Genomic DNA, 115,343 nt, shown 5'->3' with positions numbered 1-115,343 from the left:
GTTCACAGGTATAATGAGTAGCCGAATTTACAACATTTAATTTATATCTATCAGGATAAACCAATTGTAACCGTCGTTCTACATTGGTTAAACCCACACCACCCTGAGCATCTTTATTTTGCTGGTTCTTTTTATTTATCACGCTAAAATGCAAAATTTTCTGATTGGCAATGATATTGATTCTAACAGGCTCTGCCGGATCGGTTACCACACCATGTTTAAATGCATTTTCTACAAAAGAAATCAACATTAAAGGCACAATTTTCTGATTATCAATTTCACCATTTAAAGTAAGCTCAATATAAGCCCCATCTTTAAACCGTATTTTTTGCAGTTCGATATAACTGGTTAAATAATCTACTTCTTTGCTTAACGCCACGGTTGGGGTATTGCTTTCGTAAATCATGTAACGCATAATTTCCGAGAGTTTCATAATGGCATCGGCAGTTTTATCCGATTTTTGATAAGCCAGCGAATAGATATTGTTAAGCGAGTTAAAAAGGAAATGCGGGTTTAACTGCGATTTCAAAAACTGGAGTTCCATTTCGCGACGCTCACTTTCTAAGTTCCGCTGGATCCTTTCACTTGCAAACCAATCAATGGTAAATTTGATAATACAGCTGCAGATTAAGAAAAAACCTGATAAGAAAGTAACCATAATCACAAAACTATGTACTGGAATCTCCATCCGTTTTCCCTTAGCACTAACATTGGTCAATACATCATCCGGGTACAAAACAGCGATTGCTGTTTTAGCCACAACCGCAACTGCAATCAATATTAAAAATGCCAATACGTAGATGAAATATTTCTTCCTTTTCTTGATTAGCTCAGGGATCAAGAAAATATAATTAATATAGAAAATAGAAATATTTATTATTCCATATGCGATATAGCTAATAAAATAATCTTTTGCTGTATGTATTGATGTATCAAAAATATTTAGCCCAACAATTAGCATCACGATAATTGTCCAGAAAATAGCATGCAAGATTAAAGGCCCCTTACTTTGTTTCATTAGAAATATATTAAATGGAATATGAAATTGATATACGTACAATAGACGCATATCCTATCATGCACACAAAATAAATAAAGTTTTATCGATTTACTTACACAATCTACCAACGGGCATTTTTTTTCTACCAACGGCCCAATAGGCAAATTTTATCGACAAACGCCAAAAATGGCCGTTGATCTAGAATCTTGAACACTTGGTATAATAGATTTTAGCAGCTTGTTTTTCTTGAGTTTCTTTGAATCATCAAAACGAAAACAAAATGAAAACATCATCAGCAATCAACTTCAATAATCAAGCAGTAATGGCTGATGATCGATTCACAGCCGCTCAATTAAAACAAAACATCATGAAAAAGTTAGGAAACACATCGCCATTTTTACTTTTATTATTACCAGTATTTATGATGATCATTTTAACACTTACTGTAAGCACCAATCAAAACGATGCCGAAATTGTGATAAAACCTGCAAAAACATCAAATACGATCGTAACAAAAGCCACTGCTATTTTTAAATAATAGCCATGAATAATTACGCTATCGAAACGGTAGGCTTAAACTTTAACTTTGGCAACCAGGTTATTGTAAAAGATCTCTCTCTACAAGTACCAAAAGGCAGTATTTACGGTTTTCTTGGTCCGAATGGAGCAGGTAAAACCACAACCATAAAAATTTTGCTAAACCTGCTGAAGTCGCCTTCAGATCAGGTTTTCATATTCGGCAAAGAAATAAACAGCAACCGGATAGCTACACTTAAGCGTATTGGCGCCCTGGTAGAACAGCCTGCTATTTACGGTCACCTTTCGGGAAAAGAAAACCTGATTAACCGGTGCATTTTACTGGGCATAAAAAAAACAAAGGCAGATGAAATGTTGGCCCTTGTTGGCTTAACAGAGGCTGCCAATAAAAAAGCAAGTAAATATTCCTTGGGCATGAAACAGCGCTTAGGCATTGCCCAGGCATTAATTTCAGATCCGGAATTACTTCTTTTAGATGAGCCAACCAATGGCCTCGATCCAAACGGCATTATAGAAATCCGTAATCTGATGATCGATCTGACCACTAAACATCAAAAAACAATCTTGGTATCGAGCCATTTACTGGCAGAAATAGAAAGAACAGCCACACATGTTGGCATTATAAATAAAGGTGAACTTTTGTTTCAGGGCACTATTGATGAACTTCATTTACTCAGCAAACCCATGCTTGAAATTGAAGTAGATCAAATTGAAAACGCAACCGCACTTATCTCAAAATCGGGTTATGAAGTGATAACAAAAACCGATAAAAAAATTACGGTTCCATTTATTTCAGCGCAAAATAGTGGCGAATTAAACACTTTGCTCATTAAAAATGGCTTTACAGTAAGCAGTTTATACAAGCAAAGAAAAGATCTCGAAAATTTATTCCTCGATATAACCAAAACAAACTAATATGCACACGCTCTTCATATCTCTACAATCAGAATTTTATAAATCGCGTAAAACTTTAGCATTTTGGGCAGCCATTTTATTACCCGTAATTATATGTGGCCTTATTACCTTTGGTTTTTATTCCGGATCAGAGAAGATTCTCGATCGGCATTACCCACCAATGATGCTCTGGGGCAATTATATCGGTGCAGCACTTAATGTTATGGGCTTATTGGTCATGCCTTTCTATGTTATATTTATGGCTTTCTCAGTTAATAATATCGAGCATAAAAACGATACATGGAAAATGTTATTTGCGCAGCCACTAAATAAATTTTCTATTTATGCGGCAAAATATTTATACGCCGTATTACTAATTTTCATTTGCTTATTCCTTTTTGCAACTTTAACCTACTTATTTGGTTATTTATTACAGGTTTTAGTGCCCAAATATAACTTTAACCAATTTAATCCCTCCACTGTCCTGATCAATTCTTACACTAAATTGTTCCTCTCCTCATTAGGGATTTTATCATTACAGTTTATTTTAAGCTTAGTATGGGGCGATTTCCTTAAGCCAATGGGAATTGGTTTTATTGGAACCATTATGGGCATTATAACTGCAAACGTAGGCTGGAAATATGCTTACCTTATCCCCTACGCGCTACCAACGCTGGCATTAAGAATAACGAAAGTAAAAAAAGGTGGTGATCCATTGGATTTTCCAATTTTTACCCAAGAAATATGGACAAGCTTAATCTATGCGGCCATTCTTTTCACTATTGGCTATTTTATTGTGACTAAAAAGAGCATAAAATAAGTTTAGGGCTAAAATTTCATCGAACAATCGTGTAAAAATATCATTGGAAAATAATTTGGAACGGTTTAAAGTGTATTTTAGACCAAAACCAACAAATTATTCAGAAATGATCAAAAAATTTACACTAACAGCATTGGCTTTCAGTCTTTGCTTTTCGGCTTTTGCACAAGAAACACCAGATGCAGCTGTTATACAAAAAATTAGAAAAGAAGGTTTAGACAATTCCAAGGCAATGGAAATTGCTTTTAATTTAACGGATGTGAGTGGGCCGCGTTTATCAAACTCGCCAGGACTAAAAAAAGCACAGGATTGGGCCGTAAAACAACTTACCGATTGGGGATTAAAAAATGCCCACCTCGAAGCCTGGGGAACTTTCGGTAAAGGCTGGCAAATTGATAAATACTATGCCGCAACTACCATCCCATATTACCATGCCATTATTGCATCGCCAAAAGCCTGGACACCTGGTACCAACGGCCCGATTAAATCTCAGGTGGTTTTAATTAAAGCCGATAGCGTAGCCGATTTAGCAAAATATAAAGGCAAATTAGCCGGAAAAATCATCATGATGGATCAGGGTGCACCCTTAACAAGTGGCACAAAAGCAGATTTTTCGCGCTATGCAGATACCACATTGGCACAAATGGCCGCTGCTAAACCACAAGCAGCAGGTGCAAGACAACGCCCAACCAGCGGACCAATGGCCGATAGAATGGCACAAATGATGAAAATGCGCGAAATCCGTGCTGCAATCAGCGCCATGCTTGTTGAAGAAAAAGTTGGTTTAATTTTAACTTATGCCCGTGGCGGACAAGGAACATTTTTTACCAGTAATGGTGCTTCTTATGCACTAGATGCCAAACCGGTATCGCCAGAACTGGAAGTTGCAGCAGAAGATTTTTTACATATACTACGCCTTTTGCGTGCCGGCAAAACAGTAGAGGTAGAAGCTGATATCAAAACATCATTTTATGATAAGGATCCGCAAGGCTATAATGTAATTGCAGAAATACCGGGAACTGATAAAAAGTTAAAAGAAGAAGTGGTGATGATTGGCGGGCATTTCGACTCATGGCATGCAGCAACTGGCGCAACCGATAATGCTGCAGGCTCTACCGTAATGATGGAAGCCATGCGTATTTTAAAAGCAATAGATTTTAAACCAAAACGTACAATCCGCATTGCACTTTGGAGCTCTGAAGAACAGGGTTTGTTTGGATCGAGAGGTTATGTAACCAAACACTTTGGCGATCCGAAAACGATGGTACTTACACCCGATCAGAAAAAAATCTCAGCTTATTATAACCTCGATAACGGAACAGGAAAAATCCGTGGCATTTATTTACAGGGTAATGAGGCCGCTGGCCCGATTTTTCAAAACTGGTTTACACCTTTTAATGATTTAGGAGCAACAACGGTAACCATTAATAACACAGGCGGTACGGATCATCAGGCTTTCGACGCGGTTGGTATTCCAGGCTTCCAATTCATTCAGGATCCTGCTGATTACAATACCCGAACCCACCATAGCAATATGGATACTTATGACAGACTTGTTGAAGACGACTTAAAACAGGCCGCAACAATTATTGCTTCTTTTGTTTATAATACATCGCAACGCGAAGCACAAATCCCTAGAAAAGAACTACCTGCACCACAACCTGCAAGACCGTAAATTGAACACCGCTTAAAATAAAAGCCTGCTGATTTGACTTTAGGATCAAATAGCAGGCTTTATTATTTAGATTGAGAGGTTATATGTATTTTGAAACCCTTACAGGGATAATATTCTTTCTTTAAACGCCCAAACAATTAATTGATAAGAGTTTTTTAAATCGAGTTTTCTTACCATATTTCTGCGGTGCGTATTAACTGTATGCTCACTGATAAAAAGCATTTCGCCGATTTCTTTACTGTTATAACCCATTGATAACAGGTGTACAATCTCAATTTCCCTCTCGCTGATCGAACTGTGATTTTCCTTTAGGAGGATATTGTTTGCCATTTTTGAAAAAATTAATGGTTAAATGTTTTTCGTAGTCGCCGCCCATTGTAGACCTATTTCTAAATAAGTTCAAAATAGTTGTTTTTCATAGGTAGACGCTCTATTATTTGATAACCGCATTTTTTTAAGTTGTTATCATATACCAAAAGTAGTAGTACCCCGCAATTCGTTGCTAGTGTAAAACGCCCTAAATTAAAGGGTATTTTTACGGTATCGTTCAGTGAAGCTTGGAGGGCTTATAGAATTTATTTTTCAACTTTCATTAGCTCCCCACTTATTATCTATATTTGGGTTAAAACCAAATAACTTTATGACACAAGTTCCTTTAATGAAGGGTGGTAAAAACAACACCATCCCGGTAAATATTGCACAACAGATGACGGAGGCTTTTCGCAAAAGCCAGAATACAGAAAAAGGTACATATACAAAAGCGGCCTGGTTTCCTGCGGCACAAATATCATCCTTAACAAAAAAAATGATTGATTTTGGTGGCGACGGGATTAGAATCTATTTCGGAAGGTACACCAGCGAGATTATTGATCAGATCAACAAATTGGAATACGGAGACCAAATCCCTTATACCTATGCCGATATGAATACCGTACTTCTGGTGGTCACCAAATTAATTGATGGTAAACCCTGCACGGATTATTTTATTGATAAAGATGTTGCCTGCAATGTTGAGGATGCACAACCAACCGATCCTGAAAACAGAGCTTTATTATGCCCGCAACAATGCGATGATACTAGCAAATTGATGTTATAACATCAAATAGATGATAGGAAGAATTGACATTCCACTGGATATATTCAAGATTCTGAAATATATCCTGCCAACAAGCGCCTCGTATGCCGAGCTGCTTTGCCTTGTTTTTGCTATATATTTTTTATCAAAAGACAAGAACCCATTTTGGCGAATAACCATATGGTACCTGGTAATCGTAATGGTAACCGAAACTGCTGGAAAGTATTGCGCCTTAACTTACCGTACAAATCTATTTGTGCTTAACATTTATACCTTATTTGAGGTATCATACGTTACCTATGGATTTTATACTTTTATAAAACAGTATGCCGATATCAAAAAATGGATAATTGCAATCTATGGAGTAATCATATTAATTTACATCACATTTACCGCTATATACGGTATCCATGTATATAATGCTTTTACCATAAGTATAATGTCGGTGGTTTTTGTTATTTATGGCTTATTCTATTTTTATTTATTGCTTAAAGACGAAGATTATATCGATTTAAAATTTCATGCTGCATTTTGGTGGGTTGGCGGGGCCTTAATATTTTATTTTGGCAGCACACTCGCTAATTTCTTTGATGATATTATACAGCAAAAATTTTTAGGCAAATACAATACAAGGGCTATTATTTACACAACACTTAACTTTTTTTTATATGGCCTCTGGGCCTATTCATTTATATGCAGAGCTCGTCAACGGAAGTAATGTCACTCATATTATTGGCATCATTTGTTTTTCTTTTGATGCCAATATTCCTTTTACTTTATATCAGGTCGTATAACCAGCACAAAAAGAACCACGTTCTGGAAAAGCAGAATATGCAGCAAATATTCGAATCCGAAATGCTTCAAACACGTATTGAGGTACAAGATCAAACCATGCAGAGCATCGCTACTGAATTACATGATAATGTGGGTCAGTTATTGAGTCTTACCACACTCACCTTAAATTCTGTAAATTTAAACGATGCAGAAAAAGCAAAAAAGAAAATAGACAATTCACTTTCCCTTGTCAACAAATCAATTAAAGAACTTCGCGAACTGGCTAAACTTTTGCATGGTGAGCAATTGGTAGAAAACGGCATTGGCAATGCCATTGATCAGGAAATAAACTGGCTTAATAAAACCGGCGCATATGAGCTAAAAACCAACAATTTACTGGTTGAAAGACAAATTACTTCGCCAAATAAAGATCTCATTATCCTTCGTTTACTGCAAGAAATTATCAATAATATCATTAAACATGCACAGGCCACACAGATTCAAATCGATGCTTACCTACAGAACGATACTTTACATTTAAAAGTAACCGAAAATGGAATAGGTTTTAATCCGGACGAAATTAAAGCTCAAAAATCGGGTATGGGCCTTAATTCTATTTACAAAAGAATTGAGATGATTGATGGAAAATTAGCCTTAAATTCGGCCCCGGGAGAAGGTACTTCCATTGCAATCGAAATCCCATACCCTTAAACTGTATGCAGAACCAAAGTATCGCTATCGCTATTGTTGATGACCACACGCTCTTCCGCTCCGGATTAGCCAGCCTGTTGGAAGAATTTGATGAAATTAAAGTGACGTTTGAAGCCACTAATGGGGTGGATCTTCAAAACAAAATTAATAACCATACTGAAGTTCAGCTTGTATTGATGGACATCAACATGCCTGTAATGGATGGTTATGCCGCTACCAAATGGGTTAAAACCCATCACCCGAATGTTCATGTGCTTGCATTAAGCATGCTCGAAGATGAAAAGGCAATTATCGGAATGCTCAAAGCTGGTGCTGGCGGTTATATGCTCAAAGAATCAACTCCATCAGATTTATTTGCAGCCATAAAAGTAATTGTAGACAAAGGATTTTTTGTAAATGAATTGGTATCCGGAAGGTTATTGGTAGCTTTAAAAGACAGCGATATTAAACCAACATTCTCTGCCCGCGAATTAACATTTTTTCAGCATTGCAGCACTGAGCTTACTTACAAAGAGATTGCCGACTTAATGAATGTAAGTCCACGCACAGTTGACAACTATAGGGAATCTCTTTTTGCAAAACTCAACATTAAATCACGCACCGGATTGGTAGTTTATGGCATTAAAAATAACATCATCACGATTTAAACTTTTGTAAAAGATAAATCATCAAAAAACTGATTATAAATACTTTAAATACAAAACCTTCTGCATTTCCATTTCAAAATAATGGAAATTCATTCTAAAAAATACAGCATTTTCGATTTCTAAAATATTTTTCAAATAAAATTTGGATAACTAACGAATTAGTTTTAACTTTAGTCAAGACAATTTAATTTGTCATCATCCTTATTATTATTAATTATTATGGAAATTAAAGATTTAACCAAAGCTGAAGAACAAATTATGCAGGTTTTATGGCAATTGGAAAAAGCATTCGTCAAAGAAGTTATTGATGAGCTTCCCCTTCCCAAACCTGCCTATAATACTGTTTCAACAATCATTAGAATCTTAGAAACGAAAGGCTTTATTGGCCACGAAGCTTTCGGGAAAGCACATCAGTACTATCCTTTAATCAGCAGAGAAGAATATAAGCGCCACGCAACGGAAAAATTGCTGGGTAATTATTTCGAAAATTCGGTTGAGAGTATGTTCTCTTTCTTTGTTAAAGAAGAAAAACTGGATTTAAGCGACGTTGATGAAATTTTAAAAATGATTAACAAAATTAAACATCAGCCAAAATGAGTTTTGCCCACTACCTATTACAGGTGAACTTATATTTAATTGTTTTTTTCGGTTTTTACAAATTACTGTTAGATAAGGAAACCTACTTTACCTTAAACCGCATTTACCTGGTATCTGCGGGAATTTTGTCGTTATGCATACCGTTTATACGTTTAGAATGGCTTACAGAACAAAAGGCAGCACAGCAGGTTTATACATCAGTAAATTGGGAAGCCGTATTACAACAGGCAACAATAGTAACAGAACGGAGCGCAGGCTTTAATTGGGCCAATGCTTTCGTTTATATTTATTGTGCAGGTATATTGTTTTTCTTGGGTAGGTTGGTATTTAACTTATTGGCAGTTAAAAAACTCATCACATCAAGCAAAGCCGGATCGGCATTTTCTTTTTTCGGAAAAAAAATAATCGACCGCGAATTGCCGCAAATGGATGTGATTGATATTCACGAAGAAGCACACATTAAACAATGGCATACGGTAGATATTTTATTTTTCGAAATTATAGGCATAATTACCTGGTTAAACCCGGTAATTTACCTATACAAAAAAGCGATTAAAAATATCCATGAGTTTTTGGCTGATGAACTTGCCGCCGAATTTCAGGGCGATAAGGCTGAGTATGCCATGCTTTTGCTCAGCAAATCATTCGGCATATCGCCAAACGCATTAACAAATGGCTTTTTAGAGAAATCGTTAATTAAAAAAAGAATTTTCATGCTTCATAAAGAACGATCTAAAAAAATCGCGATTATGAAGTATGGAATTTCTATCCCACTGTTTGCACTCTTGATCGTATTTTCATCAGCAACTGTGCGTAAAAGTGAAAAACTAATCTCCATTACTGATCAGATTCCTTTAGATAAGCCGATTGAGATGGTACAGGATATGGTAACCGAAACACCTAAAGAAATAATTCCCGAACCAAAGGTTTCTATTGATGGAAAAACAGATCCCAATTGGAAAGGATTTTATCAGTTTCTTGGCAGAAACATTAAATATCCGGCGGCAGCCAATAGTGACGAAGTGCAAGGAAACGCTCAGATAAAGTTTAATTTAAAAGGTGGAAGAGTAACAAATATCATTTCAAATGTAGAATTAGGTGCCGGTTGTGATGAAGAAGTAATGAAAGCCATTTTATCATATAGAGGCTTTAAACAGATAAAGGATGGTAAATATGCATTAACAGTGAGCTTTAGTATTCCGGAATCGTCGGAAGAATTTAAAAATAAATTGTTGCCAAAATCAGCAGGCTATCTGAATTTGAACAAAATTACCATTATATCTTATCTCCAAAAAAATACTGAAACCGGAACGGTTAAATCAGAAAATACTGATAAAATTTACGACTTTGTTTCAATCGAAAAACAGCCTGAATTTCCGGGTGGTATAGCTAAGTTTTATAAATACCTTGGTAGCAATATCAAATATCCTAAAATGGCTTTAGAGAATAATGTTCAAGGTAAAGTTTTCCTTAGTTATGTAGTTGAAAAAGATGGTTCGCTATCGGATATTCAAATTACCAGAGGATTAGGAAGCGGTACAGATGAAGAGGCCGTGAGGGTTATAAAAGATTCGCCAAAATGGAACCCCGGCATTTCAAACGGTAAGCCTGTTAGGGTAAAATATAACATCAATGTGAACTTCACAATCAATGATGATACACCAAAAGAAATTAAAGCAGGTAGTATTCCTGCCGATAGGATAAAATTGAAAGATGGTTCTAATCTTGATGCATTAATCATTTTAGATGGTGTTAGATTATCTGAGAACAGCCAATTGGGTACAATCAATCCAAATAGTATCGAATCAATAGAGGTACTAAAAGATCAAACCGCCATGAATTTGTATGGACCAAAGGCTAAAGGTGGCGTAATTTTAATAACAAGCAAGGGTGCAAAAAGCAATACTTTCCGATCGTTAGATGCCAAAGAACTTTCGATAGATAAGACAGGTAACTTTTTTGAACTCAGAAAAAGATTCTAATCAAAATTTACTATGAAAAATGTAATCGTATTTACCATGCTGATGGGGTTTACTTTAGCTGGTTTTGCCCAAAAGGCCGACAGTACCAAAACACCTAAAATTAAGTTAAATAGTACATATCTTACCGCTACTGAACCATTAATGGTGGTGAATGGGACTAAGCAAGTTTTAAGGGGTATATCATCGGTAAAGGATCTTGATCCTACCAATATTAAAGCCGTTACCATATTAAAAGATAGTTCTGCGATTGCAAAGTACGGAGCAGACGGCTTTGCGGGAGTTATAGAAATAGAAACCAAAAACACCGATTCAACAGGTAACAGCATTATAAAGGCTAAACCTATAAAACCTGTAGATCTGCATTTGAATGGAAAAGTAACGGGATTTAAGGTAAATCCAATGCCCAATGGCCAATTACCTGTTAAAAAGCGATACCTGTTAAATAGAGATTTCGATCCAAAAGCAAAAATGCTGTATATTATTGATGGTAAAGAAGTTGCTGATCCTAAAATAAATGAACAATCTATTAAGTCAGTAGAAGTTCTTAAAGATTCGTCGGCCACAACTTTATACGGCGATAAAGGCAAAAATGGTGTAATTATTATCACAACCAATAAAGCAACCTCCAAGAAAAATTAATCCCTAACCTTTTAATATAAAACAATGAGAAAGCTAATCTTTTTAGCCCTAATGGGCATCGCCATGTGTTTTAACCAGGCAAAAGCACAAAACAATCCTGATAAAGTTTACGATTTTACCTCTTTAGAGAAAACGCCAGATTACCCTGGAGGAATCAAGAAATTTTATGAATACCTGGGCCGTGAAATAAAGTATCCTGAGGTAGCCAAAAGAAACAGCACACAGGGAAAAGTATTCGTTTCATTCGTAGTGGAAAAGGATGGCCAGTTAACTGATGTTAAAGTTACCAGAAGCCTAACCCCTGAAACAGATGCGGAAGCATTAAGAGTTTTAGAAAAATCGCCAAGGTGGAACCCCGGCTTAATAAATGGAAGACCGGTTCGTGTAAAATACAACATCAATGTTAATTTCAGCATGAAATAAAAATCAAACGGTAATCTGAATAAACACAAAACCCCAGCAAAAATTGCCGGGGTTTTATGTTTTCTCTCCTGTCTCGGAAGACTAAATTTACGAAAATTTAATGTATATACAAATATTACAGAATATAATTTTTAATTAAGCAAAATTTTAATATGCTAACATAGGAATATTGTAACTTTCGCAAACTTTTATTTTGAGCTTGCTTTGTTGTACAAGGTTTCGGTTTTAAAAGATCAAGTTTCGTATGTTTTCAAAACATGATGTAAATGTTAAATTCCACATTATTTTCAGCTCATATTAACCAAGAGATCACTATAGTTTAGTCCATTATAATTTTCAGTCATTTAGAAGTTTAAAATACTTTTAGTTCATATTTCACCTCTTTATTAATTCTTCTTAGCTTTCAAAAAAGAGCCAAAACTAGAAAGCCCCCACAACGTGGAGGCTCAAGAATCCGGTGTTTAAACCGGATGCACAGTATATCTTTAAATTGTTTCCTCAGAAATGAATTTTGCAGATGCAAAATCACGGTTCATGCGGGCAATGTTTTCCAAAGAGATTCCTTTAGGGCATTCGGCCTCGCAGGCACCAGTATTGGTACAGTTACCAAAACCTTCTGCATCCATTTGTGCAACCATGCTCTGTACCCTGCGGTAACGCTCTGGCTGACCTTGTGGTAACAATGCCAATTGAGAGATTTTAGCCGACACGAAAAGCATTGCTGAAGCATTTTTACAAGTAGCCACACAAGCACCACAACCAATACAAGCCGCCGCTTCAAAAGCAGCATCTGCCTGCATTTTAGGAATAGGCAAATTGTTTGCATCCTGAGCATTACCCGTGTTTACCGAAATAAAACCACCGGCAGCAATAACCCTATCAAATGCAGAACGATCTACTGTTAAATCTTTTACTACCGGAAAAGCTGCTGCTCTCCAAGGCTCAACAACGATGGTATCGCCATCTTTGAAAGAACGCATATGCAACTGGCATGTAGTTACCAAGTCTTTAGGTCCGTGCGGACGGCCGTTAATGTACATTGAACACATTCCGCAGATACCTTCGCGGCAATCGTGGTCAAATACAACAGGCTCTTCGCCTTTAGTGATTAATTGCTCGTTCAATACATCGAACATCTCTAAGAAAGACATATCCGGTGAAATATCGGCCAATTTATAATCTACCAAAGCACCTTTGGTTTTGTTATTTTTTTGACGCCAAACTTTTAGCGTTAAGTTCATATTTCCTGTACTCATTGTATCTCAGATTTGAGATTTGAGATATTAGATATGGGAACCAAGATTTTCATCTCATGCCTCACATCTTACATCTCTTATCTATTTATAACTTCTTTGTGCTACTTTAATATTTTCAAACTTCAATTCTTCTTTATGAAGTTCGAAGTTTACACCTTCTTTAAATTCCCAAGCGGCTACGTATGCAAAATTTTCATCATCACGCAGGGCTTCACCTTCTTCGGTTTGATACTCTTCACGGAAGTGACCACCACAACTTTCGTTACGGTTTAAAGCATCAATACACATTAACTCGCCAAGCTCGATAAAATCGGCAACACGACCAGCTTTTTCCAATTCAGTGTTTAACTCATCAGCAGTACCCGGCACACGAACATCACTCCAGAATTCATGACGCAAGGCCCTGATTTCCTGAATGGCTTCATTTAAACCTTTTTCGTTACGTGCCATACCACATTTTTCCCACATGATGTGGCCTAAACGTTTGTGGAAATGATCTACTGTTTTGGTTCCTTTGATATTGATTAGATTGTTTAAAATACCAACTGCTCTTTTCCTCGGCCTCTACAAACGCAGGGTGATCGGTTGAAATTGCCTTTACCGAAATTTCTTTTGATAAATAAGCACCAATTGTGTAAGGTAGAACAAAATAACCATCAGCTAAACCCTGCATTAAAGCAGATGCACCTAAACGGTTGGCACCGTGATCGGAGAAGTTAGCCTCACCTGTACAGTATAAACCTGGCACCGATGTCATTAAGTTATAATCAACCCAAAGTCCGCCCATGGTATAGTGAACTGCAGGATAGATACGCATTGGTGTTTCGTAAGGATTTTCACCTGTAATTTGCGCATACATATCGAACAGGTTACCATATTTCGCTTTAATTACCTCAGTACCTAAGCGCATGCAGGTTTCTTTATCAGGATTATGGTTACCAGCTTTTGAAGCTTCGATTTTACCGTAACGTTCTGTGTTGGCTTTAAAATCAAGATATACTGCTAATTTGGAAGCACCTACACCATAACCTGCATCACAACGTTCTTTAGCAGCACGTGAAGCCACATCACGTGGAACAAGGTTACCGAATGCAGGATAACGGCGCTCTAAATAATAATCTCTTTCATCTTCAGGAATTTCTGAAGCTTTACGGTTATCATCTTTCTTTTTTGGTACCCAGATACGTCCATCGTTACGCAACGACTCTGACATCAGGGTTAATTTTGATTGGTGATCTCCTGAAACAGGGATACAGGTTGGGTGGATTTGCGTATAGCAAGGGTTTGCAAAATAAGCACCTTGTTTGTGCGCTTTCCAGGCTGCTGTAACGTTACTTCCCATTGCATTGGTAGAAAGATAGAATACGTTTCCGTAACCACCTGTTCCTAATACCACTGCATGGCCAAAATGACGTTCGATTTCTCCTGTAATGAGGTTACGGGCAATGATACCACGCGCCTTACCATCGATTTTAACAACCTCAAGCATTTCATGGCGGGTATACATTTCTACTTTACCCATACCAATCTGGCGTTCTAAAGCAGAATAAGCTCCTAATAACAATTGTTGGCCGGTTTGACCTGCTGCATAAAATGTACGCTGAACTTGTGTACCACCAAATGAACGGTTATCCAACAAACCACCATACTCACGCGCTAAAGGAACTCCTTGTGCTACACATTGATCTATAATGTTTGCACTTACTTCAGCTAAACGGTGTACGTTTGCTTCGCGTGCTCTGTAATCACCACCTTTAATGGTATCGTAAAAAAGGCGGTAAACACTATCACCATCATTTTGATAGTTTTTTGCTGCATTGATACCACCCTGAGCAGCGATTGAGTGTGCTCTACGTGGAGAATCCTGAAAACAAAAACATTTTACTTTGTAACCCATCTCAGCCAGGGTAGCGGCAGCCGAAGCACCTGCTAAACCCGAACCTACAATAATTACCTCAATAGTTCTTTTGTTCGATGGGTTAACCAAAGGCACAGAAGACTTATATTTTGTCCATTTGCTGGTTAATTCGCCTTCTGGAATATTTGAATTAATATCTGACATATCTCTTTTGTGCTAAAACTTAATCAATTAAATGGGTATAAACTGCAATTGGCATGAGTGCGAATACGATCGAAATGATTAGCGCATACCATACACTGGCTCTTTTAATCATTCCATTGTATTTTGAATGATTCCATCCCATGGTTTGAAATGCCGAAGCGAAACCGTGCAATAAGTGGTAACAAAGAGAAATCATTAAAAGAACATAGGCCACAACCCTTACCGGATCCTGAAATTTCTCTTTCATAACGGCATATAAATCTTCATTGCCGTTTGCATCAACAGTTGGAATTCCTGTGAAACGAGAAACTACCCAAAAATCTTTCAGGTGGATAACAAGAAAAATAAGCAATAAAGTACCTAACAAGCCCATAGAGCGGCTGTACCATTTACTGTTCGCACTACCATTGTAAACTGCGTAGCTTTCTGGCCTTGCTTTTCTATTTTGAATTGTAAGGTTAACTGCCTGATAAATATGCACAAGCAAGCCTAAAAACAATATGTACTCGCCTGCCCTGATGATCCAATTGGTAGCCATAAAATGTGCTCCAATATTAAACTTCAAACCATTATCGTCAAGAAATATTAACGAATTAATACCTGCGTGTACAATTAAAAAGAGTATCAGGAATATTCCTGTAATACCCATAACGTATTTTCTTCCTATTGATGAAGAAAGTGCATTTCCGAAACCACTCATTTGATTAGGATTTATATCTAAATTTCTTGCAAAAGTATCTAATTATGAGTTTAATTTATAAACGATTATGACAAAACAACGATAAAACATTTATTTAGAAACATTCTAAAGCAGAATAGGAAATAATTGAAATTATACCCATACCGTCATGCTGAATTTATTTCAGCAACTATCCTATATAAGTCCCTGGAATAAATTCAGGATGACGATAGTTTTGAAATTTATGGATAAAGATATTGACCAGATCGTCATGCTGAACTTATTATAGCAACTATCCTTTATAAAGGCCCTGAAATAAATTCAGGGTAACGATAGTTTTGAAATTTATAGATAAAGATATCACCCAGATCGTCATGCTGAATTTATTTCAGCAACTATCCTTTATAAATCCCTGAAATAAACTCAGGGTGACGGCAGTTGCAATATTGGGTTATGAATTCCTTAATGGTTAAAATTTAAGAAACCCTAAACACCCAACATAACTAATCTTTTCGTTATATTGCCTTACCAAATAATTAACATGAAAAAGCTGCTCTATTTTATTGTGCTCCTGGCCATTTTATGCTCAGGTTGCGATCCTGCTCCGGCTACTTTTAATCTGGAAACCAAAAACTTTGGTCCAAATGCCGTAATTACCATTCAAAGTGCAGAAAACAGTGAAACACTAAAAGTTGAAAACATAACAAACGGGAAACAGACTTTTAAAATTAACATTCCGAAAACAGGCTATGCCATTTTAAAAACAGAGGATGGGCCCCATAAAGAGGAATATTTCTTTTATCTGGATAAGGGTGATTATAAGGGAGTTCTTGATGGAAAAAATACAAATAGTTATCCATTTAAAACCGTACCTGATCAAGAAGGCGAAGCGTTTATCGAGTTTTACAAACTTTCAGATAACATGAGTAAAGATATACTTGATAGTTTAAGTAAAGCCGAGGTAGATCTTGATCAGGCCAACCCGAACAATATAATGGAACGTGCTCAAAAAGCTGATCAATGGAGAGAAAAACAACTCAAGCTTAAACTTGGAATTATAAGAGCCTTCGCTAAAGCGCATCCAAAATCGACTCATCCGATCTTTTTATTGGAACGTTTAGGTACTGTGGATTCGGAAGCGAAAAATTACTTATCCATTTTTAACCTACTAAGTGAGGAAGTAAAAGAAACGAAAAGAGGTAAAAATCTCCTTGCTGAAATAAAACAGGCTAACCAAATGATGGCGGGAAGTAAAATGCCGCTTATTGAGGGCGAGAACCCTAAAGGCAGAAAATTTGATTTGAAAGTATTGAAAAAGGTAAATCTAGTGAGTTTTTGGGCATCTTATAGCGGTAAGAGCCGCAGAGACAATCAAACCTTAGCTTCACTTTATGAAGAATATAAAAACAAAGACGTTGAATTTATCAGTGTATCTTTTGATAAAAAACGTGATTCGTGGTTAAAAACCATCAAAGAAGATAAGTTAATTTGGCCTCAATATGCCGATTTTAAAGGGTCAGAATCTCCCAATGCCAAAAACTTAAGCAATTATAACGTTACCTATTTCTTTTTAGTTGATAAAAACGGCAACGTATTAAGCAATAATGACCTTACATTAGATTTTGTGAAGAGTGAAATAGAGAAAAATTTAGCTGGCAGATAATTTTTATATGCTTACTGCGGAGTTAATTCCACAAAAAAGTCCCGATTTGCATCGGGACTTTTTACGATTTATGTGTTCGAGTTTTCTTAAGCTACTTTAACATTTACCGCGTTTAGGCCTTTTCTACCTTTCTTCTACATCGTAGTTTACGGTATCATTCTCGCGAATGTTATCGATTAAGCCTGAAGCATGAACAAAAATTTCGGCATCGCCATTAGATGGAGTGATAAATCCGAAACCTTTAGTTTCATTAAAAAATTTTACTGTTCCTTGTTGCATTATATTGTATTTTAATTTGTTTCAAAGATAAAGTTAAATACCTATAAATCAATTTTTTATTTTTAATTATATTAATTATTGCTAAATATATTGACTATTTGCCTTTTAAGCCCTGTTTGGCAGCTCGATTTACTCAATAAATACCTGATGTATTACCTGATTTTATAATTAAATAGCAGTCAAAATTAGTATTCGCTTCTGCTTTTCTGCCTAAAAACAGCAATAACCGACCATAAACGACTCCTATTTCATTCCAATAAATACTTACTCAATTATTCTTGATTTTACCTTTGAGAAGATAACATAGTTTATTAGCTATAAGCCATACTTTCCTGTTGTTCATAATTAACCAAAAGGCTTTCGGTAATTTTAACCATCAGTGTTTGATCGCTCCCGTTGTAGCTTAAAATCAATAAATCGCCTACAATTTCGTGTAAAATAAGTTTCGGGCTGGTATATGTAATAGAAACCACATGAGCGCCTTTATTTAAAAGATCTGAAGCATAAATATGCAACTCGGCCCAATCAAAAAGTACAGGCTGATCTTCCAGGTCATTTAAAACAGGCATTTTATGATCCAGGGCGGCAATGCTGTTCATTACCGAATATTGAAGTTTTTGATGTAATGTATTTGCCTTTTCATTGGTCAACTGCATTTGCGAAAAGGTATGGAGTTGTAGATTTAGGCTGTATATTTTAGATTTTTTTTGAAATTCTTTGTAGGTATCATGAAATATCCGTCGTTCAAAGTCGGTTTTACACATGAAATTGAAATATTGTTTTACACTTAGGTTAATATGAGCTAAAGCCATAATATTCGTTTTTGGATGCTTATTCAAATATGTAACAATAAAATAATTTAGTAGTTATCGATAAAGGCTGATAATCAATCGCGATAACAAAACTAATTCTTGATTATGAAAAACGGATGAATATTGGTTTGAGTACGGAGCATTAGGTGATTTGCCGGTTATTTAAGATATTTTAACATATTAAATAGCCGTTTGATTGTGTAGGTAATACTCAATTATATTTTCTGGTTTGCGTTGGTTTCCTAACGGGTGCATTAATTCGCTCAAAATGGACGAAGCGGATGTGGAATGGTTCTTCTGATGCAACAAGCTATCCAATACACAAATTCGTAGCGATCGTTGTAAGATTGCTTCGCTGGCTGAAAAAGCCATCTCGCAATAACGAAACGTGAAAAATTTTTACTCCTTTTACCTCTATTCCTGGCTTAATTGCAATTAAAACAAAAAAGCTTCCCGGGTTAACCCCGGAAAGCTTTCTTAAACTATTATTTACTTAATTATTGTGCTGGAAAACTGTAGTTGTATGAACCCTGTTCGCCAACACCAGAAATACTTACCATATTGTTTCTACCCAATGGCAATGCTTTTTGAACATCAGCAACAGAGTTTACAGGTTGTCCGTTTACTTTTGTAATGATCAATCCTTTCTCTACACCAATGTTATCAAAAGCTTTTCCGGTGGTTACTGATGTTACTACAACACCACTGTTGATGCCATATTTAGATTTTTGTGCCTGAGATGCTGGAGCAAAAGTTGCACCTAATTTTGAAACTTCGGCACCTTTGCTTGTTGCGTTTTTGGCAGTTAAACCTACACTGGCTTCACCTTTCAAAGTAACAGTGTAATCTTTAAGGGAACCATCGCGAAGCACTGTTAATTTAACTTTATCACCAGGATTTAAACGGCCAACTCTTTCCTGAAGATCTGGTGAATCGTTAATTACAACACCATCTACTTTTTTAATTACGTCGCCAGATTTAATTCCTGCTGCAGCAGCACCGCCACCAGCAACAACATCATTCACATATAAACCGCTAATTTCGTTGGTTTTAATACCCTCTGGTTTTTCCTCACCACTTAAAGGCACAAAATTTACACCAATATATCCACGTTTAACTGAGCCATATTTCATAAAATCATCCACAATTTTACGTGCCAGATTAACTGGAATTGCGAATCCGTAACCTTGGTTATATCCACTTTGCGAAGCAATTGCAGAGTTGATACCAACCAATTCACCATTGGCATTTACCAATGCACCACCGCTGTTGCCTGGGTTAATGGCTGCATCAGTTTGAATAAATGATTCGATACTGGTATTTGCCGGACGGTCTGGTCTTTTACCCGTACGTTGATACTCGCGGTATTCTTCTTCTGTAATTTCATTGCCTTGTTGCTCACGACCAATAATACCGATACTACGGTTTTTGGCACTTACAATACCAGCAGTTACAGTTGTATTTAAATCCAATGGGAAACCAACGGCTAAAACCCACTCTCCCACCTGCACATTATCTGAATTACCCATTTTTACCACTGGTAAACCTGTTGCGTTAACTTTAATCAGGGCTAAATCTGTATTTGGATCGCGACCGATTACTTTGGCCTCAACTTTACGCCTGTCGGTTAAAACAACTTCAACTTTTTCAGCATTTTCTACTACGTGGTTGTTGGTAACGATATAACCATCCTGACTGATAATTACACCCGATCCTGATGCTGCCCTTGGCTGACGCTGCATTTGGCGGCCACCGCCTCCACCGAAAAAGTCTTCCATCATATCAAATGGAGAAGACGAACCCTGGCCTTTAGATGCCGCATAAGTTGTTTTAATGTGTACCACACCCGGTGCAACTGCTGCCGCAGCCTGTGTAAAATCGGTAGCTCCTGCTGATGTTACTTTAAGTGGATTATTTGCAAAATATAAATTCTGTTTTTCAGAAATTGTACTGCCTGTTTGGTTACGCTCAAATAGTTTGTAACCTCCAATTGCAGCTGCCCCACCTATAAAAGCAGCCAACATGGTAATTCCTAATATTTTTTTCATGTGTTTGTATATTGTTTTTAAATGTTATGAAGCTATTAAAAGTATAAATTGGTTAGCTTTTAATGGTTCATTTGTTTATTTATTGTTTAAAGCCATGATTTATTATAAGCTGGTTTGCTAGCTAATTGTTTGTTTAGCTTACAATATTTCATATTGTTAAATGTTATTATTGCGGGAGCGCTTTCAATTTGATTTAAGCAGAATGCTCCGGCAGTTTTTATCTGCTCAAATTTTCTTTTATAAGTTTATTCAAATTTAATACCATATAAACGATATTTGCATCCTCAAAGCACTTAGTTTTGTGTTAAAAAATGTTAAATTAAAAAACACAATCCGCTTATTACCTTTTGCAACTCAAATATTGCATTAATAAATGAAGATTAAATGAAAATTAATTTCTTTAAATACCAGGGCGCAGGCAACGATTTTATTTTAATAGACCATACCGCGAGTCCATTAAAAAATATTGATAATCAATTAGTTGAGCAGCTTTGCCATAGGCGTTTTGGTGTTGGTGCTGATGGATTAATGTTCATTACCAAACATGAGGATTACGATTTTGAGATGCATTATTTTAATGCCGATGGTAAACTGGGAAGTATGTGTGGAAACGGTGGCAGATGTATCGTAGCCTTTGCCAAACAACTCGGTATTATCGACCGTGAAACAAACTTTTTGGCAGTAGATGGTCCACATTATGCCAGAATTTCAGAAAATGGCGAGTGGGTTGATTTACAAATGATTGATGTAGATACCATTACCAAAGATGATGATGCCTATGTATTGAATACAGGTTCGCCGCATTATGTTGCGTTACAAAGTGATTTAAAAGACTTTGATGTTTTTCATGAGGGGAAAAGTATCCGTTACAATGCAACATATTCACAGAAAGGAATTAACGTAAACTTTGTAGAAGATAAGGGCGATTATTTATTTGTGCGCACCTATGAACGTGGCGTTGAAGATGAAACCTATGCTTGTGGCACAGGCGTAACCGCTGTGGCTATGGCCATGGCAAAACACAAAAATCAAACCGGTCATATTACAACAGCCATTAAGGTTTTAGGCGGCGATATTAAAATCGAATTTGATTACGATGGTAAAACATTTACGAATGTATTTTTATGCGGCCCGGCCAAATTGGTTTTTGAGGGCGAAGTGGAATAGGATTCCTTTTTAAAATTATTTGTTATTACAAGTGCCGAGGTTTTTTAAATTGATAGATCAGAACAATCTTACTTTCTATTTAGATAAAAATTGCTCACATGAAAAAAGCTTATTGCGTTCCTTTCCAAAACCAGCGGATTTTAAAATTAAATGCTACCAGTATCTAAAAATCTAGTGTAAAACAGACAACCGCTACACCCTCTGTTGGCTAAAATACACAACATTTACTGTAATAAAAACTGTATATTTCAATTGATTTTAACAGCTTTTAACATCTGTCGCAAGATATTTACACACGCTTTTTCCCAGTAAACAGTGCTTTAATAGCCTACTGAACAGCTTTTTAAAGCTTCATAGCACTGTTTTTAATCAAAAAATAAATCAATCGATTGATTAAATGACAGAATTCGGACAGATTTATTTTTTTTTAGGCTCTATTTTTGGGCAATTATTAGCGAAAATCAAAGTCCCATTTTTTTTGATATCGCCCTTAATCCCGGAAATTTAAATTTAAACACACAGAAATACCCCATGAGAAAAGTAACAACTCTCTTTTTTAGCGTGAGCATTGGTATGCTTTTAGCGTCCTGCGGAAATGATGATGCAGCTAAAAAAGCAGCCGCTGCAGCCGCAGCCGGTCCACAGGCCTACCCCGTTTTTACAGTAAGCACACAAAATACAACTTTGGATTCTGATTATCCGGCTACGATAGAAGGTATCCAGAATATCGATATCCGCCCAAAGGTTGATGGCTTTATCGAAAAGATTTTTGTAGATGAAGGTGCGGTTGTTAAAAAAGGCCAGTTACTTTTCACTATTAACGCACCACAATATGAGCAACAGGTTAGAACAGCAAGAGCGGCCATTAGTAGCGCAGAGGCTGATGTAAATGCGGCTCAGTTAACGGTAAATAAAACCAGGCCACTTGTAGAAAAAGATATCATCAGTAAATATGATCTTGATGCTGCTCAGTTAACGCTTCAAAGCAGAAAAGCAGCATTGGCACAGGCAAAAGCCGAATTGGTAAATGCACAGGTTAACTTAGGTTATACCTCAATTACAAGCCCGGTTGATGGTGTAGTGGGCAGTATTCCTTTCAGAAACGGAAGTTTGGTAAGCAGCACCAGTACACAGCCCTTAACTACGGTTTCTAATACATCTAAAGTATATGCATATTTCTCATTAAACGAGAAACAGCTATTGGATTTTGCCAATATCTACAAAGGAAACACCCTGGCCCAGCAAATGAAAAACATTCCTGCGGTTAGCCTGGTGCTGGCTGATGGAACTGTTTATGCACAGAATGGTAAAATAGAATCCATTAATGGTCAAATTAATACCAGTACAGGTTCTGCAAGTTTAAGGGCAACATTCCCCAACCCGACTTCATTATTAAAAAATGGAGCTAGCGCATCTGTTAGAATCCCTCAACATGTTGAAAATGCCATTTTAGTTCCTCAAAAATCAACTATCGATTTGCAGGGTAAAAAATTCGTGTATGTATTAGGCGATTCTGCTAAAACGGTAAGTACCGAAATTCAGATTATGGATTTGGCCAAAGGCAAATTTTATGTGGTAACAAAGGGCTTAAAGGCTGGCGACAAAGTTGTACTTGAGGGTTTCCAATCATTAAAGGATGGAACAAAAATCAAACCTGAAGAAAAAAGTGCTGATTCAGTTTATGCTGATATCAAAAAGTAACAATATAATGAGTGACAATCACACGATATCAGTGTAATCAATATTAATTATGTTTAAGAAATTTATAGAAAGACCGGTTTTATCAACGGTTATATCCATTATCATCGTAATACTCGGTGTTTTAGGTTTAGCTACGTTGCCGGTTTCACAATACCCAGAAATTGCCCCGCCTACGGTTCAGGTTTCTACCTCCTACCAGGGTGCTAACGCCGATGTGGTAATGAATAGCGTTGTTGTTCCGCTGGAAGAGCAAATAAACGGTGTAGAAGACATGACTTACATGACTTCGAGTGCAAGTAATGATGGTACTGCAACCATTACCGTTAACTTTAAACTGGGTACCAATCCTGATTTAGCGGCGGTAAACGTACAAAACAGGGTAGCGCGTGCAACCAGTTTACTCCCTGCAGAGGTTACAAAATCGGGTGTAATTACAGCTAAAAGACAAGCGAGTAACGTACTTATTTTTGGTATTTACAGCGATGATCCTTCTTACGATCAGAAATTTTTACAGAATTATGCCAACATCAACATCATTCCACAAATTAAACGTATTAATGGTGTAGGAGATGCAAGTGCTTTCGGGCAAATGGATTATACCATGCGTGTTTGGCTTAAGCCTGATGTGATGGCGGTTTACGGTTTAATACCTAGTGATGTTAATGCTGCTTTGGCAGAACAAAACGTTGAGGCTGCTCCTGGCCAGTTTGGAGAGCAGGGCGATCAGGCATTTCAATACACTTTAAAATATACAGGCCGTTTAAAAGATGAGGCAGAGTTTAGCAACATCATTATCAAGGCGGATGCAAACGGACAGATACTGCGTTTAAAAGATGTAGCCAGAATCGAATTGGGTGCTCAAAGTTATGCCAGTACGGTTAAATTTAACGGTAAACAGGCTTTAGGTATCGCGATTAACCAAACGGCAGGATCGAATGCGAAAGAGGTTATCGAAAATTCAATCAAAACTTTGGATGAAGCGCAAAAATCTTTCCCTAAAGGCGTTCATTATACCACATTGGTAAACGTTAACGATTTCCTTGATGCTTCAATCGAAAAAGTAATTCACACCTTAATTGAGGCATTTATCCTCGTGTTTTTGGTGGTATTTATCTTCTTACAGGATTTCCGTTCTACGTTAATTCCGGCAATCAGTGTTCCGGTAGCTATTATCGGTACATTCTTCTTCCTTAGTTTATTTGGGTTTACCATCAACTTGTTAACGCTATTTGCACTGGTGCTCGCCATTGGTATTGTGGTGGATGATGCGATTGTGGTGGTTGAGGCAGTGCACGCCAAACTGGATGAGGGTTATACCGACGCCAGAAAGGCTACCATAGATGCAATGGACGATATTAGTGGTGCAATTATTTCGATTACCCTGGTTATGGCCGCGGTGTTTATTCCCGTGAGTTTCATCTCTGGTTCATCGGGTGTATTTTACAAACAGTTTGGTTTAACGCTGGCCATTTCGATCATTTTGTCAGCAATTAACGCATTAACTTTAAGTCCGGCGTTGTGTGCAATCTTTTTAAAACCACACAAAGAAGATCATGAAAAATCGAAAAACTTTTTAAACCGTTTTTACGATGCCTTTAATACATCTTTTGATGCCGTAACCGGGAAGTACAAAAAATCGGTTGGCTTTCTTTCCAGAACAAAATGGATTGTTGGTGCAGGCATTGCGTTTTTTACAGTGCTCCTGATCTGGACAATGAATACCACACCTAAAGGTTTTGTACCCAATGAAGATTTAGGAACTGTGTTTTCTGACATTTCATTACCGGCAGGAACATCACTGGAAGAAACAGATCTGGTAATTAAACGAATCGACAGTATTGCGCATACGGTGCCTGAGATTAAAAACTCTTTAAGGGTAGTTGGCCGGAGTTTAATCAGCGGTTCAGGAAGTTCTTACGGTATGGTTATAGGTAGGTTAATTCCATGGGATGAGCGTAAACGTGATGTAAAAGCAATTATTGGAGAGCTTTTTGCGAAAGCCGCAAGTATAAAAGGTGCTAAAATTATTTTCTTTGCGCCGCCAACCATTCAAGGTTTTGGTACCAGTGGTGGTTTTGAATTTCAGTTACAGGATAAAACAGGTGGCGATATTAAAAAATTTAATGATGTTGGCAATTCATTCCTGGCAGCGTTAAGTAAACGTCCGGAAATTCAGTACGCATCAACTTCATTTAACCCTAATTTTCCTCAATATCAGATTGATGTTAATGTGGCAAAAGTTAAACAGGCTGGCTTAACGGTTAGCGATGTACTGGCTACACTTCAAGGTTATTATGGTGGTGTTTATGCATCTAACTTTAATAAATTTGGAAAGCAGTTTAGGGTAATTTACCAGGCAGATGCTCAATACCGTGCCAACCAACAAAGTTTAACCAGTATTTACGTTCGTAACTCGAGCGGTGGCATGGCACCAATTTCTGAATTTATTAATTTAGAAAAAGTGTATGGTCCGCAAGCCATTTCGCGTTTCAACTTGTTCACCTCAATCGCAGTAACAGGTAACCCGAATGCAGGATATAGTTCTGGTGATGCTTTAAAAGCAGTACAGGAAGAAGCCGCAATCCATTTACCAACAGGTTATGGTTACGAATTCTCAGGTTTATCCCGTGAGGAGATGGCCGGAGGAAGTCAAACCGTTTTCATCTTTTTACTCTGCGTAATTTTCGTTTACTTTTTACTTGCAGCACAGTATGAAAGTTATATTTTACCGCTAGCTGTTCTATTCTCTTTACCAATCGGTTTGGCGGGTGTATTCGTTTTCGATAAAATATTTGGTGTAGATAATAACATTTACACGCAGATTACTTTGATCATGCTTGTGGGTTTACTTGCAAAAAATGCCATTTTAATTGTAGAATATGCGGTAGATAGAAGAAGAAAAGGCATGAGCATTGTAAATTCGGCAATTGATGGTGCTACTGCACGTTTACGCCCAATTTTAATGACATCCTTTGCCTTTATTTTAGGTTTATTACCCTTAATGTTATCATCAGGAGTAGGTGCATCAGGAAATAAATCAATCGGAACGGGTGCCGTTGGCGGGATGTTGATCGGTACTTTGTTTGGGGTATTCGTAATCCCTGCTTTGTTTATCATATTCCAATCTTTACAAGAACGTGTAAGCAATAAATCGCCTTTTAATGAAGGAATTGATCATGAGCAAACACCAGAAGAATACGAATTGGCAACTGCTAACAGCAAACATTAATATTAAGAAAATGAATTTTAGATATAAACATTCCATTTTAATCGGTTTAGCAATTCTTAGTCTGAGTGCCTGCGTAACTAAAAAATACGAACGCCCACAGGTTACCAGCGAAGGCTTATACCGGGATAACAATACCACAGATACAACAACCATGGCCGATTTGCAATGGAAAACGCTGTTTTCTGATACCACATTGCAATCGCTCATTCAACAGGGAATAAATGAAAATTTAGACTTAAAGCAGGCAATTGAGCGCATTAAGATTGCAGAAGCAACTTTAATTCAAAGTCGTGGGGCATTATTGCCAAGTTTACAGGCCGATGTAAACGTAACCGATAATAAAGCGTCGGCTGCGGCACAGAATTTTCCGGCAGGGATAAACATTAATTTAGAAACACAAACCTATAAAGCACAGCTAAGTACCAGTTGGGAAGCTGATATATGGGGTAAACTGAGCAGCGCAAAACGTGGTGCATATGCTACTTTATTACAAAGTGATGCTGCCAAAAGAGCCGTTCAAACTCAATTAATTGCAACTATTGCCAACAACTATTATGCATTACTGGCACTAGATAAGCAACTGTCCATTACTGAGCAAACCATTAAGGTTAGAACTCAGGATGTAGAAACCATGAGGGCATTAAAGCAAGGTGCTGTGGTTAATGGAGCCGCTGTTGTACAAAGTGAAGCCAATTTATATGCTGCCCAGGTAACATTGCCTGATTTAAAAAGAAGTATTAAAGAAGCAGAAAATGCCTTGAGTGTACTGGTTGCAAAAGCACCAAACGCAATTAACCGCACTACTTTGGATCAGCAAACGCCTTATGCCAATTTACAAACCGGAGTTTCTGCGCAATTGTTAAAAAACCGCCCGGATGTAATTGCAGCTGAATTTGGATTTAGATCGGCTTTTGAAAATACCAATGTGGCCAAAGCTTATTTTTATCCTGCATTAACCATTACCGCAGCAGGTGGTTTATCGAGTTTGCAATTGCAGGATTTCTTCAGCAAATCGATCTTCTACAATTTGGTTGGTGGTTTAACGCAGCCTATTTTTGCTAAAGGGGCAAATAAAGCCCGTTTAAAAACAGCGGAAGCAAACCAACAGATTGCGTTTTACAATTTCCAACAAACGCTTTTAACTGGCGGACAGGAAGTTTCGAATGCTTTGTACGCTTACCAAACCGCAGCAGAAAAAGAAGAAACACGCGCAAAACAAATTGCTTCGCTTACCAAAGCTGTTGATTTTACCAAAGAATTATTGCGTTATAGCTCAGCAACAAACTATACTGATGTTTTAACTTCAGAACAGAGTTTGTTAACCGCTCAATTGAGTGGCATTAACGATAGATTACAAAAACTACAGTCGGTTGTAAACCTTTACCGTGCATTAGGCGGTGGCTGGAAATAAACAATAATTAACAAGCATTTTTAGGGCATTCTGATATTTCAGAATGCCTTTTTTGTTGAGTAAATTGTTGGCCTAAGCCTGATGCCACGGAAGACATGTGGTTTGTCATCCACAGCCACGCAAAGGACGGAATTGGCGCAAGGCAAATTCAAAGATCTCTCCACTTCGCGTTGCTTCGGTCGAGATGACGATTCTATACGTCCACTCTAATTTTCAAAAATAAACATGCGGGGTGATTTAATTTAAAAAAACATAGCGATCGCTTTAAGATTCCCGCATGCGCGAGAATGACGACCGTGTTTAAAATACCTACTAAAAGATTGTTTCGGCTCGCTCTGCCTCCAGCCATGCAAAGGGCGGAATTGGCGCAAGGCAAATTCAAAAATCTCTCCACTTCGCGTTGCTTCGGTCGAGATGACGATTCTATGCGTCCACTCTAATTTTCAAAGACAAACATGCAGGGTGATTTAATTTATAAAAACATAGCGATCGCTTTAAGATTCCCGCATGCGCGGGAATGACGACAGTGTTCAAAATACCTGCTAAAAGATTGCTTCGGCTCTCTCGCCCCCAGCCTTGCAAACGACGGATTTAACGCATTCCCTGCATCATGCTATTTGCACCTCGCTATTTCCTCCATGCTAGACGGCATAGGAAATGATGGAAGGATAAAACGTTAAAGCTTTATCAATACCTTTCCTTCCATCGTTGCATTGAGGCAGCACACACTTTCCGCCCCCTTCGGCGGAACTTGTGCTGACGACCAAAAAGCTTTAACGAATTTATCCGACATCAGTTCCAAGCCTTGATTTTTGGTTACCTTTTTATCAAGAAAAAGGTAAGAGCCCCCTCGGTGGCGGTGAACCGAGGCAAGCCCGAGCAGAGCGAAAACATAGCAAACGCATTACGATTCCCACATGCGCGGGAATGACGACCGTGTTTAAAATACCTACTAAAAGATTGTTTCGGCTCGCTCTGCCTCCAGCCATGCAAAGGGCGGAATTGGCGCAAGGCAAATTCAAAGATCTCTCCACTTCGCGTTGCTTCGGTCGAGATGACGACTCTATGCGTCTACTCTAATTTTCAAAGACAAACATGCGGGGTGATTTAATTTATAAAAAAATAGCGATCGGTTTAAGATTCCCGCATGCGCGGGAATGACGACCGTGTTTAAAATACCTACTAAAAGATTGCTTCGGCTCGCTCGTACCCAGCCTTGCAAATGACGGATTTAACGCATTCCCTACATCATGCTATTTGCACCTCGCTATCTGAACCTTGCTTCCGGGCATAGGAAATGATGGAAGGAGAAAACGTTAAAGCTTTATCGTTACCTTTTCCCTTCATCATTGTATTGAGGCAGCACACACTTTCCGCCCCCTTCGGCGGAACTTGTGCTGAGGACCAAAAAGCTTTAACGAATTTATCCGACATCAGTTCCAAGCCTTGATTTTTGGTTACCTTTTTATCAAGAAAAAGGTAAGAGCCCCATCGGTGGCGGCGAACCGAGGCAAGCACGAGCGGAGCGAAAACATTACGATTCCCGCATGCGCGAGAATGACGACCGTAGTAGGAATTTACAACAAAAAGATTGTTTCGGCTCGCTCTGCCCCCAGCCTTGCAAAGGACGGAATTGGCGCAAGGCAAATTCAAAGATCTCTCCACTTCGCGTTGCTTCGGTCGAGATGACGATTCTATGCGTCCACTCTAATTTTCAAAGACAAACATGCGAGGTGATTTAATTTATAAAAGCATAGCGATCGCTTTAAGATTCCCGCATGCGCGGGAATGACGACCGTGTTTAAAATACCTACTAAGGTGCTGAAGTAAATCCGATAGCTATCGGATCAGCATGACGATCGCGTTAAACATAGGGGCAAAAATAACCATCATAAGTGCATTTTACTTTGAAACTCTCCTGCCATGGGCAGCGACCAATCAAAGTTACTTTGAAACCTTCCTGCCGCGGGCAGGGACAAATCAAAGTAAAATCGCCAAAATCAGCATTGATTCTATAATTACAACCAAGATTCTAAGCCCGTTACGCTTGTACTTTCTCATTGTGCACACCCCTTTAAAAGCTGGCTCAATTATTTTCGAAAAAATAATGTACGTTTGTTTTCTAAAACGTTAGCCACTAAACAGTTTATTTGTATTTTGGCTGAACCAAACAAATTTATGCGTCTCTCAAAACTTCTAGCCCTACTAGTTGGCTTATTTTTATTTAGCAATAGCTACGCTCAAACTTATGTGGTAACCAGTAATGCGGATAGCGGCCCTGGAACCTTAAGAGATGCCTTAACGCAAGCAGCGGTAGCAAACCGGGCTTCTACCTATACCATTAACTTTAATTTACCTGGTAGCCCAAGTGATAATGCAAACCGAACCATTAGGCTCCGTACTGCATTGCCCATCGTATCATCCAATGTAGTAATTGATGGTACCTCTCAAACCGCCTGGCCCGCACTCGGCGTTTCGGGAGCTAAGGTAATTTTAGAACCGGAATATGCAAACACAACATTTTCTGGTTTAGTAATTGGGCAGGCATCCGATACTCAGGTTCAAACCACCGGTGTTGAAATTTATGGTTTATACATCCGAAATTTTGCAACCATTACCAATTTACAGAATGTAAATACCGCCCAAGGATCAGGAATAGTAATTGATTACCGGGCAAATAATATTATCATCGGTGCTCCGGGAAAGGGAAATGTAACCGGTGGCAATATTAATGGTATCGTTATCCGGAACAACTTTCCCTATTCCAATATAGCAGCAACCAGAATTAAGATCCAGTCGAATTTAATTGGAGTAATATATGATGGGATAACCCCTAACACCAACGTTTTCGGTATCTCGGCCAATTTGTACGATAGCGCGCTTGATGTTGGTGGCGACAGTGCCGGAGAAGGAAATGTAATTGCCGCAAACCGGATTAATCTCGACATTACCCGGTCATCATATTCTACCAATGCAAGGTTTGATGTTAACGTAATCAACAATAAAATCGGGGTTGATTATACTGGTAAAAAGGATTTCCATGAATTACCTATTTTTCTTTCTTCATCTTCATTAGAAATTGCCGGGTTAAAGGTTAATTCAATTAATACAGCACTTTACGTACGGAACAATATTATTGGTGGCAACAGAACAACAGGTGTTTCCATTACCAATTCAGATTTTGTTTTAACAGGCAATGCAATAGGTACTGATGCTGCCGGAACTGTGGTAATGGGCAACGGTATTGGGGTTAAAATAGAATCTGGTGCAGGTGGAACCATTGGCGGTGCTACCCCAGCTGAAGTAAACCTAATAGCCAACAACAATTTCGGTGTCGAAACGGTATCATCAAAGCCGGTAAAAATTACCCGAAACAGTTTCTTTTGTAACAAAACATTCGGGATTGGAAAAACATTGTCCATTCTTCAACCCTATATCCAGGTACTGAAAAAAAGAAGTGATTATGTTTCGGGCAGGGCCACCCCAAATTCAGAAGTAGAGTTATTTTATACCGTAAACTGTCAGGGCATTTGCGAGGGTAAAACTTATATTGCAACGGTACAGGCAGGCAGCGATGGCCGATGGGAATACAATGGCAGCCTAAGTGGGATGGTTACCGCTACGGCAAGTTTATTAAATGCCACCACCTCTCCGTTTTCTACAGCAGAATTATTACCTAATGAAGCTATAGTGGAGCCGGTTACCTGTAATGCCAACGGATCAATCACCATCCCTGAAGTGCGCGAAGGATTTACATTTACCTGGGTAAAGATAGAAACCGACGGTAGCCGTGTACCTAAAGGCAATACACAAAGCATTTCCAATTTGGAGGTAGGTACTTATGAAGTAACTGTTGATGATGGATGTAAAGCATTTCCAACAGTGTTCATAATTAAAGACCAAAAATTAACAAAACCTACTATTATACCTGTCAATCCAATCTGCGGACAAACATCTTTTACATTTACAGCCGAGGTTTTGAGGGGTAAAGGTGTTATAAAATACGAGTGGATAAATACCGCAACAAGTGCTGTTGTAAGCAGAACAAACCCGGTAAATTTACCCGAAGGCACTTATTACGTAAAAGTATCAGATGAAGCTGCCTGTACACTAAATTCAGATCCGATTACAGTTGCCAGAAAACCACAACCAAAAATTGGCAGTCCATCCAGAACAGTTTCTGCCGCTTGCGGAAAGGAAAACGGTTCTATTACAGGTATTACCATTACCGATGCAACAGGTACATTAGGTTATAAATGGTTTAAGCGCGATCCAATTACCGGAGTTTTAGGTACAGATGTTGTATCAACAACCTTAGACCTTGAAAATGTTGGAGGTGGCAGCTATACACTATCTGTTTCCGATCAGGGCCAGTGTTCGCCTGTTACTGCAACTTTTTTTATCGGCACCTATAGCGATGTGGCCATAAATGGTGGAGCAGTTACACCAGCAAGGTGCGGGGCCAACAATGGAATTATCGACGGGGTATCAATCACAAACGCCGATACGTACGAATGGTTAAGCCCAACTTTACAAAGCATAAAAAAAGGTTCCTATTCTCCAGGCATGTCTATTAAACTGATCGATCTTGCTCCGGGCACCTATACACTTAGAGCAAGCAATTCATTATATACCTGTACTTTAGACAGAACTTACCGGGTAGATGCGCTAACCCCAACAATTTACACCTTTACACCAACGGTAAACAATACCACCTGCGAGTTGATTAATGGCAGCATCAACCTTAATTTTAGCTCTACACTTCCAACATCGTTTAAATGGGTAGATGAGTCTGGCTCTACAGTGGCAGGCGCAACAAGAACAGGAAATATTATCGAGCTTAAAAATTTACCCGGAGGAAATTATAGGATGTTCGCTTATGATGTTAATAATTGCGAAACTATTTTAGGCCCATATCCGATCAATGTTACGCCAAAATTAAACATCGTATCCAATACGGCAACTGTAATAAAAGATGGTTGTACCTTACAAAGAGGTTCTGTAAAAGGCATTCAGGTAATCGGCGGGATTCCTGCTTATGATTTTAAATGGATAAATGAAGCAGGAGAAGCAGTTCAGTATACGCAGGATCTGATTAATGTTGGTGCAGGCACATATCATTTAGAAGTTCGCGATAAAACAACATGCGGCTATGCAGTTAGTGAATCTTACACTGTGGTTGACGAACCTTTCAAAATTCTCACACCAATCATCAACGATCTCCGCGTTTGTTATGTATCTGATATCGTGCTGCCAGTAGTTGCTCCTGAAGAAGGCACCTACCAGTTATTCGAAAAAATCGACGATAGTAAGCCGTTTTTAGAAAGCAGTACCGGAATATTTAAGTTTAGGGTAGCCAAAACAGCCGATTATTTTGTAAGGAGAAAATTAGGATCCTGTACGAGCGAATTTGCAAAATTACATGTAGAAGTAACGCACGACAACCTTGAAATAACCAATACCATGACACCAAATGGCGACGGTATGAATGATGTTTGGCAAGTAAGGGGTTTACCAGATTTTAAAGGTACAAACATTAAAATTTATACCCGTGGCGGTCAGTTGGTATTCGAATCAATCGGTAATTATACCAAACCATTTGATGGCCGTTTTAGAGGTAAAGATTTACCTGCCGGGGTTTACTACTATGTGATTGATTTAAGGGCCGAATGTAAACCACTGGGTGGCAGCATAACACTATTGCGCTAAAACTGCCTGCTCGGACAAGCCACCTGGTAACGGTTATTTAATAAAATACCGAGTACAATTTCGTGCGTGCCGTTATTTACCGAGCGTAAGCCTGATGTATTTACATCATAAGAGTAACTCAGGTTTACCAATGATGCAACATTAAATCCCGCCAGCAGCGAAAAAGAATCGTTGTTACGGAAACTCGTGCCAACCCAAAACTTATCTTTATAGGCAAACTTTAAATTGGCATCAAATGTAGCAGGCGAGTTTGCCCAATAGGTAATCAATGCCGATGGGATCATCGCTATATCTTCATCCAGAAATATCTTATAACCTGCTGTTCCATAAAAGGTAGCAGCCTGGTAGGCATCTGTTTTAACCTTATCGTTTACGATGGCACTTTTGCTACCAATTAATTGCTTTGCAGATACACCAGCAAAAAACCTTGGGCTGTATAACCAAACACCGGCACCAATATCCGGTCTTATTTTATTGTTATAATCAGCAGAAAACAATGGATCTCCAGATTCGTCGGCAATAATACCACGAACATCAACACTGATTGATTTAAAGCCACCCGATAAGCCCAATGATAAATTTACTTCGTTGGTAAGGCCAAGATGATAGGCATACGTTACATTTACGTTCGTTTGTCGCACCAAACCGGCCTTATCCGTCATGGCTACCAATCCAATTCCATGATGGGGCTCTGCTGCTGTATAATTATTTACATAACTTCTGCTCATCGGGTTTTCGCCATTTCCGGCAAATGAATTTACATTGCTTCGAACAAAATCTTCACCAATGGCCGTACTTAAAGAAAGGTATTGAGTGCTTGGAGCACCTTCTAAACCGCTCCACTGCTTACGTAAACCCAATTTAAGGTCAGTATAATTATCTATCCCAGCCAAGGCAGGATTTAGGAGGATATTATTAAAAATATATTGTGTACTCCGTGGGATTTCCTGTCCGTAGCCAGAAAAATACAGACAAGCGAACAGAGAGAGCGTGTAAAAAAATTTCATTTAAACTATTGTGATGCGTTAATTGATTGATGCTAAAAACTGATCAATACAAGGGCTAAGATAATAAGTTGTAGCCAATTATAAAGTATTTAATATTTATGTGTGCAATTCCTTTTCACAGGTAACCAAAACAAGCTGGCAACATCAAATTGATGTGTAAATTGAGCAACGCAAATCATTAAGGTTGTTTAAAGCATTTTCTGATTGGGTATTTTTAAAATTAGACAAAAAAAATGCTGCTTTTTTATCTCAAAAACAGCTGTTTCTTTTGATGTGACTTCAAAATATTGTAAGTTTAAAGTTTTTTAAGCGCTTAGCTTGCAAAAATTTTAAACCAATCAATGTTACGTGTCGATAGTTCTAAAGCCTGTAAAGTGGTGTACTCTTTGTGCAAGCATGAGTATTTGGGCTACTTAATTGAACCACACGTAGTTCAGCTTAACCCACAAGGAGATTTTTCTTTTACTTACCAGAGAATTTTTACCCATACAGCAGAAGAATTTAATGCCTGTTTAAGTGAAATTGATTATAAGCTGATTAAAATTTTAGACGATATTGAGCAGGATTCGCTGATTAAAAAATATTATAAAAAGCTGATCAGACCGACAGAGTTCTTTACCAAAATTTTCGACGATAAGTTTTATGAGAGCGTCCGCCCAAAAATTGAAAAAAAACTTGCCGAGGCTTTAGAAATATTAAAGGTTAAAAATGAGCTTTATGTAATGGATAAAGATGGCTGGCCGGTAGAACGCAAAATTGAACTTGCGGCCGAACCTGCTTCGATTCTTTTTCATTTCAGGAGAAACGAAACCGAAACAAGGTACTTTCCCACCATTAAATATCAAAACCTGCGCATCGAATTTATGTTTAAAGAAGCGCAGATCATCAGCAACAAACCCGCATGGTTGCTACTAAATGATGTTTTGTACTTTTTTGATCAGGATATTGAAGGCAAAAAACTGCAGCCGTTTTTAAATAAACGTTTCATTGCCATACCAAAAGCCACCGAAGCCACTTATTTCGAAAAATTTGTTGCCCCGTTAATTGAGAAACACCATGTTTACGCAGAGGGATTCGAAATTAGAACAGAACAATTTGAGGCCGTTCCTGTAATTAATGTTTTATATGTTGATGGTGGTCTTTCTCAAATCCAACTGTACTTTAAATATGGCGAATATACTTTCCCTGTAGAAAATGCACACAAAGTAACCGTACGTTTAGAAAAAACAGCCGATAACTATATTTTCCACCGGGTAAAACGCTCAGCAGAATGGGAGAAAAAACAATTTAACTTACTGCTGTCACTTGGTTTAAAAAAAACAAGTGCACTTTTCAGTAACCTTGAGGTGGCTGCCCCGGATGAAAATCCCAGTTATGGAGCCATTAACTGGGTAAACGAGCATATCGAAATTTTACAGGCATCAGGCTTTGAAATTGAACAGGCAACCGGACAGAAAAAATTTGTACTCGGGGCAAGTAAAATCGACCTTGAAGTTAAAGAAGGTAACGATTGGTTTGACATTAATGCCGTAGTTTGGTTTGGGAAATACCAAATTCCTTTTCTATCGTTAAAACAACACATCCTTCATAAAAAACGCGAATTTTTATTGCCTGATGGCGAAGTAGCCATTATTCCTGATAAATGGTTTACCCAATATGGCAGCTTGTTCAGTTTGGCAGAAGCAGGAAAAACATTAAAATTAAAGAAACACCATATTGGCCTGATCAACGATCTGGCCGAAGACAGTTTGGCAAATGTTACGCTCGAACGCAAGCTTCAACGCTTATCTGATTTTGAAGATATTGCCGATACACAGATGCCTGTTCACTTCAAAGGCAGTTTACGCGATTACCAAAAGGCCGGCTATAACTGGTTCAGCTTTTTACGCGAATATAATTTTGGCGGCTGTTTAGCTGATGATATGGGTTTGGGTAAAACCATCCAAACACTGGCCATGCTTCAAAAAGTTAAAGAAGACGACCAGTTATTGGGTATTCAAACCACATCATTAATCGTAATGCCAACTTCTTTAATATATAACTGGCTAACAGAAGCGAAAAAATTTACCCCAAAACTTAAAATACTGGCGCATACAGGCACAAATCGAAATAAGGATGTGGCCAATTTTGCCAATTATGATATCATTATTACCACCTACGGTGTAACCAGGGTTGATGTAGATGAACTAAAAAACTTTTATTTCAACTACATTATTCTCGATGAAAGTCAGAACATTAAAAACCCTGCATCGAAATCATTTAAAGCGGTTAGAAGTTTAAAATCGAGGCATAAACTAATTTTAAGTGGTACACCTGTAGAAAATTCGGTAAGCGATTTATGGTCGCAGTTAACATTTTTAAATCCTGGTTTGTTGGGTACGCAAGCATTCTTTTACGAAGAATATGTACAGGCGATAGAGAAGAAAAAAGACGAAGAAAAAGCGCGTAAACTACAATCGATCATTAAACCTTTTGTGCTCCGCAGAACGAAAGAACAAGTGGCCGCAGAGTTGCCTCCTAAAACCGAGCAGGTTATTTATTGCGACATGAGTGAAGATCAGGCAGCATATTACGAAAAAACCAAATCAGCCTACCGGAATGATCTGCTGCAAAGCATGGATGATGGAACTTTTGCACAAAAACAAGTTCAGCTTTTACAGGGATTAACCGCCTTACGCCAATTGGCCAATCACCCGGTAATGATCGATGGAGAATATATATCAGATTCAGGAAAGTTTGAAAACGTGATTCATACGTTAGATAATGTGCTTAAAGGCGGACATAAGGTGCTGGTATTTTCGCAGTTTGTAAAACATCTTGATATTTTTAAAAAGCATTTTGAAGCAGAAAATATTCCTTTTGCCTATTTAGATGGCTCAACCCGTAACCGTGGAGAAATTGTTTCCGAATTTCAGCAAAATACCGAATTAAAGGTTTTCCTGATCTCCATAAAAGCAGGTGGTGTAGGTTTAAACTTAACGCAGGCTGATTATGTTTTCATTCTCGATCCATGGTGGAACCCTGCGGTAGAACAGCAGGCCATTGACAGAACGCACCGTATCGGTCAGGATAAAAAGGTTTTTATCTATAAATTTATTGCTAAAGATACTGTTGAAGAGAAAATTCTTGCGCTGCAAAACCGCAAAAAATCGTTGGCAAGTTCTTTAATCACCACAGAAGAGAGTTTCTTTAAATCGCTGAGTAAGGATGATATTAGGGATATATTAAATTAATTTTTTTGCCACGGTCCATTTGGAGTTGAGTTGAAAAGCTATTTTAAACCACACATAGCAAACTTCAAACTGTAATATTAGAAATCAAATCCAAAAGTGGTATCAAAGCATATCCCCCCCCTTCCGTGGCAACATTATTTTAAATTTCTTTTCAAAACTCATTCCTTATTTACTTGTTATACAGTAGAACATAAATACTACCATTATGACAAATCAAGATTTTAATACAGCAGTAAATAACGTTAAAGAAGCCTGGAAGTATCCAGAGTTGTTTCAAAACGTATCAAAATCCGAGCGTTGGCTATCTGGCGCAGCTGGTACATACCTTCTTTTTAAAGGAATCACTGGCATATTTTCACACCCGGTTATTGGTTTAACAGGTGCCGCAATTGGAGCAGGCTTACTATATCGAGGCATAACGGGTTATTGCCCTATGCGCGATTTGGCAGAGCAAAGACAAGAAGAAATAGCCCCTGATGAGGTAATTGTAAGTGAAACCTACGTTGTTGACGATTTGGGGTAAAATTTTAAATACGAAATTTCCATTTCTTAATAAACTGGTTAACTTTAAAAAGTTAAACCACAATTATGAACAAGTACACACTATTATTTATTCCTGTTTTATTTGCAGGGCAAGTTATGGCACAAGATAAAAAACCAGATCCTGCCAAAGACCCAAAAACAACCGAGGTTTGGGAACCTGTACCTAAGATAGTTACCCCAGGTAAGTTGCCTCAGGATGCACCGTCTGATGCTACAATACTTTTTAATGGCAGAAACCTTGACGCATGGCATTCGGTTAAAGATCCATCGAAACCAGCAGCCTGGACAATTGATGACGGATTTTTTACCGTAAAAAAAGGTACAGGAAATATCGAAACCAATAAAAAGTTTACCGATTATCAATTGCACATGGAATGGAAAATTCCTGAAAATATATCTGGAGAAGGTCAGGCACGTGGAAACAGCGGTGTTTTCTTAGCTTCAACCGGCGGTGGTGATGATGGTTATGAAATCCAGATTATGGATGCTTATAACAACAAAACCTATGTTAACGGCCAAACCGGAAGCGTTTACAAACAAGCTATCCCACTGGCAAATGCAAACAAAAAACCAGGCGAATGGCAATATTATGATATCATCTGGAATGCTCCACGTTTTAATGAAGACGGAACAGTACAAAAACCAGCAAGCGTCACCCTATTTTTAAACGGTGTACTTTTACAAAACGGTTATGTATTAAAAGGCGAAACCAGGTATATCGGCGCTCCTGAATACAAAAAACATGGCCCGGCTTCGATTAAATTACAAGATCATGGAGACCCTAGTCCGGCAATTAGTTTTAGGAACATTTGGGTAAGAGAATTATAATTTCAACAAAACAACAATAAGGAACCTGCAAGCCAAAAACTTGCAGGTTTTGTTTTATAAAATAATTTGACTGATAATTGTACCATCAAATTAGCGGCAAATTATGAACAAAGGCAGGTTAGAAGCATTTCGTGATGGGGTAATTGCAATTATCATCACCATTATGGTTTTAGAAATTAAGGTTCCTGAACATGGCGATACCTTGGCAAGTTTAAAGCCGCTTATTCCGAAGTTTATCAGTTATATTCTCAGTTTTATTTATGTAGGTATTTATTGGAACAACCACCACCATTTAATGCATACAGTAAAAAAAACCAACGGATCAATGCTTTGGGCCAATCTTAATTTCTTGTTTTGGTTATCACTATTTCCAGTTGCTGCTGGCTGGATGGGCGAACATCATTTTGCGCTTTGGCCTGTTATTGTTTATGGTGCAGTGCTTTTTCTTGCAGCTGTTTCTTACACCCTACTGGTTATTGTTATCAAAAAAACAGAAGGGCAGCATTCACTTGTTGTACATGCCATCGGTAACGACGCTAAAGGTAAATATTCATTGATTTTTTATATTGCCGGCATAGCCTTCAGCTTTATCAATCCATGGATTGGCGTAGCACTTTATTTTACAGTGGCCTGCATCTGGTTTATTCCCGATAAAAGAATAGAAAACGCAATGCGTGAGCAAGGCTTAATTGATGTAGGGAACAAAGATTAGCATTAAGGTATCAGATTAAAAACAGGCGGTTTGATAAACACTTATCCGCAATACAAAATCATTTTAAACGCTTATGCATCAAGACGTTTGAAGCACCTCCATATACAATTCCCTGCTGATCATCTCTGCGCCTAAACTCATTAAATGATCGTTTGGCATTTGGCAGTCGATTAAATCGATATTCATTTTACTCAAAAAAACCAGTGCAGCTTTAGAAGCATTGCTTACATGGCTAAACATGCTTTCGCCACAAAAAACGCGTTTTACTTTAATTCCGTATAAGCCGCCTACCAATTGGTCATCAAGCCAAACCTCTACACTGTGTGCATAACCTTGTTGATGGAGATTAATATAGGCATCCTGCATTTCATTGGTTATCCAGGTGCCATCCTGCCCTTTCCTTTCAGTATTTGCGCAGTTTAGAATCACATCTGCAAAAGCCTTATTAAAGGTGATATTAAAAATTTTATCTTTTAAAACTTTCCTCATACTCTTGCTGATTTTTATCCTATCAGGATATATTACGCAACGCTCGTGCGGCGAATACCACAGAATCGGTTCTCCCTCACTAAACCATGGAAATATACCGTTTGAATACGCAACTAAAAGCCTTTCTGTACTTAAATCACCACCAATAGCCAATAAACCATCCTCCTCTGCCAAAGCCGGATCAGGGAAGCCTGGGTTATCGTCTAACAATTGAAAAAACATGGACAAAAATAAAGAAAGAAAACAAAGATTAAACCCTTGCGTTTTAAATAAGTCATACTGTAAAACAAGCCATTATGAGCGCAAAAGATAATTTCTTCAAAGTAAAACATCTTTACAACCGGGCGGGCTTTGGTATTTCTTACACCGATTTGGAAAAGCTAAGCAGAAAGAATCTTGAGAAAGTGGTAGATAACCTCCTCAAAGATTCAGAAAAAAAAGATCCCATCAACTTGGTTAATGATTTTGAATCTAAGCGGCAACTCTTGGTGCAGGCAGGTTTATATGCCAAAAAAGACCTCAACGATGAGGAGAAAAAAATGCGACAGCAGATTATTCGCGAGCAAAACGAAGTAAGCCGCGATTTAAACATCGCTTTTGTAAATAAAATGATTAATACCGATGCGCCATTGAGGGAGAAGATGACTCTTTTTTGGCACGGACATTTTGCCTGCCGCAGCAATAATCCCTTTTTTGCACAACAGTTAAACAATATACAACGCGAAAATGCACTTGGCAGTTTTAAAACCTTGCTTGTTGAGGTTTCGAAGTCGCCGGCAATGCTGCAATACCTTAATAACCAGCAAAACAAAAAAGGGAAGCCAAATGAAAATTTCGCCCGGGAGCTTATGGAGCTTTTCACCCTAGGCAGGGGAAATTATACCGAGCAGGATATTAAAGAATCTGCCCGTTCTTTTACCGGCTGGATGTATGATAAAGACGGATCGTTTGTTTTCAGGCAAAATCAACATGATACAGGAACAAAAACTTTTTTTGATAAAATCGGGAATTTTGAAGGGGAAAATATTATTGATATTATCCTCGAAAAGCCTGAAACTTCACAATTTATCGCCCGGAAAGTATATAAATTCTTTGTAAACGATAATCCAAACGAAGCGCACGTAAAAGAACTTGCCACACATTTTTACAACTCAAAATACGACATTGCCTCATTAATGAGGAAAATGTTTACATCAGATTGGTTTTATAGTGATGAGAACGTGGGCACCAAAATTAAATCGCCGGCAGAATTTCTGGTAGGTTTAAGCAGAGAATTCTATGTTACCTATAACAAACCTCAGGTTTTAATACAATTGCAAAGCAGTTTGGGCCAATACCTGTTTAACCCGCCAAATGTAGCGGGCTGGCCAGGCGGACAAAACTGGATTGACAGCTCTTCGTTAATGTTGAGAATGCGCATTCCTTCACTGGTTTTAAATGATGGGGAAATCGACTTTAGTGGTAAAGCCGACCCTGAAGATGAAGCTGTAATTGCCTTAAGCCGAACAGCAACAACCAATGCAAACGCCAATACGAAACCAAAATCATATGTAAATGCCAATGCAAACTGGACCAAATTTTTAGATACTTTACCTAAGGGATTAACGCCATTAGAATTGACCCAATTTTTATTGCAACCGAAATTAAACACTAAAATAACAACCATGGTAAGTGATAATAAAGGGTTGAGAAGTACAGCAGTAGAAATTACAAGTATGCCCGAATATCAATTGTGCTAGGTGCTTATTTAGGTTAATGGTTTGATGACTCATAGTTGATAGCCAAGTGACAAAATACCGAAGATTAAACCGGGGTTGATAGTTTAATGGCTTATGGCTAATAACAGGTTAGCCAACTAAAACGTTGAAAATGAGCCACTAAATACAGGCAATTAGTAAAACACTAACAAGATGAACAGAAGAAATTTTTTAAGAAATACAGGGTTTGTTGCAGCAGGCTCATTATTCGTTCCCGCTTTTATGAAACCGCTTGAGGCCATGGCGTTGGATGAGTTGAGTTTATACAAAAACCTGGTTGTGGTACAGCTTTCGGGCGGAAATGATGGTTTAAACACCGTAATCCCATTCGGAAATGATATTTATTACCAAAAACGAAAAAGCATAGCCATTAAGCCTGAAGAGGTAATTAAACTTAACGATATGCAAGGCTTAAACCCAAATATGGCTGCCCTGCAAGAGATACATGACCAAGGTTGGATGACGATTATTAATGATGTAGGTTACCCAAATCCTGACCGTTCGCACTTCCGCTCAATGGATATCTGGCAAACCGGTAGTGATAGCAACCAGTTTTTATCTACCGGATGGATTGGCCGCTATTTAGACAGCAACTGCCAAACCTGTAAATTCCCTTATACTGCAATTGAAGTAGATGATTCACTTTCTTTAGCGATGAAAGGGCAAACCAAAAAAGGCATCGCTTTAAAAGATCCCGCAGCCTTATTCCGCAATACCAACGACCCCTTTTTTAAATCGATGCTGCAAAACGATAAAGAGCATTTAGATGAAGATAACCTGGGTTATTTGTATAAAACCATGATCGAAACTTCATCTTCTGCAAATTATATACAGAATACATCGAAAATTTATCAATCGAAATCAACCTACCCAACTTCGGGTTTTGCGAACCAGTTAAAAACGGTTTCCAAGTTTATATCTTCGGGATTAAAAACCAGGGTATATTATGTTTCGTTAAGCGGTTTCGATACGCATGTAAATCAGATCGGGCAACAAGGCAATTTGCTTAAACAGTATAGCGAAGGCATGGCTGCTTTTTTGAAAGACTTAAAATCGAACAACAAACTCGACGATACATTGGTAATCACTTTCTCTGAATTTGGCCGGAGAGTTGAACAAAACGCCAGCAACGGCACCGACCATGGAACTGCAAATAATATGTTTGTTTTCGGCGGAAAATTAAAAAAACAAGGCATTTTTAACGCTGCGCCTAATCTGGGCGATTTAGATACGGGCGATTTAAAATATCAGTTGGATTTTAGACAGGTATATGGTACCATTCTAGATAAATGGCTGGATGTAAATAATGCGGATATTTTAAACAAGAAATTTAATACACTTGATTTTATATAACCTTAGCAAAAGAAGTCAAGTTTGAATGGCCAAAGTGCTATAAAACTTGACTTCTTTGTTATTTACTTCTTTTTTAGTACATAAACCGGCCGGTTAGAATCTGAAGAAACTTGCTCTGTATAAACACTAAACAACTCATAGCCATAGGCCTTCATCTTATTCACTGCATCAATTGCTGAATTAAATCCTAGTTTTTTATCATTATCATCCCTAATGTACTGCTCGCTATAATCGCCAACCTTTTGCCCATACTCCAGCGCAATCCATTGTTTATCTGCCAGAAAACTTTTTGTTGCACGGATCTGAACAAAATCCACGAGGATATCCGTCAATTTTACGCCATTTACATTTTGGGCAATGCCACGCGACAGCCCAAAGCAAGCGACGAACGCCGCTGCAAGAATTAATTTTTTCATGTTGTGTTTCTTTTGTGTGTAATTCTAAATTACAAAGAATACATGATGTTGTTGAAATGAATTGTAACAAATACTTCAGAATTAAATCTTAACCTAAAAAACACAATGAACTTTTTAGGCAATATCATCTGGATTATTTTTGGTGGCATCTTTATTTTCTTCGAATACATTATTGGAGGCTTAATCCTTTGCTTAACGATTGTAGGTATTCCATTTGGCATACAATGTTTTAAATTTGCCTTTGTGGGGCTTGCTCCTTTTGGGGTTAAAATAACCGATACATCATCAAATACAGGTTGCCTTTCTACCATCATGAACCTGATTTGGATTTTATGTGGTGGTTTCTGGATTGCGTTAACCCATTTGTTTTTTGGCATCCTACTTTGCATTACCATTGTAGGTATTCCATTCGGTCGTCAGCATTTTAAGCTAATGAATCTGGCTTTTACACCTTTCGGGAAATCGATTTCATAATTTGAGGTAACTATTGGATCAATCCTATTGATTTAGAATGTTCAATCGCCTCTTCACTATTATTAAACAAACAAGCCCTAACATTTTTACCTTCTATCTTTCTAAGCAGTTCTAACGCTTCTGCTTCTTTTTCAGGGCGAATATTACGGATGTAAACTGCTTCGATATTTTTTGGATATTTCTCTACTATGGAAGCATAAATTTGAGGGTCATGCTGCGAATTATCACCAAAAAATACAAACTTCTGGTTCGGAAAAGCATCCAGGATCCGCATTACCCTCAATAATTTACCTTCATGCCCTGTTTTGCCTGTTTTAATTAAATCTTTCCACCGCTTTAAAGTATTTAAAAGAAAAGCACCATCAGGTAGTTTATTAAATTTAAATGTTTCTACCAAATAATCGTAAAGATTCCACTCGCTGCTACTTACATAAAAGAACGGGTTGGGCTGATTGGAATCGGTATGCGAAAGTGCAAGTTGCTGGTAATGGCTTGCAGCAGCAGGAAAAGTTTTCCGGGTGTGTGGATTTTTGATAAAAAGCTCTCTCAACCGTCGTCCAATAGTGGCAGAATGCGAAATCATTACCGTATCATCCACATCAGAAATGAAAGCATATTGCGTAATGTGTGGCACATAAATTTTTCCTTCTCCATTACCTAACACACTTCCATCCTGATCAATTGCTTCTACCATCACATCATGCCAGCCCGCGGGGATGTCGTTTTCAGCTTCCCATTCGAATTTAAAAAAGCCATCTGCTTCGGCTGTATTGGAAATGATCTGGTTAAAAAACCGTAAACGGACATCAGCAAAAGCATAAGGTTTTAAAATAAAAAGCTTTAAGAGATAAATGATGTTAACCAGTATATTATTGCTATAAATCTGCTTTGTTTTCGCTTTATGCTTAAAAACGTGCCCATAAACAACAAGATTGTGGGTATGGCCATAACCATGATATACTTTTACACTAACAGATTTATTCATTGTTATTAAAACAGAGTTAATTAAAAGTTGTTTGTGATGTAAACATAAGTTAACTACATGAAATTACTATTTATAATCAATCCGGGCTCTGGCAGTCACGATATAAACTTAAAAGAAGTAATTTCTGCACATTTCGAGGCAAAAAATACCGAAGTAGATTTATTTGAATTGCCTAAAGATTGTTCCATTGATAAGATTAAGGAAAAAATTAACAGTTCTAAAGCAGATCGGGTTGTGGCCGTGGGTGGCGATGGCACATTAAAACTGGTTGCAGAGTGTTTATTAAATACCGAAACACCTATTGGGATTATACCAGCAGGTTCGGCTAATGGCATGGCAAAAGAACTGGGCATACCAACAGATATTGAACAGGCTTTGGCCTTTTTGGATGGCGGCCGACTCCAAAAAATTCATGTAGTTAAACTTAATGAGGAAATTTGTATCCATTTATCCGATCTTGGTTTCAATGCCTACCTGGTTAAAAAATTTGATGCACTACCCGAACGCGGAATGTGGGGCTATGCAAAAGCTACCTGGCACGCATTGTGGAATCACCGCCGGATGGAGGTACAACTAAAACTTAAAGATGAAACCATAACCTCTAAAGCTGCGATGGTGGCCATTGCCAATGCGACCATGTATGGTACTGGCTTAAAAATAAACCCGGATGGAAAACTGGATGATGAGCTTTTTGAGGTGGTTTTGGTAAAAGATTACTCTTACATGGAGATATTAAAAATATGGATAACCAAACTGCCATTTAACCCTAAAAAGATTGAAGTATTTCAAACTGCAGCGGTAAAAATTTCTTCAAAACACAAAGCGCACTTCCAGGTTGATGGTGAATATATTGGCCAGGTAAATACGGTGGAAGCTAAAATTATTCCAGCTGCCATTACTGTTGTGTTGTCAAACGAATCAGCCCCTGAAGCTATCGGGTAATGCACGATGAATTCTAATTGTAAAGTACAATCTGAAAAACTCAGCAATAAAACAAACCCGGAATAGGATATCGAACCAGCGATCGCCCAGATGTAATACTTCTGGCAGATAAGTAATGAAACCGATAGAAAAAACCCATACCACTAAACGGAATGGAAATTGAATGTAGTAGGTTATAAAACCAAATTTTTTAAGTAAAATTAATCCTATTGCCGAAATAAACAACGATACGAACAAGGGCAACAGTAAAACTACTTTAGCTTGTGAGAGTACCTGATCTGGAATTTCGTTCAGGTGAGATAAAATCTGCCAAAACTGCTTTGCCAGCAATATGATGCTGATAATATCCAATAAAGCAAAAAATCTGGTGGCGTTTTTCATTTACTTACAATATTTTGCCAGATAATCGTCGGCCAGTTTACTCCCCATATACTTAACGAAAGTAAAATCTTCGCAGGCTCCCTGTTTATCGCCTTGTTTTATCTTTTTCAAACCCATCTTTATCCGGTCGCCTAAATATTCATCATCTATACCGAGTTGATTTTTTATGGCAATAATCTGAGCTTCCTGCCCAGGCTTTGCCTGATCGATGTTTTTATAAAAGTTGATTACTGAATTTGTTAAAGCCTCTTCGGCCTGATAACTGCGGATGGATTCTTGCATGGCTTCGCTTGATTTCCCTTCGCAATTGTAGCCAGACAGCACAAAGTTAACAGGAACAACGATCGATACCGTGGTATCGTAACCCACCGGAACCTGCCATTTTCCGCTGCTCATCCGAACCAGACGTAATGCTTCTTCATCCAGATCGGACAAGATTCCTTTACTTACTTTCGAGAAATAAACCTTTCCCTCACCGTCGAGTTTAAAGCTCACATTTACCGTTCCCTGGATGCAGTTATCTTTAGAAAACTGAGGATAGATGGTATTTTCTCTTAAGAAATTCGTAAAGCCACTTTTCCCTGATTTAAACTGGACTTGTGCCATGGCAAATGAGCAGCATAAAAGTAGACAGATGGTGAATAGCTTTTTCATTATACTAATTTACGGTTTTAACCGCAGAGCACGCAAAGTTTTTCGCAAAGGGAAGGGAAGTTTTTTGCCACGGAAATCACATAAATTATTCCGTTTTAATCTATGTTTCTCTGGCTAAATAAAACCTCTTCATGTTCTCAGTGGTAATGCTTGGAAAACGTAGCCTTCAGAATAAAATTCGGATCAGGGCAATTGGCCAAGTACCTTTCCCTTTCGCTAAACTTGCAAACTCCAGGGTAATCGCCTTTTAACCCTTCCATATTTTCGATTAATTGGAAATGAAGGTGTGGCGGCCAATAACCGTTTTCTTCTTTTGCACCCAATGATGCAAATCTCGCTCCTGCGGCAATAAATTTACCTTCTTCTATACCCTTTAATGAATCCAAACTTAAATGCCCGTATAAAGCATTAAACTTAAATCCATCTATTTCATACGCAAGAATTATTGTTGCACCATAATCGCCGAAGTTGTTGTTATTGGCAAAGCTTTGAACAGTAGCATCATAAAAATTATAGATTGGGGTGGCAACCGGTCCCCAGATATCTACGCCCAAATGTAATCTTCTGGGTTCTTCGCCAGTGTCAAAATGAGCACTTCGCGAATAAATGGTGCGGTGTTCATTGTAACCGCCAATTCCATAACGTGCATTATTGCCGGCAAGTTTTTCGTTTACCCAGGCAGAAAACAGATCGGTATTGTCTAAAATTTCATCCGTTAGCTCAGTATTTGCTGCTGTAAAATCTAAACTTAAAAGCTGATCCTGATTTACATCAAAATCTACAACTTTTTGGATCAAAGAAGCATTTGATTGGATAAGTTGCTCGAAAGTTTGCATGCTGATTATTTAAAAATGTAAACGAAATTATAAATATAGTGAGATAAGGCCCCACCAATTACAAACAGGTGCCAAAGTTCGTGACTGTGGATCCACCTGGACAACGGTTTATCTTTTGCATAGTAATAAGTTCCGGCGATGTAAAAAATACCACCGAATAATAACCAGAAAATTGCCCCAACAGGTAAAGCAACTAACAATTTTTGTAGCAAAGGCACAATTAAACAGCCCATTAAAATGTATATCGACAAGGAAATGGCGTTACTTTTTAACCGGTTAAAGATTTTAAGCAGGCAACCAACACTGGCAATAATCCATACTATGGCGAACAGACTCCAACTTAGCCAACCATCAAATACAAGCAATGCGGTTGGGGTATACGACCCTGCAATCATAAGATAAATGCAGCAATGATCGAATTTCTGCCAGAAACGCACACCATAATCGGTAACCGGATAGCCATGGTACATTGCACTTACACCAAAAAGGATAAAGGTACCAATACTATAAATCCATGCAGCAGTATATGCAATTGGGGTATGGCACTTTTGCAGCAATAGGTAACCTGCCGGAATTGCAATTAACGCCGGTATAAAATGTGTGAAGAAATTAATGGGTTCCCTTAGCTTCCTCACAAAGATTTATTCGCTGTCTTCGTCTTTTTGCCTTGGCTCTTTTGCAATTTTATCAAAAAGATGATCCATACGCTCTACATATTCATTTGTATCATCTACAAAGAAAGTAAGCTCTGGCACAACCCTAACCTGGTGGCGGATTCTGCTTCCTAGCTTATACCTGATTTCGCCTGCATGTGCGTTAACCGTATTGATAGATAGCGTAGTATTATTGGTATTAAAAAAGCTTAGGTAAACTTTGGCTACTGCCAAATCTGGCGAAACCCGAACCCGGGTAATGGTTACCAGTGTATTTGGCAAAAACGCAGCACCTTCGCGTTGAAAAACCTGTGCCAACTCCTCTTGTAATACTCCTGCAAATTTCTGCTGACGTTTACTTTCCATAGTGTATTTATCTGTCGGCACTGTGATGAGACCACGCAGTTTTTAATACTGCGGGTTTTATTTCTACATCCAATGACGGAATTTAATCTAATATAACAAATTACTATCATACGGGTATCTTGCCACGTGTGCGGCTTTAACCTTATCATACAATAGTGTTTTAAACTCTTCTAAGTTTTCTTTTTCTGTAGCCGATATAAACAACACAGGCACTTTATCGTGGCTCATCCAACTTTTCTTAAAGTCTTCAAGCGTTAATTTACCATCATCTGCTTCATCATCAAGTTCTGGCGAAACATAAGCATCAATTTTATTAAAAACTAAAATCATGTCTTTATCAATCGCGCCAATATCTTTCAATGTTTCGTTAACCGTATTAATTTGATCTTCGAAGTTTGGGTGCGAAACATCAACCACATGGATCAGTAAATCTGCTTCACGTACTTCATCTAAAGTAGATTTAAAACACTCTACCAAATGGTGAGGCAGTTTGCGGATAAATCCAACGGTATCTGAAAGCAAAAAAGGCAAATTCTCGATCACCACTTTCCGCACTGTTGTATCTAAAGTTGCAAATAGTTTATTCTCTGCAAATACTTCCGATTTCGACAGCATATTCATGATGGTAGATTTACCCACGTTGGTATAACCAACCAAAGCTACGCGAATTAACTGACCACGGTTTTTACGTTGTGTTTCGTTTTGACGATCGATATTTCTTAAACGCTCTTTTAACAAAGAGATTTTGTTTAAAATAATCCGCCTGTCACTTTCAATCTGCGTTTCACCCGGTCCACGCATCCCGATACCTCCTTTTTGGCGTTCTAAGTGAGTCCACATACCTGTTAAGCGTGGCAGTACATATTGTAATTGCGCCAGCTCAACCTGTGTTTTTGCCTGTGCCGTTTGCGCCCTGTTGGCAAAAATATCCAGTATTAGATTGCTCCTGTCTAACACCTTAACACCAAGTTCGCGGTCGATGTTGCGCAGTTGCGAAGGTGACAGTTCATCATCAAATACAACTACATCAATTTCTTCCGATTTTACATAAGCCTTTATTTCTTCCAGTTTTCCTGTACCCACAAATGTGGCACGCTCTGGCTTAAGCATTTTTTGTGTAAAAACCTTTTCTACCTTCCCACCAGCTGTATCAACCAAAAAGGCCAGCTCATCTAAATATTCTTTTGTTTGGGCATCTTTTTCGCCGGGTGTAACCACACCAACCAAAATTGCCCGTTCCTGCACAATGGCAGTATCATAAAATTTTTGTTTTCCCATGTAATTGCAACAAAGATACGAAATTTGCAAACTTGTAAATCCATTAAGAAACCATACGCGTGCAATAAAAGTTTTTAATTCCCTTTAGAGAAAAATGATTGTCAACGCTTCTATGGCAATACGACCAAATCAAACCAGTTAAATGTTTTTCAGGCGACTTAGGTGGTTAAATATTTTTTTTGAAAAACAGGGTTCAGCGTGCTTCGGCTACGAAAGTCCTGTTATCGCTTCAAATCCTCACTCGTACCTCGCTGTGGGTTTTCCGCTTTATCAGGTTTATTTAACAGAAGATTGAGGTCCTTAGTTTAAAGGTAAAGTGAAATATAAACCTCGCAGGTTTTAAAAACCTGCGAGGTTTATACAGTCTATATCTGCCCTACAAATTCCTTAATTGCAGCACCCGGATTATCGGTTTTCATAAAATTCTCACCGATCAGGAATCCGTTAAAGCCTGCTGTTTTTAATTCTTTAATTGTTTGTGGATTACTAATCGCACTTTCCGAAATCTTTAAAAAACCGTTCGGAATTTTATTGACTAAATCAAACGAGGTTTGAATATTTACAGTAAAATTTCCCAGGTTTCGGTTGTTTACGCCTATGGCATCTAGATTAGGGCAGATGCTTCGCTCCAATTCTTCCAGATTATGCACTTCTAAAAGCACATTTAAACCTAAATCTTTTGCAAATTTCCCAAAATCGTTCACTTGTTGAGGTGTTAAGATTGAAGCAATCAACAGAATAATATCTGCACCCCAGGCTTTTGCCTCGAGGATCTGGTATTCGTCGATCATAAAATCTTTCCTTAAAATCGGAATATCGTTTGCAGCTCTTGCAGCTAATATATCATCTGTTTTACCGCCAAAGAAATCTACATCGGTTAATACAGAAAGTGCTGATGCCCCTGCGGCATTATACGCCTGGGTTACTTCAGCAACATCGGCAATGCCATTAATTAAACCCTTTGATGGCGAACGGCGCTTAAACTCAGCAATAATGCCAGTGCGCTCTTCTGCCAATAAAAACGATTTAAAGGAATAGGGTGTTCTGTTAAAATGCACCGATTTTTCTAAATCCTGAACAGAGATTAAAGCCTTTGCGGCTGCAACTTCTTCCTTTTTACGTAATACGATTTTATCTAATATGTTCACCCCTAAATCCCCTGAAGGGGACTTTGACTTTCCATCATTCATATTTCTGTTATAATCAATTTTAAACTTTAAGTTACTTGGGTTTTCATTCCCCTTCAGGGGGCTAGGGGGTCATTAACCAATTTTGCATCATCTGTTTACCATACTCGGTAAGTACGCTTTCGGGGTGAAACTGTACACCACGCACATCCAATGTTTCGTGCCTTAAAGCCATAATCTCACTTTTATGATCTCTTGCCGTAATTTTTAAACACGAAGGAAAGTTGTCCTTACTTACCACCCAACTGTGGTAACGGCCAACATTTATTGTTTGCGGGCATTCCCAAAACAATGGCTCATCTCCATCCACAACGGTTACCGGAGTGGCAATTCCATGCATTGGTCTGCCTAAATTTAATAAAGTTCCGCCAAAAACCTCGGCAATGGCCTGCTGACCTAAACATACGCCAAAAATACTTTTTGTAGGTGCATAAGTCTTGATCACATCCAGCAATAAACCGGCCTCTTCAGGTATTCCCGGGCCTGGTGAAAGCAAAATTTTATCATATTTATCTACATCTGCCAAGTCGAATTTATCGTTTCTCCAAACTTCAGCTTCATAACCTACCTCATTAATTAAATGTACGAGGTTGTAGGTAAAACTATCATAGTTATCGATTACTAAGACGGTTTTTTTATCTATATTTTCCATTTTATTTCCTGTTAACGGATTTTACTCCAAACTAAAAACTCCCAACTATATACCCTCTGCCATTTGCAGTGCTTTACGCAGGGCTGCAATTTTATTATTTACTTCCTGCATTTCGGTTTCCGGAACAGAATCGGCCACAATGCCTGCACCGGCCCGATAATGCAATTCATTGTTCTTGCTCATAAATGTTCTAATCATAATGGCATGGTTAAAATCTTCATTAAAACCCATAAAACCAATTGCTCCTGCATAAAAATTTCTGCCGAGTTTTTCGTTTTCATCAATCAGCTGCATGGCTTTGTATTTTGGCGCACCACTTAAAGTACCCGCTGGGTAAGTATCTGCAACTACTTTAAAAGCACTTACATCTTCCTGCAAATGCCCGCTTACTTTGCTAACCAGGTGAATCAGGTGGGAGTAGTATTGTACTTCTTTAAATGATTTTACTTCAACACGGTTACAGTGTCGGCTCAGGTCGTTCCTTGCCAAATCAACAAGCATTACATGTTCTGCACTTTCTTTAGGATCCTGCTCTAGTTTACGGGCTTGTTCGGCATCTTCAATGTCGTTTCCGCTGCGTTTAAAAGTACCTGCGATGGGGAAAATATTTGCGGTATTGTTTTTAATGGTGATTTGTGCTTCTGGTGAAGAACCAAATAATTTGAAGTTCCCGTAATCAAAATAAAACAGATATGGTGATGGATTTATAGAACGCAGGCAACGGTAAACATTAAATTCATCGCCAGAGAAAGCTTGTTTAAATGCCCTCGAAGGTACAATCTGAAAAACATCCCCGCGGTAAATGTGCTTTTGAAGTTTCTCTACCAAATCCATAAAACCCTGATCGGTAAGATTAGAGCTTTCTGCACCGCGCAATTGAAACTTATATTCAGGATAATTTTTATTCTGAATCAGGTATTCCATTTTCTCCAATCCGCCTTCCTCCTCTCCTTCAAAAGTATTTTTGAAAAGCGTAATTTCATTTTTGAAATGATCGATGGCAATAATGTAGCGGTACAAATGGTATTGCATTTCCGGAATATCTTCACCCTCGGGTGTTTCAGAAGTAAACTTAATATCCTCAAAATGCTGCACAGCATTCCAGGTAAAGTAACCAAATAAACCGCTAGAAATAAACTTGATTTCAGGCAATTCAGTTTCTCTGAATTTATCTTTAAAATCGGCTATTTCATCAATAAGGTTTTTGCTTTCTGTAATTTCTACCGTGCCATCAGGGAAATAAGATTCCAATCTTGAGCCCTTTAAAATGATGCCCGCAACAGGATCTGCACAAACAAAGCTCATTGAGTTTTCTCTGCTGTGGTAATCGGAACTTTCTAACAGGATGCTGTTGGGGTACACATCACGTAAGCGTAAATAAATGCTCACTGGCGTTGTGGTATCGGCAAGCATTTTTTTGTAAGTCGTATTTATTTTATACATGATAAAGGTAAATGGTGTAAGCTATAGGGCTTAAGGTTTGCATTTCGTATTTTTTAACAATAAAAAGCCCGGCGTGTGGTTCTACGCCGGGCTTTAATGGTTCTTTAATAAGGTTTAGGTTGATAAACTATATTTTGTTCATACGCAGCCAGCGCAATCCGTTCGAATTACTTTGCCAAAGCCAGGTATGTATATTGTTGATCATGAGCCACAAAAATATAAAGAATTTTGAAAAATGGAAATATTTATGAAAATAAGTTTAGTAAGCGATTAAAAGATGGAAGTGTTGCATCCGAATTAAAAGTTTCTTTTGCCCAATATCATCTTTTTGATCGGAGTGCAGCGCAGTTGGGAAATCTACTTAACAGATCTCTCCATTCAAGATGAAGATTCCTTACCCATTTCGTTATTGCGAGATGGCCTTTTCAGCCAGGGAAGCAATCTTTGATCGCTACAAGCCAGATATAACAAATCGCATAAAGCAATAAAAAAATCCTGCTCTTTTGAAGCAGGACTTTATATATTACATGTAGAAATACCGGTTAAGAAACCCCAAAGAATGATCTTCCCGGAACATCTTTAACCATTAATAAAATAGCTACAATAATTAAAATCAAGGCCAGGCCGAAGAAAACAGCAATAGTACGGTGTTTTGCAACTGCTTCTGTTACCTTTTTCGATTTTGCATTTCCAATCGTGATTAAAATAATTGCAATAATCATCATTGAGGTATGTTCTGCCTTAAAGTACCGGCCAATAGCATTGCTCATAGGTAATTTGGTTAACGGACTTAAAAAAAACAGTACCAGGCCAATCAAAAACTGAATATGTACACTAATCAATGTAAAAACATTCAGCTTGCGGTTACCTTCTGTGTATGTTTTATTGCCTAACCAGCCCGATAAAGCATTGATTACAGCGATAACCAATAAAATTAATACGATGTAGCGCCATCCGGAGTGCGCAGATTTTACGATGTTGTACATTTTTATCAAATATGTTTAGCCAAAAATAGTCATTAATTGTAAAATATAGGATATTCAGTAGAATGAACACTAATTTATATTAGTTTTAAACAAATTAAACACTAAACTTATTATGAAGAAAATTTTACTTGCCATTGGGCTGGTATTTTCTACTACATTTTTGTTTGCACAGCAAACAACCTTCCCTGTTAACGGCTCTTTTGATACCAGACCTGGAATGTTTGCCTTTACCAACGCAACTATTGTAGTAAATGCCAACCAAACCTTATCAAATGCCACACTTTTAATTAAAGGACAAACCATACAGGGCGTTGGCGCTGGTTTGGCCGTACCAAAAGGTTATGTGGTAATCGATTTAAAAGGGAAATTTGTTTACCCATCGTTAATTGATGCTTTTACAAGCTATGGCCTGGCCGAAGCACCTGCACAACAACGGGGCTTTGGTGGTCAGCGACAATCTATTTTTGTTTCGACCAAAAAAGGTGCGTATGGCTGGAACGAATCCATCAGACCTGAAACGTATGTTAAAAATATTTTTTCTACCGATACTAAAAAGGCCGACGAATTGCGTAAAGCAGGTTTCGGAAGTGTTAATGTAATCAGTAGAGATGGCATTGCCCGTGGAGTGTCTGCAGCAGTAACTTTAAACGAAGGTGCAGATAACAGCGTTATTTTGAAAGACCAAACCGCAGCGAACTATTCGTTTAACAAAGGCACTTCATCTAATGATTACCCTACCTCACTCATGGGTTCGATTGCCTTATTGCGCCAAACTTATTACGATGCGCAATGGTATGGCAAACAAAAAGATGAGTATAACATCTCTTTGGATGAATTTGGCAAACAACAAACTATGCCGCAGATTTTTGAAGTTGATGGCTGGCAGAACATTCTCCGTGCAGATAAAATTGGCAAAGAGTTTGGCAAGAAATACATCATTAAATCAACCGGTGATGAATACCAGCGCATAAACGAGGTAAAAGCGACCGGAGCAAGCTTAATTATTCCATTAACTTTCCCTAAAGCTTATGATGTTGAAGATCCTGCGGAAGCCAGAAACCTGACTTTATCGCAAATGAAGGGCTGGGAACTTGCACCTACCAACCCGGCAAGCTTAGAAAAAGCAGGAATTAAATTTGCTTTAACTGCTTTTGGATTAGAGAACAGCCGCGATTTTTGGACGAACATCCGCACGGCGATAGAAAATGGCTTAACCGAAAAGCAAGCCTTACAATCGGTTACCGAAATACCTGCTTCATTGTTGGGTATCAGTGATAAAGTAGGTTCCCTTGAAAAAGGAAAAGTGGCTAACTTTTTAATCTCATCTGATAATTTATTTAAAAACGGAAACATTATTTTCGAAAACTGGGTTCAGGGCAAACGCTTCATCGTAAACAAAATGGATGTAAGTGATGTACGCGGCACTTACAACTTAAATGTTGATGGTGTTGGTGCTTTAACGCTAAAGATAACAGGAACAGGTGGCGGTTCTACCGCTGCAATTGAAAGATTGGGTACAGATAGCGTAAAAACCACTGCCACTTTTACCAGAAACGGAGATTGGGTAAGCATCAATTTCAATTTAAAGAAAAGTCCGAAAGGCGATATCCGCTTAAGCGGTTACATCACCTCTGCAAACCCGGTAACTATAAAAGGCGAATCGGCATTGGCTGATGGCACCAGCGGTAAATTTACTGCTACTTACAAAGAGGCCGCAAAAGATACTCCTAAAAAAGATGAGCCTAAAGCAACCTTGGCATTAGGCCCTGTTATTTATCCTTTTTCTGCCTTTGGGAGTACTGAATTACCTAAACAGGAAACCGTATTAATTAAAAATGGTACTGTATGGACGAATGAGAAAGATGGTGTTCTTTTAAATGCTGATGTACTTTTGGAAAACGGAAAGATTAAAGCCGTTGGTAAAAACCTTTCGGCAAGTGGTGCAAAAGTAATTGATGCTACGGGCAAACACGTCACTGCCGGTATTATTGATGAACACTCGCACATTGCCGGTGCTGGTGGCATTAATGAAGGTGCGCAATCGGTATCTGCCGAGGTTCGTGTTGCCGATATTATCAACTCTGAAGATGTGAACATTTACCGCCAGCTGGCCGGTGGTGTTACCACTTCGCATATCCTGCATGGCTCGGCTAACCCAATTGGCGGTCAGTCGCAGTTGATTAAACTCCGTTGGGGTAAATCGCCCGAAGATTTAAAATTTGCTGGTGCTGATGGTTTCATCAAGTTTGCCCTGGGCGAAAATGTTAAACAGAGCAACTTTGGTACTGGTGCACGTTTCCCGGTTACGCGGATGGGGGTAGAGCAAACTTTTGTAGATGAGTTTACCCGCGCAAAAGAGTATGCAAAAGCAATTTCGGTTAAAGGCAATAGTGTACGTAAAGATTTAGAGCTAGATGCTATTGTAGAAATCCTGAACAATAAACGTTTCATTACCTGCCACTCTTATGTACAGAGCGAAATTAACATGTTAATACATGTTGCAGATAGCTTAGGATTTAAAATAAACACTTTTACGCACATTTTAGAAGGTTATAAAGTGGCCGACAAAATGAAAGCACATGGCATTGCAGGCTCTACCTTTTCTGATTGGTGGGCATATAAAAACGAAGTTGCCGAGGCCATTCCCTACAATGGAAAAATTATGCACAACGTGGGTATTACTACAGCCTTTAACTCAGACGATGCCGAAATGGCACGCCACTTAAACCAGGAAGCAGGAAAATCGGTATTGTATGGTAACGTGCCTGAAGAAGATGCGCTTAAATTTGTAACGCTTAATCCGGCCAGAATGCTTCATATTGATGATAAAGTGGGCAGTTTAAAAGCTGGTAAGGATGCCGATGTGGTAATATGGACAGCCAACCCACTTTCTATTTATGCCCGCGCTGAAAAAACATTTGTTGATGGTATTCCGTATTGGGACATTGATAAAGATGCCTTGGTGATTAAAACACAACAGGCAGAAAAAGCCCGCCTGATTCAAAAAATGTTGGATAGCAAAAGTAAAGGCGGCCGCACACAACGCCCAATGGGTGATGCACCACGATTATACAATTGCGAAACTTTAGAAAACTATTCTGCAGAATTAACCGAGAAAGAACATGCACACTAACATGAAAACATATTTATTCAGTCTGGCTTTTTCGGCTTCGAGCCTGATGTGTTTTGCGCAGGCAAACATTTCGCCAGCCAAAAAACAAAGTAAAACGATAGCCATTACCGGTGCCACAGTACATGTAGGTAATGGAACAATAATTGAAAATGGCACCATCCTTTTTGGTAACGGTAAAATTATTTCGGTTACGGCCAATGGCCAGGTACCACAAGATGATGTGTTACGTATTGTAGCTACTGGCAAACACATTTACCCGGGCTTTATTGCCGCTACTACAAATTTAGGCCTAACAGAAATTGAAGCGGTAAAAGCAACATTGGATTTTCAGGAAATCGGCGATTTTAATTCGCACATCCGTTCGATTGTAGCGTATAATACCGATTCGAAAGTTCCGGCCACGTTGCGCAGCAATGGGGTGTTAATGGCACAGCCAACTCCACAGGGCGGTACGGTTTCGGGCAGTTCATCAGTTGTGCAGCTCGATGCCTGGAACTGGGAAGATGCAGCACTTAAAACGGATGACGCCATGCACATGACCTGGCCTGTTACGCCTCGTTTTAGAGGTGGTTTTGGAGGCTTCGGCCGGCCGCAGCAATCGCCAGAATCGTTAGCGGAAAGAACACAGGCAGCCATTGCGCAGTTAACCTCCTTTTTTGCTGAGGCCAAAGCTTATTCGGAAATGGGCAAACCAGAAGTGATTAACACGCGTTTCGAAGCGATGAAGAAAGTATTTGCAGGCAACGAAAAACTGTTTATCGCGGCCGATAGTCAGAAAGATATTGTTGCAGCTGTTAATTTTGCCAAAAAGTTCGGCATTACGCCTGTAATTACGGGTGCTGATGAAGCTTACCTGATTATCGATTTCTTAAAAGAGAACAACATTACCCTGGTGGTTAAACAGCCTCATGCTTTGCCCAACAACAATGATGATGATGTAAATATGCCTTATAAAAACGCTGCTGTTTTGGCCAATGCCGGCTTAAACGTGGTATTGAGTATTGATGGTTACTGGCAACAACGCAACCTCCCTTTTATGGCAGGTACGGTTACTGCATGGGGTTTGGATAAAGAAAAAGCATTATCTACCATTACTTTAAATGCTGCCAAAGCAATGGGAGTTGATAAAACTACGGGCAGTATTGAAACCGGTAAAGATGCCACTTTCTTTATCTCGGCAGGCGATGCTTTAGATATGCGTACCAATAAAGTGGAACGAGCATTTATACAGGGCAGAGATATAAATCTTGATAACCTGCACAAACAATTGGATAAAAAATTCAGCGATAAATATACCGCTGAAAAGAAATAGCATTTTAATGGTTAACTGGTTAATTGTTTAAACCGGTTAATTGACTGTTAAAGCTTAAAATTAGAACGGCCGATATTAATTTACCGGCCGTTTTTTGTTTAATAACGATTTGGCTGGCTTTACGGCTGATCATCAAACGTCCATATCTGGACTAAATCACCAATTATAAAATTGGCTACCTAGGATTCGTCCCGATGGGACGATCTGTGAATATTACAGTCTTATATCGTCCCATAGGGACGAATCCCAGGTGGAAAAAACATGGTTGTTTTTTCCTTTCCGTAGGAACGTTTCATACTTATAATCAAATCTCAGTAAGTTCAAGCGCCTCTTTACTAAATTTTAAATAGACAACGGTTAGTTTTGTACCTACCGAATAACGGGAATAATCTTTGGGTTTTACCCTGATTCTTATTTTATCTTTTTTAGCTGGTCCGGCAAAAGTCAGGTATTCTGCATGTTCTGTTTTATCACGGTTGATCACTACACTAATTAATTTGTTTTTACCCCTGGCTTTATCCTTTTTCCAATTGGCACTATCGTAGCTCGTTACCAGCCAGGCAAAGCAATAGCAAAAACCATACATAGCAAAGCCCGCACCTACAAATAAAATATAATCGTAGTACTTAAAATCTGCAAAGTGTTCTTTCAACAGTAGCGCAGTAAAAGCCATCAATAAAAATATACTTCCCCCTAAAACCATTGGGAGAACCTTTTTAACTCCTTCTTCCTGACTTGCTATATGCTTTAGATCTTCATCATTTAAAGGAATATTTTCTTCTAACTGTATTTCCATATCCATCGGTTATCATCGGTGCCCCCCCAACACCAAATAGATTTGCTTTACAAGTAAAATTAAGTGATTAATATTAATTTAATCATTATTGGTAAAACCAAGATAATTTATTCAATTGCTGGCGCACGCGATGCGTGTGCCAGCAATTTTAATTAAGGCACATGTACAACGCGTGTACCAACGTTAAGTAGTATATTTTTTCCTATATTTAAATCATAATCATCTCTATAAAAACCATACCCCCACCAACCCTCCCACGGTTAAAAATGGTTTATTCGTATTAATTTATAAAAGTTATACATGCTTTTGCTCATGCACTGGCAATAAAAAATATAGAAATGAGCCGTAAATATAAATTCCATAATAAAGAGGGATTATACTTTGTAAGTTTTGCCACAGTATATTGGTTGGATATTTTTGTTAGACGCATATACTGCGACATTTTTGTTGATTGCTTAACTTATTGTACAAAAAACCTTGGTTTGGAACTCCACTGCTGGTGTATTATGACAAGTCATGTGCATTTAATATTTAGTGCAAAAAACAATAATCCAGATAAGCTGCTCGGTAGGATAAAAGAATATACTTCCAAACAAATTGTGAAGGCCATTAAAGAGAATGGTAAAGAAAGCAGAAAAGAATGGCTGCTGTGGATGTTTAAGCGGGCAGGCTCAAAAAGCAGTAACGTTACAGAATATCAATTTTGGCAACATAACAATCAACCTATAGAATTATGGAGTGCCGAAGTTATTGAGCAAAAGGCCAATTACCTGCACGAAAATCCGGTTGTTGCTGGCTATGTTAACGAGGCCTGGCATTGGAAATACAGTAGCGCGATAGACTATAGCGGAGGTAAAGGATTGATAGAATTGAATGAACTTTAATTTTTTTTATAGCACACGCGGCAGCGTATGCTAAATTATTAAAGTAGCACACGCGGGACGCGTGCGCTAGCGAAAGTTAAATACAACCGAAGCGCTGGCGCACGCGTCCCGCGTGTGCTTAAGCGTAAGGTTAACATTAATTTAACACTCAGGGGCAGTATTAATTTATGAGTAACATTTTATTTTAACATCAGCCTATAAAAAGGGCAATCACTAAACCATTTCATAATATTAAATCTAATTCGGCTTAACACCACATTAACATCTTTGTCATCATAAAAAATCAGAAAAATAATCATGATGAAAAATTTACTTATTGCAGTGTCGCTACTGTTTTGCATTGTCTACAACCGGGCAAGTGCGCAAACCACGCAGGCATCAATCTCTGGTATTATAACCGATCAACAGAAAAAGCCTATTCCCGGGGTTTCTGTACAGATCAAAAACAACTCTACAGGGTTTACCACCAAAACATCTACCAATGCCCAGGGCGAGTACACTTTTAAAGAGCTTCCTTTGGGTGGGCCATATTCAGTAAAAGCAGTTTATGTGGGTTTTGGCGAGCAAACCAGAAATGGCTATATGTTAAACCTTGGCGATGTGGTTAAGGTGGGTATCACCATGCAGGAAGCTTCACAAGATTTAGAAGCTGTGCAGGTAATCGCTTCAGGTTTAAGAAACAAAGTTCAAAACTTTGGTGCTTCTACAGAAATTTCTGCTAAAACAATGAACCAGTTACCTGTAAACGGGCGTAACTTTTCCAATTTAATGGATTTATCTCCGTTAAGTCGCGGCGGCAATATATCGGGCCAGTTGGGTTCATCTACAAATTATACCATTGATGGTATGAATGCTAAAAACCCAACATCGGCTGGTAGTACAACCAGTAGAAGTGGTGCGCCATACTCAATTTCTATTGAGGCTGTTCGTGAGTTTAAAGTAGTAACCAACCAATACGATGTAACTTTGGGTAGAGCCGGCGGAGGTACCGTAACTGCAGTTACAAAATCGGGTACAAATACAGTAAGTGGAAGCGCATTTGGTTACGGAAGGGCTGATTGGTTATCATCACGTTATGATATCAGAGGTGTAAAGCGCGATAACGATTTCTCTACTTATCAATACGGTTTTACGTTGGGTGGACCGATTATTAAAGATAAATTACATTATTTCGTGGGTTTAGATCATCAGAAAGATGCCCGCCCATTAATTATTGCCGATGTAAATGGCCCTGCTGATGAAGCCCGTTTCAGAATTACGAACAGTACTTTAGCACAGTTTTTGGATGTTGCACGTACTAAATATGGCGTAGCAAACACCCCTCAGTATGGTTCTTTCGATAAAAAACGTGGATCTGATGCTGCTTTTGCCCGTTTAGACTGGCAAATTAATGATAGAAATTTGTTAACCATTCGTGATAATTATACGAACGACAGAAACCCACTGGGTTTGGCTGACAATACTGCGATTAACTTCTACGAAAGTTATGGTAACGATAAAAACGTTGACAATAATTTATTGGCAACTTTACGTTCAACCATCAGCAGCAAAATTACCAACGAATTAAAAATACAGCATTTATATACTTACCAGGCAAGCACGCAGAATGATGAATTAACGGGTGCCATTCCAAGAGCCATTGTAGGAAACATAAAATCAGACCTTGCTGATGGTACCAAGGGAATTTCTACTGCGATACAAATTGGTGGCCACCGTTTCGGGCAGGAAGGTTTTACCAATAATGTTTTTCAATTGGTAGATAACTTTTACTATAATACCGATAAGGTTAAATATACATTTGGTGTTGATGTAATGTATACCAATGCAAAATCGCTTTATGGTAGTGAGGTAAACGGCCGTTTCGAATACTCAACTTCTCAAATTCAGGATCCTGCTTTTCCAAACGACCCTACAAAAAAGATCGAAGTACCGGCAATTACAAACTTTAACAACCTTGCGCCAAATAGATTTTACCGCGAAGTACCATTGGTTGCAGATCCAACTGTTAAAGCCGGCATTTGGAATGCTGCTGTTTACGGGCAAATGCAAACCAAACTGGCTAAAGGTTTAGATTTTATAGGTGGCTTACGTATCGATTACAGCACGTATCCTAAATCGCCGCTTAACCAACAACTGTTTGATGCCATTGGCGTAAGAACGGATAATGAGTTAAAACAATTTTTAATTCAGCCAAGAATCCAATTTAACTGGGATATTAACGAAAACAGAACAGATTTTGTACGTTTCGGAGCAGGTATCTTCGGTTCGGATGTGAACAATTATGTAACCATTAACAACTTAACCTTTGATGGTAAACACTTGGCAACAGTTGATGTTTTTGGCAAAGATGTACCCACACCAAACTTTATAGGTTATAGAAATGGTTCTGTTGCTACCCCTTCATTAACAGCTTTACAGGTACCAACGATTAATACTTATGCCGAGGATGCAAAAATTCCGGTGGTTTATAAAGCCAACTTATCATACAGTAAATTAATTACTGATAAACTTAAGGTTGGCATTACGGGTTACGCAACATTAGGACGCAACAACTACATGTATGTTGATAAAAACATGGCAGCAAATCCTTACTTTACCCTGGCTAATGAAGGTAACCGTGGTGTATTTGTACCAACTTCGAGTATCACAGCAAGCAATGGTGTTGCCGATTGGAAAGGCGGACGTTTAACCAACCAGTTTGGCCGTGTGTTAGAATTAAACAGTAAAGGAAAAGTAAATCAGTTCGCTGTAGTTTTAGATGCGACCTGGAACTATTTTAAGGATGGAGAAATCTCTGCGAGTTATACTTATAACGATACAAAAGATAATACATCATATAATGGCAACGTGGCAAACTCTGCTACCTTATCTCTGCCTGTTAAAGATGATCCGAGAGATTTAAGCAAAATGTCTTATTCAGATAATCAATTCCGTAATAAGGTTGTTATTTATGGCACCTCGCCAAGTTTTTATGGCTTTAGGTTAGGCGTTCGTTACTCTGGTATCGGCGGAACGCGGTATAGTTTGTTGGCAGGCGGCAATATCAACGGTGATTTTGTGGCTACAAACGATTTGGCTTATGTATTTGATAGAAACAATCAAACTGTACCTGCAAATGTTCGTACAGGCTTACAAACGTTGTTGGATAATCCAAATGCAAGCCAAAGTTTAAAAGATTATATTAATAAATACTCTGGTGAGATAGCAGAGCGAAATGGCGGTGTGAATGACTTTTTTGGCATTGTTGATTTAAAGTTAAGCTATCAACTTCACCTTAATAAAAAGCACAGTATCGAATTCTCTGGCGATGTATTTAATTTTGCAAACCTGCTTAACAAAAAATGGGGTGTAAATGAAACTTTGGGCAACCAGGCTTTATATGCGGTTAGCGCATTTGATACCGCAAACAAAGCTTATACTTATCGTGTAAACAACACTGGTATTGTTACCCCATCGGGCAACCCTTGGCAAATACAAATCGGTTTACGTTACGGTTTTTAGTTAAATATTAGCTAAGTATCTTAGCTTAAAGTCATAAAAAAGGGGAATGGATTTTTATCCGTTCCCTTTTTTTATGTTTGCATTTATAAACAACAAAACTTAATGGGATTATTACTTAACTACCTGAAACACCACAAGTGGATTGTGGCTTTGGCGCTCTTGCTGGCAGGTATAAATATTGGCTTTTCACTCTTAGATCCATACATCACAGGTCGTATTTTAGACCGTTTTATCAATAAAAAAGATTCGCTTACTTACAGCCAATACCTTTGGGGCTCGTTGGGCTTAATCGGTTTGGCAATTGGTGCGGCAATGGTTTCGCGTATTGCTAAAAACTTTCAGGATTATTTTACCAGTGTAATTGTACAAAAGGTGGGTGCAAAAATGTATGCCGATGGTTTACAGCACTCCTTAAAATTACCTTATCAGGTTTTTGAAGATCAACGCAGCGGCGAAACCCTGGGTATTTTGCAAAAGGTACGCTTAGATTCGGAGAAGTTTATCACTGCCTTTATCAGCATCCTTTTTGTAAGTTTAATCGGAATGATTTTCGTAATCGTGTATTCGGTTTCGGTAAGTTATAAAGTTACTTTGGTTTATTTCTCTGCCATTCCGATCATCAGTTTTGTGAGCTGGTTTTTAAGTCGCAAAATTAAAACCATACAACGTTCTATCGTTGGCGAAACCACTGCTTTAGCGGGTTCAACCACCGAATCATTAAGAAATATCGAACTGGTTAAAAGTTTGGGATTGGCCGATCAGGAAATAGAAAGGCTAAACAAAACCACTTACAAAATTTTGGGCCTGGAGCTTAAAAAAGTAAAATATGTACGCAGTATGAGCTTTGTTCAGGGTACTACGGTAAACCTGGTGCGCAGTACAATGGTGCTGGTTCTGCTGTTGCTTATTTTCGATAATTCTATTACCGCCGGACAGTATTTTTCATTTCTTTTTTACTCCTTCTTCCTTTTTGGCCCATTGCAGGAGCTTGGTAATGTAATTTTAACCTGGCGTGAGGCTGAAGTATCATTAGGGAACTTTAAAAAGATTTTGAGTACACCAATTGATAAGAAACCGGAGAACCCTACTTCGATTACCAAAATTAAAGACCTTACTTTTAGCGATGTAGGCTTTAAACACCAAACGGCGAACAGAAATGCTTTAGAAAACATTTCCTTTAAAACACATAACGGCCAAACCATTGCTTTTGTTGGTCCGTCGGGTTCAGGCAAAACTACACTGGTTAAATTGCTCGTTGGCTTGTATCAACCAAAAGAAGGGGAAATTTTATACAATGGCATTCCGAGTAATGATATAGATCTTGATGCCTTAAGGGAGAAAATTGGTTTTGTAACACAGGATACGCAGTTATTTTCGGGTACGATTAGAGAAAACCTATTGTTTGTAAACCCTAATGCAACCGATGAGGAATGTTTTAAAGTATTGAATCAGGCAGCCTGCCAAACTTTACTGGCACGTGCAGATAAAGGTTTAGATTCGTTAATTGGTGAAGGTGGTGTTAAGGTTTCAGGAGGCGAAAAACAACGTTTATCAATTGCGAGGGCTTTACTGCGCCAACCTGATATTTTGGTTTTTGATGAAGCCACTTCCTCTTTGGATTCGATTACAGAAGAAGAAATTACCAAAACCATCCGTTCGGTTTCGGATTTAACCGACCACATTACGATATTGATTGCCCACCGCTTATCGACCATTAAACATGCCGATAAAATTTACGTTTTAGAGAAAGGACATATCATTGAGCAGGGTCGCCATGAAGAGTTAATTGCACAAAATGGTTTATATCAGGCCATGTGGCGCCAACAAATTGGCGAGCGAGTTGTTGAAGCTTAGGAACAAAAAATTATTGTTATGTTACTAGCACAGGTTGAAAGCAATCAGATTGCGATGGTTATTATTATTGCGGCCATACTTTGGCTGGCATTAATATTAGTGGCATTGTACCATATATCGAGAAACAGCAACATTGGTTTTTCGGTTAAAGTACTTTGGTTTATCATTATCCTCTTGGCTCCTTTTTTGGGTTCGATCATTTACCTGATGTGGGGCAAGAATAAGAAGTTTTAATTGATGGTATAGTTTGTATCATTATCTCAATGGTCTGTGTGCTCACAGACCATTTGTTTTTTACCATTAAAAATTTAGAGTTGTCAACTTTCTAGCAATCGCGCCATTAATTTGACAACTCTTTTAATTAAATCCCCATGGTCTGTGTCTCCACAGAACATTTATTATTTACCATTAAGAATTTTAGCGTTGTCAACTTTCTGGCAACCGCGCTATTAATTTGACAACTCTTTTAATTAAATCTCCGTGGTCTTTGTTCCCACAGACCATTTCTTATTTTACTATTAAGAATTTTAGAGTTGTCAACTTTCTAGCAACCGCGCTATTAAAGTTGACAACTCTTTTAATTAAATCTCAATGGTCTGTGTGCTCACAGACCATTTCTTATTTTACTATTAAGAATCTCAGAGTTGTCAACTTTCTAGCAACCGCGCTATTAAAGTTGACAACTCTTTTAATTAAATCCCCATGGTCTGTGTCCCCACAGAACATTAATAAATTACCTCCCAAAACAAAGGCACAATTGTTTTCTTTTTTTTTGCATAAGGGATAGCAGTGGAAATCCTTTTTTTGATCCTTCATCAAAAAAAGATTGGAACGTATAGCCCGACCCTTGCGCAGCTTGGGGCATGCCCAAAATCATCTACAAAAATATTCTTATCGTATCTTCTTTCTTCGACTAATCCGCTTTAGTAGTATGCTCATTAATATCCTGCAGACTCAGCTTGGTTAACGACTTTGTTTTTAACCAGGTAATTCCGGCAATGGCGAGCGTCATTGTTCCACCAAAAACCACTGAAGGGATGGTACGCATCAGCTTCGCGGTGAGGCCTGATTCGAATGCGCCAATTTCGTTAGATGAACCAATAAACATACTGTTTACCGCCGAAACCCGTCCTCGCATTTCATCGGGGGTTAACAGTTGCATAATTGTAGATCTGATGATTACGCTGATGCTATCGAAAGACCCCTCCAGGAATAAAAAGAAGAGTGTGAGGTAGAAATTTTTAGATAAGCTCCAGCAGATGATGCTTAAGCCGAAACCTGTTACGGCGATTAGTAAATTGCGCCATGGTTTGTTCATTGGCGAAAAGCGCGTCATGGCGAGCATGGTAAATACTGAGCCTGCAGAAACCGCAGCCCGCATAAAACCTAAACCTTCGGGCCCAACTTTTAAAATATCGTTGGCAAATACAGGCAATATTGCCACAGCTCCTCCGAAAAATACCGAAAAGAGATCTAAACTCATTGCCCATACCATCATTTTGGTTTTAAATACAAAGTTTATCCCTTTCAGCAAACTTTCTTTAATGTTTTCTTTGGGTATGAACTGTGGAGGATGCACTTTTAAGAAGAAAATACAAATCAGCGCAATAAATACGAAAGTTATAATAACCGTGTAAGTAACGGTGATGCCGAAGAAACCGTAGGTAATGCCACCAATTGCCGGCCCTAAAATGGAAGCCATTTGCCAGCTTGAGCTGCTCCAGGTACTTGCATTGGGATATAGCTCTTTAGGTAATATCTGCGCCATTAAAGAAAATGTAGCCGGACCAAAAAATCCTCTGGCAATGCCCATCCCAAATACGAGTACATACATGATGAGCGCTACAAGGTTTACCTTAAAATTAAATAAGGTGAAGATGATATTGAATTGCTGAAGGTTAAATTGCGAAAGGGTTACCAGCAACATAATGATGGTACAAATAAATACCCCTATAAATATTTTAAGCAGTAAGCCTCTTTTTTCACTTTTATCGGCTACATAACCTCCATATAGTGCAATTCCTATGGCGGGTATGGCCTCACAAAGACCAATAAAACCGAGTGCCAATGGATCTTTTGTAACGTGATAAATATAAATTCCAAGTACTACCGCCTGCATCTGGTAGGCAAAAGTGAAGAAAAAACGCATGCCTAAATAAGAGCGGAACTCTCTAAAACGCAATGCTGCGTAAGGATCGTGTTTTGCGATAACGGAGTTGGGATCTGAATCTGCCACAGGAAAAAAAAGTTATATGCAAAACTACGTTATGAAAATTAAAAACAGGAATGGATATACAATAAGATTATTCGTTTAGCTATTTAAAGGTAAAGTTGCCCCTTGCTAAGCTGAATTTTAAGCATAAAAATACCCGATGAATAAAATTATTCATCGGGCATTTAAAATAGAGGCTTAGTAGCCAGGGTTTTGATCGAGCATATTATTCTTATTTACTTCATCGCGACTAAATGGCCTGAAATAAAGTTTATCGTTCCAACTCCTGCTCTCTTGCGCATTCTCCTCTACCGGACTATATGTATAATCGTAAATGGTATTATCGTAATGATATGGTGCAGACATGGTTTTACCAGGTTTAAATTTACCGGTAACTTTAATGTAGGTGGTTTTCCTGCCCAATGTTTCACCTGCAATTAACCAGCGGCGGGTATCATGGTAACGTTGTTCTTCGTAAGCCATTTCAATACGGCGTTCGTGGCGATAAATTGCTCGTAATCCCTCCTGATCTGTGGCGGTTACTGCCGGCATACCTGCCCGGAAACGAATTTTGTTTAGCCAATTGCTCGCCTTACTTAATTCGCCAAGCTCAATACTGGCCTCGATATAATTAAATACGGCTTCGGTATACCTAAAGAAAGGCCAGGGCACATTTTGCGACATAGAGGCATCTACAATAGTTGGGTCTGGATCGATAAATTTGTGGTAGTAGTAACCCGTCCAGCTGCCGTTCCAGTTTTCGATAGAACTTGCGCGTGTATCCAATCCTTTAAAGTCTATACGGGCACCATTATCAATTAAATCATATACTCCTGTTTGGATCTGACTTGCCGGATCAACATTGCCTGATGCTTTATCACGGGATTTCCATCCGGCACCATCGTACAAAATGGTAGCATAAAAACGAGGATCTCTATCCTGATAAGGGTTGGCTTTTTGGGCAGGATTTGCCCAGCTAAATTTGCTGCCATCTTTCATCTCATAATCATCAACCAATAAACCGATAGGCGTATTACCTGCCCAGTTGTGGTAACCGTTCGGACCATTTTGCTGCGCATGTTTAATATTGCTTTGGATAATAAAATAACGTGCAAAAATTAATTCTGAAGCAGCGGTAGCATCTATCCCTGGTGCTTTACTGGCCCCGCCCATGGCAATACTTTTATAATTTACCTGTCCATCGGCTACAGAGGCCGGAGCATTAAGATCTAATTTATATCCTGTACCCAATTTGATAACAGCATCTGCAGCTGTTTGTGCAAGGCGATAACGTTCTGCCTGATCGCCACTTGCATAACTTAAAAAATCTAACGTTTTAACATCAATATTTTTAACCTTATCAGTAAGTTTGGCTCTGTTGTGTAAATCGCTTGCAGCATATATCAGCACTCTCGATTTAAGGGCCAAAGCGGCAAGAGCAGTGGTTCGCCCTTTTTCCATGGCCTTACCGGTTAATAATTTATTGGCTTCATCGCAATCTTTTACAATAAAGTTTACACATTCCTCATAAGTGTTGCGCTTAACGTTATAGTTATCATCGAGCACATAAATTTTAGTTACTAAAGGCACTGCACCGTAGAAACGCAACAACTGGTGGTAAAAATAGGCCCTTAAAAAATAAGCTTCGCCAAGTAACTGATCTTTTAACGCCTGGTTGGTAAGTGCATTATCACCACTGGTAATTTTTTCAATAGTAATATTACATGCCCTGATGCGGTTATACATTTGTTTGTATGCCCAGGTATCATCTACCCAACCTAGTGTAGAGGGATTGATGGTGGCGTTATTAATAAGATCGATACCGCGCGTAGGGTGTGTAAATAATGCTTCATCGGATACGGATGCCAACATTTGCTCAGAAAAACCTCCGTTGCCCAAGCCGTTATAAATATCGTTAACAAAGGCCTGTGCAGTTGCAGGATCTTTCCATACCGATTCGGAAGGTACTTGGCCAGGTGATTCTACATTTAAGAAGTCTTTCTTACATGCAAATGCAAAAAAGGTAACAAAAATCAATAGATATAGATTTCTATTCTGAATTATTGCTTTCATATTTTTCATTGTAATTGATAAATAGCTATACATTTAAAAAGTGGCTTTAATACCAAAATTAATTACCCTGGCTTGAGGATAATATTGCCCGCTGGTGTTGGTAGATTCTGGATCCCATATCTTGATTTTATCCAGCGTAGCCAGGTTGAGGCCATTTGAATAAACCCTTACACTGTTTAACCCAACTTTTTCTACTAGCGTGGTTGGCAAAGTATACCCTAGCTCTACATTTTTAAGCCTGATGTAGTTATTGCTACGCAACCAATAGGTATTGTTTAATGCATTATTGCTATCGGTATAATAGGTAGCACCCCGATTGGATAAGCGCGGATTTACCGAACTTGGATTATCAATGCTCCAACGGTTCAGGTACGACCATTCTAAGAAGTTACCGATATCGCCCGATTCTGTTAAACCAACAATCTGCATTCCACCGGTTGCACCTTGAATAAGTACCGATAAATCGAAACCTTTATATTGCAAATTAAAATTTACACCGCCGGTAAAAGTTGGCGTTCCATTTTTATCCAATCGTATTTTATCATCAGCATTAATTTTACCGTCACCGTTAATATCTTTAAACTTCATATCGCCAGGGCGAAGTGTTCCGGTAAGAGCGCTATAATTAAGGGTATTTGCATTAATATCAGCCTGATCTTTAAATACGCCATCATAATCATATACCAGCCATGAACTGGTTACCCTGCCCGTAGAACGTTGCCATTCTGGTGCACCAGGTGTTTCATCCCAAAATATGATTTTGTTTTTGGCGTATCCACCGTTTACACTTACACCAAAGTTTAAATCACCAACCTGGTCGTTATAACTTAATTTAAATTCGAAACCTTTGTTATTTACCTTACCCAGGTTTACAGGGGGTAAACGATCGGTAATGCCTGAGCTTTCTGGCACAGAACTGCCTCTGCTGATCAGGATATTGGTACGTTTGTTATAGAAATAATCGAACTCCAATGATAGTTTATTATTTAAGAACGATGCATCTAAACCAATGTTGGTATTATTGGCCACTTCCCATCCAAAATTAAAATTGGGCACTTTGCCTTCGGTTAAGGTTTTGGTTACTAAATCATTGAAGATATAGTTTCCGAAATTCATTAAGCTGAGGTATTGATATTCCTGTAAAGCATCTCCAAAATAGGCTTCAGCACCCATCTGTCCGTAAGATGCCCGTATTTTAAGGTTGTTGATGAACTTCACATTATCTTTAAAGAACGGTTCTTCAGATAAACGCCATCCAACTGATACCCCAGGGAAGAAACCGAAACGCCTATCGGTTGGGAAGATATAAGATCCGTCAACCCGCCATAAAAATTCTGCAAGGTATTTCTCTTTATAATTATAACCTGCCCTACCAAAATAGCTTAAGCGCGCCCTTTTAAACAAGTTATTCGGGTCGCCGGGATTATTTCCTAAAGATTGCTCCCTTTCATCGCCCGCAAGTAACTCTTGAACTGAAGAAGATATATAATACCTTCTAAAAGCGGTAAAACCATCATTATTTACGGTTTCGCGTGTTACACCAGCCATTAAGCCAATATTATGATCGCCAATTTTTTTATCATAATTAACCATTCCGGTCAGGTTTACAGCGAGCTGTCCGCCTGCAGTTTCCCTAAGCCTCGGGTCGGTATACTGAGAGCGTACAGTACCCGTTAATACTGGCGTTACTCCATCTGCTGCAAAAGTTTTTTTATCCCAGTCGTAGAGTGTCCATGGCAGTTGCCAGTTTTTTTGCCGGCCTGAATATTTATCTATAGCCGCGGTTCCAGTTACCTTTAATCCATCTACACCAGGAATTTTAATTTCTACTTTTCCTGTAGTTTGAAAGTAATCGCGAACATCTTTGTTATAACCTGTTAAATCGGTAGTAGATACCACCGGATTATAACCATATTCGATATCCCTGCCTGGTTGTCCGGTAGGCCAAATGGCAATTTCGTTCGGGCGGCCCCTCATTAAAAACCTGAATATATCGCCAGCCCCTACGGTAGGGAAATTACGATCTTCCTCTCGTGCGGTTACCCCTAAGGTGGTGGTAATGTATTTACTCAGCTTTGCTTCAAGATTAAAACGCATATCGTACTGTTTATAACCTGTTGCCGAATTTTTATAGTAGGCATCCTGATCAAGGTAGCCCAATGAAACCAAGTATTTTACATTTTCACTTCCGCCATTAATCTGTGCGTTATGCTTTTGCTGAGGTGTCCACGTTTGGAAAGTAGTTTTAAACCAATCGGTGTTTGGATACCTTAACGGATCTGACCCATCACCAAATTTTCTGATTTCATCAGGCTTGAAGGCCGCATTAATCGTTTTTCCTCCGGTAGAAAGGTAAGAACCTGTACTTTTGAAGCTATTCCATGCGGCTGTCCATTCGTTTGGATTTAGATCGGAACCGAAAATGTTCAACTCGTTTAAAATTTCGGCATACTGAACAGAATTAGCCATTTTTGGTATTCTTGTAGGCTGCTGTAAACCGTAGCTAAAATCATAAGAGAACTGCGGCTTGCCTGATTTACCCAATTTAGTGGTGATCAGAATTACGCCATTTGCAGCCTGCGAACCATAAATAGCGGCAGATGCATCTTTTAATACGGATACACCTTCGATATCATTTGGATTTAAACGTTCAATACCCCCGGCCCGATTAGGAATCCCATCAATTACAATTAAAGCATTATTATTTCCAAGCGAGTTTATTCCGCGGATACGGATGGTTGAGCCATCATAACCAGGTTCTCCACTACCCTGCAGGGCAGTAACACCAGGTAAGCGGCCCGCTAACGAATTGGTTAAGTTTACAGATGATGATTTTGCAAGTTCGGTACCTTTTACAGAAGCAACGGCACCAGAAACTACCGCTTTTTTTTGGGTTCCATAACCCACTACCACTACTTCTGATAAATTTTGATTGTTTTCTAATAATCGGACATTGATATTCGTTTGGTTTTTCACCTGCACTTCCTGATCCACATAACCCACATAGGTAAATACTAATGTAGCATCCTCGGGCACTTTAATGCTAAATTTACCAGATCCATCTGTTACCGTGCTTGCGGCACCACCCTTTAGTTTAACACTCACACCAGGAATTGGACCTTTAGCATCAGTAACCTGCCCTTTTACAGTAATATCCTGAAGCGGAGGTTTGTAAAAATCAAGAGGGGATTTTTCGTGCAATACAGCATCAGCGGATCTGCTGCTAAACGGAGAAAAAATTAGACCACCACCGCAAACAAGAAACATGCTACTTCTGGCAAAAGTCTTTAATAGATTTTTTTTCATAGTTTTCAATTTATTTTGGTTAGATATTGATTGTAATGCACTTTAATACCCACGCGTAACATAGAGCTGTCATAATACGCATGATTAAAATCTGATTTACCGAAACAAATAGCTACAGCATATTCTCGCAAAGAATTTATTCAATTGCTCTGAACGAATCAATAAATCAGTGTTAACCATTATTAACCACCCTTATCTGATAAATAAGCACATCTGGGGTTAAAATCTACTGTGTACGACGTACCCATATTTAGAATTGCCGACTATACAGTTCATATTTGGTTGTACGCAATATAGGAATATTCAGGATTTAAAAAAGGGGGTAAAATAATATTTATGAGGGGCACACTCGTAAAAAAACAATTACATCACTACACAATGTATAACTTATTATACAGCAGTAAATATTATTGTAAATAAGAAGTAAGTGGGGATTTAAAAAATTTAAATAAGTTATAGCACTAACTTATTTTATCAAAAGAGATGCCTCTTTCCAATTTTTGCAGGTAGGCTTTTAATACAGCGTGATCAGGCTTTTCCAATTGCGGATCATTTTCGAAAAGCTCAATTACTGTATTACGGGCTTCTGCTAAGATAATTTGATCTTTGGCCAGATCAGCAAGTTTCAAATCAAGCACACCACTCTGTTGAGTTCCTGTAATATCGCCAGGGCCGCGTAATTGCAGGTCGATCTCCGAAATCTCGAATCCATTGTTGGTTCTTACCATGGTTTCTAAACGGATTTTACCTTCTTTACTCAGTTTATTACTACTCATTAAAATACAGAATGACTGTTCTACCCCCCGGCCTACCCTGCCGCGCAATTGGTGGAGCTGCGAAAGCCCAAATCTTTCGGCATTTTCAATTACCATCACAGAGGCATTAGGCACGTTTACACCCACTTCTATAACTGTGGTGGCCACCATAATTTGACTTTTACCTTCAATAAACTGTTGCATTTCGAACTGCTTATCTGCATTGGGCATTTGGCCGTGTACAATACTCATTTGGTAATCAGGCCGTGGAAACTGATAACTCAATTGCTCTATACCTGCTTCAAGATGAAGAAGATCTAACTTTTCGCTTTCCTTTATTAACGGGTAAACAATGTAAACCTGTCGGCCTTTGGCAATTTCCTGTTTCATAAAACCGAACATCCTAAGGCGTTGGCCTTCGAAAAGATGTTTAGTTTCTATAGGTTTCCTGCCAGCGGGCAATTCATCGATTACTGAAACATCCAGATCACCGTATAAGGTCATTGCCAGGGTACGCGGTATTGGCGTGGCCGTCATTACCAGAATGTGAGGAGGAATAATATTTTTACGCCAAAGCTTAGCGCGCTGTTCTACGCCAAAACGATGCTGTTCATCAATTACCACGAGACCAAGATTCTTAAATTGCACTTTATCTTCAATCAGCGCATGCGTTCCGATCAAAATGTCTATTTCACCATTTTCCAGTTGCTCATGTAAAATGGTCCGCTCTTTCTTTTTCGTACTTCCGGTAAGAATGGCCACCCGAACAAGATCATCCGTTACCAACTCTGTAATGGATGCATAATGTTGCCGCGCTAAAATTTCAGTTGGAGCCATCATACAAGCCTGATAGCCGTTGTCATTGGCCAATAACATACTCATTAGTGCAACAGCCGTTTTGCCACTTCCTACATCGCCCTGAACAAGCCGGTTCATTTGAACGCCGCGTTGTGTATCAATCCTGATTTCCTTAACCACACGCTTTTGGGCATTGGTTAATTCGAAAGGTAAAAACTCCTTATAAAAGCGGTTCACCTTTTCGCCTACTTTATCAAAAGTAACCCCTTTAAATTTTAATTGCCTTAAATGCTTATTGTGTAAAAGCTGTAATTGTATAAAGAACAATTCTTCAAATTTCAAGCGTCTCTCCGCAGCACTTAAATCTTTTTGATTCTTAGGAAAATGGATATTTAAAAATGCCATCTTTTTATCTGGCAATTGGTATTTATCAATAATATATTGAGGTAAAGTTTCAGGAACCTGGGGAATAACCTGATCTAACAATCCCGCAATTAAACGTTGCAGACCTTTTGAATCAAGATTAAATTTTTTCAGCTTTTCTGTAGAGTTATAAACCGGCTGTAAGGTTAGGTTTCCTCTGCCCACCTGTTTTCGCTGATAAAGTTCCATTTCAGGATGTGAGATACTGAATGTTCCATTAAAGATGGTAGGCTTTCCGAAGGCAACATATGCCGTACCAACAGTAATGTTTTCATCAACCCACTTTAAGCTCTGGAACCAAACCAGTTCCATAATTCCGGTTTCATCTTTAAAAACAGCAACAATGCGTTTTGCTCTTTTATCGCCGATAACTTTTTTATTAATTACCCGCCCGATGATCTGGATATACTGAGCATCCGGATTGATCTGATTAATCTTAAAATATTTAGTACGGTCTATATATCTAAAAGGATAATGCGAAAGCATATCCCCATAGGTAAAGAGGCCTAAATCTTTTTTTAAAACATCAGCCCTGCTTGGCCCAACGCCTTTTAAAAACTCAACAGGTGTATCTAATACCGAATTAAACAAAATATATTATCGTTTCTTGTAAACAACACTCTTCAGCAACTGCGCATTAAAAATAGCAATCGATACTAGCAAAAGCAAATAAGCGAAAAGCTGGTTTATACCTATTTCCTCTTTAAAGTAGAAAAATGCCACGGTAAAAGCAACAATTGGATTGAGATAGATTAAAATACCTAAGGCGGATGAAGGCATACCCAATAGGGCATAAGAATTTAAAAAGAGTGGGATAATGGTAAAAACAACCGCAATTAAGAAAATATGCCCCCAGAAGAAAGTTTCAGTAGGTACGGGCGCAGCGTTAACAAAATACCATGGAAGCATCATTAAGCCCGATAGTATAAGCTGAATACCTAAGAAGTTAAATTTATCTACATCCTTAATTACCTTTAAAACAATAATGTAGAGGGCATAAAATGATGCGATGATGATGGCCCACATTACTTCATGTAATGAACCCGTTGCCAATATTAAGATGCTTAAAAAAGCGATCACTAATGCAATTACTTTAATTTTGGATAACTGTTCTTTTAAGATGATAAATCCGCAAAGCGCAGTTAACAAAGGACAAACCATATAAGCAAAGGCTGCTGCTTTTAAGCTTACATTGTTTACAGCATAAATATAAGTGAACCAGTTTCCGGTAATCAAAACGGATGACAATAGCGTTAGCAATGATAATTTGATCTTCTTTGCGGTGGTTAATGCCTTCAAGATAATCCAATCATGCTTCAGCGCTTCCTGCCTGAATAAAAGTATGGTCGCCCAAACTACAATAATGGAAACAAATATTCGATAGTATAGAATTTCATGCGGAGGGAATCCTTTTATATCGCGTAAAGGAACGGACATTGTTCCCCAGATGATGTAAGGAATAATGCCCGCTATAAAATACGTGCTTTTGCCTGCTGCCAAAATTATCCTACAATGGCAATAACAGAAATTTCTACGTTAACGTTTTTAGGAAGTACCGAAACCTGTACTGTTTCTCTGGCAGGAAAATCGGCTGTAAAGTACTGCCCATAAATTTCATTAACCTGTGCAAAGGTGCCCATATCACTCAAGAATATAGTAGATTTTACAACATTATCGAAACTTAAACCTGCTTCGAGTAAAACTGCTTTAAGGTTGCGCATTACCTGATGAGTTTCCTCTTCGATATTGCCAATGTTTAATTCTCCATTTTCAGGATTGATGGCAACCTGGCCTGATACGAATAAAAAATTACCAGCTTGTACAGCCTGGCTATATGGTCCAATTGGGGCTGGAGCATTTGTTGTTTTAATAATTTGTTTCATACAATTAATTTATTTGGCAAGCCATTGAATAAGCTTGTAGATGATGCCTGCAAGAAAAACTAAGATGGCCAGTGCATTAATAAAATGCATAATTTTTAAGTTGATATTATTTGGCCTGTTGGGATCTTTTTTTCTAAAGAAATACATAGTACAAACTTAGCTAAAAAGCTTAATACAGAAAATTTATGGGCATAAAAAAAGTCCCGATTTTCATCGGGACTTTTTTAAATCTTATATTGAAATACTAGTTTCTAGCAGTTTCAACACGACGGTTTTGGATACGACCTTCTTCAGTATCGTTAGAAGCGATTGGATTAGCTTCACCATTACCTTTAGTAGCAACTTGACTAGCGTTAACACCAGAGTTTACTAAGTAAGTTTTAACAGAGTTAGCTCTGTCTTTAGATAACTTCACGTTATATGCAGCAGTACCTTCGCTTGAAGCGTAACCGTTTACAGTTACTTTACCACCGTTTTCACGTAACACTGAAGATAATTTATCTAAAGTAGGGTAAGACTCAGTTTTTAAAACTGAAGAGTTGAAATCGAAACCGATTTTTTCGAAACCAGTTACATTTGAAGTTGAAGTTGAATCAGCAACCATTTTAGGAAGTGGACAACCTGAACCATCAACAGCAGTACCAGCAGGAGTTCCTGGGCATTTGTCAAATTGATCAGCAACACCGTCACCGTCAGTATCTTTTTTCAAATCTTCAACAGATTTCTCAACAGCAGAAACACGGTTTTTCAATGCTTCAACTTCTTGACGTAAAGTTGGATCTTTTAACTCATCGTACATAGTAGCTAATGGGTTAGTCCACTCTAAACTTGGTTTAGCAGAAGAACCTAAAGAGAATTCTAAACCAGCATAACCGTAAGAGAATTTATCTTTAGTTTGACCTTTTGCATAAACTCCGTCTAAGTTATCAGCATCAACAAAGTTCATAGTGTAACCTAAGTTAAAGTTAACACGCTCAGAAACTTTGAATTTAACACCAGCACCTACTGGAATGTAGAAACCTTTTACGTAATCTTTTGCATCATGTTTGTCATCAGCAGGACCAGTAGCTTTACCTTTCCAGTCGATAACAGAACCATTGTTTAAAGTGATTTTTGGAGCATAAGCCATATAACCAGCACCAGCAGTTAAGAAGAAACCTACTGAGTTCTCACGACGTAAGAAATCGATAGAACCTAAGTTAACAACACCACGTAAATCTACAGCATATTGTAATTCAGTTTCGAAATCTTTAACAGCTGGGTTAGAAATACCTTCGTTAGTACCAGAAAGTTTACCACGAGTTCCGTTTAATTCTAAACCGAAAGAGTGACCTAATTGTTTACGGATGTTTAAACCGTAACCTAAGTTAGCATCCCATTTGTTGAAGTCGTTAGAACCACCGATAGCTACAACTGGCATTAAAACACCACCATGTACACCGATAGACCAAGTTCTGTACTGACCTCTACCGCCAAATACCTTGACAGCAGAAGTTGTTGCAGGAGCATCCTGAGCGACAGCAAGAGAAGCTACTCCTGTTAATGCCACTAAAGAAAGCGCAACACTTTTCTTTAAAGTAGAATAATTCATAATCTTTTTTCTTTTTTAAGGGTTAAACAATTTAATTGATTAATTTTTTAGTAAAAGCAAAATTAAACAAAATTTTAAATTTTCAAACTTTTATACAAACTCCGTTCCAAACTTCACGGTAATTAATCATTTTATTACTTTTGGCCATTGCGCATATTAAAATACTATATTCATGAAATATCCAACCATTGATCAGTCATTATTTATTTTAAATAGGAAAAATTTTTCTAAACATCTAAAAAACAATTCATTAGCTATATTTAATTCAAGTGATGAGTTTCCTAGAAGTGGCGATCAAAGCTTTGTTTTTAAACAAAATCCTGATTTATTTTATTTATCAGGAATTGATCAGGAACAAACAATTTTATTATTATATCCCGATTGTCCTAATCCTTTGTACAGAGAAGTCCTGTTTTTAAGACAGACCAACGATTTCATTAAAGTTTGGGAAGGATATAAATATACAAAAGAGCAGGCAAAAGCCGCATCCGGCATTCAGGCTATATATTGGCTGGAAGATTTTGACAACATCTTACATAGTATAGTTAATTATGCCGAACATATTTATTTAAATACCAATGAAAACGACAGGTATGCGCACGAAGTTCCATATCGAGATGTTCGTTTCATTGAAAAAATGAAATCAAAATATCCTTTACATCATTATGAACGCTCGGCCCCGGTTATGCGCAGTTTACGTGCAGTTAAATCTGATGTAGAAATCGAACTCACAAAAAAAGCTTCTGCAATTACTCGCGATGCCTTTATAAGGGTATTGAAATTTACCAGGCCAGGTGTAAAAGAATATGAAATTGAGGCAGAAATTATTCATGAATTTATCCGTCAAGGTGGAACCGGACATGCCTACACACCCATTATTGCTTCAGGCCATAACGCCAACATTCTACATTATACGGATAATAACCAGGAATGTAAAGATGGTGACGTGATCCTATTTGATTTCGGCGCAGAATATGCCAATTATAATGCAGATATGAGCAGGTGTATCCCTGTTAACGGCAGGTTTACCCCAAGACAAAAAGAAGTTTACAATGCCGTTTTGAAAGTAATGAGAGCGTCGGTTAAATTAATAAAGGAAGGTACCATCTGGAATACTTACCATGAGGAAGTAGGAGAAATTATGTCTGAACAGCTAATTAACCTTGGGTTGATCACTTCCGAAGATGTAAAAAACCAAAACCCTGCTTACCCTGCCTATAAAAAATATTTTATGCATGGCAATTCTCACCATTTGGGTATCGATGTGCATGATTTCGCCGGAAGATATACCCCATTTGCCGCAGGTAATATTTTAACTGTTGAGCCAGGCATTTATATTCCGGCAGAAAGTTTGGGCATCCGTTTGGAAAACAATATTCTCATTACTTCAGATGGTAATGTAGATTTAATGGCTGATATTCCATTGGAAGCGGAGGAAATTGAAGATATTATGAACAGTTAATTTATTTACAGTATCCAGTTTACAATTTCCCGTTTGCAGTGCTTAGTTAACCGCTTTAAACAATTAAGCACTTAACCATTACGCATAAACTCATCCGCAAAGCGGTAAATATTAAAATTATCTTTTTTTAAGGCTGCTTGGATTTTTTCACGCAGCCTTTTTTTATCTATAATCCGCATCTTATCATGTTGAATGATTTTCCATGCTTTTTCTGCAAATAAAAATACACTTCTGCTATTATCCCTTAAATGAGGTTTGATTAACCAATTGCATAATTCAGCTATGCCTATATTTTTGTCAGCAACTGTTTTTAAGATAGGAATTGTTTTTGTACCTTGATGAACAATTTTTTTGAGGTTATTGGCAAAGGTATCTGCTCCTGCCCGATCTGCCTTATTAATTACAAAGCAATCTGCAATTTCCATTAAGCCTGATTTAATATTCTGAACCTCATCTCCGGATTCGGGCACCAATACAACAACAGTTTTATCTGCCAAACCAGCAATTTCCACTTCTGATTGGCCAACACCCACCGTTTCAATTAAAATAAGGTCAAAATTCGAAGCTTTTAAAACATCAACCATTTCAATTGTTTTTGCAGAAATACCACCTAAAGCACCACGGGTTGCCAATGATCTGATAAAAACATTTGGATTGTTAAACTGATTGGCCATCCGGATTCTATCGCCCAACAAGGAACCAAAATTAAAAGGCGAAGTAGGGTCGATAGCCAATATAGCAATGCGCTTGTTCGCTGCCGAAAAATGATTGGTTATGGCATTTACCAATGTGCTTTTGCCTGCTCCGGGTGGGCCGGTTATACCCAAAACTGGAATGTCAATTTTGCTATCCAGATCTCTTAAAATCGAATCCGACGGTTTAATATCATTTTCAATAAGCGTTAATACTCTTGCTAAAACCTTATAATTGCCAGCTTTTATCTCGTTTAAAATGGATAGATGCGTATTCATCAATAAAACTATCTTTGTACAAATTAACAAAATTATTAGCCACATCAGGCCATCAACAACAAATCTGGATGAAAGTTACTGGTTTTACCTTTTTAAGAAATGCAATTGTTAATGATTACCCTGCCAAAGAAGCAATACTTTCGGTACTGCCATTGTGCGATGATTTTATAGTTGCGCTAGGAAACTCAACTGATGAAACTTCAGAAATGGTAAAAAGCATTGATCAAAAAATAAGAACGATTAATACCATTTGGGATGAAAGTATACGGGAAGGCGGTCGCGTTTTTGCTGATGAAACAAATAAGGCACTGGCAGAAATTAGTGATGATACGGATTGGATGATCTATATTCAAGGCGACGAAGCCATACATGAAGATCATCTCCCCTTGATTAAAAAAGAGATGGAGGCAGAACTCAACAATAATAACGTTGAAGCCTTGCTTTTAAAATATAAACACTTTTATGCCTCTTATGATTACCTGGCAGAATCGAGGCGCTGGTATAGAAGAGAAGTTAGAATTATCAAAAACTTACCTGGCGTCCATTCTTATCGGGATGCACAAGGGTTTAGAATCAATGATCGAAAACTTAAGGTTAAATTAATAGATGCCTATATATATCACTATGGCTGGGTAAAACCACCAAAAGGATTACAGGGAAAAGTGCGCAACTTTAATCAATTTTACCAAACAGAAGAATGGATTGAAGAAAATTACCCGGTTCAAGATACCTATGATATGCACAACGCCGATCGTTTGGTTCATTTTAAAGGTAGCCATCCAAAAGTAATGCAGGCCAGAATTGAAGCAGCGAACTGGAAATTTGAAAAAGATTTGACCCAGGAAACCCCTAAAATGAATTTCCGAAGAAAAGTTTTACAAAAAATTGAAGATTTAACCGGATTGCGGTTGTTCGAATACCGGAATTATAAAATTGTGAAATAGGCCTCAACTTAAATCTACTTATATTTGCATAATTTTCAATTTGTAAAATAACACCTGATGAAAAAACCTGATGTTTTAGTAACTTTTGATTCGATGAAAGATGCCAATTGCGGTTATTTTTCGTTTGGAAAAGGATTGGGTGATGCATTAATCCAGGAAAACAAAGGAAGATTTAAATTAAAATTTTACGTTTTTAAACATACTCAATACCTTTTTAATGGCCTGGTTGATCTCATTTATCTATCCAGATTGGACAGATTATTTTTTAAGGAAAAAAATGATTTCGATGTTGTTCATCTTTCAGATCAGACCTGCAGATTAAGACCTGGCAAAGTAAATGCAAAAAAAATAATGACCGTTCATGATATGAACAAGGTACATTTAAAATTTAGCAAGCCACATAGAATTCAGGTATATTTAAAAAAACTGGGTAAGTTAATTGCACAATGTGACAGAATAGTATGTATTTCTCAATTTGTTGCCAACGATGTTTTACACTATTTTCCAGAAGCTGATGGTAAAGTAAGCGTAATTTACAACGGAGCCGATAAACTGATCTCAGCGGAAAAATATATTCCTAGCTTTGTGCCACCAAAACCTTTCTTATTTACTATCGGCTTGTTATCGGTTCAGAAAGGATTTCATCTGCTACCCGCTTTGTTAAAAGAGAATGATTTTCACCTTGTTATTTCAGGCAGGGAAACCCCACATAAACAGAGGATTTTAGAGGAGGCCGAAAAATATAATTGTTTAGACCGGGTTCATATTACCGGGCCAATCTCTGATGAAGACAAAGCGTGGTACTACAAAAACTGCGATGCATTCTTATTCCCTTCTGTTGCCGAAGGTTTCGGGCTTCCTGTTATCGAAGCCATGCATTTTGGGAAACCGGTGTTTCTTTCAAAATTCACTTCTTTGCCCGAAGTTGGTGGCGAGGTTGCTTATTACTTCGATAATTTCGAACCAGAACACATGCAGGATGTGTTTAAAAAAGGAATGAACGACTTTTTACAAAATAATCGCTACAATGAGGCGGTTATGCAAGCAGAAAAATTTTCATGGGAAAGAGCGGCCAGCCAATATTTAAATCTGTATCAGGAATGCCTGATTAACCAACCTTCAATCTCTTAAATTTACGAAAAGCTCAAAATTCAACTTATAGAAGTAAGATTTATATCATCTTATTGATATATATGAAAAACCGTACATTTGCCACAATCTTATTATATTTTTTTGTCGGCTAGGCACTTGCCTAAGTTCCGTTATATATACAATACATAATGAAAACTTATTTTCGTTTACTATCATTTGCCAAGCCTATAGAGAAGTTTGCAATACCTTATGTTATTACAACATTGCTTTCTATTTTATTTGGAACCTTCAATCTGGCTTTATTATCTCCATTATTTGAAACACTTTTAAATGCTAACAAGCAAACTTGTCAAACCCCTAGTTTAACCGATAAAGCTGCTTCCTCATTCAGTTTACTTGGCAAATTAAGGGATTTTGTTAACCATTCTATCAAAGTTAACACCATCGAGACTACGCTACTATATATTTGCATCATTATTGTTATCTCGGTATTGCTTTCGAACCTTTTTAGGTATTTCTCCCAACGTTATATGGAAGATTTAAGAGTGCATACATTGCTAAACTTTAGGAAACAGGTTTTTAATAATGTAATGAATCTTCATGTAGGTTATTTTAATAATGAGAGAAAAGGTGATATTATTTCTAAAGTTGCATCGGATGTGCAAGTAGTTCAATTTACCGTTACCAACACACTTCAGGTTGTTTTTAAAGAACCCGTGACACTAATTGTGTATGTTGTTCTCTTATTTAACATATCTACCAAGCTTACCTTATTTTCTTTATTAGTGATTCCAATTTCTGCATTTATTATCAGTAAAATTGTAAAAAGATTAAAGCAACAAGCAAAAGAATCGCACGAATCTTTTGCTAAAATGATCGGCTTTTTAGATGAGGCATTAAGTGGGATTAAAATCATAAAAGCTTTTAATTCCACAGAGCGAATTAAGAATAAATTTAACCAGGAAAATATATTTTATTCCAACTTAACGCGCAAAATGGTCAGACGGCAACAACTTGGCTCACCAGTTTCTGAATTTCTTGGCGTTCTAATGATTTCGATTATTGTTTGGTATGGTGGATCATTAATATTGCATAATGATAAAAATGCTTTAACAGCTTCAGATTTTATTGCTTACATCGCTATTTTTTCTCAGGTAATGCGGCCTGCGAAAGCATTAACAGACTCGTTTAGCGGAATCCACTCTGGAATTGCAGCAGGTGAACGCGTTTTAGACCTAATAGACACTAAACCATTGTTAGTAAATCAACCAAATGCTGAAATACTTAATGGCTTTAACAGCACAATCAGCTTTCAGGATGTATCATTTAATTATGGAGAAAAACAGATTTTGAACTCAATAACTTTCGACATTGAAAAAGGTCAAACAGTGGCGCTTGTTGGCCCATCGGGAGGTGGAAAAAGTACTTTAATGGATCTGATTCCGCGTTTCCATGATCCAAAATCAGGTGCAATAAAAATTGATGGCCACGATTACAGAACACTTACCGTAGAAAGCATCAGGGCACAAATGGGAACCGTTAATCAAGAATCCTTTTTATTTAACGATACAATTTTCAATAACATTGCATTTGCCAAGCCTGATGCGACCATAGAAGAGGTTGTTGCAGCCGCAAAAATTGCAAATGCGCACGATTTTATTGAAAATACAGAAAACGGTTATCAATCTTTTGTTGGGGATAGAGGAAATAAACTTTCGGGTGGGCAGAAACAGCGCGTATGTATTGCCAGGGCTGTATTGGCTAATCCGCCAATTATGTTACTGGATGAGGCAACTTCTGCTTTAGATACCGAATCGGAAAAATTAGTACAGGATGCGTTAAATAATCTGATGAAAAATCGCACTTCTATCGTAATTGCTCACCGTTTAAGTACCATACAACACGCTGATAAAATTGTTGTGATAGATAAAGGTAGTGTGGTAGAAACCGGTAGTCACAATGAATTAATGAATAAAAATGGTTTATACAGGCGTTTAATTGATATGCAGGCTTTTAACGACTAAATATTTAAATGAGGAGAGTACTATTTTTCATGCCTGATAATCCGCTTAAAAAAAATGCGGGCAACAGAACACGGGCATTGAGCATGTTAAGCTATTTTAAATCAAGAAATTTCGAAATAGATTTTGTTAGCGAGTATTTTACCGGACGTTGGAATGAGACAGATATTAAAGCATTCGAAGATTCAGGTTTTGCCAACAATACCTACGTGATTAAAAAGAAGCCTTCGAAAAAAAATATACTCTTTTATCTTCTATTCTATAAATTGCCAAACTTTTTCTATCAAAATAAGGCATGGTTTTTTCCACTTCAATTTCCTGAATTGGTGACCATGCGATTTAAAAGGGCATTCAAAAAAATTTTAAAAAGCAACAATTACGATTATATCTTTATTAATTATGCAAGTTGGGCAACACTGGTAGAAAACAACCAATTCACAAAAAATACTGTTAAGGTAATTGATACTCACGATTTTATAACTGCCCAACATCAAAGAAAAAATGATATAGGGCAATCTTTTAAAGAAGAAATTAGAAGAATTTCTTTATTCGATATTGTTTTAGCCATTTCTGTAGAAGAACAGTATATTTTTAGTCAATTTAGCAAAAATAAGGTTGTATTAGCCCCAATGATGCTTGATAAGCCCGAAAACGATAACCTTGTAAAAGAAAAACAATATGATTTGATCTATGTGGCAAGTGATAATATCCACAATCAAAAATCTGCTCATTGGTTTTTTAACGAGGTGTATCCACTTTTACCCGGCAATATCCAGATCTGCATAATCGGGCAAATTAATGAGCATTTATCTATAAAGGCACCCAATATTATTTCAATAAATTTCGCCGAAGATTTATCAATCTATTACCAAAATGCGAGAGTAGCACTATGTCCTATGTTAACAGGCACAGGAACTAAAATAAAAGTAGTAGAAGCATTATCTTTCGGCATACCGATAGTTTGCAATACCAGAGGTGTTGATGGGCTGATTAACAAAACCAATAACGGTTGCTTGGTGAGTGATGACCCGGTGGAATTTGGAAACAATATCATGAAACTCTTAACAAACGAAGCAGAATATAAAAAACAAGCAGAAAATGCATTGATGGCTTTTAGCATGAATTATGAAAAGGAAGAATGCTATAAAAAATTGGATACTATTTTTGATATGTTTTAGTGACTTAAAATAAATTGAAATCATTTAGCACATTTTTTCAAAATCTCAATTATGGGCAAAAAATTATCAATTATAACGATCAATTACAACAATAAGGCAGGATTACTAAAAACGATTCAAAGTGTTGTAAGCCAAACTTGGCAAGATTTTGAGTTTATTATAATTGATGGAAACAGTTTGGATGGAAGTAAAGATGTTATTAATACATATTCTTCATTTTTTAGCTATTCTGTATCTGAACCTGATAGTGGTATCTACAATGCGATGAATAAAGGCATTAAGATTTCAACAGGTGATTATCTGATGTTTTTAAACAGTGGGGATTCTTTAATTGATAATACAATTTTAGAGAAATTGAATGCTGAATTAAATGGGAAATATGATATTTACTACGGAGATATCCTACACATTGATGGAATCAAAAAAGAAATCCGCACGTTTCCTAAAAAGTTAAATTTTGCTTTTTTTTATGAACAAAACATTTCTCATCAGGCAAGTTTTATTAAATCAAAGCTTTTTAAGGATATTTTTTTATACAATGAGAACTTCAAAATTGCATCCGATTGGGAATTTTTCACTTATGCAATTTGTAAACGTGAGGCTTCGTATAAACATTTAGACTGTGTAATTGTAACTTATGATGGAACTGGAATATCTGCAAATTCAGAGAATCATCCAGAAATCAATAAAGAAAGAGAAGTTTCTTTGAATAAATATTTCCCTGAATTTGTAAAGGATTATGATTATTTGAAAGAGATAAAGTTTAAAAAGGCAGAACAACTTATGCATATTAAAAAGTATCCTATAGCCTACAAGATTTTAAAAAGTTTTATGAATCTTATTCTTTTATTTTTGCCAAAATTTCATCGAAACTAAAATGAATAGTTCTTGTGTAATTGTAATACCGGTTTATAAGTCTGAGCTTTCAATTTATGAAAAGATAGCTTTCACTCAATGTGGAAAGTTATTGTCTGACTATGATATTGTACTACTTAAACCAGATGATTTAGAAATATCGGATATCAAGATAGAATTTTCTTATCGGGAGATATCTCTGCCGAGTATTTATTTTAAGAGCGTGTTTAGTTACAATGACTTGATGCTTTCGGCACTTTTTTATGAGAAGTTTTTGGATTATAGCTACCTACTCATCTATCAGTTGGATGCTTTTGTGTTTAAAAATGAATTACAATATTGGTGCAGCTTAGGTTATGATTATATAGGTGCACCATGGTTGAGAGAAAAAGAATTTCCAACTTTATTTAAAAAGACTAAAGAGAGGCTTAGATCCTATTTGCACAGAAGATATAATTTACTTGATAAGCAAGGGCGACCAGATATTGAAAGACAATTATACAATCATGTCGGTAACGGTGGCCTTTCGTTGAGAAAAGTTAAATCTTTTTATGATATCTGCATTCAAGAAAAAGAACTTGTAGAGAATTACCTTGGCCGAAAAAGCAGCGATTATAATGAAGATATGTTTTGGACCATAGAAGTAAATCGAAAAAAGAAGAGAATAAAAATCCCTCATTACAAAAAAGCATTGAACTTTTCCATTGAAACAGCTCCGCAAATGGCAATGACTTTAATTAAAGGAAATATGCCTTTTGGTTGCCATGCATGGGATAAAAATATCAGTTTTTGGAAACCTTACTTCAAAGAAGCAGGTTATCTGATTTAACTCCGCCAGATTTCTTTATTTAACATTAAAAACAGACTTAAATTATTTTTTTTTAGTTTACTTCTCCAAAAAACTCTAAATATTGCTTCCTTTTTATATCCAGATATTTTCATCTGCTTTAGGAAGAACTTGAATGAATGTTTTTCGGCAAATAAAATTTCTTTTTTTGATAATCCTTCTACATCTATTGGTAAATCAGCAGCCCATTTTTCATGCAATTTTAATGTTTCCTCTATCCAGGTTTTAGAATAATTTCCTTCTGAGAAATGTTCTAATAACACTTGAAAAGTTACAACAGCACGATGTGTTTGTTGTACTTGAAGTGAAAAATCCAGATCATAGCAATGGAATTGTTTAAATGTTTCTTCATCAAAATTATGAGCTTCAACGATTTCTTTTTTGGTACAGAACCAAACTCCATCTACAACTACTACGTTTGAATATTTTTCATTTTTCAAGTTTTTTGAAATGTGCTCTGTTTTCTCTTCACTAAATTTATAACGTTGAAGAATATTAATATAATTGATTTTTTTTTCACCAGCACTACAAAACCATCCAGACGGAACTTTGGTTTTATAACTACTTCCTGCTATACCAATCAATCCTATTTTTTGATCTTCATTAAAAGTATCTGCAACTATATTGCCCCAATCTTTTGTTTTAATACTAATATCCTCGTGCATATAACAAAGTAGCTTATGTTTTGCCAGCTTTGCACCTTCATTATAAATTTCGCATAATCCACGCTTTCCATCAGCGTTATCAAAACTTATAATTTCGTGTTCTACTCCGATGGTTGCGGCAATGTTCTCCCTAAGGTCAGAAAGCTGATCTTTATTTACGGAAGCTATAATTATTGATATCATCTTGCTCAAAAATAAAATAAAAATCTTTAAGGACTTTGAAAATTATATAACCAGTACAATATAAAACATTCCCAATTCAACATCTTGTGTTCATTTAGCTTTTTCTCTACGTTAAATGAGTAATATTTATAGGACAGGGTTATCATATAGATGATAAAACAGCATTTGTATACTACGATCAAAGAATTATCTTTTGAAACTTACATAATTGATTATTTTTGATATTGATTAACACATAAACCTTTCATGCAGATTAATTCAGATTCTATATTTTATATCTTCTGCCCAGCAAATTTTGCAACTGGGGGGCCGGAAGCCCTTCATCAACTCGGACATAGGCTCCATAACCTAGGTCATAACGTTTTTATGCACTACATAGTTAGTGAAGAAGTAAATCCTGTACACGAGAATTATGTAAAATATAATGTACCCTATACTGATAAGGTAATAAACAATAAAAACAACTTTCTGATTCTTCCAGAAACATATTTGGATCCAATATTCCAATCTGAATTTTCAGCAGTGAAGAAAATTATCTGGTGGTTAAGCGTAACTAATTACCATATAATTTTTGATGAGAAAAAACAGGCTGTAAAACATAAAAAATTTTATACTATTAAGTCTTTTTTAGACCCTAAAAAATATAATCCTCTTCCAACGCTTTCAGCTATAAAAAGAAAGAAGGTTTTAAACCTTGCTCATTCACATTTTTCTCTGGATTTTCTTAAAACTAATAGAATGGAGATCATTGGTAAAATTTCAGATTATATGAGCGATTCATTTTACAGTAAAATAGCTAAGCATACACCTAAAGAGGACATTTTATTATATAATCCTAAAAAGAATGGAGAATACCTGAATCGGATTAAAGAATTAAGCTCAGATCTTCATTGGAAAGCACTGATTGAGATGACACCCGATGAAGTTGCAAATTGGATGAATAAAAGCAAACTCTATATTGACTTTGGGTACCATCCAGGTCAAGAAAGAATGCCGAGGGAAGCAATATTGATGTCTTGTTGTGTTATTACAGGGAGCCAAGGATCAGCAGCATTTCAAGATGATGTACCTTTACCAGAAGGGTTTAAGTTTGATGAAACTAAAGATTCACCTGAGGCTGTTGTCAATCAAATTGTGCTGACTTTATATAATTTTGAAGCAAAGATTAAGCTATTCAGTAGTTATAGAAAAAAAATCATGGATGAAAAAGAAAACTTCGATGATGCAGTTAAAAATGTATTTAACAAAAATTAAAATTGAGCAATTCTAACATCAATACTCCGAAAATAAATTACGCCTTCATAGATTCTTTACGCTTTATCTCGATGATAGGAATTGTAATGGAACACAGTTCTTTCTTTTTTGTAGCTAAATTTAACACCTTAAATGAAAAAATAGTTCAAATTCTAAGCCTGCAAGTCTTCAAGTTTGGTACCATTATATTTTTCCTGTTAGCAGGTTTTTTGATTGGCGATAAATTTACAAAATATAGTACTAAGGAATATCTCCAACGGAGAGCACAAAATACATTGAAGCCCTGGTTATTTTGGGTAATAATATTGCTCTTAACAACTTACCTGGATGTTATTGTTAAGAACATTAAGTACGGGGATAATATTTTATTGAATATTAGTATTGAAACAATTTTATCAGACCTCGGAAATATTGTTTTTAATACCAGTTATTGGTTTATTCCTAATTTTTTGCTGTGTATAGCAATTCTCCTTTTCTTTAGAAAGTATTTATATTCCATAAAACTAGGCGTCGCACTTTTATTGTTATCACTTTTTTATTCTGTTAATCTTTACATAGATCTTATTCCTACTTCGCATACAACAGCCTTGTTTGGATTCATATTTTATTTATGGTTAGGTGTACAGATTAATAAATACTATGACCAGTTTAAAGCTATGGTTGACAAAACCTCAATGACTTTGATTTTTATATTATTAATTATAACTTTCTCTTTGGCAAGTTTAGAGAGCTATAACCTACTCAAGCTGTTACCTGCTGATCCTTTTAATACTTTAAGAATAACCAATATCATTTATTCGCTCCTGAGCTTTGTTTTTTTATATAAACTTGGCTCTAAAATCCAGATCAAAAAATTTAACCCGAGTATTTTCACCTTTGGGATATATCTTATACATCAAATCTTAATCTTTAGATTGATGCCTTTGATTTTCAAGCCACTTCAAATAATACTTGAAAATAAATCAGCCTATTACGTCCTAAGCGTTCAATTGATAACATTCATTATTGTATATACTGGTTCAATCCTAATTGTATCAATTATTAACAAAATTCCAAAAGCCAGATGGATAATAGGAAGGTAAAAATGATTGATAATGGTATAGATAAATGATCCGTATTAATCATTGCAACAAAAAATAAAACTTACTAAGTTAGGAGGCTCTAAATTAAACAGGCTTCTTTCAAATGCAATAATTTGAAAAGACAATGTTACATTTGCAAAAAAGTAGCATCAATATTATCGATATTCTAATCTTACTTATGACCATTAAACCTCAGGTAAAAGCAAGTCACAAATAACTTGTCTTAAATATGTTTGTATTATTTTAAAAATAGATTCGAAATCGAGACCGCAGGAAAACTTCACAGAATCTTTTATAGTTATTTTAAGTTTTTCTAAAATAAAATGTACTTAACTTCCGTCAATTTCAACTATCAGATAACAACAACAAAAAAAGTGGCCTTTATGGGGCCACTTTAATTTTATAATATGTTGTATTATTTACAGTTTTCTAGCTACTTCTACTTGTTCGTAAGCTTCAACGATATCCCCAACTTCGATGTTATTAAAGTTCTGGATGTTTAAACCACACTCATAACCTTTATTAACCTCTTTTACATCATCTTTAAAGCGTTTTAACGATGCCAGTTCACCTGTGTACACTACAACACCATCTCTAACGATACGGATCTTGCTGTTACGGGTAATCTTACCATCCAATACCATACAACCTGCAATGGTACCCACTTTAGTAATTTTGAAAGTCTCACGGATTTCAACGTTAGCCACAATTTTCTCTTCAAATTCTGGATCCAACATACCTTCCATTGCCGATTTAATCTCATTGATTGCATCGTAAATGATAGAATATAAACGGATATCAATTTGTTCTGCTTCTGCTAGTTTACGCGCACCTGTTGATGGACGAACCTGGAAACCGATAATAATCGCGTCAGATGCTGAAGCTAACAATACATCAGATTCTGAAATCTGACCAACACCCTTACTGATGATATTGATCTGAATCTGCTCAGTAGACAGTTTTAACAATGAATCGGCTAATGCTTCGATCGATCCATCCACATCACCTTTAACAATGATGTTAAGCTCTTTAAAGTTACCAATTGCCAAACGACGGCCGATCTCATCCAATGTAATGTGTTTCTGAGTACGTAATCCCTGCTCACGTTGCAATTGCATACGTTTATTTGCAATATCACGCGCTTCAGTTTCACTTTCTAAAGCATTAAATCGATCACCTGCTGTAGGTGCACCTTGCATACCCAAAACCTGTACCGGTTGTGATGGACCTGCTGAATCTACTTTAGCACCACGCTCGTTGGTTAATGCTTTTACACGTCCGCTGTAACTACCTGCTAAGATTGGATCTCCAACCCTTAATGTACCAGCCTGAACCAATACTGTAGTTACAATACCACGTCCTTTATCTAATGCCGACTCAATTACAGTTCCTGTAGCTCTCTTATTCGGATTTGCTTTAAGTTCTAATAATTCAGCCTCTAATAATACTTTATCTAAAAGTAAATCAACGTTTAAGCCACTTTTGCTTGAAATTTCCTGTGATTGATATTTACCACCCCAATCTTCAACCAAAATATTCATTACCGATAACTGCTCACGTACTTTATCTGCATTTGCACCTGGTTTATCTACTTTAGTAAAAGCAAATACCAATGGTACACCTGCTGCTTGTGCGTGGTTAATTGCCTCTTTTGTTTGAGGCATCACTGCATCATCCGCAGCGATAACAATAATTGCAATATCTGCTGCCTTGGCACCACGTGCACGCATCGCGGTAAATGCTTCGTGACCTGGAGTATCTAAGAAAGTTACTTTTTTACCGGTTGGCGTAGTTACCATGTAAGCACCGATGTGCTGTGTAATACCACCGGCCTCACCAGCCACTACATTTGCCTTACGGATATAATCCAGCAATGAGGTTTTACCGTGATCGACGTGACCCATAATCGTTACAACCGGAGCTCTTTCGATTAAATCTGCCTCGTTATCTTCTTCCTCAATTACATTTTCTTCATCTTCATCTGGTTTAACGAATTGAATCTCGTAACCAAACTCATCTGCTACAATAGTTAACGTTTCTGCATCTAAACGCTGATTGATGGAAACGAACATACCAAGACTCATACAGGTACCAATAATTTTGGTAACTGGTACATCCATCATGCTTGCTAACTCGTTAGCCGTAACAAACTCTGTTACTTTTAATATTTTCGATTGCGATTCAAGCTCATTTGCAGCTTCTTCAGCATTAAACGCTACATCATCACGTTTCTGACGACGTAATTTAGCACGTTGTGCAAATTTCCCAGATTTACCTGCTCCACTTAAACGGGCAAGTGTTGCTTTAATCTGATCTTGAATTTCTTTCTCAGTAGGTTCTTCTTTAGGGCCGCTAGGGGTAGCGTTTCTATTTTGGAAACCTGGTCTGTTGTTGTTGTTATTTCTATTGCCCTGATATGGAGTTCCACCTTGCCCGGCTGGTCTGTTACCCTGGTATGGTGTGCCACCTCCAGGTCTGTTGCCTTGATAAGGCTGACGAGGTTGCCCTGGCGCACCAGTTTGACCTTGCCCCTGCCCTGCAGGATTATTTTGACCTTGCTGACCTTGACCTCCATGTTGACCTGGCTGACCTGGTGCTCCCGGAGTTTTTTTACGTTTACGCTTGCGTTTTGCAGCCTCACTATCACTAGATGATGCTACCGGACCATTTCTTCTATCTGGAACGGTTGGTAAAACAATTTTACCAATGATGTTCGGTCCAGTTAATTTAACAGTACGCGCTTTAATTACTTCAGGCTCGTTGCTTGCCGGTTTTACTTCAGCTGGTTTTTCTTCCACTTTTGGTTGTTCAACTGGTTTTGCAGGCTCTGGAGCTTTAACAACTGGTGTTTCTAAAACTGGTGCAGGCGCAGCAGGTGTTTCTTCTTTTTTAACCTCAACTGGTTTTTCTTCAGCTTTTGGCTGTTCAACTGGCTTTACAGGTTCTGGCGATTTAGCTGCTGGTGCCACAGGCGCTTCTTCGCGCTTAACCAGGCGTGTTTTAGAGTTAAGATCGTTTAAATCAATCTTTCCTACAATTTTAACACCTGGTAATCCAGTTTCTTCAACCTTATCTTCTGCTTTTGCTTCTTTTACTGGCTCAACTGCTGCCGCAGGTGCTGGTGTTGGCGCTGGCGTTTCTACCTTAGGTGTTTCTACAACCTTTGGTTTTTCTACCGGTGGAGGAGTAAACGACTGAGCATTTTTTATTAAAATCTCTTCGTTTTTCTCAAAATCGGTATTCTTCTTCGGCGCTTCTACTGGCTTTTCAGTCTCAGGCTCGTCACGACGTATTTTACCAATCACTATTTGTTTGGCTTCTTCTCTTACGATCTTATCTCCCTGATACTCTTTCAATAAGGCATTATACATGTCTCCCGTAAGTTTAAACATAGGGCTTTTCTCGGCAGAGAACCCCTTTTTGTTTAAAAACTCAACGGCCGTACCCATGCCTATATTAAGTTCTTTAATAGCTTTAATTAAAATGATTGGTTTGTCGTCTGACATTTAGCTCCTGTTATTGTTTTTTATTTAATACAAAAGTAGTGTTTATTTGGCAATTACACCACTTATTCAAATTCTGACTTCAAAATTTGAACCACTTCTTTAATGGTTTCCTCTTCAAGGTCGGTGCGTTTCACTAAATCTTCTACAGTAAGTGCTAATACACTTTTAGCAGTATCGCAACCGATAGCCTTTAATTCATCAATGATCCAGCTATCAATCTCATCTGAGAATTCTTCTAAATCAACATCTTCATCACTTTCTTCTCCGGCCTCGCGATATACATCAATTTCGTAACCGGTTAGTTTACCAGCCAGTTTAATGTTATGTCCACCGCGGCCAATTGCCAATGAAACCTGATCTGGTTTTAAATAAACCGATGCGTGTTTGGTTTCATCATCCAATTTAATGGAAGTGATTTTTGCCGGGCTTAAAGCACGGGTAATGTATAATGAAATATTATTTGTGAAATTAATCACGTCAATGTTTTCGTTTTTCAATTCGCGAACAATACCATGAATACGCGATCCTTTCATACCCACACAGGCACCTACCGGATCAATACGGTCATCATACGATTCTACAGCAACTTTTGCACGCTCGCCAGGTTCGCGTACGATTTTTTTGATGGTAATTAAACCGTCGAAAATTTCCGGAACCTCTTGCTCGAACAAACGTTGTAAAAACTCTGGTGCTGTTCTAGAAATGATAATTTTCGGATTTGCGTTAATCATTTCTACTTTAGAGATCACCGCTCTCACAGAATCACCTTTTTTAAAATAATCTGCAGGAATCTGCTCCGTTTTAGGCATTAAAAGTTCGTTACCTTCATCATCCAAAACCAAAGTTTCTTTTTTCCAAACCTGGTAAACTTCACCAGTAACGATTTCGCCTACCCTGTCTTTATATTTTTTGAAAATTTCATCTTTCTCTAACTCCAATACTTTAGAAACCAAAGTTTGGCGTGCTGCTAAAATTGCCCTGCGACCAAAACTTTCCAATGTAATCTGCTCGATATAATCATCGCCAACTTCCAAAGTGTTATCTAATTTAGCTACTTCAGCAAGTTCGATCTCTAAATCATCATCCTCAGAAAAGCCATCTTCCATTACTTTTCTCGTTCTCCAGATCTCCAAATCTCCGTTATCAGGGTTCACAATAACATCACAGTTTTCGTCTGTTCCGTATTTTTTACGCAACATGCTACGAAAAACTTCTTCCAGCACACTGATCACCGTTGGGCGATCTATATTTTTGAAATCTTTAAACTCTTGGAAAGAGTCGATCAAATTAATTGTTGTAGTACTCATTTTTACTTAAATGAAATTAACACACTTGTTTCTAATATATCATTAAACGGAACATTTGTTTCAATGGTTACCGCCTTTTTTCCCTTTTCTTTAACCGATTCTTCAATCAGCAGGTTATTTTCAGTTACTTCCAGCAGTTTTCCTTCCTTTTTTAAGCCTTCTTTCAATTTAATACTTACCGTACGGCCAATATTTTTATTGTACTGACGGATCAGTTTTAAAGGCTCACCAACACCCGGAGAAGAAACTTCTAAATTATAAGCCTGTTCTATTGTGTTTTCTTCTTCGAGATGAAAACCAACATGCCTGCTTATTGCCACACAATCCTGTATGCTAATGCCTTCGTCGCCATCAACATGGATAATCAGCTTATTGTTTGGCAACATTTTTACTTCAACCAAAAACAGTTCTGGCCGATCTGCTATCTTTTCCTCTACGAGGACTGCAACTCTCTTTTCTACCTGCATATTTTAACCTGATTTCATAGAAAAAGGGGACACTGTCCCCTTCTCTTTTCTTCGATTACGATGCAAATGTACTAAAATTTTACAAAAAATCAAACAGTTGCTGTAATTATTATGCTGATTATTACCGCTTAAGTGTTTGTCGTTGTGCTTGTAAATTATGTTTTGCAGTACCCGAAATAAGATTTCCCACGGTTGCAAATTTTACACCCAAATAACTTTCGACTAAATAATCTTTTCCTTGTACAAAGGGCATAGCAGGACTAAAAACCAACGAATCGCCTACAATTTTAATCTTCCCGGGCACAATCAATTCATCTTGTATACTATCCTGATCACCCGGCTTTATTAAAACCGAAATTAAATTAAGTGTATCAATGTTAGCTTTATAGGCATTTTTAGCCTGCAACAGGCTCGCCTCGTCAATATTTTTAATTACTATTGAAGTGCTGTCTACCGAAAACTTAATTATCGGTTTGTTGTTTGTATTCGAACATGAAAGTACAAACATGAAAACAACTATTAAAACCGTGTATTTTAAAAAGCATTTAAACATTAACAAAAATAAACATTTATGAGATTTATTATCGAAATCCTTTTAATGGGATTAGCCTTTTTTATTGGCGCAAGACTTGTGCCTGGTGTAACTATAGATGGTTACGGAAACGCCATTATCGCCGCGGTTTTAATTGCACTTGCTAACGCAACCATCGGGTTTATTTTAAGGTTGTTAACTTTTCCGGTAAATTTCTTAACGCTTGGCCTGGTATCATTCATTATTACCGTGCTGATGATTTTATTGGTGGATAAAATGATGACTTCTTTTAACACTTCAGGCTTTATTGCAGCTGCATTTTTAGCCATAGTTGTTGCCCTGATCAAAGCAGTATTTAGTGCGGTAGCCGGAGAGAAGGAATAAGTTGGGCGTTTCGAGTTGAGGGTTTGGACTAACAAGCCCAAGCTCCTAACTCGAAGCTTAAAATTAACGGATCACTTCTCTCGATATAACCATCTTTTGTATCTCAGAAGTACCTTCATAAATCTGCGTAATTTTGGCATCCCGCATTAAACGTTCTACATGGTACTCTTTTACGAAACCGTAACCACCATGTACCTGTACGGCTTCTATGGTAACATCCATTGCTACTTTTGAGGCGAAAAGTTTAGCCATTGATCCTGCCTGAGTATAAGGCAATCCCTGATCTTTTAACCAGGCGGCTTTGTACACCAGCAACCTGGCCGCTTCTATTTGTGTAGCCATATCGGCCAGTTTAAATGCAATGGCCTGATGCTCAGCAATTGGTTTACCAAAAGATTTACGTTCTTTAGCATATTGCGTAGCCAACTCAAAAGCTCCTTGAGCAATGCCCAAAGCCTGTGCAGCAATACCTATCCTTCCCCCTTCTAAAGTTTTCATGGCAAACTTAAAGCCAAAACCGTCTTCACCAATCCTGTTTTCTTTCGGAACTTTAACATCGTTAAACATTAAAGAATGCGTATCAGAACCTCTGATACCCAATTTATTTTCTTTTGGCCCAATGGTAAAACCTTCCGTTCCTTTTTCTACAATAAAAGCATTTATGCCTTTGTGCCTTAATTCGGGATGTGTTTGCGCAATAACGAGATAGGTTGATGCAGTACTGCCATTGGTAATCCAATTCTTAGTACCGTTTAGCAAATAATAATCTCCCTTATCTTCTGCTGTTGTACGCTGCGATGTAGCATCAGATCCTGCTTCTGGCTCCGATAAACAAAATGCCCCGATCTTTTCGCCAGCGGCCAATGGTTTTAAATATTTTTCTTTTTGCGCTTCGTTACCATATGCCTCCAATCCGTAGCAAACCAAAGAATTATTTACCGAAACGACTACTGAGGCAGAGGCATCGATTTTAGACAGCTCTTCCATCACCAGTACGTAAGAAATGGCATCCAGTCCGCTACCGTTATATTTTTCGCTCACCATCATTCCCAGGAAACCTAATTCTCCAAGCTTTTTGACTTGCTCTGCCGGAAATTTTTGATGCTCATCTCTTTCGATCACCCCAGGTTTTAACTCCTGCTGCGCAAAATCGCGTGCAGCCTGTTGGATCATTAATTGTTCTTCACTTAATTCAAAATGCATAACATTTATGTATAAAAGGTTAGTAAATCAAATGTAGCATTTCTGATTGAAATTACTATGGCTGCATAGTAATTTATTTTTAATTAGGGCTTATTGGAAGGATAATTAAAAAGCCAGGGCATGCAGCGTGTTAAACGCCTAAATAAAGAGTTATTTTGTTTCTTTTTTGGTCAGGATCAGGAATAAACTCAAACTCCCCAAAATGAGAATGAGCAAAACCTGCGAGGAATGAATGATGGTAGAATAGGCCAATCCATCTTTAAAAGATACGGCGTACAATACTAAGGATTGGGCAACCATCCAGTGGAAAACACCTATACCGCCCTGAACCGGGGCTGCCATTGCGAAACCAGAAAACACAATTGCGGTAAAAGCAGCGTTAAAATGCAAACCGGAAGTAGCTTCAATAGATGAAAATGCAAAATACATGGAGAGTGAATAGAAAATCCATATTCCCAGTGTATAGGTTAAAAATAATCCTTTTCGTTTAAGTTTACTGTAAGAACCAAACCCCTGGCGCAAGCTTACAAATGTGCGCAAGAATTTTTTGCTGAATTTTTGACGGAGAAAATAGATTCCGGCTGCGATAAATACTATAACCAGTATACCGATTATAATAAGCCACAAATAATTAACGGTGTTTATTTTTTTTGCCAGGTTGAGGTAGATGGTATTATACAGAAAGCCCGAAACAATGTTGTATTGAAAAAGCAGCACGGCCAGGCTAGTGAGCAAAAGCATTACAATATCGAAAAGCCGCTCAGTAATTACAGTACCTATAGAGGCAAACATAGGTACTTTTTCTGCTTTGTGAATAACGGAACAGCGACCAATTTCTCCAAAGCGTGGCAAAGCCAGGTTGGCAAGGTAGCCGATCATTACAGCATGATAAGCACTCCAGAAACTTACTTTATAATGGATGGATTGATAGAGCATCTGCCAGCGCAGGGCCCGTAAAACGTGCGCTATCCAAACGGCCACGGCAGATGTGATGACCCAAAAATAATCAGCAGTTTTAATTTCCTGCCAAATCTTACCTAAATCCTGACCTCGAAAAGCTAAATATAATACCCCTATTCCTATTAAAAACAGGATGATGTATTTTAGCGCTGTTTTGAGGTCGAATGTCACAAGGTTATTTTAGCAAGTGGTTGTTATCATCTGGAAAAACAAGGATCGGGTTGTATTTTTTAGCTTCTTCTATTGGTAGTGACCCGTATGACATGATAATAAGGATATCGCCAAGCTGTGCTAACCGTGCTGTTGCGCCGTTTAAACAGATGGTTCCGGTACCGCGCTCGCCTTTAATTACATAAGTTTCGAAACGTGCGCCGTTATTATTATTTACAATCTGCACCTTTTCATTAGCAATAATGTTAGCTGCATCCATCAAATCCTCATCTATCGTAATACTGCCAACATAATTTAATTCGGCCTGTGTTACCTTAACACGGTGTATTTTCGATTTTAATATTGTAATAACCATTTGGCAAAGTTAGTAATCAGTTTGGAGTTTTCCGTCATCAGTTTGGAGTTTCACAAAGGAGCAGAATGTTAAAGGTAAATCGTGATGGTGCATTGCAGACAGCTTAAAAGCTTAGGCCAATAGCCATAAGGCAATGAAACATTAAACAACTACATCATTTATTACTTAATAATCATATTATCGATTAACCTTGTTGAACCAACTTTTGCAGCAACCAGGGCAACGAGATTATTTTCATCTTTAGATTTAGCGGGTTCCAGCGTATCGCCATTGGCTATGGTAAAATAATCGAGTTCTACACCATCTATATTTTTATAGAACGATTTTGCTTTGGTTTCTAATTCTTCTAATGGGTATTCATTAAAATGATCGATAACAAATTGCAGCGATTTACTCAGTACCAATGAATGTTCGCGATCGCTGGCCGATAAGTGAATATTGCGGCTACTCATGGCCAGGCCATCATCTTCTCTGATAATCGGGCAGGTAATAATGGTAATAGGCAACTTAAAATAAGCCAGCATATTCTTGATCATCAATAATTGTTGAAAATCTTTTTGTCCGAACATGGCCACATCGGGCTCAACGGCATCGAACAGCTTTTTTACAATCTGTGTTACGCCCTGATAATGGCCTTTTCTAAATTCGCCTTCGAGTAAAAATTCTGCATTGCCTAAGTCGATATGCCAGGCTTCGTCTGCTCCGGCGGGATACATTTCCTCCACGTTGGGCATAAATACACCATTACAGCCTGCATCTTCGAGCATAGCTAAATCATGCTCAATGGGGCGGGGATATTTTTCCAAATCTTTCGGATCTGTAAACTGTGTTGGATTTACGAAAATGCTACAGATAATGATATCGGCATTTTGCTGGGCCAGTTTTATCAAAGATATGTGGCCATTGTGCAGGGCACCCATAGTAGGTACTAATGCTATTTTTTTAGCTGATGCTTTTAAAGGTTTTAAAAAAGCCTTAAGCGCTGCTTTGGTTTTAAATATTTCCAATTCGGACAATCTAAATTAAAGCCGTAAAGGTGTAAATTAATCTAAACGAAACCAAACAAATGCTTGCTATATTGATAAATAGTATTATTATGCTTACCTTTGCAGCTCATTATCTTTTATTTAACTTAATATTTTCTTAGAATATGGAGATGGCAAAAACGAAGCTGCTGATTGTTACACACGAGATGTCGCCTTTCCTCGAGCTTACTAAAATTTCTGAAATTACGCGCCAGTTACCGCAGGCAATGCAAGAGAAAGGATTCGAAATCCGCATCTTAATGCCAAAATTCGGTAACATCAACGAAAGAAGAAATCGTTTACACGAAGTAATACGCTTATCGGGAATGAACATCATTATTGATGACAATGATAACCCTTTAATCATTAAAGTAGCCTCCATCCCAGCTGCACGCATGCAGGTGTATTTCTTAGACAACGAAGAATATTTTCAGCGCAAACAGGTATTTAGAGATGCCAGCGGAAAATTCTTTGATGACAATGATGAACGCACAATTTTCTTCTGCAAAGGCGCTTTAGAAACCGTTAAAAAATTAGGTTGGGCACCAGATATCGTTCATTGCCACGGCTGGATGAGCTCGTTGGTTCCTGCTTATATTAAAACTACCTATAAAAACGATCCTACTTTTAAAAATTCGAAAGTAGTGTATTCAATTTATGAGGATGGCTTTACAGAAAAATTAAATGCTGATTTTGCAAAGAAAGCTGTAATGGCAAATATGACGGAAGACGACACAAAAGCTTTTTTACCATCTGATTGCAACAGCATGCACATTGGCGCAATAACACACTCAGATGCAGTGGTTTTAGCAGATGAAAACCTGGATAAAGATGTGTTAAAATTTGTTAAAGATTCCAATAAGCCAACATTAGCTTTTAACTTAACCGAGAATTTTGAAAACTTCTATACTTTTTATGAAGAAATTTCAAATGACGAATTGGTTTCAGTTGCTTAATTAGGTATTATTATTTTAAATATGAAATTTACAAAACAAGACTTATTAACCCTGTTGATAGGTCTTTTTCTTTTTGCATCATGTAAAAATCCCGACGGTGTGGGTTTAGATGTTGATCCGAATACTGCAATTACCGGAACGCTTGTGGTATCTCCGGTAAAATCTCAACTCGTTCCGGAAACTGCCGCAAACACTTTTGGATTAAACCGTTATCCGCTAGGCTATATGACAGATCCTGTTTTCGGTAAAACCGAGGCGAGTTTGGCCATGACTGTTTATCCTGTTGTAAGTACTGATTTTGGAACTTCTCCAACACTTGATTCGGCAGTTTTGGTATTAAAACTTGATGAATCCAGTACGGCAACCAAATTTTATGGAGATACAACCAATTCTAAATACAGCATTGATGTTTATCAATTGGCAAACAAGGTTGAAAACTATAAAAGTTCTGATGTACAGACTTTTAACAACGCCTTGCTAGGAAATTTTACCGGCAAAATTGCACCAAATACAAAAGCAAAAATATTTGATATTGTTACTGGTAAAGCTGATACTTTAAAAACAGTACCGGCACAGATCAGAATTCCTTTAAATAAAGCATTTATACAGAATAACATTTTGAACCTGGGTACAACCGGAACTGCTTCAAATGCTAAATTTATTGATGCTTTTAAAGGTTTATACGCCCAAATCAACAAAACATCTTCAACAGGTGTTGGGGGTATTGCTTTCTTTAACTTTACAGGTACCGATTCTTATTTACAATTGGTTTGGAAGAAAGTAAATTCATCAAGCGGCATAGATACCGCAACGGTAAACTTCCCGATTGGAGTATTGGTTAGCAATGGCAGCAGCGGCACAAGTGTAATTTCGGGTGTGGCCGCAAACATAAAACACGATTACGCAGGCACTCCTGTACAAGAACAGATTTCTGCTCCTGCAGCATCATATAATGTAACTTATTTACAAGGCCTTGCAGGTGTAAAAACGAAGCTGAGCTTCCCTGATTTAACATCTTTTACCAACCTATACGGAAAAGCGATTGTTAATAAGGCAGAACTGGTAGTAGAGTTGGGCGGTGGCGCCCCTGCTTATCCTTTTAATGCTGCACAAAGGCTTTCATTATACCGTTGGGATATTGCACAACAACCTGTAAGTATTCCAGATTATACTACTTTTACAAGCAGTACAGGTGGAGATGCATTGTTTGGAGGCTATTTTGATGCTTTAAAAAACCGTTATATATTTATTGTAACCAGTTATGTTCAAGGCTTAATTGACAAAACTACAGAAGATAATGGTACCTTTCTTGCGCCAACATCTTTTAACAATTTTCAGGTTGTACCAACTGCAACCTCTGCAGAAAGATCGATAATAGGAGCAACAAACTTAACAACAAACAAGTTGAAGCTGAATATTTATTATACAAAGATTAATTAATATATCAACTCATTTTAATCTCCTGTTTCAAAAGAACAGGAGATTTTTTTTGTCCTGTGGTTTCTCCATAAATTTAAATTCACTCAAAATTCACCTAAGTCAAACGTTTGTTTAGTATGTTTACAGAATTAAAATTTATTCAAACTTATGTGTGGAATAGTAGGCTATATTGGTTATAGAGAAGCTTGGCCAATTGTACTTAAAGGACTTAAAAGACTGGAATACCGCGGTTATGACAGTGCTGGAATTGCACTGATGAATAACGATGGACAACATATTTACAAAAAAGCGGGAAAAGTTGCCGTTCTGGAAGAATTTGCCGAAGACCAGGATAAATCCGGCACAGTAGGCATGGGCCATACGCGTTGGGCTACACATGGTGTACCTTCTGACCGTAATTCCCATCCGCACACTTCAAATAACGATAAGCTTTCTATCATTCATAACGGGATTATTGAAAACTATGCTACCTTAAAAGAAGAGCTAACCCGCCGTGGGCACGAATTTAAAAGTGATACGGATACAGAGGTTTTGATCCACCTGATTGAAGAAATTCAAAAAATAGAAAATATTGACCTGTTGGAAGCTGTTCGTTTGGCACTAATGGAAGTAATTGGTGCTTACGCAATTGTGATTATGGATAAAGATCATCCTGATCGGTTAATTGCGGCCCGAAAAGGGAGTCCGATGGTAATTGGCGTTGGCAAGGGCGAATATTTTATTGCTTCTGATGCTACACCGATTATCGAATACACCAAAAATGTAATTTACCTTAATGATAATGAGATTGCACTGGTAACCAAAGATGATCTTTTGGTTAAACGTTTGGATAATGCGGTGCAAACACCATTGATCCAGGAATTGCAGTTACAGCTTGAAATGTTGGAAAAAGGGGGCTTTGAGCACTTTATGCTTAAAGAGATTTATGAACAACCACGCTCTATTAAAGATTGTATGCGCGGCCGGATTTATCCTGCAGAAGGAAAAGTTCAGCTAGGTGGAATTAAAGAATTTGCAGAAAAATTAAAAAATATAGATCGGATAATTATTGTGGCCTGCGGAACATCGTGGCATGCAGGTTTGGTTGGCGAGTACCTTATTGAAGAGTATGCACGCATCCCTGTTGAGGTGGAGTATGCTTCTGAGTTTAGGTATAGAAACCCGATTATTACAGAGAAAGATGTGGTAATTGCGATTTCACAATCAGGAGAAACGGCCGATACGATGGCTGCTATCGAAATGGCAAAAGAACGTGGGGCAACCATTTTTGGAATCTGCAATGTTGCTGGAGCTTCTATACCAAGATTAACGCATGCTGGGGTTTACACGCATGCTGGTCCTGAAATCGGGGTAGCATCAACCAAAGCTTTTACGGCACAGGTAACGGTTTTAACTTTGATGGCTTTTTACATGGCCCAGCAAAAAGGAACCATCACCACTTCAAAACTGATTGAACTTTTAACAGAATTGGATAATATTCCTGAAAAAATCCAGTTCGCGCTATCATCAAACGATTTAATTAAAGAAGTTGCAGAAAAAATAAAAGATTCTACCAATTGTTTATTTTTAGGAAGAGGTAGCGGATTCCCTGTGGCATTAGAAGGGGCTTTAAAGCTCAAGGAGATTTCTTATATCCATGCCGAAGGTTATCCTGCCGCAGAGATGAAACACGGCCCAATCGCCTTAATTGACGAAGAGATGCCTGTGGTTTTTATTGCCACGCAAAATTCCTCATATGAAAAAGTAATCAGCAATATCCAGGAGGTAAAAGCCAGGAAAGGAAAAGTTATTGCCATTGTAACCCAGGGTGATACTGAAGTTAAAAAAATGGCCGATTACTGCATTGAAATACCTGATGCAAACGAAGCATTTTTGCCGCTTTTGGCTACTATACCACTTCAGTTACTCTCCTACCATATTGCAGTAATGAGGGGTTGTAATGTTGATCAGCCAAGAAACCTAGCTAAATCGGTAACAGTTGAATAATTTAGGCATAAAAAAAGCTACCTCTCATCAGGTAGCTTTTTTTATTGATTTGTATTTTTTAAAAAGGAAGATCTCCGCTTTCATCAGCTGAGCCGATCGTAAATTCATCTTCAATCTTCGATTCTGTATTTTGATGTACAGGTGTTGTCGGACTTTGCTCAAAGTCACTTTTTCTGCCCAACATGGTAAAATTTTCGGCAACAATCTCTGTCACATATTTTTTTACTTTTTCTTTGTCTTCAAAAGATCTCGTTCTCAATTTTCCTTCGATATAAACCAGTTTACCTTTTTGGAGGTATTTTGAAGCAACTTCAGCCAAACCCCTCCATAACACAATATTGTGCCATTCTGTTTGTTCTACTCTTTTGCCGTCTTTGTTGTATGTTTCCGATGTAGCTAGCGGGAAACTGGCTACAGTTACGCCACCGTCTAAATGTCGCACTTCAGGGTCTTTGCCTAAGTGGCCTACTAAAATAACTTTGTTAATCCCAGACATAAATATTTTTGGTTAGTTGTTTCGTTTTGTTAATGTGCACCGCTAAGATGGTTAGTTACTCCATTTTGTGCTTATAAAAGTATTCCTGTATAAAATCGTGGATTACTTTTGGTTGCGGTAACTCATCTAACTTATTTAAAGAAACCCAATTAAGTTCCTTTTGTTTATTAAAGTTAAATATATAATTTTTTAATGCAAAAAATTGAACATGGATTATTTGGTGAGTCAAGAGGTGTTTTTTTGCGCTGATAAATTTAAAATTTACATCATTGCCAAAGGCTTCTTTAACCTGATCAATAAATATTCCGGTATTAAATCCGAGTTCCGCCGTGGTTTCAAGGCTCGGAAAATCGTATAGATGCTGCCATATATCTCCAGCCTGCCTTTCTTTAACGAGCACCTTTTCATGATCATAACAAATGAAATAATTAATATAACGGTGCTTCTGTGCGGCTTTTTTTATTTTAACAGGAAGCGCATTTACCTCATGATGAGTGAAAGCATAACAGGTTTGGTTTAATGGACAAATGCCGCAATTGGGAGATTTTGGTTTGCACTGTATTGCCCCAAATTCCATTATAGCTTGATTATACAGTGCCGGATCTTCTTTAAAAAGCAACTCGTTTGCTAAGGAAAAGAACTGTTTTTTACCTGCCGGAGAATTGATTGCCGTATCAATGCCATAGTACCTCGAAAGCACGCGGAAAACATTTCCATCAACCACAGCACGTGCCTCACCGGAAGAAAAAGAAGATATTGCCGCAGCCGTATATTCGCCGATTCCTTTCAACTTTATCAGCTCATCATGCAGATTTGGGAAGATTCCATGGTGATCTTTAACTACAATTTGCGCGGTGGCATGCATATTTCTGCCCCTGGAATAGTAGCCTAAGCCTTGCCAAAGCTTCAAAACTTTTGCTTCGGTTGCATTGGCAAAATCATTAACGGTAGGAAAATTTGATAAAAATTTATTAAAGTATGGAAGCCCCTGCTCTACCCGGGTTTGTTGCAGGATAACCTCTGATAACCAGATGGTATAAGCATCAGTGGTATGCCTCCAGGGCAAATCTCTCTTGTTTATCAGATACCAATTGATGAGTTCATTTTGAAATGTCATTACTGCAAATTACGGTGTATTTATCCGATTAAAAAAAAAGTTGCAATTGACTGATAAGTCTGGAGATAAAAAAATCATCTTTTATTTCCCTATCTCATTAAAAAGCAATACTTTTGCAACCCCAAAACAGTAGTAATATTAAAACACAATAATATAATAAATAATAAAATATGACTAAGGCAGATATTATTTCAGAAATATCAACAAAAACCGGAATTGAGAAGGTTGATGTACAGGAAACGGTTGAGGCATTTTTCAAGGTTATCAAAACCAGCATGATTGGCGGTGAAAATGTATATGTTAGAGGCTTCGGAAGCTTTGTTGTTAAAAAGAGAGCGCAAAAAACTGCGAGAAATATCTCAAAAAATACTGCAATAATTATCCCAGAGCATTTTGTTCCTAGCTTCAAACCAGCAAAAGTATTTGTTGATAAAGTGAAAAGCAATTCAAAAAAAATTAAAGTAGAAGCCTAAGTCTTAACGTTATGAATAGCAACATCAGATCAAAACAAACCATTATTATTGGAGCGATTGTATTGCTTGTTGCATTTTTATTTACAAGAGACATTAAGGGTTTGGTGAAACCGACCGAAGAAAATGGAAAAATGCCTGAAAGCGGCCAAATGGCTAACGCAGGTTCTTCAGCAGCTTTATCGGCCTTAAACCTCGAAACTTCATCTACAGCTGCAAAAAATGTAATCAATAAAAACCTGGCTACAGACATTACAGCTTTAGAAAACACTTACAAAAACGCAAACGGTGCAGAGAAGATTGAGCTTGCAAAACAATTGGCCCAGAAATGGGACGATGTAGAGCAAATCACCCCATCAGCACTTTATTTAGAAATTGTAGCACAGGCCGAACCATCATCAAAATCATGGCTGGCATCTGGTAATCAATTTGTTAAAGCTTTTGAAAGTACACAGGATAGTATAGCACAACCTGCTTTATTGCAGAAAGCAAATACATCTTATAAAAACGCATTAGAGAAAGATTCTACAAACATTGAAGCTAAAACAGGCTTAGGTGTAACGATAGTAAATGGCTTAGGCGCACCAATGCAAGGTATTGCAATGTTGCTGGAAGTTGTGGCTAAAGAACCTAAAAATGTAAAAGCGAATATGAATTTAGGATTGTTCTCAATAAAATCAGGTCAGTTCGACAAAGCAATTCCACGTTTTAACACTGTAATTGCCGCCGCTCCTACCCCTGAAGCCTATTTTTATTTAGGAACAGCTTTAGAAAATTTAGGCAGAAATAAAGAAGCAGTAAATGCTTATCTATCAAGCAAAAAATTAGCGGCTAACCCAACCTTATCTTCTTTCATTGATAAGAAGGTGGCTGAACTAAAGAATAAAAATTAATTAACAGATTAATAAAAACATTTAAAACTTAAAACTATGCCAAGCGGTAAAAAAAGAAAAAGACATAAAATGGCTACCCACAAACGTAAAAAACGTTTAAGAAAAAACAGACATAAGAAAAAATAGTTTCTTATTTTGATAAAGCTTATTAAACCTCATAGTAAACACTATGAGGTTTAAATAATTTATATGATTTTCGATTATATGGATTTAGGCTATATCAATGTTTTTATTTACTATCCATTTGTTAATAGGCGAAAGCCTTAAATCTGTAGCTGTTGGTAAAAGAATTAATTATCAATTCGACTCCTGCCGGAGTTACCATAGCGTTGATTGAAGACAAACAACTTGTTGAGCTTCACAAAGAACAAATCAATAATAACTACGCCGTAGGCGATATTTATTTAGGCCGCATTAAAAAAATTATGCCCGGCCTGAATGCTGCTTTCGTGGATGTTGGTTATGAAAAGGATGCATTTCTGCATTATTTTGATTTGGGCCCTCAGGTGCAATCTTTAATTAAGCTAACTAAGATCAAGCGTAATGGCTCGGTTACAGGCACATTATTAGATAATTTAAAGCTGGAAGCCGACATTAACAAGGCAGGCAAAATTTCTGATGTGCTGAGTAAAAACATGCTCCTCCCTGTACAAATTGCAAAAGAGCCAATTTCTACAAAAGGACCGCGTTTAAGTTCCGACATTTCGATTGCCGGCAGGTATGTGGTACTGGTGCCCTTCTCCAATACCATATCTGTATCAAAAAAAATAAAAAGCAATACCGAACGTAATCGTTTAAAAAAGATTATTGAAAGTATTAAACCTCAAAATTTTGGGGTAATTATCAGAACCGTTTCTGAAGGCAGAGGAGTTGCCGAAATGCAAAAAGATCTTTTGGATTTAATTGCTAAATGGGAAAACTTCATTAAAAAAATACCTGCTACCGAACCTTCAAAAAGAGTTTGGGGAGAAATGGACAGATCATCAACGCTAATCCGTGATATTCTGAACCCTGATTTTACAAACGTTTACGTAAGTACACCAGAGTTGTACGATGATATCCGTTCTTATGTGCACGATATTTCTCCGGAAATGGAAAAGATCGTTAAACTGTACAAACAGAAAGAACCCATCTTCGATCACTTCGGGATAGAAAAGCAGATTAAAAATGCTTTCGGAAAAACAGTAAACTTACCAGGTGGTGCTTACTTAGTTGTAGAGCACACTGAAGCACTTCACGTAATAGATGTGAATAGTGGAAACCGTACTGCCAGTAAAGAAAACCAAGAGGAAAATGCTTTACAGGTAAATAAAGAGGCGGCTAAAGAAATTGCCCGTCAATTGCGCTTGCGTGATATGGGCGGTATTGTGGTAATCGATTTTATCGATATGCACAAACCAACAAACCGTAAAATGCTATTCGATTATTTGCGTGAGCTGATGTTATTGGATAGAGCCAAACATACTATTTTGCCTCCGAGCAAATTTGGTTTGGTACAAATTACCAGGCAGCGTGTGCGCCCGGAAATGAATATTGTAACGGTAGAAAAATGCCCGGCCTGCGGTGGTACAGGAGAAATTAAAGCGAGTATCGTTTTAATGGATGATATTGAAAACAACCTTAATTATATTTTAAGAGAGCAAAATGAAAAAGGTGTAACACTTTCCGTGCACCCATACATTGAAGCTTACATAACAAAAGGAATTTTCAACCTTCAACGCCGTTGGTTCTTTAAATATGGCCAATGGATTAAAGTGAAGGCACAATCATCGTATTATTTAAACGAGTTTCACTTCATCTCCGCAAAAGACGAAGAGATTAAACTATAACTCAAAACACATTCAATTAAAAGCCTGGATTTTTTAAATTCAGGCTTTTTTGTTTTAAAAAATAAAAGCAATAAATTTTAATTTCCACCCGCACGGAATTACGATCGCTTTTATGATATCGTGCCGACGCAAATTGGCAAACGTTTAATTGTTCAAAAAAATAAAAGCAATTCAATTCAGATAGGTTAAATTCGTAATCTAAAATTTTAATCAATTGGCAAAAACAAAAAGTGCATTTTTCTGTCAGAGTTGTGGTTATGAATCAGCAAAATGGTTGGGTAAATGCCCATCCTGTAACCAATGGAATACTTTTGTAGAAGAAATTGTAGAAAAAAGCTCAGCATCTGTTCCAACCTGGAAAAGTGATTCATCAAGTCGTAAATTAAGCAAACCGAGCAAAGTTGATGAAATACAATCTTCTACTGAACGGAGAATATTAACGGGAGACAAAGAACTCGACCGTGTTTTAGGCGGTGGCCTGGTAGAGGGCTCATTGGTATTGATCGGTGGCGAACCCGGGATTGGAAAATCAACCCTGATGTTGCAACTGGCTTTAAATTTAAAAGGTAAAAAACTGCTTTATATTTCTGGAGAGGAAAGTGAACAGCAAATTAAAATGCGTGCTGAGCGGATTCAGGAAAACCCGACGTCCAACTGTTATATTTTAACCGAAACCTCTACCCAGAATATTTTTAAACAGATTGAAATTTTAATGCCTGAGATTTTGGTTGTAGATTCTATCCAGACGCTTCATTCTGCCCATATCGATTCTACCCCGGGGAGTGTATCCCAGGTTAGGGAATGTACAGCCGAACTGTTGCGCTTTGCAAAAGAAACAGGTGTGCCCGTTTTCCTTATAGGTCATATTACGAAAGACGGTGCCATTGCAGGCCCCAAAATACTGGAGCACATGGTTGATACTGTTTTGCAATTTGAAGGCGACAGGCACCATGTTTACCGCATATTACGATCAATTAAAAACCGTTTCGGGGCAGCGGCAGAATTAGGGATTTACGAGATGCAGGGAAGTGGATTAAGAGAAGTTTCCAATCCTTCAGAAATTTTACTATCGCAACGTGATGAAGAACTAAGCGGCATTGCGATTGCAGCTACTTTAGAGGGCGCCAGACCAATGCTAATCGAAACCCAGGCTTTGGTAAGTTCAGCGGCCTACGGCACGCCACAACGATCTGCAACGGGCTTTGATACCAAGAGAATGAATATGCTTTTGGCTGTGCTGGAAAAGCGATGCGGCTTTAGATTAAGTACACAAGACGTTTTCTTAAATATTGCGGGCGGAATAAGGGTAGAAGATCCTGCAATTGATTTAGCTGTACTAATTGCCATTATTTCTTCACATCAGGATATAGCTGTTTCTTCTAAAAACTGTTTTGCAGCAGAAGTTGGGCTATCAGGAGAAATAAGGGCGGTAAATAGAATTGAACAGCGTATTGCAGAGGCTGATAAGTTAGGTTTCGAAACCATTTACATTTCTAAATACAATTTAAAGGGGATAGCATTAGAAAAGTATAACCTTGAAATTAAAGCGGTAAGTAAAATAGAAGAAGTTTTTAGTCTTGTTTTTGGCTAATAGTTGGGGAAACAATTCAACAACATTCCCCATATAGAAGAAAAAATTCCACGGTTCCACAATTTTGGCAAAAACGATATAAAAGGGCAAAACAAAATAAACCGCTTATTATGAGCGGTTTACATCTAAAACAAAAAATAAAGATGGATTTGGATTAAGCTTTGCCTAGTAAAGTATGTTCTATGAGGCCATAGAACTTTACGAAAATGGGATGATTTTTCCCCGTTGGTGGACACCAACGGGGAATTTTTTTGCCTTTAATTTATTTAAAGAAAAATTAAATAACTTTGGTTCAAGATAATAACCGGAACCATATAATAAATAAACATGAAAAAGATCATTTTGAGTTCAAGCCTTTGCCTATCTGTAGCATTTGCATTTGCCCAAACCGCTTACAACGGACAAAAATTCGGAGAGGAAGTTAAACCCGGAAATGTAAAACCCGCAGCAAAAATTGAAGCTGCAATGGGAGACAAAAAAACGGCAGACATGAAAATTGAAGGTAAAGTTGTAGATGTATGTAAGAAAAAAGGCTGCTGGATGACCCTCGAAATGCCAAATGGTGAACCGATGCGGGTAACATTTAAAGATTATGCCTTTTTTATGCCAATGGATATTGTAGGCAAAAAAGTAGTTTTAGACGGCTTAGCTAAAAAACAAACAATTTCTGTGGAAACTTTACGTCATTATGCGGAAGATGCAAAAAAAACTCCTGAAGAAGTAGCAAAAATTACAGATCCTAAAAAAGAGCTTGCTTTTGAAGCTAAAGGCGTGGTAATTTTAGATAAATAGGTTCGAAATCTGAAATGCTAATATAGAGCTGAAAAAGCTTAATTGTCTCCGTTTGTAACGAGGATTTTGAGGTAGGGCATTTGCCAATGCGAAAATAGTTCCTTTAACAGCGATAAAATCGCTTTTCTCGTACATCCTTCATTACAAACAAGGACGATGTAGTATGATTATCTATGGATTTTCTGTGTTTCCATTGCAGAAACTATCTCTAGTTCATTACCGAATTACCAAACACTTACAATTGCTAAGTACGAAGCAATCCTGAAACACACGCTAGTAGCGATCGTTATAAGATTGCTTCGCCGGTTGAAAAAGCCTTCTGGCAATGACGATACCCATAGGATATTCATTTCCTTAAAATAATGTCATTCATATTGATTTTACACAATAAATTCTCCCTCAGGATGACATATATATTGAGATACAACCTCCTACTATTGGATAAGATTTTATTATAAAACCCAGTTCCAGCCAAACTCATCGGGAGCTAAGCCGTAACGGATATCGTTTAATTTTTTAGCAATTCCATTGGAAATGTGTCTTGTAGATGGATCTGTTAATTTATAAACCTGACCATTATAACCCATTTCGCCAACATGTGTAACTGTAGCAGCAGTTCCTGCAGCAAATGCTTCTGTTAAGCTTCCGTTTTCAATTCCCTCGATCACCTCTTTAACAGAAACCCTACGCTCCTCAACCTCAACACCGGCCTCTTTAGCCAGTTTGATAATTGTATCGCGCGTTACGCCATCTAAAACTGTACTGCGTACTGATGGGGTAACCAGTTTACCATTAATTACAAAAAGCAAATTTGCGGTTCCGGCTTCTTCGATAAATTCGTGTGTAACCGAATCCGTCCAGATTAACTGATCAAAACCTTCTTTTTTAGCCTGCTCAAAAGGATATAGTGAACGGGCATAATTTCCGGCAGTTTTAGCAAAGCCAACTCCACCTTCGTCTGCACGGGTAAATTCAGTTTCGATTTTAACTTTTAAGGCACTGCTGTAATATGGACCTGTTGGTGTGGTTAACAAGGCAAATTTATAAGAATCAGATGCTTTTACCCCTAAATATGGGTCCATGGCAAACATTACCGGACGGATATACAAAGCGTAATCTTCCTGGTTAGGCACCCATTTCTCATCCACATTGATTAACGCTGCCAAACCTTGCATAAAAATTTCTTCAGCAATACCTGGCATCGACATCCTTGCCGCTGATTTGTTAAAGCGTTCGAAATTTTTATCAGCACGGAAAACACTAATCTTTCCGTCGGGTTGACGGTATGCTTTTAATCCTTCGAAAATTGCTTGTCCGTAATGAAGTGCAGAAATTGCAGGGCTCATAGGAATGGGGCCATAAGGAAGAATCTGTAAATTTTTCCATTCGCCATCTTCAAAGTCGGCTGTAAACATGTGATCGGTAAAAACCTTACCGAATGGTAACTGCGAAAAATCAGTAACAGCCAAACGGGTTTCGGTTGCATTCGTGATTTTTATATCTAATGTCTCGGTCATTGTATTTGAATTTTGAATGAGTGAATGATCGAATGATTGAGTATTTTACCTGCTCATTCTTATATTCAATCATTAATTATTTCGCGCAAATTAAGAAAAAACGTGCTTTTTTAATAGCTTTTTATAATATTAATCTTTGTTTTTGAGTGTTTTAAGTACACTAAGCACCCATCCTTTGCCCCACTCTTCCATTTGTTCATCTGTCCATAAGAATGGATAAAAGATTCTTTTTTGAAAACGCGGAGGCAGGTATTTCTGCCAGTTGGTTCCTCCTGTTGCGGCAACATCAACAGGATCTTTCTCTAA

Annotated in this window: 93 protein-coding genes and 2 pseudogenes (2 of these 95 cut by a window edge); 50 read left to right on the top strand and 45 right to left on the bottom strand. The window is 37.7% G+C overall.

The window, feature by feature from the left end:
• Positions 1-1,018: the 5' portion of a sensor histidine kinase gene (locus ACZZZW_RS03770; RefSeq protein WP_235526070.1), read on the bottom strand. 17 nt of this gene lie to the left of the window's left edge; only the first 1,018 of its 1,035 coding nucleotides appear in the window; its start codon is at positions 1,016-1,018; its stop codon lies off the left edge, out of view.
• A 262-nt stretch (positions 1,019-1,280) separates the two neighbouring features.
• Between ACZZZW_RS03770 and ACZZZW_RS03765 the strand changes: the two genes are divergently transcribed.
• The 4 genes from ACZZZW_RS03765 (at position 1,281) to ACZZZW_RS03750 (ending at position 4,926) form a co-directional block, all read left to right on the top strand.
• Positions 1,281-1,538 (top strand): hypothetical protein, encoded by a 258-nt coding sequence (locus ACZZZW_RS03765; protein WP_463492305.1) that lies wholly within the window; start codon positions 1,281-1,283, stop codon positions 1,536-1,538.
• Positions 1,539-1,543: 5 nt separating this feature from the next.
• On the top strand, positions 1,544-2,452 hold the full coding sequence (locus ACZZZW_RS03760; protein WP_463492304.1) for an ABC transporter ATP-binding protein: 909 nt from the start codon (positions 1,544-1,546) through the stop codon (positions 2,450-2,452).
• 1 nt (position 2,453) lies between these two features.
• On the top strand, positions 2,454-3,251 hold the full coding sequence (locus ACZZZW_RS03755; protein ID WP_463492303.1) for an ABC transporter permease: 798 nt from the start codon (positions 2,454-2,456) through the stop codon (positions 3,249-3,251).
• Between the two features lie 106 nt (positions 3,252-3,357).
• Complete coding sequence (locus ACZZZW_RS03750) at positions 3,358-4,926, top strand: M28 family metallopeptidase (RefSeq protein ID WP_055908997.1); 1,569 nt, start codon at positions 3,358-3,360, stop codon at positions 4,924-4,926.
• A gap of 99 nt (positions 4,927-5,025) precedes the next feature.
• Here ACZZZW_RS03750 and ACZZZW_RS03745 read toward each other — a convergent pair whose 3' ends face one another.
• Positions 5,026-5,256 (bottom strand): response regulator transcription factor, encoded by a 231-nt coding sequence (locus ACZZZW_RS03745; RefSeq protein WP_082458749.1) that lies wholly within the window; start codon positions 5,254-5,256, stop codon positions 5,026-5,028.
• Positions 5,257-5,566: 310 nt separating this feature from the next.
• On the opposite strand from ACZZZW_RS03745, the gene ACZZZW_RS03740 reads away from it, so the two are divergent.
• The 8 genes from ACZZZW_RS03740 to ACZZZW_RS03705 all read left to right on the top strand — a co-directional run bounded on the left by ACZZZW_RS03740 (position 5,567) and on the right by ACZZZW_RS03705 (position 11,774).
• Complete coding sequence (locus tag ACZZZW_RS03740) at positions 5,567-6,022, top strand: hypothetical protein (RefSeq protein WP_463492302.1); 456 nt, start codon at positions 5,567-5,569, stop codon at positions 6,020-6,022.
• Between the two features lie 10 nt (positions 6,023-6,032).
• Positions 6,033-6,719, top strand: a complete 687-nt coding sequence (locus ACZZZW_RS03735; RefSeq protein WP_463492301.1) for a hypothetical protein — start codon at positions 6,033-6,035, stop codon at positions 6,717-6,719.
• Positions 6,719-7,486, top strand: coding sequence for a sensor histidine kinase (locus ACZZZW_RS03730; protein WP_463492300.1), 768 nt, complete (start codon positions 6,719-6,721; stop codon positions 7,484-7,486). The genes ACZZZW_RS03735 and ACZZZW_RS03730 overlap by 1 nt, the downstream gene beginning before the upstream one ends.
• 5 nt (positions 7,487-7,491) lie before the next feature.
• Entirely contained in the window at positions 7,492-8,133 is a 642-nt protein-coding gene (locus ACZZZW_RS03725) for a response regulator transcription factor (RefSeq protein WP_463492299.1), read from the top strand.
• A gap of 219 nt (positions 8,134-8,352) precedes the next feature.
• Positions 8,353-8,730, top strand: coding sequence for a BlaI/MecI/CopY family transcriptional regulator (locus ACZZZW_RS03720; RefSeq protein WP_055909009.1), 378 nt, complete (start codon positions 8,353-8,355; stop codon positions 8,728-8,730).
• On the top strand, positions 8,727-10,712 hold the full coding sequence (locus ACZZZW_RS03715) for a TonB family protein (protein ID WP_463492298.1): 1,986 nt from the start codon (positions 8,727-8,729) through the stop codon (positions 10,710-10,712). Before ACZZZW_RS03720 ends, ACZZZW_RS03715 begins: the two co-directional genes overlap by 4 nt.
• A 12-nt stretch (positions 10,713-10,724) precedes the next feature.
• Positions 10,725-11,351 (top strand): SusC/RagA family TonB-linked outer membrane protein, encoded by a 627-nt coding sequence (locus ACZZZW_RS03710; protein WP_055909013.1) that lies wholly within the window; start codon positions 10,725-10,727, stop codon positions 11,349-11,351.
• Positions 11,352-11,375: 24 nt separating this feature from the next.
• Positions 11,376-11,774, top strand: a complete 399-nt coding sequence (locus ACZZZW_RS03705; protein WP_055909015.1) for an energy transducer TonB — start codon at positions 11,376-11,378, stop codon at positions 11,772-11,774.
• Between the two features lie 485 nt (positions 11,775-12,259).
• Here the strand turns inward: ACZZZW_RS03705 and ACZZZW_RS03700 are convergent, their stop codons facing one another.
• The 3 genes and pseudogenes from ACZZZW_RS03700 to ACZZZW_RS03690 form a co-directional block, all read right to left on the bottom strand.
• Positions 12,260-13,030 carry a succinate dehydrogenase/fumarate reductase iron-sulfur subunit gene (locus ACZZZW_RS03700; RefSeq protein ID WP_055909023.1) on the bottom strand — a complete coding sequence of 257 codons (771 nt, stop codon included), beginning with the start codon at positions 13,028-13,030 and terminating at the stop codon, positions 12,260-12,262.
• Positions 13,031-13,111: 81 nt separating this feature from the next.
• Positions 13,112-15,092, bottom strand: a pseudogene (locus tag ACZZZW_RS03695) (fumarate reductase/succinate dehydrogenase flavoprotein subunit).
• A 19-nt stretch (positions 15,093-15,111) separates the two neighbouring features.
• On the bottom strand, positions 15,112-15,792 hold the full coding sequence (locus ACZZZW_RS03690) for a succinate dehydrogenase cytochrome b subunit (RefSeq protein ID WP_463492297.1): 681 nt from the start codon (positions 15,790-15,792) through the stop codon (positions 15,112-15,114).
• Between the two features lie 520 nt (positions 15,793-16,312).
• Between ACZZZW_RS03690 and ACZZZW_RS03685 the strand changes: the two genes are divergently transcribed.
• Positions 16,313-17,434, top strand: coding sequence for a TlpA family protein disulfide reductase (locus ACZZZW_RS03685; protein ID WP_463492296.1), 1,122 nt, complete (start codon positions 16,313-16,315; stop codon positions 17,432-17,434).
• Positions 17,435-17,520: 86 nt separating this feature from the next.
• Here ACZZZW_RS03685 and ACZZZW_RS03680 read toward each other — a convergent pair.
• From ACZZZW_RS03680 to ACZZZW_RS03670, 3 genes and pseudogenes are all read right to left on the bottom strand, one after another.
• A pseudogene (locus tag ACZZZW_RS03680) lies at positions 17,521-17,713 on the bottom strand (cold-shock protein).
• A 311-nt stretch (positions 17,714-18,024) separates the two neighbouring features.
• Entirely contained in the window at positions 18,025-18,525 is a 501-nt protein-coding gene (locus tag ACZZZW_RS03675) for a hypothetical protein (protein WP_463492295.1), read from the bottom strand.
• A gap of 497 nt (positions 18,526-19,022) precedes the next feature.
• Complete coding sequence (locus ACZZZW_RS03670; protein WP_055909038.1) at positions 19,023-20,573, bottom strand: trypsin-like peptidase domain-containing protein; 1,551 nt, start codon at positions 20,571-20,573, stop codon at positions 19,023-19,025.
• Between the two features lie 384 nt (positions 20,574-20,957).
• On the opposite strand from ACZZZW_RS03670, the gene dapF reads away from it, so the two are divergent.
• The 5 genes from dapF (at position 20,958) to ACZZZW_RS03645 (ending at position 33,790) form a co-directional block, all read left to right on the top strand.
• Entirely contained in the window at positions 20,958-21,740 is a 783-nt protein-coding gene (dapF, locus tag ACZZZW_RS03665) for a diaminopimelate epimerase (RefSeq protein WP_463492294.1), read from the top strand.
• Positions 21,741-22,271: 531 nt separating this feature from the next.
• Positions 22,272-23,441: an efflux RND transporter periplasmic adaptor subunit gene (locus ACZZZW_RS03660; protein ID WP_055909044.1), complete on the top strand. Its 1,170-nt coding sequence runs from the start codon at positions 22,272-22,274 to the stop codon at positions 23,439-23,441.
• Positions 23,442-23,490: 49 nt separating this feature from the next.
• Complete coding sequence (locus ACZZZW_RS03655; protein WP_463492293.1) at positions 23,491-26,670, top strand: efflux RND transporter permease subunit; 3,180 nt, start codon at positions 23,491-23,493, stop codon at positions 26,668-26,670.
• Between the two features lie 10 nt (positions 26,671-26,680).
• Positions 26,681-28,081, top strand: a complete 1,401-nt coding sequence (locus ACZZZW_RS03650) for an efflux transporter outer membrane subunit (protein WP_463492292.1) — start codon at positions 26,681-26,683, stop codon at positions 28,079-28,081.
• Between the two features lie 2,178 nt (positions 28,082-30,259).
• Entirely contained in the window at positions 30,260-33,790 is a 3,531-nt protein-coding gene (locus ACZZZW_RS03645; RefSeq protein WP_463492291.1) for a T9SS type B sorting domain-containing protein, read from the top strand.
• On the opposite strand, the gene ACZZZW_RS03640 is transcribed toward ACZZZW_RS03645, so the two are convergent.
• Positions 33,787-34,797 carry a PorP/SprF family type IX secretion system membrane protein gene (locus ACZZZW_RS03640; RefSeq protein ID WP_055909059.1) on the bottom strand — a complete coding sequence of 337 codons (1,011 nt, stop codon included), beginning with the start codon at positions 34,795-34,797 and terminating at the stop codon, positions 33,787-33,789. The genes ACZZZW_RS03645 and ACZZZW_RS03640 overlap by 4 nt on opposite strands.
• Positions 34,798-35,138: 341 nt before the next feature.
• Between ACZZZW_RS03640 and ACZZZW_RS03635 the strand changes: the two genes are divergently transcribed.
• From ACZZZW_RS03635 to ACZZZW_RS03620, 4 genes are all read left to right on the top strand, one after another.
• On the top strand, positions 35,139-38,030 hold the full coding sequence (locus ACZZZW_RS03635) for a DEAD/DEAH box helicase (protein WP_463492290.1): 2,892 nt from the start codon (positions 35,139-35,141) through the stop codon (positions 38,028-38,030).
• Positions 38,031-38,235: 205 nt separating this feature from the next.
• The gene (locus tag ACZZZW_RS03630) at positions 38,236-38,553 is read left to right on the top strand and encodes a YgaP family membrane protein (protein ID WP_055909064.1); all 318 of its coding nucleotides are present in this window, start codon (positions 38,236-38,238) and stop codon (positions 38,551-38,553) included.
• A gap of 65 nt (positions 38,554-38,618) precedes the next feature.
• The gene (locus ACZZZW_RS03625; RefSeq protein ID WP_463492289.1) at positions 38,619-39,401 is read left to right on the top strand and encodes a 3-keto-disaccharide hydrolase; all 783 of its coding nucleotides are present in this window, start codon (positions 38,619-38,621) and stop codon (positions 39,399-39,401) included.
• Positions 39,402-39,504: 103 nt separating this feature from the next.
• Complete coding sequence (locus tag ACZZZW_RS03620; protein ID WP_463492288.1) at positions 39,505-40,113, top strand: TMEM175 family protein; 609 nt, start codon at positions 39,505-39,507, stop codon at positions 40,111-40,113.
• 78 nt (positions 40,114-40,191) lie between these two features.
• Here ACZZZW_RS03620 and aat read toward each other — a convergent pair whose 3' ends face one another.
• Positions 40,192-40,824, bottom strand: coding sequence for a leucyl/phenylalanyl-tRNA--protein transferase (gene aat, locus ACZZZW_RS03615; protein WP_463492287.1), 633 nt, complete (start codon positions 40,822-40,824; stop codon positions 40,192-40,194).
• A gap of 74 nt (positions 40,825-40,898) precedes the next feature.
• On the opposite strand from aat, the gene ACZZZW_RS03610 reads away from it, so the two are divergent.
• Together ACZZZW_RS03610 and ACZZZW_RS03605 are read left to right on the top strand one after the other, a co-directional pair.
• Entirely contained in the window at positions 40,899-42,341 is a 1,443-nt protein-coding gene (locus ACZZZW_RS03610) for a DUF1800 domain-containing protein (protein ID WP_463492286.1), read from the top strand.
• Positions 42,342-42,512: 171 nt separating this feature from the next.
• Entirely contained in the window at positions 42,513-43,712 is a 1,200-nt protein-coding gene (locus tag ACZZZW_RS03605) for a DUF1501 domain-containing protein (protein ID WP_055909078.1), read from the top strand.
• Between the two features lie 62 nt (positions 43,713-43,774).
• Here the strand turns inward: ACZZZW_RS03605 and ACZZZW_RS03600 are convergent, their stop codons facing one another.
• Positions 43,775-44,128, bottom strand: coding sequence for a hypothetical protein (locus tag ACZZZW_RS03600; RefSeq protein ID WP_463492285.1), 354 nt, complete (start codon positions 44,126-44,128; stop codon positions 43,775-43,777).
• A 105-nt stretch (positions 44,129-44,233) separates the two neighbouring features.
• On the opposite strand from ACZZZW_RS03600, the gene ACZZZW_RS03595 reads away from it, so the two are divergent.
• Positions 44,234-44,602 carry a YccF domain-containing protein gene (locus ACZZZW_RS03595; RefSeq protein ID WP_055909084.1) on the top strand — a complete coding sequence of 123 codons (369 nt, stop codon included), beginning with the start codon at positions 44,234-44,236 and terminating at the stop codon, positions 44,600-44,602.
• A gap of 10 nt (positions 44,603-44,612) precedes the next feature.
• Here the strand turns inward: ACZZZW_RS03595 and ACZZZW_RS03590 are convergent, their stop codons facing one another.
• Positions 44,613-45,587, bottom strand: a complete 975-nt coding sequence (locus ACZZZW_RS03590) for an App1 family protein (protein ID WP_055909087.1) — start codon at positions 45,585-45,587, stop codon at positions 44,613-44,615.
• A 57-nt stretch (positions 45,588-45,644) separates the two neighbouring features.
• Between ACZZZW_RS03590 and ACZZZW_RS03585 the strand changes: the two genes are divergently transcribed.
• Positions 45,645-46,529 (top strand): diacylglycerol/lipid kinase family protein, encoded by an 885-nt coding sequence (locus ACZZZW_RS03585; protein ID WP_463492284.1) that lies wholly within the window; start codon positions 45,645-45,647, stop codon positions 46,527-46,529.
• Here the strand turns inward: ACZZZW_RS03585 and ACZZZW_RS03580 are convergent.
• The 10 genes from ACZZZW_RS03580 to ACZZZW_RS03535 form a co-directional block, all read right to left on the bottom strand.
• Positions 46,506-46,910 (bottom strand): hypothetical protein, encoded by a 405-nt coding sequence (locus ACZZZW_RS03580; protein ID WP_463492283.1) that lies wholly within the window; start codon positions 46,908-46,910, stop codon positions 46,506-46,508. The genes ACZZZW_RS03585 and ACZZZW_RS03580 overlap by 24 nt on opposite strands.
• Positions 46,911-47,564, bottom strand: a complete 654-nt coding sequence (locus ACZZZW_RS03575; RefSeq protein WP_463492282.1) for a TonB family protein — start codon at positions 47,562-47,564, stop codon at positions 46,911-46,913.
• Positions 47,565-47,701: 137 nt separating this feature from the next.
• Positions 47,702-48,400: a peptidoglycan DD-metalloendopeptidase family protein gene (locus ACZZZW_RS03570; protein ID WP_055909100.1), complete on the bottom strand. Its 699-nt coding sequence runs from the start codon at positions 48,398-48,400 to the stop codon at positions 47,702-47,704.
• 5 nt (positions 48,401-48,405) lie between these two features.
• Positions 48,406-49,035, bottom strand: coding sequence for a PAQR family membrane homeostasis protein TrhA (gene trhA / locus ACZZZW_RS03565; protein WP_463492281.1), 630 nt, complete (start codon positions 49,033-49,035; stop codon positions 48,406-48,408).
• Positions 49,036-49,041: 6 nt separating this feature from the next.
• The gene (gene rbfA, locus ACZZZW_RS03560; RefSeq protein ID WP_025143353.1) at positions 49,042-49,419 is read right to left on the bottom strand and encodes a 30S ribosome-binding factor RbfA; all 378 of its coding nucleotides are present in this window, start codon (positions 49,417-49,419) and stop codon (positions 49,042-49,044) included.
• A gap of 87 nt (positions 49,420-49,506) precedes the next feature.
• The gene (gene hflX, locus ACZZZW_RS03555; protein WP_055909106.1) at positions 49,507-50,697 is read right to left on the bottom strand and encodes a GTPase HflX; all 1,191 of its coding nucleotides are present in this window, start codon (positions 50,695-50,697) and stop codon (positions 49,507-49,509) included.
• Between the two features lie 365 nt (positions 50,698-51,062).
• Positions 51,063-51,845 (bottom strand): indole-3-glycerol phosphate synthase TrpC, encoded by a 783-nt coding sequence (gene trpC / locus ACZZZW_RS03550; protein WP_463497706.1) that lies wholly within the window; start codon positions 51,843-51,845, stop codon positions 51,063-51,065.
• A 103-nt stretch (positions 51,846-51,948) separates the two neighbouring features.
• The gene (locus ACZZZW_RS03545; RefSeq protein WP_055909108.1) at positions 51,949-52,536 is read right to left on the bottom strand and encodes an anthranilate synthase component II; all 588 of its coding nucleotides are present in this window, start codon (positions 52,534-52,536) and stop codon (positions 51,949-51,951) included.
• Between the two features lie 45 nt (positions 52,537-52,581).
• Positions 52,582-53,979, bottom strand: coding sequence for an anthranilate synthase component I family protein (locus ACZZZW_RS03540; protein ID WP_200912301.1), 1,398 nt, complete (start codon positions 53,977-53,979; stop codon positions 52,582-52,584).
• Positions 53,980-54,521: 542 nt separating this feature from the next.
• Positions 54,522-54,965, bottom strand: a complete 444-nt coding sequence (locus ACZZZW_RS03535) for a hypothetical protein (protein WP_055909114.1) — start codon at positions 54,963-54,965, stop codon at positions 54,522-54,524.
• 112 nt (positions 54,966-55,077) lie between these two features.
• On the opposite strand from ACZZZW_RS03535, the gene ACZZZW_RS03530 reads away from it, so the two are divergent.
• Both ACZZZW_RS03530 and ACZZZW_RS03525 read left to right on the top strand, forming a co-directional pair.
• Entirely contained in the window at positions 55,078-58,098 is a 3,021-nt protein-coding gene (locus ACZZZW_RS03530) for an amidohydrolase family protein (RefSeq protein ID WP_463492280.1), read from the top strand.
• A 1-nt stretch (position 58,099) separates the two neighbouring features.
• Positions 58,100-59,410, top strand: a complete 1,311-nt coding sequence (locus ACZZZW_RS03525) for an amidohydrolase family protein (RefSeq protein ID WP_463492279.1) — start codon at positions 58,100-58,102, stop codon at positions 59,408-59,410.
• Between the two features lie 304 nt (positions 59,411-59,714).
• On the opposite strand, the gene ACZZZW_RS03520 is transcribed toward ACZZZW_RS03525, so the two are convergent.
• Entirely contained in the window at positions 59,715-60,206 is a 492-nt protein-coding gene (locus ACZZZW_RS03520) for a hypothetical protein (protein WP_463492278.1), read from the bottom strand.
• 338 nt (positions 60,207-60,544) lie between these two features.
• Between ACZZZW_RS03520 and ACZZZW_RS03515 the strand changes: the two genes are divergently transcribed.
• The 4 genes from ACZZZW_RS03515 (at position 60,545) to ACZZZW_RS03500 (ending at position 66,679) form a co-directional block, all read left to right on the top strand.
• Positions 60,545-61,090, top strand: a complete 546-nt coding sequence (locus ACZZZW_RS03515; protein WP_055909126.1) for a transposase — start codon at positions 60,545-60,547, stop codon at positions 61,088-61,090.
• A 297-nt stretch (positions 61,091-61,387) separates the two neighbouring features.
• Complete coding sequence (locus ACZZZW_RS03510) at positions 61,388-64,591, top strand: TonB-dependent receptor (protein ID WP_463492277.1); 3,204 nt, start codon at positions 61,388-61,390, stop codon at positions 64,589-64,591.
• A gap of 102 nt (positions 64,592-64,693) precedes the next feature.
• Entirely contained in the window at positions 64,694-66,445 is a 1,752-nt protein-coding gene (locus ACZZZW_RS03505; protein ID WP_055909133.1) for an ABC transporter ATP-binding protein, read from the top strand.
• 18 nt (positions 66,446-66,463) lie between these two features.
• Entirely contained in the window at positions 66,464-66,679 is a 216-nt protein-coding gene (locus ACZZZW_RS03500; protein ID WP_055909134.1) for a PLDc N-terminal domain-containing protein, read from the top strand.
• A gap of 679 nt (positions 66,680-67,358) precedes the next feature.
• Here the strand turns inward: ACZZZW_RS03500 and ACZZZW_RS03495 are convergent.
• From ACZZZW_RS03495 to ACZZZW_RS03460, 8 genes are all read right to left on the bottom strand, one after another.
• On the bottom strand, positions 67,359-68,681 hold the full coding sequence (locus tag ACZZZW_RS03495) for an MFS transporter (protein ID WP_463492276.1): 1,323 nt from the start codon (positions 68,679-68,681) through the stop codon (positions 67,359-67,361).
• Between the two features lie 174 nt (positions 68,682-68,855).
• Positions 68,856-70,730: a RagB/SusD family nutrient uptake outer membrane protein gene (locus ACZZZW_RS03490; RefSeq protein ID WP_463492275.1), complete on the bottom strand. Its 1,875-nt coding sequence runs from the start codon at positions 70,728-70,730 to the stop codon at positions 68,856-68,858.
• Positions 70,731-70,763: 33 nt separating this feature from the next.
• Positions 70,764-74,036 carry a SusC/RagA family TonB-linked outer membrane protein gene (locus ACZZZW_RS03485; protein ID WP_463492274.1) on the bottom strand — a complete coding sequence of 1,091 codons (3,273 nt, stop codon included), beginning with the start codon at positions 74,034-74,036 and terminating at the stop codon, positions 70,764-70,766.
• A 461-nt stretch (positions 74,037-74,497) separates the two neighbouring features.
• Positions 74,498-76,603 carry an ATP-dependent DNA helicase RecG gene (gene recG / locus ACZZZW_RS03480; RefSeq protein WP_463492273.1) on the bottom strand — a complete coding sequence of 702 codons (2,106 nt, stop codon included), beginning with the start codon at positions 76,601-76,603 and terminating at the stop codon, positions 74,498-74,500.
• A gap of 6 nt (positions 76,604-76,609) precedes the next feature.
• Positions 76,610-77,512, bottom strand: a complete 903-nt coding sequence (locus tag ACZZZW_RS03475) for an EamA family transporter (RefSeq protein ID WP_055909145.1) — start codon at positions 77,510-77,512, stop codon at positions 76,610-76,612.
• Between the two features lie 2 nt (positions 77,513-77,514).
• Positions 77,515-77,895, bottom strand: a complete 381-nt coding sequence (locus ACZZZW_RS03470; RefSeq protein ID WP_055909148.1) for a RidA family protein — start codon at positions 77,893-77,895, stop codon at positions 77,515-77,517.
• A gap of 9 nt (positions 77,896-77,904) precedes the next feature.
• Complete coding sequence (locus ACZZZW_RS03465) at positions 77,905-78,042, bottom strand: DUF6728 family protein (RefSeq protein WP_369800161.1); 138 nt, start codon at positions 78,040-78,042, stop codon at positions 77,905-77,907.
• A gap of 97 nt (positions 78,043-78,139) precedes the next feature.
• Positions 78,140-79,486, bottom strand: a complete 1,347-nt coding sequence (locus ACZZZW_RS03460; RefSeq protein ID WP_055909157.1) for an OmpA family protein — start codon at positions 79,484-79,486, stop codon at positions 78,140-78,142.
• A 172-nt stretch (positions 79,487-79,658) separates the two neighbouring features.
• Here ACZZZW_RS03460 and ACZZZW_RS03455 point away from each other — a divergent pair, with 172 nt between their 5' ends.
• The gene (locus ACZZZW_RS03455) at positions 79,659-80,948 is read left to right on the top strand and encodes an aminopeptidase P family protein (RefSeq protein WP_055909158.1); all 1,290 of its coding nucleotides are present in this window, start codon (positions 79,659-79,661) and stop codon (positions 80,946-80,948) included.
• Between the two features lie 71 nt (positions 80,949-81,019).
• Here ACZZZW_RS03455 and meaB read toward each other — a convergent pair whose 3' ends face one another.
• Entirely contained in the window at positions 81,020-81,919 is a 900-nt protein-coding gene (gene meaB / locus ACZZZW_RS03450) for a methylmalonyl Co-A mutase-associated GTPase MeaB (protein WP_055909160.1), read from the bottom strand.
• 14 nt (positions 81,920-81,933) lie between these two features.
• Between meaB and ACZZZW_RS03445 the strand changes: the two genes are divergently transcribed.
• The 6 genes from ACZZZW_RS03445 to ACZZZW_RS03420 all read left to right on the top strand — a co-directional run bounded on the left by ACZZZW_RS03445 (position 81,934) and on the right by ACZZZW_RS03420 (position 88,838).
• On the top strand, positions 81,934-82,863 hold the full coding sequence (locus ACZZZW_RS03445) for a glycosyltransferase family 2 protein (RefSeq protein ID WP_463492272.1): 930 nt from the start codon (positions 81,934-81,936) through the stop codon (positions 82,861-82,863).
• A gap of 57 nt (positions 82,864-82,920) precedes the next feature.
• On the top strand, positions 82,921-83,994 hold the full coding sequence (locus tag ACZZZW_RS03440) for a glycosyltransferase family 4 protein (RefSeq protein WP_463492271.1): 1,074 nt from the start codon (positions 82,921-82,923) through the stop codon (positions 83,992-83,994).
• A gap of 149 nt (positions 83,995-84,143) precedes the next feature.
• Entirely contained in the window at positions 84,144-85,979 is a 1,836-nt protein-coding gene (locus ACZZZW_RS03435) for an ABC transporter ATP-binding protein (RefSeq protein WP_463492270.1), read from the top strand.
• 8 nt (positions 85,980-85,987) lie between these two features.
• The gene (locus ACZZZW_RS03430; RefSeq protein WP_463492269.1) at positions 85,988-87,154 is read left to right on the top strand and encodes a glycosyltransferase; all 1,167 of its coding nucleotides are present in this window, start codon (positions 85,988-85,990) and stop codon (positions 87,152-87,154) included.
• Positions 87,155-87,205: 51 nt separating this feature from the next.
• Complete coding sequence (locus tag ACZZZW_RS03425; RefSeq protein WP_463492268.1) at positions 87,206-88,030, top strand: glycosyltransferase family 2 protein; 825 nt, start codon at positions 87,206-87,208, stop codon at positions 88,028-88,030.
• Between the two features lies 1 nt (position 88,031).
• Positions 88,032-88,838: a DUF5672 family protein gene (locus ACZZZW_RS03420; protein ID WP_463492267.1), complete on the top strand. Its 807-nt coding sequence runs from the start codon at positions 88,032-88,034 to the stop codon at positions 88,836-88,838.
• Here the strand turns inward: ACZZZW_RS03420 and ACZZZW_RS03415 are convergent.
• Entirely contained in the window at positions 88,835-89,704 is an 870-nt protein-coding gene (locus ACZZZW_RS03415; RefSeq protein WP_463492266.1) for a glycosyltransferase, read from the bottom strand. The two genes, ACZZZW_RS03420 and ACZZZW_RS03415, sit on opposite strands and share 4 nt — an antisense overlap.
• Before the next feature lie 246 nt (positions 89,705-89,950).
• Between ACZZZW_RS03415 and ACZZZW_RS03410 the strand changes: the two genes are divergently transcribed.
• Positions 89,951-90,958 carry a hypothetical protein gene (locus tag ACZZZW_RS03410; RefSeq protein WP_463492265.1) on the top strand — a complete coding sequence of 336 codons (1,008 nt, stop codon included), beginning with the start codon at positions 89,951-89,953 and terminating at the stop codon, positions 90,956-90,958.
• 2 nt (positions 90,959-90,960) lie between these two features.
• Positions 90,961-92,040, top strand: coding sequence for an acyltransferase family protein (locus ACZZZW_RS03405; protein WP_463492264.1), 1,080 nt, complete (start codon positions 90,961-90,963; stop codon positions 92,038-92,040).
• A 419-nt stretch (positions 92,041-92,459) separates the two neighbouring features.
• Here the strand turns inward: ACZZZW_RS03405 and infB are convergent, their stop codons facing one another.
• The 4 genes from infB to ACZZZW_RS03385 all read right to left on the bottom strand — a co-directional run bounded on the left by infB (position 92,460) and on the right by ACZZZW_RS03385 (position 97,828).
• The gene (infB, locus tag ACZZZW_RS03400; RefSeq protein WP_463492263.1) at positions 92,460-95,546 is read right to left on the bottom strand and encodes a translation initiation factor IF-2; all 3,087 of its coding nucleotides are present in this window, start codon (positions 95,544-95,546) and stop codon (positions 92,460-92,462) included.
• Between the two features lie 62 nt (positions 95,547-95,608).
• Complete coding sequence (nusA, locus tag ACZZZW_RS03395) at positions 95,609-96,853, bottom strand: transcription termination factor NusA (protein WP_055909189.1); 1,245 nt, start codon at positions 96,851-96,853, stop codon at positions 95,609-95,611.
• A gap of 2 nt (positions 96,854-96,855) precedes the next feature.
• The gene (gene rimP, locus ACZZZW_RS03390) at positions 96,856-97,320 is read right to left on the bottom strand and encodes a ribosome assembly cofactor RimP (RefSeq protein ID WP_055909192.1); all 465 of its coding nucleotides are present in this window, start codon (positions 97,318-97,320) and stop codon (positions 96,856-96,858) included.
• Positions 97,321-97,441: 121 nt separating this feature from the next.
• Positions 97,442-97,828 (bottom strand): hypothetical protein, encoded by a 387-nt coding sequence (locus ACZZZW_RS03385; protein WP_157255409.1) that lies wholly within the window; start codon positions 97,826-97,828, stop codon positions 97,442-97,444.
• 63 nt (positions 97,829-97,891) lie between these two features.
• Between ACZZZW_RS03385 and ACZZZW_RS03380 the strand changes: the two genes are divergently transcribed.
• Positions 97,892-98,236, top strand: a complete 345-nt coding sequence (locus ACZZZW_RS03380; RefSeq protein WP_055909197.1) for a phage holin family protein — start codon at positions 97,892-97,894, stop codon at positions 98,234-98,236.
• A gap of 63 nt (positions 98,237-98,299) precedes the next feature.
• Here ACZZZW_RS03380 and ACZZZW_RS03375 read toward each other — a convergent pair whose 3' ends face one another.
• From ACZZZW_RS03375 to panC, 4 genes are all read right to left on the bottom strand, one after another.
• Positions 98,300-99,439 (bottom strand): acyl-CoA dehydrogenase, encoded by a 1,140-nt coding sequence (locus ACZZZW_RS03375; RefSeq protein WP_463492262.1) that lies wholly within the window; start codon positions 99,437-99,439, stop codon positions 98,300-98,302.
• 150 nt (positions 99,440-99,589) lie between these two features.
• Entirely contained in the window at positions 99,590-100,570 is a 981-nt protein-coding gene (locus tag ACZZZW_RS03370; RefSeq protein ID WP_463492261.1) for a lysylphosphatidylglycerol synthase transmembrane domain-containing protein, read from the bottom strand.
• A 4-nt stretch (positions 100,571-100,574) separates the two neighbouring features.
• Positions 100,575-100,925, bottom strand: a complete 351-nt coding sequence (gene panD, locus ACZZZW_RS03365) for an aspartate 1-decarboxylase (protein WP_055909206.1) — start codon at positions 100,923-100,925, stop codon at positions 100,575-100,577.
• 161 nt (positions 100,926-101,086) lie between these two features.
• Positions 101,087-101,932, bottom strand: a complete 846-nt coding sequence (panC, locus tag ACZZZW_RS03360; RefSeq protein ID WP_463492260.1) for a pantoate--beta-alanine ligase — start codon at positions 101,930-101,932, stop codon at positions 101,087-101,089.
• Between the two features lie 149 nt (positions 101,933-102,081).
• Here panC and ACZZZW_RS03355 point away from each other — a divergent pair, with 149 nt between their 5' ends.
• The 3 genes from ACZZZW_RS03355 to glmS all read left to right on the top strand — a co-directional run bounded on the left by ACZZZW_RS03355 (position 102,082) and on the right by glmS (position 106,332).
• A complete protein-coding gene (locus tag ACZZZW_RS03355; RefSeq protein WP_055909538.1) occupies positions 102,082-102,906 on the top strand; it encodes a glycogen/starch synthase in 825 nt (274 codons plus the stop codon).
• Between the two features lie 21 nt (positions 102,907-102,927).
• Positions 102,928-104,346 (top strand): DUF4270 domain-containing protein, encoded by a 1,419-nt coding sequence (locus ACZZZW_RS03350; RefSeq protein ID WP_055909210.1) that lies wholly within the window; start codon positions 102,928-102,930, stop codon positions 104,344-104,346.
• Positions 104,347-104,493: 147 nt separating this feature from the next.
• Positions 104,494-106,332: a glutamine--fructose-6-phosphate transaminase (isomerizing) gene (gene glmS, locus ACZZZW_RS03345; RefSeq protein ID WP_055909213.1), complete on the top strand. Its 1,839-nt coding sequence runs from the start codon at positions 104,494-104,496 to the stop codon at positions 106,330-106,332.
• Between the two features lie 58 nt (positions 106,333-106,390).
• Here the strand turns inward: glmS and ACZZZW_RS03340 are convergent, their stop codons facing one another.
• Together ACZZZW_RS03340 and mutY are read right to left on the bottom strand one after the other, a co-directional pair.
• Positions 106,391-106,828 carry a single-stranded DNA-binding protein gene (locus ACZZZW_RS03340; RefSeq protein WP_055909216.1) on the bottom strand — a complete coding sequence of 146 codons (438 nt, stop codon included), beginning with the start codon at positions 106,826-106,828 and terminating at the stop codon, positions 106,391-106,393.
• A 55-nt stretch (positions 106,829-106,883) separates the two neighbouring features.
• Entirely contained in the window at positions 106,884-107,945 is a 1,062-nt protein-coding gene (gene mutY / locus ACZZZW_RS03335) for an A/G-specific adenine glycosylase (RefSeq protein ID WP_055909219.1), read from the bottom strand.
• Between the two features lie 170 nt (positions 107,946-108,115).
• Between mutY and ACZZZW_RS03330 the strand changes: the two genes are divergently transcribed.
• The 5 genes from ACZZZW_RS03330 (at position 108,116) to ACZZZW_RS03310 (ending at position 113,520) form a co-directional block, all read left to right on the top strand.
• Entirely contained in the window at positions 108,116-108,418 is a 303-nt protein-coding gene (locus tag ACZZZW_RS03330) for an HU family DNA-binding protein (RefSeq protein WP_055909222.1), read from the top strand.
• A gap of 11 nt (positions 108,419-108,429) precedes the next feature.
• On the top strand, positions 108,430-109,308 hold the full coding sequence (locus ACZZZW_RS03325) for a tetratricopeptide repeat protein (RefSeq protein ID WP_055909225.1): 879 nt from the start codon (positions 108,430-108,432) through the stop codon (positions 109,306-109,308).
• A 278-nt stretch (positions 109,309-109,586) separates the two neighbouring features.
• Complete coding sequence (locus ACZZZW_RS03320; RefSeq protein ID WP_055909227.1) at positions 109,587-111,137, top strand: Rne/Rng family ribonuclease; 1,551 nt, start codon at positions 109,587-109,589, stop codon at positions 111,135-111,137.
• 214 nt (positions 111,138-111,351) lie between these two features.
• Positions 111,352-112,728, top strand: a complete 1,377-nt coding sequence (gene radA / locus ACZZZW_RS03315; RefSeq protein WP_055909231.1) for a DNA repair protein RadA — start codon at positions 111,352-111,354, stop codon at positions 112,726-112,728.
• 327 nt (positions 112,729-113,055) lie between these two features.
• On the top strand, positions 113,056-113,520 hold the full coding sequence (locus ACZZZW_RS03310) for a DUF4920 domain-containing protein (protein ID WP_463492259.1): 465 nt from the start codon (positions 113,056-113,058) through the stop codon (positions 113,518-113,520).
• Between the two features lie 452 nt (positions 113,521-113,972).
• On the opposite strand, the gene ACZZZW_RS03305 is transcribed toward ACZZZW_RS03310, so the two are convergent.
• Both ACZZZW_RS03305 and ACZZZW_RS03300 read right to left on the bottom strand, forming a co-directional pair.
• Positions 113,973-115,037: a branched-chain amino acid aminotransferase gene (locus ACZZZW_RS03305; RefSeq protein WP_055909237.1), complete on the bottom strand. Its 1,065-nt coding sequence runs from the start codon at positions 115,035-115,037 to the stop codon at positions 113,973-113,975.
• Positions 115,038-115,166: 129 nt separating this feature from the next.
• Positions 115,167-115,343, bottom strand: partial view of a tryptophan 2,3-dioxygenase family protein gene (locus ACZZZW_RS03300; RefSeq protein WP_055909239.1) — the final stretch only. Its footprint extends 789 nt past the window's final position; the window shows 177 of its 966 coding nt (coding positions 790-966); the start codon falls outside the window, past its right edge; it ends in the stop codon at positions 115,167-115,169.

The sequence above is a fragment of the Pedobacter sp. AC379 genome, from assembly GCF_979258145.1.
Note: the sequence above shows the minus strand (reverse complement) of the source record. Positions and strands in the feature narration are given on the sequence as shown.

What these genes read in the sequence shown, in the direction of transcription:
- ACZZZW_RS03765 (WP_463492305.1), top strand. Translation starts at nt 1,281, where the DNA reads ATGAAAACATCATCAGCAATCAACTTCAATAATCAAGCAGTAATGGCT.
- ACZZZW_RS03760 (WP_463492304.1), top strand. Translation starts at nt 1,544, where the DNA reads ATGAATAATTACGCTATCGAAACGGTAGGCTTAAACTTTAACTTTGGC.
- ACZZZW_RS03755 (WP_463492303.1), top strand. Translation starts at nt 2,454, where the DNA reads ATGCACACGCTCTTCATATCTCTACAATCAGAATTTTATAAATCGCGT.
- ACZZZW_RS03750 (WP_055908997.1), top strand. Translation starts at nt 3,358, where the DNA reads ATGATCAAAAAATTTACACTAACAGCATTGGCTTTCAGTCTTTGCTTT.
- ACZZZW_RS03745 (WP_082458749.1), bottom strand. Translation starts at nt 5,256, where the DNA reads ATGGCAAACAATATCCTCCTAAAGGAAAATCACAGTTCGATCAGCGAG.
- ACZZZW_RS03740 (WP_463492302.1), top strand. Translation starts at nt 5,567, where the DNA reads ATGACACAAGTTCCTTTAATGAAGGGTGGTAAAAACAACACCATCCCG.
- ACZZZW_RS03735 (WP_463492301.1), top strand. Translation starts at nt 6,033, where the DNA reads ATGATAGGAAGAATTGACATTCCACTGGATATATTCAAGATTCTGAAA.
- ACZZZW_RS03730 (WP_463492300.1), top strand. Translation starts at nt 6,719, where the DNA reads ATGTCACTCATATTATTGGCATCATTTGTTTTTCTTTTGATGCCAATA.
- ACZZZW_RS03725 (WP_463492299.1), top strand. Translation starts at nt 7,492, where the DNA reads ATGCAGAACCAAAGTATCGCTATCGCTATTGTTGATGACCACACGCTC.
- ACZZZW_RS03720 (WP_055909009.1), top strand. Translation starts at nt 8,353, where the DNA reads ATGGAAATTAAAGATTTAACCAAAGCTGAAGAACAAATTATGCAGGTT.
- ACZZZW_RS03715 (WP_463492298.1), top strand. Translation starts at nt 8,727, where the DNA reads ATGAGTTTTGCCCACTACCTATTACAGGTGAACTTATATTTAATTGTT.
- ACZZZW_RS03710 (WP_055909013.1), top strand. Translation starts at nt 10,725, where the DNA reads ATGAAAAATGTAATCGTATTTACCATGCTGATGGGGTTTACTTTAGCT.
- ACZZZW_RS03705 (WP_055909015.1), top strand. Translation starts at nt 11,376, where the DNA reads ATGAGAAAGCTAATCTTTTTAGCCCTAATGGGCATCGCCATGTGTTTT.
- ACZZZW_RS03700 (WP_055909023.1), bottom strand. Translation starts at nt 13,030, where the DNA reads ATGAGTACAGGAAATATGAACTTAACGCTAAAAGTTTGGCGTCAAAAA.
- ACZZZW_RS03690 (WP_463492297.1), bottom strand. Translation starts at nt 15,792, where the DNA reads ATGAGTGGTTTCGGAAATGCACTTTCTTCATCAATAGGAAGAAAATAC.
- ACZZZW_RS03685 (WP_463492296.1), top strand. Translation starts at nt 16,313, where the DNA reads ATGAAAAAGCTGCTCTATTTTATTGTGCTCCTGGCCATTTTATGCTCA.
- ACZZZW_RS03675 (WP_463492295.1), bottom strand. Translation starts at nt 18,525, where the DNA reads ATGGCTTTAGCTCATATTAACCTAAGTGTAAAACAATATTTCAATTTC.
- ACZZZW_RS03670 (WP_055909038.1), bottom strand. Translation starts at nt 20,573, where the DNA reads ATGAAAAAAATATTAGGAATTACCATGTTGGCTGCTTTTATAGGTGGG.
- dapF (WP_463492294.1), top strand. Translation starts at nt 20,958, where the DNA reads ATGAAAATTAATTTCTTTAAATACCAGGGCGCAGGCAACGATTTTATT.
- ACZZZW_RS03660 (WP_055909044.1), top strand. Translation starts at nt 22,272, where the DNA reads ATGAGAAAAGTAACAACTCTCTTTTTTAGCGTGAGCATTGGTATGCTT.
- ACZZZW_RS03655 (WP_463492293.1), top strand. Translation starts at nt 23,491, where the DNA reads ATGTTTAAGAAATTTATAGAAAGACCGGTTTTATCAACGGTTATATCC.
- ACZZZW_RS03650 (WP_463492292.1), top strand. Translation starts at nt 26,681, where the DNA reads ATGAATTTTAGATATAAACATTCCATTTTAATCGGTTTAGCAATTCTT.
- ACZZZW_RS03645 (WP_463492291.1), top strand. Translation starts at nt 30,260, where the DNA reads ATGCGTCTCTCAAAACTTCTAGCCCTACTAGTTGGCTTATTTTTATTT.
- ACZZZW_RS03640 (WP_055909059.1), bottom strand. Translation starts at nt 34,797, where the DNA reads ATGAAATTTTTTTACACGCTCTCTCTGTTCGCTTGTCTGTATTTTTCT.
- ACZZZW_RS03635 (WP_463492290.1), top strand. Translation starts at nt 35,139, where the DNA reads ATGTTACGTGTCGATAGTTCTAAAGCCTGTAAAGTGGTGTACTCTTTG.
- ACZZZW_RS03630 (WP_055909064.1), top strand. Translation starts at nt 38,236, where the DNA reads ATGACAAATCAAGATTTTAATACAGCAGTAAATAACGTTAAAGAAGCC.
- ACZZZW_RS03625 (WP_463492289.1), top strand. Translation starts at nt 38,619, where the DNA reads ATGAACAAGTACACACTATTATTTATTCCTGTTTTATTTGCAGGGCAA.
- ACZZZW_RS03620 (WP_463492288.1), top strand. Translation starts at nt 39,505, where the DNA reads ATGAACAAAGGCAGGTTAGAAGCATTTCGTGATGGGGTAATTGCAATT.
- aat (WP_463492287.1), bottom strand. Translation starts at nt 40,824, where the DNA reads ATGTTTTTTCAATTGTTAGACGATAACCCAGGCTTCCCTGATCCGGCT.
- ACZZZW_RS03610 (WP_463492286.1), top strand. Translation starts at nt 40,899, where the DNA reads ATGAGCGCAAAAGATAATTTCTTCAAAGTAAAACATCTTTACAACCGG.
- ACZZZW_RS03605 (WP_055909078.1), top strand. Translation starts at nt 42,513, where the DNA reads ATGAACAGAAGAAATTTTTTAAGAAATACAGGGTTTGTTGCAGCAGGC.
- ACZZZW_RS03600 (WP_463492285.1), bottom strand. Translation starts at nt 44,128, where the DNA reads ATGAAAAAATTAATTCTTGCAGCGGCGTTCGTCGCTTGCTTTGGGCTG.
- ACZZZW_RS03595 (WP_055909084.1), top strand. Translation starts at nt 44,234, where the DNA reads ATGAACTTTTTAGGCAATATCATCTGGATTATTTTTGGTGGCATCTTT.
- ACZZZW_RS03590 (WP_055909087.1), bottom strand. Translation starts at nt 45,587, where the DNA reads ATGAATAAATCTGTTAGTGTAAAAGTATATCATGGTTATGGCCATACC.
- ACZZZW_RS03585 (WP_463492284.1), top strand. Translation starts at nt 45,645, where the DNA reads ATGAAATTACTATTTATAATCAATCCGGGCTCTGGCAGTCACGATATA.
- ACZZZW_RS03580 (WP_463492283.1), bottom strand. Translation starts at nt 46,910, where the DNA reads ATGAAAAACGCCACCAGATTTTTTGCTTTATTGGATATTATCAGCATC.
- ACZZZW_RS03575 (WP_463492282.1), bottom strand. Translation starts at nt 47,564, where the DNA reads ATGAAAAAGCTATTCACCATCTGTCTACTTTTATGCTGCTCATTTGCC.
- ACZZZW_RS03570 (WP_055909100.1), bottom strand. Translation starts at nt 48,400, where the DNA reads ATGCAAACTTTCGAGCAACTTATCCAATCAAATGCTTCTTTGATCCAA.
- rbfA (WP_025143353.1), bottom strand. Translation starts at nt 49,419, where the DNA reads ATGGAAAGTAAACGTCAGCAGAAATTTGCAGGAGTATTACAAGAGGAG.
- hflX (WP_055909106.1), bottom strand. Translation starts at nt 50,697, where the DNA reads ATGGGAAAACAAAAATTTTATGATACTGCCATTGTGCAGGAACGGGCA.
- ACZZZW_RS03545 (WP_055909108.1), bottom strand. Translation starts at nt 52,536, where the DNA reads ATGGAAAATATAGATAAAAAAACCGTCTTAGTAATCGATAACTATGAT.
- ACZZZW_RS03540 (WP_200912301.1), bottom strand. Translation starts at nt 53,979, where the DNA reads ATGTATAAAATAAATACGACTTACAAAAAAATGCTTGCCGATACCACA.
- ACZZZW_RS03535 (WP_055909114.1), bottom strand. Translation starts at nt 54,965, where the DNA reads ATGTACAACATCGTAAAATCTGCGCACTCCGGATGGCGCTACATCGTA.
- ACZZZW_RS03530 (WP_463492280.1), top strand. Translation starts at nt 55,078, where the DNA reads ATGAAGAAAATTTTACTTGCCATTGGGCTGGTATTTTCTACTACATTT.
- ACZZZW_RS03525 (WP_463492279.1), top strand. Translation starts at nt 58,100, where the DNA reads ATGAAAACATATTTATTCAGTCTGGCTTTTTCGGCTTCGAGCCTGATG.
- ACZZZW_RS03520 (WP_463492278.1), bottom strand. Translation starts at nt 60,206, where the DNA reads ATGGAAATACAGTTAGAAGAAAATATTCCTTTAAATGATGAAGATCTA.
- ACZZZW_RS03515 (WP_055909126.1), top strand. Translation starts at nt 60,545, where the DNA reads ATGAGCCGTAAATATAAATTCCATAATAAAGAGGGATTATACTTTGTA.
- ACZZZW_RS03510 (WP_463492277.1), top strand. Translation starts at nt 61,388, where the DNA reads ATGATGAAAAATTTACTTATTGCAGTGTCGCTACTGTTTTGCATTGTC.
- ACZZZW_RS03505 (WP_055909133.1), top strand. Translation starts at nt 64,694, where the DNA reads ATGGGATTATTACTTAACTACCTGAAACACCACAAGTGGATTGTGGCT.
- ACZZZW_RS03500 (WP_055909134.1), top strand. Translation starts at nt 66,464, where the DNA reads ATGTTACTAGCACAGGTTGAAAGCAATCAGATTGCGATGGTTATTATT.
- ACZZZW_RS03490 (WP_463492275.1), bottom strand. Translation starts at nt 70,730, where the DNA reads ATGAAAGCAATAATTCAGAATAGAAATCTATATCTATTGATTTTTGTT.
- ACZZZW_RS03485 (WP_463492274.1), bottom strand. Translation starts at nt 74,036, where the DNA reads ATGAAAAAAAATCTATTAAAGACTTTTGCCAGAAGTAGCATGTTTCTT.
- ACZZZW_RS03470 (WP_055909148.1), bottom strand. Translation starts at nt 77,895, where the DNA reads ATGAAACAAATTATTAAAACAACAAATGCTCCAGCCCCAATTGGACCA.
- ACZZZW_RS03465 (WP_369800161.1), bottom strand. Translation starts at nt 78,042, where the DNA reads ATGTATTTCTTTAGAAAAAAAGATCCCAACAGGCCAAATAATATCAAC.
- ACZZZW_RS03460 (WP_055909157.1), bottom strand. Translation starts at nt 79,486, where the DNA reads ATGAATTATTCTACTTTAAAGAAAAGTGTTGCGCTTTCTTTAGTGGCA.
- ACZZZW_RS03455 (WP_055909158.1), top strand. Translation starts at nt 79,659, where the DNA reads ATGAAATATCCAACCATTGATCAGTCATTATTTATTTTAAATAGGAAA.
- meaB (WP_055909160.1), bottom strand. Translation starts at nt 81,919, where the DNA reads ATGAATACGCATCTATCCATTTTAAACGAGATAAAAGCTGGCAATTAT.
- ACZZZW_RS03440 (WP_463492271.1), top strand. Translation starts at nt 82,921, where the DNA reads ATGAAAAAACCTGATGTTTTAGTAACTTTTGATTCGATGAAAGATGCC.
- ACZZZW_RS03435 (WP_463492270.1), top strand. Translation starts at nt 84,144, where the DNA reads ATGAAAACTTATTTTCGTTTACTATCATTTGCCAAGCCTATAGAGAAG.
- ACZZZW_RS03430 (WP_463492269.1), top strand. Translation starts at nt 85,988, where the DNA reads ATGAGGAGAGTACTATTTTTCATGCCTGATAATCCGCTTAAAAAAAAT.
- ACZZZW_RS03425 (WP_463492268.1), top strand. Translation starts at nt 87,206, where the DNA reads ATGGGCAAAAAATTATCAATTATAACGATCAATTACAACAATAAGGCA.
- ACZZZW_RS03420 (WP_463492267.1), top strand. Translation starts at nt 88,032, where the DNA reads ATGAATAGTTCTTGTGTAATTGTAATACCGGTTTATAAGTCTGAGCTT.
- ACZZZW_RS03415 (WP_463492266.1), bottom strand. Translation starts at nt 89,704, where the DNA reads ATGATATCAATAATTATAGCTTCCGTAAATAAAGATCAGCTTTCTGAC.
- ACZZZW_RS03410 (WP_463492265.1), top strand. Translation starts at nt 89,951, where the DNA reads ATGCAGATTAATTCAGATTCTATATTTTATATCTTCTGCCCAGCAAAT.
- infB (WP_463492263.1), bottom strand. Translation starts at nt 95,546, where the DNA reads ATGTCAGACGACAAACCAATCATTTTAATTAAAGCTATTAAAGAACTT.
- nusA (WP_055909189.1), bottom strand. Translation starts at nt 96,853, where the DNA reads ATGAGTACTACAACAATTAATTTGATCGACTCTTTCCAAGAGTTTAAA.
- rimP (WP_055909192.1), bottom strand. Translation starts at nt 97,320, where the DNA reads ATGCAGGTAGAAAAGAGAGTTGCAGTCCTCGTAGAGGAAAAGATAGCA.
- ACZZZW_RS03385 (WP_157255409.1), bottom strand. Translation starts at nt 97,828, where the DNA reads ATGTTTGTACTTTCATGTTCGAATACAAACAACAAACCGATAATTAAG.
- ACZZZW_RS03380 (WP_055909197.1), top strand. Translation starts at nt 97,892, where the DNA reads ATGAGATTTATTATCGAAATCCTTTTAATGGGATTAGCCTTTTTTATT.
- ACZZZW_RS03375 (WP_463492262.1), bottom strand. Translation starts at nt 99,439, where the DNA reads ATGCATTTTGAATTAAGTGAAGAACAATTAATGATCCAACAGGCTGCA.
- panD (WP_055909206.1), bottom strand. Translation starts at nt 100,925, where the DNA reads ATGGTTATTACAATATTAAAATCGAAAATACACCGTGTTAAGGTAACA.
- ACZZZW_RS03355 (WP_055909538.1), top strand. Translation starts at nt 102,082, where the DNA reads ATGGCAAAAACGAAGCTGCTGATTGTTACACACGAGATGTCGCCTTTC.
- ACZZZW_RS03350 (WP_055909210.1), top strand. Translation starts at nt 102,928, where the DNA reads ATGAAATTTACAAAACAAGACTTATTAACCCTGTTGATAGGTCTTTTT.
- glmS (WP_055909213.1), top strand. Translation starts at nt 104,494, where the DNA reads ATGTGTGGAATAGTAGGCTATATTGGTTATAGAGAAGCTTGGCCAATT.
- ACZZZW_RS03340 (WP_055909216.1), bottom strand. Translation starts at nt 106,828, where the DNA reads ATGTCTGGGATTAACAAAGTTATTTTAGTAGGCCACTTAGGCAAAGAC.
- mutY (WP_055909219.1), bottom strand. Translation starts at nt 107,945, where the DNA reads ATGACATTTCAAAATGAACTCATCAATTGGTATCTGATAAACAAGAGA.
- ACZZZW_RS03330 (WP_055909222.1), top strand. Translation starts at nt 108,116, where the DNA reads ATGACTAAGGCAGATATTATTTCAGAAATATCAACAAAAACCGGAATT.
- ACZZZW_RS03325 (WP_055909225.1), top strand. Translation starts at nt 108,430, where the DNA reads ATGAATAGCAACATCAGATCAAAACAAACCATTATTATTGGAGCGATT.
- ACZZZW_RS03310 (WP_463492259.1), top strand. Translation starts at nt 113,056, where the DNA reads ATGAAAAAGATCATTTTGAGTTCAAGCCTTTGCCTATCTGTAGCATTT.
- ACZZZW_RS03305 (WP_055909237.1), bottom strand. Translation starts at nt 115,037, where the DNA reads ATGACCGAGACATTAGATATAAAAATCACGAATGCAACCGAAACCCGT.